Source organism: Bacillus sp. AFS002410 (assembly GCF_002556365.1).
Lineage (GTDB): Bacteria > Bacillota > Bacilli > Bacillales > Bacillaceae_G > Gottfriedia.
In genome coordinates, this window is the sequence record NZ_NUEU01000008.1 from 1 (window position 1) to 101,435 (window position 101,435).

Here is a 101,435-nt window from a genome sequence, read left to right on the forward strand (position 1 = left end):
TTCCAGAATCGCAATTAAATATAAAAAATACCATACTCGTAATAGTATTTTTACTAAATTATCCTCCAAAATAGATACATTCAAATGGAAAGTTAACAAATTTGCTTTAATTTAATCTTAATTTCAAAAAAATGGCTCGAAATCTACTACTTTTCCAGAAATATAATATTAACTACTAATAAAAAACAGAACCCCGTCCCCCCTTCTCAATTACAATTTTAAATCGTATCTCAAAGTGTCAGCTAACCTGTTTATGGAGAGTCTAATCTAATTTTAAACCATAAATTTCCAATTAAAATAGCCATAATCTTAGTAATAATCAAGAAACATTTAATTATTACAAATTTGTCCAATTTGTTATATTTTGATTATTTACCCCTTATTAAGTGAACTCACATATAAAGTTATGTTAGAATTTAGACTTAATGTGTTCTCACATTCTTAATTAATTAATTACCAAATTCATGTATATCTAAGATTTGCCCTTACTAGTCTTTGAGGTAAGGGATTTTTCTTTGTTGTATTTAGGTATTGGGAAGAGGGAAGATTTAGAAATGAAGTCGAAGTCAGGATACACCTTAATTACGTTAAATTTAAAAAAAGAGAGAAAAAAGAAGAGAACAATGAACTCTATGGCATTAGTAGGACTTGCCTCAACATTTGTGGCCATTCAAGTTCCAAACACTACAGAAGCTGCCACGTCAATTGATCCTAAGAAAACACTGCAATCTAGTGCGCAAACTTTTTCTGAAAACACAAATACATATAAATCAAGTGGTAATGGTGTCCGCATTAGATCGGGTGCTGGTACTTCTTATCAAATTTTAGGTAGTGTTAATAAAGGGCAAAGTATTGAAGTAATCTCGTATTCCAATGGCTGGTATAAGGTAAAAGTTAATGGGATAACAGGATATATGAGTGCAACTTATGTTGAAAAAGTAACCGAATCGAATAGTAGTACTAATCAAGTAGTCACTTCGGGGAACTATATTTCTACTGGTAATGGCGTTCGCATTAGATCTGGGGCAGGTACAAATTATCAGATTATAGGTAGTGTTAATAAAAATCAAAAATTAGATGTGATTTCAAGCTCTAATGGCTGGTATAAAGTTAAAGTTAATGGCTTAACAGGGTATATGAGCGCATCTTATGTTGCAAAAGTAACTGAATCAAATAGTAATACCGATAGTAATCCGGTCGTTAGCACTGGGAACTACATTACTACAGGTAGTGTCAACATAAGATCTGGGGCTGGTACTTCTTATCAGATTTTAGGTAGCGTAAATAAAAATCAAAAACTAGATGTGATTTCTAGCGTAAATGGTTGGTACAAAGTTAAAGTTAATGGCTTAACAGGGTATATTAGTGCTTCTTATGTTGCAAAAGCAACAAATACAAGTTCAAATTCAAATAACTCTCAATCAAATAGTTCTCAACAAAACAACACTCAACCAGATAACTCTCAAACATTTAATGTACAAAGTTTAATAACATATTCAAAAAAGTATTTAGATGTACCTTATGTTTGGGGTGGAGCAACTCCTTCTGGATTTGATTGTAGTGGATTTATTTCATATGTATTCAAAGAATTTGGCGTGTCACTTCCAAGAACAAATGTTGCAGGTTATTGGTATAATAACTCAAACTTAAAAACTGTAAATAATGCTCAACCTGGAGATTTAATCGTTTTCAAAGATACATATACTTATGGGCCGTCTCATATGGGTATTATGATTAATAACACAGAGTTTATCCATGCAAGTAGTAGTTCAGGTGTAACAATTTCTAATGTAAACAATACATATTGGGACCAACATTTTTTAGGCTTTAAAAGATTTCAATAAGGTTTGACAACTATATACATTTATAAGACATAATAGTTCAACTATACTTGTTACTTAAAAAGTACCCTATTAAATAGACCGCTTTAAACAGTCTACTTTATAGGGTACTTTTGTTTGCTTTATTAAGAGTACATTTAAATAAATTTAAACTCGATACTCATCCGCGCGCCAATTTTTAATACTCTGTTTGATTTCTTTTGAAGATAATCCTTCATTTACTGCTTTTTCACTTAACTCGACAAACTCCTCATCGCTTGCAAATCGTAATGCTATGATCTGCCCCATTGTTGTTTTTGGATTTAACGGTTTACCTGTTAACGTAAAATGACGGAAATTTTCTTCCATTCGAATGACACGGTCTTGTACTTTATTCGAGTACATTCTTGTGAGTAAAAATGAAATAACTAATAAAAATGAAGTAAATAGAATAAATACCGCTAGCCAAATATGATCACAATTTTTTATCGCAATACATAAGTTGACGATTGAACCAATAATTGTGATTAGTGCTAGTGGTGCTCCAAAAAAGTGAAATAGTGGGTGAAATCGAACATGATGATCTAAGCTTTGCTGTTTCATATGTATATCTCTCCTTTAAAAATGTATTATGTTCCCTATTCTATCATTATTATTCGAATTGCATATTTATCATTAAAGAATTTTTATGTACAAAAAAATCTAGTAAAACCTAAATTTTAGGCTTTCTAGATTTTTTTCAAATTATTTTCGCTTATTAGTCACTGCTTCACTAATTACGTTATACAGACTTTCAACACCTTCATTAGTAGCTTCGAAGCTATACGCGTTTTCTTTCATGATGCCTAAACTATCGGCTTCTTTTGCTACATCAATATTTGCTCCCATAAATATAAATTCCCAATCATCCTTTGATTGTTGCTGCTGAATAAGATTTTTCACTTTGCGATAAGTAAATTCCGTACTCGCATTTTCTAAGCCATCAGTTGTAATGACGAAGATTACTTTACCCGGTTGCTCCTCTTCATTACTTATTGATAATCTGTTACGAACATTGACTATGGTTTTTCCTACTGCATCTAAAAGTGCTGTAGTTCCTCTCACGAAATATTCTTTATCTGTCAATTTTACTTCGTTTGCATTGAGCTCATCCCATAAAATCTCATATTGATCATCAAAAAGCACAGTAGTTACTATTGTTTCTTCATCAAAACTACATTGTTTTTTTATAAATGCATTAAACCCACCGATTGTATCACTTTCAAGTCCTGCCATTGAGCCACTTCTGTCTAGCAAAAAGATAATTTCTGTTTTATCGTTAATCATTTTGATCAGCTCCTCATTTCTTGATGTTATAATTGTAACTGGATTGATTAGTGGATTGGTCGCCTGAAAAGCGACATTTTTGAAGGGAGATAAACGAATGATTAACCAAGAATTATTTCATGAATTACAGATATATGTAGACCGTCATTTTGAAGAAATGCTTTTTTGCTCAAATGAAATAGATCATATTGAAATTGAAGAGTTCATCACACAGAAACATAAACCAACTTTTAAAGAACTCTTGTTTAACTTTATTGATGAAAAAAACGTCAGCGATCCGTTCATCTATAAACGAGCAGGAATTGATCGAAAACATTTTTCAAAAATCCGTTCCAATCCGAATTATCTTCCTAAAAAAAATACAATTATTGCTTTATCGCTCGCACTTGAGCTAAATAAAATGGACATGGAAGAACTCTTAAATGCTGCTGGTTTCGCATTATCTAACAGTGATAAAAATGATTTAGTCGTAAGATTTTGTGTAGAAAAGAAACTGTATGATATCGATTTTGTCAACGAAGCTTTAAATCAATTTAATTTAAGTCCATTAATAAAATGAACCTAAAAAAAACATCTATCATTACCATTTTCGAAAATGGCACTAAAGATGTTTTTCTAATCATCATAACAACTCACTTGATCTCTTCCAGTATGCTTTGATTTGTATAATGCTTGATCAGCATGTTTAATTAGCTTTTTAATATCTTCTTCACTTTCAGCAATTAGTGATGCCACACCTATGCTTAACGTTACTACCTTTTTTTCAGAATCTTCATGTTCAATCTTTAGTTTTTTTACATTTTTACATAAACGAGTCCCTATTTTCATCGCATCGTCAAGATTTGCTTTCGGTAGCAAGATTGAAAATTCCTCTCCGCCATACCTTGCAACAATGCCTGACGAACTAGTCGTATCTGATTGCAGACATAATGCAATCTTCTTTAAGCATTCATCACCTTTTGGATGACCATATAAATCGTTATAATTTTTAAAATAATCTACATCAATCATTAATAAAGACATTGGTATTGAATTTTTATAAGACTTAGAACAATTATTAAAAAGTTGTTTATCAAAAAATCTACGATTATATAACCCAGTTAAACCGTCAACATTTGCAATGTTTTCCATCTTCTTTAATTTCATTTCAGTATTTCGTGTTTGATATGCGATAAAGTAGCTTAATAATAAAGCTGGCACAAACATTAAGATCCAATATCCCATTGTTTGAAGTAATCTTCCTAAAACAATCTCACCAATCGGCGCTAATACCCATTTATCGAATAAATAAAAACCATAACATCTTACAAGGATGATTAGAGGAGTTAGTATAAAAAAACGTTTCTTTTCCGACCATTTTTGATAATTCATTAAAAAACCTATTAATAAAATAATCAATAATAATGACGTATCTAATTTATAAGAATAACTATATCCATTAAAAAAATAAAACACGACTAAATCGAATAAGAACATCGTTATTAATGTAACATTCCCAAAAAAGATTGCTGCAATTTCTATACCCAGAGCTCTGATTTGTATATTCGTACCATGATCTGTGACAATTGGGAAATTGATTAGCACAATTGTCAACAAACTCAATAAAACTCCAATAATAAATTCATGTAACTTTGATTTCCCAGTTAACTTTTCCCTAGCTCCACCCCATAAAATAGAGGAAGTTAAATAAAAAAAACTAATAATAATCGTATAGGTAATAAAGATATTTTTAAAAAGCATATTCCCTCCAGGAATTACTTAAATAAAATTAGATTTATATTATTAAAGGAATACTCAACTTGCATTCTTACTTTATTTTTACGCATTATTATATTAACATACCTTCTGCCTTCTTTGTATACAATTCAAGAACAATTAACATACCATTTTTTTCAAAATATAAAATAGAAGCGTCTTTAGTCAACTCCGACCATAAGACGCCTCTGTATTGCCCTTAGAACTATTCAACTACGCCAGTATGAAGAATATCTAATTTAACCTTTACTTTTATTTTTGCACTAGCATACTGTTTTCTCCATTTTTTTGAATTAAAGTTTCTTTGATGTGCTTCTAATTTTGAACCTAATCCAATTGGATCAACATTATTTTTTTGAAGAAGCGAAATGAGCCCCCTCGCGTTTTCTTCAACATCCTTTTGAATTGCTTTATTTAATTGTTTAATATGTTTAGGAAATATTATTGGTTTGTCACCAGTATATTCTTGAATTCTTGCATTCATATTCAGATGAATTGTAAATTCTGGTTTCCCTTTTTTGATTTTAACACTATATTTACTTTTGGAAGTTAAATTATCAATTGCTACATATTCCCCATCAATTTTAAACTGATGTAAGCCTTGTTTATAATCTTGCACCATCCCTTTAAAAATGAAAGCATATTTCCACGGTATGATTGTAATGAGTTTATCTTTTTTAAAAACAGCAATTCCAGTTAACTTAATTTTATCATTGACTATTTTCAAAACAGGTAAATAGGCATCCTGCCCTACTTCAAAATATTGATAGATAAACGTTGCGAAGTCTGTATAAGGAAATGGTCCGGTCTGAGAATTATGTAGAAGTAGATCATAGGTATATAAAGCTACGTTTTCCTTTGAATACTGTTCTAATGAAAGTAAGTCCACTGTTTCCCCGTCGACTATTGCTAGTTGTATAATATTCCCAACGGCTGGGTCACGATTAAACGTATCGATAATCGGAAATATCCCTTTTTTTGCTAACTCCAAACTAAAAGTCACGACACGAAGTTGACCAGAAATTAACCGATACCTCATTTGACTATCAAGTCTTTCTCTTACTTTTTTTATCGTTTCTCCATTTGCAGAAGAAACATTAAACTCAGTCTGTCCAGTTGGTCGAAAGACTGGAAAAACAACGGTTCCTTTAATTTGTTTTGGATTTACTAAGTCAAATCCTGCAGCTTCAATAATATTGAGTTGATTGACATTTGTAGTTGGCACAAGTGAACAACCATTCAAGCATAACGTCGCACAAATAATAACGATAAGAAGGGACTTTTTCATAGTGTCGCTTTCCTAGACTTTGTAAGCATAAAAATGATAGAAAATAGTGGAATATAAACATAAAAAAGATATAGTGATATTTTACTTGTATAATCCGCAAATGCATTGATTTGATAGCGAGTTTCAAGTAATTGACAAACAATGAGACTAATTACACTAATCAAGATTAATGCATACTTTTGCTTCCATTTAAAAATTAATTTTAATCCTCTACTTGTACCCCATAATGATAGAGCTAAAATTGAAATAACTTTAATTAAAAAACTCGAAATTAATATATATTCAAATCTTTCTAAAAAAGGAAAATGAATTAACATGGCAATATATATTCTCGACCAGATTACATGTTGAATTTGTTTTTCACTTAAAAGTAAAAATGTAGTAAGAGCTGATAATGTGAAAATTAATGTTGAAAAAGCAACTCCAAACTGCGCAAATTTTTGTGATGAGTTTCCGTTCCGAATAAAAGGAAAGACCATTAGTAAAATTTCAAACCCTGCCATTGTATAAACTGTCTGTTTCGCAGACAATAACAAATCTTTAAATGAGTGATCAAGAAAAGGTAATATATTATCCATATGGACATATTTATGTGGCAAATGAAACAACAAAGCATAAAGCAGTGCTGTAAAGATTCCTGATAAAAAGGCAATTCCAACTACTACTCGAAATCCACCTGATATAATGTAATACAATAAAAATAAAATAATAGTAGCCAATACCCATGTTGCAAGAGTGGGAAACATCCAAACTTGAACGATTTCAATATATAATCTTAAAACAGAAATAGATAAAAGAAGATAATAAACCATAATGACTAAGCTAAAGGTTGAACCGATAATATTTCCAAACAATTGCTTATGGGCATCAATAATATCTCCTTTTGCCGCAATTAATAATTTATACATAAACCACACAACTGCATGAACAATAAGTCCAGCAATTATTACACTAATCCATGCATCATAACCAGCATATTTTGCAATAATACGTTGAAATCCTAAAACACCTACTCCTATTTGTGAGCTTGTAATAATAAAAAACAGGAGATATGGTGATACCTGTTGTCTTCTATAAGTTGCCATGATTAACTCTCCTCATTTTTATTCATCAAAATCACTTGGTGGACCTGGCCTTTTAATATCATTTGTTGACCGAAATAAACTAGCTGGTCTTAAAGTTGTTGGTCTCTTTTTTTGAACAGCAAATGGCAACCTAACCCATAAATCAAACGCAGTCGTTTTTCTAAAAGGGTAAGCTCCAATATACGGTCTTCCTAAAGATGTTAATCGGAGTAAATGAGTTATTAAATAAATAAATCCCATAAATATCCCTAAAAGGCCAATTAATTGAGCCATTATGATCACAGGAAATTTAATAAATCGAATTGTATTGTTAAACTTATAAATTGCAGATGTGTATGAAGCAAGAGTCCCTAGCCCGACAAGAATTAAAAGAATATTACTCGTTAACTTTGCTTCAACAACCGCTTGCCCAATAACAATACCGCCAACAATACCAAGTGTTTGCCCGATTTTTGATGGTAAACGAAGCCCCGCTTCCTTCACTAGCTCGATTGTAATTTCTAAAAATAACACCTCAATAATTGGCGGAAATGGCACTGATGCCCTTGAAAGTATTAATGATTCAAGTAAGCGAGGTGGAATCAATTCATAATGATAAGTCAAAATAGCAACATAAAAAGGCGTTATAAAGATCGAAAGTGCAAAACCGAACATTCTAAGCAATCGGAAAAATGTAGCAAGTACCCAATTGACATAATAATCTTCCATTGCAATGAAGGTTTCATCAATTAATGCAGGAGTCAGTAGCACATTTGGTGAGCCATCCACAATAATGACAATTTTCCCTTCAGTTAACCCTGCGACTGCACGATCAATTCTTTCAGTAGGAATCGATTGTGGAAAAATAGAATGTGTATTATCCCCGATCATAGATGAAATAAAAGAACTATCTGGAATATGATCATATTGGATATCATTAATCCGCTGGGTTACTGTATTAACATTTTCCTCATCAGCAATTTCGCTTAAATAGATCACCGCAACACCGGTTTTTGATAATTTCCCTACCTTAAATTCCTTTATATGAAGATCCGAAATAGGTAATTTTTTTCGAATTAAATTAATGTTGATAACTAAATCTTCTACAAATCCAATCTGAGGACCTAATGTAGTAGATTCCATTAAAGGTGGACCAATTGTTCTTGAAATGTTATTTGCAACATCAGCAAGTAAACACTCGGTTTTATTATCTCCGTACTGAATTGACACATAACCTTCAAGAAGCTTTTCGATTACGACAGAATTATCTGTGGTTACAATCAGTTGTTGAACCGGAATTTGAGATTTTAATTGTTGTAATGTTAGATTCTTTGTTAAATATGGAAGTACTTCCTCATGCATAATCTCAGACCTAATTAACGTCCGAAAAAAGTAGACGCGATAAACACTCTGATCTTCAACATCACTTGAAGTTGTAAAGGAAGTGAAATCATCTGATTTCGATAATTCTTCAATCCAATTTTTTTGAGAGGAATTCTCTTTCACACGATCATTATTATTTCTCATACTGTTCCCCTAATAGGTTTTATTTTATAATTTGAATCGAGAATGGAAATTATTCAATTTTATGGAAAAAAATAACATGACGGTTTTCTTACGCTGAGTTAATTTGGAAAAAGGCTGCCCTAACAGTTGTGGAACTGACTGGGAGGCACTTCTTTTCAGTTTTAAACTGGATGGTGGAAAATGGAGGGTATCTTAGCGGTGTTTCTTATTTATAGTTGATTTTATTATCCATTTTTTTGAGTTATAGCAGATTACTCAATTTTTTTAGTCGGTCTAGTTAGAAATAGAGCAAACTTAGCATTTTCCTTTTATTAATAGCCACTTTTGACCAATTATTACGGTGAAATACACTATATACCCCTAACCGGTATAGGCAATATACTATCAAATTTAGAATTCTAAGAAATTTAATTGCAGTTTCACTAATTTTAATTGCAGATTCCCTATTTTTATTTGCACTTCCACTTTTATTTGCAGATTCTGATCTCTTATTTGCACCTTCAACTGGTTTATTTGCAGTTCTCACATTCTTATTTGCACTTTCTTTAATACTACGTAAAAAAAGAGGCTGCCCGAAAATGGACAGCCTCTACGTTTCACATCTGTTCATCAATTACCTCGTGATCTATTTAAAACTAAATTCACATATTTGCCACAAATTATTGTATACTTTTTGTATTGTTATTGTTTCTTAAAATTACAACACTACATTTGAAATTCAAAAAAATAAATACAACGTATCTAGAGTTTAATTAAATAAATAAATGAATATCGGAAGGTGAACAAATTGTCCAATAATATTACGCTTGAACAAAAAGCATTTCATGAAATAAAAAAAGCAATCATCGCAGGAAAATATCAACCTGGAACATATATTACTGAAGCAACTTTAGTAAATGATTTGGGCATGAGTAGAACTCCTATTCGAAGAGCACTTATGTCTTTAGAATCTTCCGGATTCATTAAACACTACGCTCATCAAGGTTCAATGGTCCAAAACATCCAAGTCACAATGATCGAGATGATTAATTTTATAGAATTTCGTTTATTTTTAGGATCTGGAAGTATTGAAAAAGCAAAAAGAAAACAGTTAGATTTTCCAATAGAAGAAATGCGAGAAAGCCTTACGAAAATGAAACTAGCAATTTTAGATGGAGAATCTGAATTATATTTTAATGAAGTAAATCATTTTAATAACTTAATCTTACAGCCCTCTCAAAATGATTTAATAATGGAAACGATGACTAAATTACTAAATAGATTTACTGCTGGTTCAATAAAATACTTTCAAATTAGGAAAAATTCCTTTTTGCAAACGTTAGCTGCTTATGAAGAATTAGTTTGCTATCTTGAAAAAAAGGAATTTGATGAAGCCAAAAACCTTTATAGTGATATTAAAAGAGCGATTATAAATGATTTATTATAATATCAGAATTTTGACCTAAAAGACTCGTAGCCAAAATGGCAGAGTCTTTCTATTATTCTAAAATAATATTCATGAATTCTAATTGTATACAAGTTGTATAAATCGTGTTAAATTAATTTCATATACAAGCACAATTTATTATCAATTTCTGATAATAAGTTAGTCATAAATTGTAACCAGCAAACAGGTGGTGCTTTTTTTGAATACTAATCATGATTTACCTTATAAAATCGAATTAAACAATTCACTGAATGAATTAGCAGATATTAAATTTTCGCTTGACGTTTCTTCGATTGTTGTCGTAACAGATGATCGGGGTGTTATTACTTATGTAAACGATAAGTTTTGTGAGATTTCCAAATATAGTAGAGATGAATTGATTGGCAAAACTCATCGCATTATTAACTCTAAACATCACCCAAAAGAATTCTTTGTTAATATGTGGGAAACCATCTCATTAGGAAATGTGTGGGCTGGTGAAGTTAAAAATAGAGCAAAAGACGGCTCATTTTATTGGGTAAAAACGTTTATTGTACCTTTTTTAAAAGACGATAAGCCTTATCAATATATTGCAATTCGTACCGATATTACAGAGCAAAAAAATCTCGAAATTGAATTAAACAATTCATTGAACGAGCTTGCAGATATTAAATTAGCTTTAGACGTCTCTTCTATTGTCGCTGTGACTGATGAACGAGGTGTTATTTCTTATGTGAATGACAAGTTTTGTGAGATTTCTAAGTATAGTAAAGAAGAATTGATTGGTAAAACTCATAAAATAATTAATTCAGATTATCATCCTCCTTCCTATTTTAAGAAAATGTGGCGAAGCATTTCTTCAGGTAAGGTTTGGTCGGGTGAAGTAAAAAATAAGGCTAAGGATGGCACTTATTATTGGGTAAAAACGTTTATTGTACCGTTTTTAAAAAATGAAAAGCCTTATCAATATATTGCAATCCGAACTGATATCACAGATCAAAAGAATATGGAAGAAACGATTCAAAAATTGGCCTACTATGATACACTGACCGGTTTACCGAATCGACTGAATATGCAGGAAACTCTTCAGCAAGCATTGATGGAGTCTTCTCAAAAAAGGCATAACTTTTCGATATTTTTTATTGATTTAGATCGTTTTAAATTTATTAATGATTCATTGGGCCATAATATGGGCGACCTTCTCCTACAACAAGTCGCTGAAAGATTAAAAATTTGCATTAGATCAACTGATGTAGTTTCACGTCAAAGCGGAGATGAGTTTATCTTGTATTTCCCTGAGCTATGCAAATGTCAATCAGAGCCAATCGCTCAAAGAATTATTCAAGAATTATCAATGCCATATAAATTGGGTAATAATGTTTCTACAATTACACCCAGTATTGGTATTAGTTCATATCCAGCCGATGGAGATTCAATAGAAGCTTTACTAAAAAATGCAGACATGGCAATGTATCATGCGAAAGCAGATCATAATACTCATTACAAATTGTTCTCACCCACGATTGAAAATGATTTTATCCGAAAATTAACTATAGAAACCGGCATTTTAAAAGCAATTGAAAAAGATGAATTTTTCCTACTTTATCAACCGCAGATTAGTACACTTACTGGCAAAATAATTGGAACAGAAGCTCTTATTCGATGGAACCATCCAACAATGGGAATGATCTCACCTGTAGAATTCATCCCTATAGCTGAAGAAATTGGAGCAATTATCCCACTAGGAAAATGGGTTCTACGTACTGCTTGCAAACAAAATAAAGCTTGGCAAGATGCTGATCTAGATCCAGTCAAAATATCGGTCAATATCTCATCAAAACAGTTTCAAAGCCCTAATTTTGTAAGTGATGTCTTAGAAATTTTAGAAGAAACTTGCTATAATGCTAAATATTTAGAACTTGAAATAACCGAAAGCATTGCGATGCAAGACAATAAAAATGTTCATGAAAAAATAGCTCAATTGAAATATTTGGGCATTAAAATTGCAATGGATGACTTTGGAACGGGTTATTCTTCACTGAGCTATTTAACAAAATTTAATTTAAATACAATTAAAATCGATCGTTCTTTTATTAACAAACTCGAATTTTCAAAAGAAACGATCGCAATCATTCGAGCAATTGTCTCTTTAGCTGAATCTTTAGAGATAAATGTGATTGCTGAAGGGGTCGAAACAGTAGAGCAAATTAATCTTCTCCATAAGCTTCAATGTTACGATGTTCAAGGATTCTATTTTAGTCGTCCACTTCTAAATATTGATTTAGAGGAATTACTCCGACAAAAAATATTAATTAAATCGATTTCTCCAGCCTATTGATGTAAAAAAGCTGTCTTTTATTATAATTAATATTAAAAAAAGAGCATTGATCGGACAAATCAGTGCTCTTTTTATCATTTAAATATCAAATTCAAACCATTTTCTAAATCGTTTTGCAGCTTCCCCATCTGGCTCTATCCCACTTTCGGGGCTTGTTGTGAAAGGTATCCATTGCCAATCCTCACACCCTACAAAAGCTAATCTTGACCAATGATCGATGAATTCCACAAAGTTATTTGCAATTTTATACCCGTGACCTTCTCCATCATCGTGACTAAGATAGACAATTGGAGCATCAACACTATTTTTCAGATCAAAGGCTAAGTAATCACCATTGCCTACTTCACAAAAAGCTAATTTGTTATGCCAAACGACATCATATTCATCTTCAGGATTAGGAAAAACATTTTCGACCCAACCCATACGGTCTTCTTCAGATTGCAGAAGAAGTTCTAAACTCCAGTGTGGTGTTCCACAGAAAATTTCTCTGAATTCATTTGGCTGCTCCATATGATCAGGTAAAAACCAACGTAAGCTGAAATTCCCTGAAAACTCAATGAGAACTTTCTTGAAACTTTCGGGTAGCTTTATCCCAAGTTGCTCCTCTGTTTTGATAATTTGTTCAATTGAAGCTGGTTCATCAATAATGACTTCTTGAACCTCTCCACCAATCTCTTTAATCCTAGAAGCAATAGCCTTAACTCTATTTATTATTAATTCGTAATCCAACTCATCACCCCGCCAAAAACTTCAACTATAAATATAACATTTATATTGAAGTTTTTGGCGGTACTTTCTTATTCATAGTAATTACGGACTCTGCCTTAGGGCAAAAAAGAACATTAAGTGAAATATTTTCATCAGCCAGCTTTATAATTGCATTTTTAATGTATACTAATGAATAGTATACTATAGGAAAATAGACAATATTTTATTGAAATACATACACTATGTTATAGGAGAAACTACATGGCAAAGGAAAAAACATTAGAACAAATTGCATATGAAAAAATAAAAGATCTAATACTTTCAGGTGAGTATCCGACTGGCATGCACTTGAAAGAAACAGCACTTGTATCTGATTTACAAATGAGCAGAACACCGATTAGAAGAGCACTAGGTAGACTTGTATCCGAAGATTTTCTATCTCATAATAATTTTCATGGCACAACGGTAATGTATACTCATTTCACATTAAACGAAATCATTAATATGATTGAAATTCAGTGGTGCTTTGCTGTATTCTGTGTTGAAAAATCTGATAGAAAGCATATAGCTTTTAATGTAAAACTACTAAGAGAAATAACAGCTTCGATGGAAAAAGCATTCAATGCGGATGATGCTTATCAATATCATCGATCATTAACCGAATTTTATAAAACATTTTTACTAAATTCTCAAAACAACCTAATTGTTGAGATGCTTGATCAATTATGGAAGAGATTTACCGAAGAAGCAACATCTTCAAATGTTTTTAATGTTAGAAAAAATAGAATTCCTCACACCATTGGTTTATATAATTCGATTATTGAGTGCGTCGAAAAATCAGAATTTGATAAAGCAAAAGAGATTTTTACACAACTTAAAGAAGAAGCATTTATTGATTTAATGTTCTAAAGCAAAAAACATCTAAAACTGTTAAAAGTTTTAGATGTTTTTATTAGCAACTCACTTGATCTCTTCCATTATGCTTTGATTTATATAATGCCAAATCGGCTTTTTTTATAAGCTTTTGATAATCTTGACTGTTTGTAGCTTTCAATGATGCTAGGCCAATACTTAATGTAACAATTTTTTTATCTGATTGCTCATGTTCGATATCAAGATTTTTTATTAAATGACATAATCGATTTGCTATTATACTTGCATCTTCAAGCGTAGATTTTGGTAATAATATTGAAAACTCTTCCCCACCATATCGTGCACATAATCCTGATTTACATGCGACCTCTAACTGTAAAATAAACGCTATTTTTCTTAAGCATTCATCACCTTGCGGATGACCATAAAAATCATTGTATTTTTTAAAATAATCAACATCAATCATTAACAGGGTCATTTCTCTAGAACTTCGATAAGAATCATGCGCCGCTTTTAGTAATTTTTCATCAAAATATCTTCGATTATACAGACCAGTTAATCCATCAATACTCGCTATGTTTTCCAATTTTTTTAATTTTGATTGTGTATTTCTAGTCTGATTAGCAATGTGAATACTAAGTAATAAAGCCGGTACAAACATGATCATCCAATAACAAATGGTATGAATTAATCTTTGTAAATCAATTTCACCGATAGGAGGATAAATCCATTTATCGATTAAATAGAAAGCATAAATTTTAAATATAACAATAAACGGAAAAATTATTGCAATCCGAGTTTTTTCTTTCCATTTTATTTTGTTCATACAAATGCCAATAATTAAAATAGTAAAAAGCGAGAAAAAATCGATTAGGAATGTGAAATTAAATCCGATAATAAGATAAAACCATATGACATTACATAAAAATAAACTAATTAAGGTTGTACTTCCAAAAAAAATCACTGCAATTACCGTTGCTAAAGTTTTAATTTGTACATTAGTCCCATTATCAGTCACGATTGGAAAATAGAGAAGAATAACAGTTAACAAACTTAATAAAACACCGATTAAAATGTCTTGAAACCTCAAGCTACCTTTAATTCTCTTTCTATTCTCACCCCATAAAATGGAAGATGTTAGATAGAAAAAACTAATTATGATCGTGTAAGTAATAAGTATATTTTTTACAATCATCTTCTATTAACCTTCCTTTTTTAAGGAATTTAATTTTTAATAAGCAATCATTTTCACGTTAAAATGTTTAGGACATAATTGAACCTTTGACCTTCTTTTAGTTCTAGAATCCAATTCAATTAATATATTAACATAATAAACTCTAACTTTGTATACAAATTTAACACAATATAAAAGCAAAGTTACACTCAATCTAGATGTAATTACATATTATGAACAAATAAAATTGATCATTATTTGAATCATTTCTTTCCATTATCCATTTAACAGAATTGGAAATATAAAACATAGCAATTCAAGAATTTTATTGTATACTTTATGTATAATATTTGTTTATCTATAAAATAAATTGTTAGCATGTAGATTCATTATCAAAACAGAGGGTAAAATCAACACTCTTGTTTGATTGTGTAAAAATTAAAATAAGGATGGTGAGTAATTTGCCTAATACTATAACACTTGAACAAAAAGCTTATGAAGAAATAAAAAAATTAATCATTCAAGGTAAATATGCTCCAGGAACTTATATGACTGAAGCATCACTTGTGAAAGATTTGGGCATGAGTCGTACACCAATCCGAAGAGCACTAGTTAAATTAGAATCAACTGGCTTTGTTAAACATCATACAAACCAAGGATCTATGGTACAGAGTATCCAAATTACGATGATTGAAATTGTAAACTTTTTAGAATTCCGTTTATTTTTAGGAATAGGAAGTATTGAAAAAGCAAAGAGAAAAATGCTTGATTTCCCAATCATTGAAATGAATGAATGTATTCAAGAAATGAAAACGGCGGTTACAGAAGGGGAACATGATTTATATTATTTAGAAGCAAATCATTTTCATAACCTGATTTTACGTACAAGCCAAAATGATTTAATGATGGAAACAATCGATAATTTACAAAAAAGATTTGAAATCATTTCTAGCAAATATTATTCACATCGAAAAATCACAGTTGAAACACATATTAAAAAGTATGAAGAATTAACTAGATTATTTGAAGAGAAACAGTATGATCTAGCATTAGATTTGTACAATGAAATTATAAAAGAAATTATTCAATCTTTATTTTAGTTAAACAAAAAAGCCTGATTCTCTTTTTTGAGAATCAGGCTTTTCATGTTTTTTTAAAGTAATGCCCTTAGGCTGTTACGTCACGTTTAGAAAATACAACTAATGCTAATCCTAAGAAAACCACGAAGTAAACTACTAGCATAATTAATGAAAATGACATTGTCATTCCTTTTACTAGCGGAGTTCCGTTGATGTATTGCATTAAATCTGTGTTTGCAAATAGGATAAATTTTGTCCAATCAAAGAAACCAGCTAAAATATTTGTTACCGTACTTCCAACTGTTAATAAAAGGATTGAAATTCCGATTGCAATTGTATTATTTCTAAACACAGTTGATACCATGAATGCCATTGTAGCTAGCATAAATGTTTCGATAAAACTCATTAAATATTGCTTTGCAGAATAAACTAGTCTACTTTGTTCTTCCACATGGCCATTGACATATGCTAAATAAGAATTATCCCCACTACCAGGTCCGAATAGAATTAAGCCTAGAACGCTAGAAACAATAAATAAAATAAATAACATTGCAAAACCAAATAGAATACTAGTTAAATATTTTGACATAATGATTTTAGTTCTAGAAAACGGGCGAATAAGTAATAGTTTAATTGTTCCCCAATTAAATTCACTTGCGACAATATTAGCAGAAACGATAATCGTAAATAATCCTACTAAAATAATTAATCCTGATGAAGTCTCCATAAAAGTCCACACACTTGATTTTTCATCAGGTGAAATATTATGCTCAATGCGATATTCATTTAATGCAATTGATCGTTCTAAGAACGGTCTTGTAATATCATTTTTATCACTTATACTTTTTAATTCTTTTTTATCTTTTGCAGTCTCTTCTTGTAATGTTTTCTTCCAATTCTGATCTGCGCTTTGCTCTACTTTATTGTCGTTATATTTTATAATTGCACCAGTTACACCTACAAGTAAAATAACAAGAGCAACCATCACAATTGTTCCTGGTCTTTTAATAATCTTTATCCATTCATTTTGAATCAATTTTAACATGTTTTAAGTTCCTTTCTTTTTGAATTTCTCAACTAGTTAACGAGACTTCTAAAGCTTGTTAAACATTCGTGATTTCTAAGAAACGATCTTCCAATGTTTTTGCATTTGCCTTAAATCCATATACACGAATACGGTTCTCTACTAATAATTCAATGACATTCGGTACATCTTCTCTTGTTAATTCAATATGTATTTCTCCATCAACAACATTTGCGTTATGTTTAGTAAGAACCTTAAGTGCTGCTTCACTATTATTCACTTCAATTGAGTAAGTTTGTACATCTTCAGTTGTAAGCTCTGTTACTGTTTGTACATCTATTAGCTTACCTTGCTGAATAATCCCAATTCGGTCACACATCATTTCCATTTCTGCTAATAAGTGACTTGATACGATAATAGCCATGCCTCTTTTTTTCGTAAGTAGCTGCAAGTGATCTCTCATTTCTCGGATACCTGCTGGATCTAGTCCATTCGTTGGTTCATCAAGAATTAAAACTTTTGGATCATGCAATAAACATTGAGCTAAACCAAGTCGCTGCCTCATACCTAGTGAATAGGTTTTAACTTTCTGACGGATCGCCCCAGTTAAGCCTACTAACTCAACAACCTCATCAATCTTCTCTTTTGAAACATTCTTATTCATTCGAGCATATTGCAATAAATTATCATAGCCGCTTAGAAACTTATACAACTCTGGATTTTCTACAATCGCACCTACATGCTTAATTGCATCCTCAAAGTTAGACTTAATACTATGACCATCAATCACAACGTCACCTTCAGAAATAGCCATTAAACCGACCATCATCCTAATTGTCGTTGTCTTACCAGCACCATTTGGCCCTAAAAATCCAAAAACTTCGCCTTCAAAAATATCAAAGCTTAAATCAGAAACAATTTTCTTCCCTCTGATTTCTTTTGATAAGTTCTTAATTTGCACAATTGAATTCTTCATTTCGTCCTCCTTATTTCCAATATTTTCTAAATTCCTAATTATATTTTAACAAAATAATCACTTAAACAAAACAGTCTAAAGTCTGAGTTTGTTAAAAGGTGGAAGATATTGTTACAAAAACATGAAAATTATTACATATTTCATTGTTTTATGACATTTTTCAGAATTATTTTAATGTGAAAATAATTGTAAAATGTAGGTCCGTTTGAAAGTTTCATAGAACAAAAATATGAAAAGAAATAAAGAATACATATTAAGTTACTTAGGTAGCATTTCATATTTAATTTTTACTATTATAAGAATCCATATAAGTACATAGGTACTACATAAAAAAATAGCCTTATCCCTCAATGAATTTGGGGTAAGGCTATTTTCTAGGAAATAAAATTTGTTTACCTACTAGTCATATTTGCTAAAATTTTATACTTATTATGATTAATTACTGTGTGATCATGATCGTAATAATTTCGGTGGTTTCGATCTTTTCTCATATCTACGATTACAGAATTTGAAAGAACTTTTGTTACGATTCCTTTTACTGAATTCGGATTTTTCTTGTCAAAATCGTTTTTTTTTGGCGTAAATTCAATTTCGTCGCCTGGTTTTACATAGTATTTATTCATCGTTATGATTGTTTTATTATTTTCGCACATATGTTTATCACCTTTTTTATTCTATTTTATTCAATATTACAAAAATATCTGAATATTCAAAAGTGAATTGGATACTAGATTATATTGTGACTCTGTACCTATAAATTGATCTGATAGTATTAGTTGATTAATGCTTTATTCGTTAATGTGGATTTATTTATAGGATTACGATTGAGAAACGTAGAGAATAAGGAAACTGTGTTTAAATATTTCTAAACTAATTCTATAATAAAAAGACAGTAGGCATACTCATTATATCGAGTATGCCTACTGTCTTTGCCCTTAGCTACTACTGAAGCAAAGTTTGATTCATTACCCTTTAGGCAAAAACCCTAAAGTAGATTCCCTTTTAACTAGCGCTACTTCTAACTGATATTCTTCCACGTCATCTGTCACTTCTATTAAATTGATTAATTTATTTGTTGCAGCGACGCCGATTCGATAAATTGGTTGTACAATTGTACTCAATTCGGGTTCGACCATTTCAGTTATTTTAATTCCATCGAATCCAATAATGGCTATGTCAGTTGGAACGTTGATATTTAACATTTTTAATGCTTTTAAAGAGCCTATTGCCATTAAATCATTTGCTAGAAATATACCATCTACGTCTGGATGATCCTCAAGCAAACGTTGAGTTAATTGCTTGCCACTTTCCATCGCAAAATCTCCTTGGTAAACAATTGGTTCTTGTATTGGAAAATACTTTTGCAAAGTATCTTGATATCCCCGAAGCCGGTCAATCGCAGGAATAAAAACACCAGGGCCACTGATATGAGCAATTTTTTTGCATCCAAGTTCATACAAATGTTCGACAGCCATTATGGCTCCTTTATAATTATCGACACCTACTGAGTTTGCAGTATGTGTATCAACAGCACGGTCTACTCTAACAAATGGAATTTGTAAATTCTGTAAGCTTTTTAAGATTTCTTCATTGAATTCAAATGAAGCCAACACAAAACCATCGATATACCTACTTTGAAACTCCTTCCAAAACTTAGGGTTCTTTAGATCATCATTATTTGAATTAACTAGTATTAGGCTATACCCTTTTAATTTAGCAACTTCTTCTATTGCAACAACCAATTCTGGAAAGAACGGGTTTGAAATGTCAGGAATAATTAAGGCAATTGTTTTCGATTTTTGCTTCGCAAGTCCTCTAGCAATCTCGTTTGGTTTATAATCAAGCTTATTCATAACTACTTTAATTTTTTGTTCGGTTTCCGGACTAATATAGCTTATGTTATTTATATATCTAGATACCGTAGCTACAGAAACACCCGCTTCTTTTGCGACATCCCGTATCGTCGCTTTCTTATTTTTCACTAGATTATACTCCCCTAAAATAGAACAGATTTTCTCATATGTATTATATTCTTATTCTGATTCGATTAATCGTTTTACTGTTTCAGTAATTGTTAATCCCTTTAAATGCGGAACACAGAAGCCCTTTATTGGATCAACACTATCTACCCAACTTTTCGAAATTGATTCCATTCCATTCATTGCGCCTGCCAATGCACCAACCATTGCAGGCATGCTGTCGGCTTGTTTTGGTAACATAAGTGAGAGCATGATACTCTTTTCAAAATTTCCTTCTGTAGCAAGAATTATAGCATAGGCAACCGCTAAAGTCTCAGGGGCAATATTTCCATAATTATAAATTGAGTTAACTAGTTGGGTATTCCAAAGAGGCATAGCAGCAAATGCATCGTTATTAGTTGATTCCAAAATCGAAATTGCTTGGTTTACTTTTCTACTTAACCATGTATTTTCAGGGATTTGTTTTAATCCTTCATCAACAATTTCTTTCGCTGAGGCACCATCAATTGCAAGTGCAATACTTGCTGCCATTGCCTTTGCAGCGTATACTCCATCTTCCGCATTTGTGATTGATGCCATTTTTTCCGATACAATTGCAGCTTTATTTGGGTCGCCATGGAATTTAATTCCGATTGGTACTGCTCTCGCTACAGCCCCATCATCAAAATGATGCGGATTGTCATTCCCTGTTGCAGGAGATATTAAACCCTTTTTAATATTTTCAATGGAAGCTCTCTCACTAATTCCACTCCATATTTCATGTTCATGATGAACGACAAGCTTTTTCCATTGTTCAAGGAATTCTACTTCATTGAAATGAGATGATTCAAGTAACATAAGCGCAGAAATCATAGCAAATTCAGTATCATCTGTCCCAGAAAAGTCTAAAATACTTTCATCCATTGCATGAGTGAATGGCAACGAAAATTTGTTAATTTTATATTCATCAGTCTGTTTACTAAAGTCCCAAAGACGATTTCTTCTTCTTGTTGGTAAAACGGTGGTTCGATGGTACATTGCTGGAAACCCTAATGAATCTCCAATTGCAAGCCCTAAAAAAGCTCCACATGATTTACTATATAATGTTTGGTAATTCATTATAATCCCCTCCCAGCAATGACATCTGTGAACCTCTCACTTAAATCACGTATATCAATTCCTCTTGTTTTCTTAACACATACTCCCTTAATAACATTAATTCTACTTTTCCAACCTTCCGGAATAACGCTTGAACCGTTTAATGCCCCTGATAATGCACCATTCATTGAGGCAATCGTATCTGAATCTCTGCCAATATTTGTTCCACCTAAAACTGCTTGTATGTAATCTCCCTTTGATGCAGCAAACACACCATATGCTAAAGCTGTAGCCTCAGGAGCAACGTCTGCCCAAGGATAATAGAAAATTGAAACTTTATTATAGAGCTCTTCCATTGCCTCTTGTACATTAGAATATTTCATCCCAATATTTACTGCTTCATCTATTTTTCGATAAGACCATGAATCTTTTGGTAATACGTCTAGGCCAGTCTGAATTACCTTTTCAAAGGAATCACCTGTCATAGCATAAGCAACACTAGCAGCAATTGCCATTCCACAATAGACGCCGTCTCTGTCATGACTAATTCTTGCCTCAATTTCTGCTATTTTTGCAGCTTTTTCTGGGTCACCAGCAAAATAAACACCTACTGGAGCTATTCTCATGGCTACACCATCACTCCACATTTCATGATTATCCATACCAGAATAAGGAGCAACAAGTCCTTTTCTTAAATTAAAAATAGCATCAACTTCGCTAAAACCTCCACCTTTAAATCCACCATTTTGGTCTAATAAGTATTGGCTCCATTCATTTGTCATATCTTGATAAGTTAAATTCTCACCATATTTTAGTAAAATTAGAGAAGTTAACATCGAGTATTCTGTATCATCTGTCCCAACAGGATCGTTTGAAATAAAACCATCCACCCATTTGTATTTCTCCCTTATTCCTTCTAGTGTCATTCCCTCAGTTGGCGCACCAAGTGCATCACCAACTGAAAGACCAATTAGACATCCGTATACTTTATCGTAAATTTCTTTCCGATTCATACTATTCACCTCATTTAATTAATCAAACAATGTGATTGACTGTATTATAAAAGGCAGCTTTCGCTACCTTTCATAAACATCATCTTTATAATTCCTTCACAGAAAAATTAGATATGATCGATTCCCCTTGTTCTAACATTGCGAATCCGATCATTCCTCGATTAAATCGATTATGCTCAAATAAGAGAATTGATTCATTATTAATAGAAAAGCAGATTTCATTTCCTTTGCATTTCAATTCAAACTGATACTCTTCATCATGCTTCCACTCATATGGAATAGAGTGTATACGCTCAATTCCAAAATCGTTCGAAATTAATGAAACTTGATTTTCCCCATCAAAACCGACTTGGTAATGGCGCTCTACTCCAGATGCTCTAAATAGTAGATTGTGAGAGTTACCTTTCTTCGGTAAAATGAATGCATTCATGATTACATCTTTTGTATAATAGTTTCCTGTGAATGAAGCACAGTCTGTTAAACTACTAACTCTCATTTTTCCGTTCTCTAATGTCCACTCACCTCGATGATGAGAAAAAGGAGTTACGCTAAGAAATTCAATTGCTTGTTTTGAAAAATCAATTTCATAGCAAGACTTTCCAAAAATCCTAAATTCATCAATATATAATTTACCAAATGCTCTTTTTGTTAGTTCTGACGGACTTTCGATAATAAATCCTACTTCATCAATTAAATCCCCATCAGTATCTGGAACGACAAATTCAACTCGATTCCATTCATCATTTGTAAGTTTAATAGAATTCAGTTTTACAGTCTCTTTGGAATAAGTATTTCGAATATAAGGTGTTAAGATAAAGTCCTCACCTTGAATTTTATCGGAATAGATTTTTAAAGAAACGCTTTGTCCACTATAAATCTGAGGTGCAAAAGTTGGCTTATATTTTTCATCATTAAATTCTTCTCTTCGGTAGAAAGGTTTATAGAAAACTTTACTACTTTCACCTTTAATCATTCGATCGATAAAGATTTCTAGTGAACCTTTGCTTTGGTACCCATTGTCAGAATTATGTCTTAAGAATGTTTTAAAAGGGAAATCAGTTCTGAATCCATGTGTAGATCCTGGTAATGTGAAATCAAAATAAATTTCTTCTTCTCGATAGCTATTTAATAATTCAACAGGTGGCTCCTGATTTGCCATCTTGTAGCCTAATAGTGCAAGAGATTTAGAGAATGTAGGGATATCTAAAATATTTAAATAACCAGAAACACTTGATGTGGCGATAAAATCATTAATCGGTTTTCGATAACGATCTGCTATTCCGCTGGTTCCAGTGAAAACACCTAAAATTGTTCCAACATTTCCAGCATTACAGTCTGTATCCCATCCACACATCGTTGCAATCTCAATTGTTCTTGCAAAGTCGCCATTTCCATAAAGTAACGATAAGATACACACACCCGCATTTGGTATAATATGGCAGATACCTGGGTATTTGTCATATCCCCATTCGTTCTCAAGATACTGACGGCAAAGGCGGAAATCATTTGGCACTTGCTCATGAAAATCTAGAACTGCTCTAACAACTAGAGCATAAGTAGATTCTTCCGGAATCTCTTTTAAGCCAGCTTCAATAACCTCTTCGATCGATTTTGCAGAAAATGCTTGAGCGATACATGCGGCAATAAATCTCGCTCCAAATAATCCATTTTTATCATGTGAAACGCTTGCTGCAATTTCAGCATAATCAGCTGCTTTTTTAGGATTATTAGGAAACAGTAAGCCCCAACTATCAACAAATATTTGCCCGCCAATTTGCTCTGCAAGGACAATTCCATTTACTTCAGAAGATCCAGATTTCGGCGCAGATATACCTTTTTTCAAATTATTATAGGCAGTATGCTCCGTGCTAATCCCTTCACCGCCCCACCAAAACATCCCGATTCCTTCACGTGTATAGTTTAACCAAGCACGACCTACATCTTCTGGTGTTAATTCACGATTTTTCGCATCATCTAATAATGCACGAAGGAAAAATACCGGACCGTTGGCATCATCATCAGCAGAAAAAGTTTTGTAGTCCTTTATATAGCCATTAATATCACCGTAAACATCTTGAATGATTTCTGGTGTCCACTCTGTTGGTTCAACCGGTGCACCAAGTCGGATTCCAGCGTTCATTCCTAAAAATCCAGCATAAACCTTTTCTAAATAATCATTTGAAATCATCTCTTTCACTCCACTTCCGGGTTACCCTTTTCCTCAAAAGAATCTTTTTCTTTGTTCATTAATATGTAAATCTTGCAATATAATCTCTTTTGCAACTTCAGCAAACGTATCGGATAAATGAAGTAGATTCATCTTGTTTGTTGACTCTAAGATTTGAATATCTTCTTGTTCGATAACACCGTAACCATACTTAGCTCCAAGAATTACCCCGATCATCACACCAATGGAATCAGTATCACGCCCTGAATTAATACCGTCATAAATAGATTTATAGAATTCTCCATTATTTAAAACAATAAATGCCAATGCCAATGGAAGTTCTTCAATTGAAAATAACCTACTTGGTGTATAGTGATTTGATGGGATTCCGACTTTTTCTATTTTGCGATGAACATCATCCATCATTGGAGAAAACTTCACGAGAATACTTTGGAATGTTTCGATAACTTGATCCATATCTGCCTGTTCTACTCGTAGTTTTCTTGCAGCTTCTGTTAATTCAATAATCGCTTGTTTTGTGCCGTCTTTCGCATAATGAATCGCCGTCTCAACAATTTCATCAATGCTTACATTTTCTTCAAAAGCCTTTGCCACACATGTAGCCAAAACCCCTGCTGCCTCAAGTCCATAACTACTTTGATGTCCCATAGCAAAAAGGATTGCTTCATCATAAGCTGCTTTTGGGTTCCCTGCATTAACTACACCTATTGGAGCAATGTACATGGCTGCTCCACAATTAATCATATTTCCAATGCCACCTTCTCTTGGCTCACAATTAGCCAAAACATGTCGCATGAATATATATTTTTCAGGATAAAACAAACGATCAATAATTAATGCTTCACGACCAAATTCAGGAATATATGTTTTTTTAAAGGCAATTTCTTTCACGAATTCATTCCCAACATCATAGGCATCAAGATGTCTTTTTTCCTTTAAATAAACATTAATTAAAGCTGCGGTCATCAAGGTATCGTCTGTTACGATACCTTGTCCACGCATTTTACCAAGTGTTACATCAAGTGGAGCGTCTTCTTTATACCATCTAGTATTCAATGACTCTACTCGTTTATATTTCTCTTTTATTTCTTTATAGGTAAGCTTTTCAATCGGTGCCCCAAGTGCGTCACCTAAGGCTGTCGAAAGAATAATACCTCTTACACGATCCTTAAACGAAACCATATTAAGCACTCCTTACTTTATTTTGTCATTTGCATATTTAGTAAGCTCATCTCCACCAGCTTTTTTCCATTCTTTCACAAACTTGTCGAAGTCACTTACTGGACGCTTTCCTGTGATAATATCCGATGCGTATTCTTTATAAAGGTTTTCCATCGCATCCCAGTTAGCAACAAATTTCTCTGGTAAAATAAAGGTATTATCTTCAGAATAGGCTTGTTGAACCATTTCTTGAGATTTTAAAGCAGGCTCACTTAATAATGGTGTTTTTAATGGTTGTTCTGTTTTAAAATCTGTTGGTTCCCAATATCTAGCAAACCACTCACTATAATATTTATCAGTTAATGCAATTTGTCCGTTTTCAATCTTGTATTCTTCATTTTCAAATCCTAGACGATCAAGCATTTGACCTTTTGGACTTGCTAAGTAATCCAATACTTTGAAAACTAAATCTTTATGTTTTGATTGAGAAGAAATAGCATATCCACGAGACTCTTTTGTTATATCTGTTCCACCAAAGCCTTGGTAAATTCCTTTTGCAGCAGGTAAAACTTCTAATTCAGCTTGCTTGCCATTCACTTGAGTCATTTTACTGTTGTATAAATCGATTACTTTACCGTTTGTTCCAGTAATGATTGCAGCATCACCATCATAGAATGCTTTCTCTTTTGTATCCCATTGTTTTGTTAAATATTGCGGATCAAGAATGCCATCTTTATAAAGTTTGCTATAGTAAGCTAGCAATTCTTTTTCATTATTTGATACTTTCGAATAAACATATGTTCCATCACTATTCTTTAACCAAGTTTGATTGATTCCAAATGCCATTTTAAAAATAGAATCTAGTTCAGAAATATCACCTGCAGCTGTAAGACCGTAAGCTGGTTTTTTGTCACCACCTGGGTGCTTTGTAACTAATTCTTTTAAAAATGCGTAATAATTATCCGTTGTTGGATTTGCCATTAACGCTTGTGCGCTAGTCATTTTATCAAACCAGTCTTTTCTGATAACTGGTGTCTTTTGGTCAAGAGGTTTAATCCATAGTAAGTAAGGATAGTTGTTTAATCTTTTTTCGTCATACGGTTGAAGCATGTTTTTAATATTCTTCGACTGATCAATATATGGTGTTAATTTTTCTAATAAATTTTGTTGTGAAATCTGTTGATCTCCACCTTGGAAGTAGATTAAATCAGGAATATCTCCGCCAGTTAATAATAGATTTAATTTTTCTGCATAATCTCCTTGAGGAACTTCTACTAGTTTAAATTTCACGTTTAAGTTTTCATCTCTTTTTAAAGCTTTTTCTAATTCATTGTAATATTTTACTGATGCAGGATTAGATGGCGAATCATCTTTTGCAACAACTCGAATAATTGTCTTCCCATCCGCTGTTTTATCATTTGCATTCGTTTCCTTGTCGTTTGAACAAGCAGCAGTTGTAAATACAAGTAGTGCACTAAAAATTAACATAAGTAATTTCTTCATTTTTTTACCCCCTCATAAATTTTAAGCTTGTTTGACCAATTTACTTTTTTAACCATTAGTCTTTTACTCCACCTTCAAGCGCACCCTTTGCATAATATTTTAAGATTAGTGGGTACAGTATTAATAAAGGAATCATTGAAATGATGATTGTTCCGGCTTGTAGAGAAGAAAAATCTAGATTAGCAATTTGTTTATATGACCCACCAGTCAAACTCCCTAGCATTGAAGTATTATCCCTCATCACTACAAATTGTCGAAGCACAACTTGTAATGGCCATTTATGTGGATCTGTAATATAAATAGTAGCTCTGAAATATTCATTCCAGTGATAAACTCCATAGAATAATCCAAGAGTAGCAAGTGCTGGCTTTGATAGAGGCAGCATGATTTTCGTAAAAATTCTGAAATGCCCTGCTCCATCAATTCTAGCAGCCTCTAAAATACTATCTGGTACATCTTCAAAGAATCTCATTAAAATAAACAAATAGAATACATTAATTGCCTTGTATAGAATTAAAGAAGAGTAAGTATTAAGTAATCCTAAATTTTTAATCAATAAAAATTCTGGAATTAATCCTGGTTCAAAAACCATTAGAATAATAAGGAAAACCATAATAACTTTTTTTCCTACAAAGTTCGTTCTAGCTAGCACATAGGCTGCCATTGCAGTTAAAAATAGATTTAGCGCAGTTCCAATAACCGTTATTAAAAATGTGTTAAAAATACTTCGTAAAATAAGTGGATTTGAAAGCAATATTTTATAATTAATTAAAGAAAATCCTTCTGGCAAAATACTTAACCCTTTTAATTTATGAACTTTTAAAGGGTCAGATAGAGACATTGCCAGTAAGTTCAAGATCGGTATTAATATCGATAAAGATATTAAAATTAACACTAGATAGATAGCTACTTTTATCCAATTAACTTTCTTCAAAACCTACACCTCCCTATTACCAAACACCCTTACCTGAAATCCTTTTTGAGATAAAATGTGTTCCGAGAATTAAAACTACTCCAATAACACCCTTAAATAAACTAGCCGCTGTTGCATAAGAGTATTGAGCATTTAAAATACCAATTCTATAAACATATGTATCTAGAATATCAACAACACTAATAACGGAATCATTTATCATGTTAAACACTTGATCGAAACCAGCGTTCAAAAAGAATCCTAAATTTAAGATAAACACCGTTACGATCGTACTTGTAAGTTCCGGTAGAGTGATATATCTCATTTGTTGTAAACTAGATGCCCCGTCCATACGAGCAGCTTCATATAGTGATGGGCTTATTTTCATGATTGCTGCTAAGTAAAGAATGGAGTCCCATCCAGAAGAACGCCACATTTCTGAAAAAACTAAAACCCAGCGAATATGACTTTTACTAGTCATAAAATCAACGGATGGTAGATGGAAAAAGTGACGTATAACATTTACGCCTCCATCAGTTGGATTTAAAAGACTAATCCATATACCAGCAATTACAACCCATGAAAGAAAGTGCGGTAAATAAATGATAGATTGTACGTACTTTCTAAAAGGCCCAGTTCGAACCTCGTTAATTAACAATGATAATATAATTGGAATCGGAAAAATGAAGATGATCTTCATTGAGCTAATAATGACCGTATTTTTTAATACATCCAAGAAAGCTGGTGAGTTGAATAAAAGTTTAAAATGCTTTAAACCAACCCAAACATTGTCACCAATGATCCGATAATCCTGAAAGGCAAGCTTCATCCCTAGCAATGGAATTACATTAAATATAAAGAAATAAACAATTGCAGGAAGAAGCATTAAATAGATGACCCAATCTTTTTTAATTTTCGATAGCGTGGTCTTCACCTTCATGTTTCAACTCCTCTTTCCATAAAAGGTCTACTTCACTTCGATATGGCATACCGGTTTGAGCACCTTTTTTTGTAACAGATAATCCGGCTACAATCGTTCCGAATCGAATACTGTCATAAAGATTTTTCTCCTCTGAAACTGCTACTGCAAACGCTCCGGAAAATGAATCGCCTGCACCAGTTGTATCAACAGGTTCTACTTTTATAGCTGGCACACGAACAATTTCTTGTCCATCATAATAAACAACACCATCCGTACCACATGTAATAATTAATTGATTTGGATAGTTGATCAGTAACTCTTCCATTGGAAGCTTACTATCAAAAACGATTTCATACTCGTGTTCATTTGGTGTTAAATAAGTAATCTTTTCAAATAAATGTGCCTTAATTTTATGCGCAGGGGCCGGGTTAACGATTATTATTTTGCCTTTTTCATGTAGAATAGGGATTAAATACTCCATTAACTCGATTGGCGTTTCCATTTGGAATAAAACAACATCATACGTAAGCAATCCGTCTAAAACTCTATTAATATAGCTAACATCTGTAAAATCATTAGCCCCAGGTACAACTAGAATTCGATTCTCGCTATTACAAATTTCTATAAATGCTACACCAGTATGGCTTCCTTCAACTAGATTTAAATTTTTTATATCTAAAGTTTCGTTTTTCATATTTTCGATAAAGATTTCACTAATCTCGTCTTTACCAACTGAGCCAAATAAAGCTACTTCAGCACCTAATCGGGAAGCGGCTACAGCCTGATTAGCACCTTTACCTCCTACCGATAAAAAGAATTGATTCCCTAAAAGCGTTTCACCTATTTCAGGTAACTTTTCTGCTTCAACAAAATAGTCCATATTAATACTACCTACAACTGCAATCTTCCTCACTAGTCATCTCCGCCTCATCAAAAGTAATCTTCATTAGCGGTGCATGTTGTTGCGCACCGTATACATCTCTGTCTCCTACACTTCCTGAAGAGACTTCTCTTTCAATCGTAATTTTGATTCCCAATGCTTGGTCAAAGAAAACAAGATGGTGAACCTGTTCTTCACGTAAATTATATAAATGACAAATTGTCTGTTTCGTAATCTTGCCTGAGTTTTTAACTAGTTGATAAACTCGTTCTGAATCAAATAAAATGTCCAATGTGACTTCAAAAGGACCTGAATTTTTACTTCTAAGTACTTTTGCTAAATCAAATAATGTAACCATTACTCTGCCCTCCTACAAGTACTCAACTTGAAACGGATTATCATTAATTTCCATTAAATGATAGATAGAAAACTCGTATACCGCCCCAAATTCAACATCACTTGGTGCAAATGGAAATGCTAGATTTCCCGCAGTCGACTTGCGCTTTTCATAGCCAAAGTGTAGAAAAGTTGATCTGACTGTTGCACATATACTATTTGCTAGTTCTTGAGTCTTGGCGATTACTTCAAATAACACACCAATTTCATGGCCTTTAAATGTTTCGATTTCTTTTGAGCCAAGAACCGCGTCAATTCCATAATTTAAAAAGTTAATTTTGTAATCGTTTCGGTCAATTTCAGGATAATATTCAAATACTTGTTCCTTTACTCGATTCTCAATTTCATGAATATTTTCAATTAAAATTGGATCCCTGATCCCTGCCATAACAAATGTCCGATATGCAGTCTTTTTTGCACCTTCGAGTTTAATAAATGTAGTATCTTCAGGAATGAATCGGCTATTCGAAACTTCTACAACGCCATTTCCTGCATCATGAAACTCACAATCACTTAAATCAAGTCTAAATCCAGGTCCATGTAGTAAGTATGGATGTTCTTTCTCATAAAAAGTATGAGCTGCCACACTGATTGGAGTACATTTCCTTAATGGATTTAATGATTCGACTGTGAAGGAATCATCCTTTAAAACTCCTAGAATACTATCCTTTGTCGTTCCAGGCTCCGCACATAATGCACCACATTCTAAAATTTTGCCTAAATGATAAGCTAGTCCCGGATCTTTTTGATGATAAATCCCAATTGCCGCAAATGGCGATGGATCATAAGCCCGGCCGCATATGATAATATCACTATCATTTTCTAATGCTTCTAAAATTGGTTCATGTCCCATTTGAGCAACAATTTGAATTGTTTCTTTAATCGTCTCTTCATCTAGTTCAGGGATATTCTTAGTTAAAGGTTTAATTTTATGAGCACGATTTGCCTCAATAATTTCCTCTTGTGTAAAATCAGCCCAAATTACCGCAACCTTAGCACTTAATTCTTTCTCTTTTAATATCTTTTTTATGATTGAAATCGTTGATTCTACATGTGGGCGCGCTCCCGCTCCACCAGCAGATCCAATAATAATAGGAATTTTTCTTGGAACACCATTTGTTATGATTAATTCTAAATCCTTCATTAATGCCCGTTCACTTACGATCGAAACACCTGCCCCTAATTTATGAGGACCGGCATCCGTAGAACCAGCATCAACAACGATTCCATGTATTTTATCTTTTAGTCCATTTAAAAATGAAGTTGCTGGAAATCCATACCCAAGCATCCCACATGGGGACAAGATTTTAATTTCTTCTGACATTTTTATACCTTCTATCATTGTCGATTTTTATGTATGTGTAACCGGTTACATACTCTGTAAAAAAAATGCGAACATTTAGGAGCTTTTTACAAAGTTTATATGTAACCGGTTACATAAGATAATCATAATAACGATTCTTAAAAACGTCAATAACTAATTTTAAAATTTTTAGAATTAATTGATTATATTTTTTCACGGAAGTATTTCTATTCATCAAACTAATAATAAAAAATTCTAAAAAAGGTTCCAAAAGTAAAAAACTCATCCATCTTTGAATGAGTTTTACTGTTACTTCTATAGATCAACTTCATTTAATTCACTATCGAATTCTTTCGAACAAAATATACTTAAGGAAGAACCGTCTCAGAAACTTCATCCAATTCTGCTCCATTTGAAGCAATTACCTTTTGAAACCAATAAAAGCTTTTCTTTTTATATCTTTTTAAATCTCTTAATTCCGTTTCATCACGATTTACAAATATAAAGCCATATCGCTTTTTCATTTCACCTTGAGAGCTAAGTAAATCTGTTGCTCCCCAAGTCAAATAGCCGAAAACTTCCACGCCTTCTTCCATCGCAAGTTTCATTTGTTCAATATGTTCTTTTACATAATCAATTCGATACTGATCATCTACCGTCATATATTCATTTAATTCTTCCCTAACGCCAATCCCATTTTCCGTTATAAAAATTGGCAAGCGGTATCTTGCATATAAATCCTTTAATGCGACTCTAAGTCCGATTGGTCGATGGACCATCCCCACTCATTTGCGTCCAGATTTGGATTTGGAGTTACCCCACTTATCACATCATTTTTATTATTTAAATCTGACTTCACGGTCTGGCTTTGATAATAGCTAATACTTATATAATCAACTGTATTTTCTTTTAATAATTCTACATCACCATCTTCAAATGTCGGCATAATTCCCTTCTTTTTAAGCTGACTTGTTACGTAAGATGGATATTCTCCATTAGCAAAAACGTCACAGTAGAAGTCAATTAACAACTCTTTTGTCTTTACATTAGCAATTACGTCGGTTGGTCTGCAGGAAATTGGATATGTCGTTAAATAAGTGACCATGCCAGCCATTTTTCCATCTGGGATTATTTCATGTAGAGCTTTAACAGCTTTAGCATGCGCAATAAATGAATTATGTACCGACTGATAACTTAATGCTTCCTTATTTTCATCTGTTACTTTTACACCTAATAGTTTTGGCTGAATTAAGAATAGATTTTGCTCATTAAATGTTAACCAATACTTCACTTTATCTCGATAGCGTTCAAATACCGTTCTTACATAGTTTTCAAATAAATCAACAACTTTTCTTGAAGCAAAACCATTATATTTTTTAGCTAATGCTAATGGTATATCAAAATGGTATAGCGTAATTACAGGCTGGATCCCGTTAGCCAATAGCTCATCAAATAAGTGATCATAAAACTGTAATCCCTCTTCATTTGGTGCACCTTCCCCTGTTGGGAAAATTCTTGCCCATGAAATACTTGTACGATAAGCAGTGAAACCTAATTCTTTGAATAAAGCTATGTCTTCTTTATAGCGATGATAGAAATCAACTGCTACTTTCCAATCGGAAAATCCTTCTGGAATTGGTCTCGCATCGACGATCGAAGGGCCTTTTCCACCTTCATTCCAAGCTCCTTCAGTTTGAAAGGAAGTTACCGCTCCTCCCCATAAAAATCCTTCAGGAATGATCTCATTATTTGTCGGCATAGTTATTCCTCCATTTTAATAGTAGTCATATTACTTTATGAGATTTCTTGGCCAAACTATTACTTAAATAACGATTTAAACTGACTAATTACTGAACATGCATTCACTAGAAAAAAGCACCGTTCCATATAGGACGGTGCTAAATTGATTGAATTAAATTTCATACTTTGTTGACTTCGTCTTAGAAGAAATTGAATGTGTAGAGACAATTCCATCTTTATTCACTTTAATACCATGCAATGAGCCACCATAAGCCGCTGCGCCATCGATACAAATCTTCGTTTTACAAGGTGAATACCAAATATCAAATTTGCCTTCTGTTTTATGTAATATTGATGTCGGAGTGTGGCCAAATATAAACGTTTTATCTGTTTCATTTTTTCCGTAATGGAATGCATCTCGAATCCAGTAAAATTCTTTATCAGTAGTTTCCTTCCAATCTGCAAGATTTAAGTCTACCCCAGCATGAACGAAAACATAATTTTCCCATTCAAAATACAATGGTCTGTTTTTTATAAATTGTAATTCCGACTCAAATTGCTCCCTCATTAATTGTGCTACTTCATTAGGACCTCTTTTATTTGTAATTTCAAATTTAAAAAATGAATGAATTGTTTCAATGCCACCCTGTCCATAATAATACGCTTCTTTAAACTCTGGTTGCTCAAGCCAGTCCAAAAGCATTTGCTCATGATTTCCTAAAATCACAACCGCTCCATAATCTTTCTCTAATTGCTGCGCTTTTAACAATACTTCATATGGATTCTCACCACGATCCACTAAATCACCAAGTAATACTAGCTGTTCATTATCCGGATTCCATTTTTTTAATAACTTTTCTAATTCATTAATACTGCCATGAATATCTCCAATTGCAAATACCGTATCTTTGTTCATAAAATTAAATCCTCCATAAACCTATTATTCCCATTAAATTATTTAAATAATATAAATAGTTTAACAAATATAAAAGTAAATAATCTAACATATTGCCTTTTTAACTATTGAAATATAATTTCATTGCCTAAGAATAAGCTAGGATAGTTTTTTTACCATAGGGAATAATGAAAAGGTAAATTTTTGATAAAGGGGATTTTTGAAATGAGTAATGAGAACAAAGATTTAAATAACAACGACTTTTTTATTGCAGATTTAACTAGTGATGCTAAGAGTAAGATTGAGCATTTGGAAGATGAATTGGATATTACTTTGGTTGCTTATGATTGTAAGAAGTGAGTTATTTGCAGAGTACTCTTTAATGAGTACTCTTGTTTATTTTGTTCTATGGAAGTAATAATGATTATATGTATTTAATTAAACTTATACTAATAAAACAACTGCTCTTTTTATAGGTCAGTCATTATAATAAATTTTACGAGTAACTTAATTAAACAAAAATGTGAAGAATATGCTTTTTGGTATTCTTTCAATAACGATAAAACAGCCAAGCACTTCAAAAAGGCTTGGCTGCTTTATTATAATCCATGCAATTCATTAACCGCATGCCGAGTTTTCGTAATTTTGTCTTTTGACGATTCAATATTAATCGATGCATACACGTAATACAATACATCAATAATGAAAAACTGGCTAAGTTTCGAAGTAGTCGCAGCACTTCTTATTTTTGCTTCAGGGGCTTGTGAGGTGAACAAGTTAAAATCGCAAAGATCAGATAGCTTACTTCGCCCAAATCCGGTGAGGCTGATGGTGATTAGTCGATTTTTTTTGGAAACCTTTGTGAGTTCCATCACTTCTTTCGTTTGGGCGCTATATGAAATGCCGATAAAAACACTTCCTTCTGGTGCATTTGCCATGGTCATGGCGAGGACGTGTAAATCACTCATTGCATAAACATTTTTCCCCATTCGTAACCACTTTTGAGCAATATCTTCTGCGACTAATGCAGATGCACCAACTCCAAAAGCAAAAATGACTGGTGCGTCGTAAAGTATTTTCGCGATCTTTTCAATCGTAATTGAATCAATTTGATTTGCGCTATCTCTTAATGATTGAATCGCATTTGAGAGCATCTTTTCAACGAGGTCGGAAGCATTCTCATTTTTGTCCAAATCATAATAACCTGTTTTTTGTTCTTGTGCGAGGTCAGCTGATAATGCCACTTTTAATTCTGGGAAACCTTTTAACCCCATTGAGCGACAAAACCGAACAACAGAAGCGCTACTTGAAGAAGATTGCGCCGCCAATTCATGCACATTCATGAACATCACTTCATTCGGTGAACTAAGAACAAACTTGGCAACTTTTTGCTCAGCCTGCGTTAATTTAGGCATTGCGTTCTCAATTCTGGATACAATTTCACCAATACTCATCCTAACGCCTCCACTACTTCCTGTACAATATCTATGTGCTCTGTTCAAACCGATTGTTCACTTAGAATAAAGCTAAACGGATTACCTGATTTTTGTAAAAAAGGTAACAGAGAAAGATCTTCTTTAATCACGTACCCGATGACATTGACTCGTTCATCTGGAGGCAACTGCTTCAGTGTGATCTGAAACTCTCCTTTGTACCGTTTATACTTGTCGTTATCAATAGTAAGTGTTCCGATCGGGCGTTCAACACAATTAGCCGGCTGTATGCTGCCAGTAAAATGCCTGCGTGCATTTTCGGAACGGATAACGTCTCTTGCGATATCGGGGCGGTTATGATGCACTTGATCCCAAACATGCGAATCTTTCTTGTCTTCTACACGAATTAAGACAATTCCTTCATTCCATGACATAAACTGTTGCAACGTCTGATTACTAAGTGACAAGTCTCCGATAACCGCTTGATCGACTAATGCCTCAGAAAGTAATTCGATGTAACTAGAAAAAGGCGAACGATTTCGATGTTTCTCTAATGTAGGCAAGCCCTCATGTAAAGGACCTCTTAAATCGCCATCACCAGGAAAAAACGCAACGACCTTCAACCCTTGAGATTTTAACCATTTGTTCTTTTCTTTAAAATGAGAAAGTGATAAACCAGTTTCAGGTCTAGGATAATAATTATGCCATGCTTCAAGTGACGTAAAATCAGCATGACATTCTCTTAACTCGTCTAAAAATGCACCATCAATTGTACTAGCATTCAGTGCGATCAACCATTCGTGGGTTAATGATGCAATGTCCGAAACGCTCATCCCAAAATCAATTCGTAATCCAGTTACACCACTTTCTTTCAACTGAGAGAGTGAAAATGATTTAAATGCTCTTGGTGAAACATCTACCATAAGTGTCATTTGATGTGTCTTTGCAAACTCTCCAATTTTACGTAACGGAGTCAATAAATCTGAGTTACTTTCCTCAGGAATCTGAAGAGATGTAAAAATCGTATGAAATCCGATTTCTCTCATGTGCTTGAGATAGTCGATTGTTTGTTCGATTGGTTGTTCAGTTAATGAAACGAGTACGCCGCTCATAGTATGCTCCTTTTTTCAATTTTTTTGTTAAAAATAAAATCCTCGCATAATCACTCACGACTAAAAATCACGAGCATCCTATGCGAGGTTGATGAATTAGAACGAAAACGTATCTTGCACTTCTACTGTCTCTTCTGCCTCAACAGATTCTCTTGCTTTTTTCGGTACACCAAAAAGGTAAGTACAGACGAATCCAAAAATATAAGCCGTCGCGATGCCAAGTAAATAAATCCACCATTTTCCATTAGCGATTAATAAACTAAGTTCTAGTCCACTTGCGCCAATCCCAATAGCCCCTACATTGCCAAAATGGCCGATAACTGCTCCGCCAAATGCTCCGCCTAAACAAGCTGTCACAAACGGTCTTCCAAGTGGAAGTGTAACGCCATAAATAAGTGGTTCACCGATTCCTAGGACACCAATCGGTAATGCTCCTTTAATAATATTGATAAGTGGTTTGTTCTTATAACAACGTACCCAAAGCGCTAAAGCTGCACCAACTTGCCCTGCCCCAGCCATTGCTAGGATTGGTAATAGAACCGTTACACCTGTTTTATTAATAAGTTCAATATGAATAGGCGTCATAATATGATGTAATCCAAGCATAACCATGACCAACCAAATACCACCTAGTATAAATCCTGCAAATGCTCCACCAACTGATAAAGTCCAATTAACTGCAGTAAGTAAGTGAGTTTCAACGAATCCTGCAAAAGGCATAATTAAGAAAATCGTGATCAATCCTGTAATAACAACACTCAAAAATGATGTCAATATGAGATCAATTGAATTCGGTATGATTTTATGCAATCGTTTTTCAATTCGCGATAAAATCCAAACAGCTAACACAACACCAATAACGCCACCTTGGCCAGGGATAAGTGCATCACCCGTAAATAGGTTTTTAATCGGTAGTTCCGGATTCATCCCAGTTAAAAGGGTCGCTCCACCAATTAATCCACCAAGTGGAGGGCTCGCTCCAAACTCTCTAGCTGAATTGATACCGACATAGATTGCCATATAAGCTAATAAACCACTTTGAATGACACCAAGAACTTGTTTAAATTGAATCCAACCTTCTCCAGTCAAGTGTCCTGATGTGATAAGGTTACCGATAATTGCAGTGATCCCAGCAGTTAAACCAGCCGCCAAGAATGCAGGTACTAATGGAATAAAAATATGTGCAATTGCTTTAAAGAAATTTTTTATCGGCGTATTGTTCTTTTTTTGATAGTTTTCTTTATTATTAGCTGCAATTCTGGCAGCTTCTTCAGCACGAGAATTACTATGTTGAAGTGGGATTCTCTCACCCATTTTCACACCACTTACAAAAGCAATTTCATTCGCTACTTTCGTTACTACACCTGGACCAACAACGATTTGAAACGTAGAATCCACGATTACACCTAAAACACCTGGAACTTTCTTTAGTTCTTCAATGTTAGCTAGTGACTCATCTCGTAAAGTGAGGCGCACACGTGTCATACAGTGTGTTACAAGTGCGACATTTCCAATTCCCCCAACTTTACTGAGAATAGCTGATGCCAATTTTTTTTCTTTTTCCATCTTCCTAACCTCCCTTTAATCCTATGGTTCATCATTGAATGCGTCCGTTTATTAAGTACGACCGGTTGTATGAGGCGAATTCACAATGCACCCTTCCCTTAATGCAAAATAATTGTTCAATTTTCCTTGCTAACAAAATAAGAGCTAAAACAATTAAAGAATTCTGAATATACTTACAATATAAATCATCCGTAATTATATTTCAATTGAAATCGTTTACATTGTAAAAATATTTCACTCAATCTAAATTTCCGATTGAGTCGGTCTACTATCTTTTGTTCAAAAAAAAGAGAACCAACGGATGGTTCTCTCTTTTTTTACGCACTTAATTTAGTAAACTCCTAAAGCTTAACACTCTTAATTGAAGTCCAACCACTATACACTTTAGTCGAACCAACTATTCGATATGTTCTTACTTTATAATAGTAAGTCTTTTTCTTTGTTAAACCACTATTTGTATAAGATGTCGAAGTTGTACTTTTTACTAAACTATATGAACCAGTACTTGATGTAGATCTGTAAATTTCATAGCCACTTGCTCCACTTACTGAACTCCACGATACTTTGCTACTTGTTGAACTTACTTTAGTCGCGTTGAAGTTAGTTGGTACTGATGGAATTGGTTTTGCTGAATTCCCCCTTAAAAAATATATCGCTACTAATGAATACTTCCTCCATTTGATAATTTGACTATATACATCGGGGTGTTCAAAAAATTGAACAACAAAAAAGAGAATCTCATCATGATTCTCAATAGGTTACATATGATAATAGTTTGATATTTTACCAATATAATGCCAATTACTTAAATAAGCTTAATAACCCCTACATTAAAACTTTACAAAAAAACGCCAAAATCACTCTTATTTAGACTAGTTATTTTCGTATTCGATAATTAAAATTTCATTAAACAAGTCTATAGTCTTTATAATTGCCGAAAAATAAATGTGCATTGAAGCCCATGGTTGTATCTAATTACTTGTAGTAGCATTAAGACCTCAGCGTTCTTAATAACAAATAATAGGAGTGATTGTGTGCTTAATAAAAAAATCTTATCATTAGTTACTTTAGGTTTATTAGCGTCACCATTGTCTTTAGGAAATGTTAAGGCAGAAGGAAACGGATACAACTTATCAAAGAAGATCGTTGAACATCAGAATAAAATGCCTCTTCAAAAAGGAATCCTCGATTTTCATACGTTTAATCAACTTAGAAATGAAGTAAAAGATTCAAAAGCCATTTCAGTAAAAAACTTTAATAAAATAGGGATTATGAGTAATGGTAACAACACTAGTGAAGATGATGATTTTATATCTGAGGTAGAGCCCAATGATGATTTTGATTCTGCAGATAATACATCATATGAAAAACCGTTAATTGGACAGTTATACCCATTGTATGATGTAGATGTTCATAAAGTAGTCGTACCGAGTGATGGACTTTTATATGTAGTTGGGGTTACTAACTCTGATAATATTGACCTAGCATTCTCTGTTACAGAAAAAGATTTTGCCGTGAGTAATAAATTACAATATTTAGGCTCAGATTATGATGATGAAGGAAATGAATATCAAGCATACCAAGCAAAAGCTGGTACATATTATATTGGCGTTATAGACTATGATAATGACGATGTTGATAATAATACAGAAGATGACTTATATGCTATTGGAACTTACTTCGAAGATAATGTTGCCCCTAATAAGCCAACCTTAAATAAAGTTGATAATAATGATACAGTTGTTACAGGTAAAGCAGAAGCTAACTCTACTGTTACTGTTAAAGTAGGTAGTACACAATTAGGTACTGCTAAAACAGCTTCAAATGGAACTTTTTCTGTAAAAATCAAAACACAAAAAGCTGGCGTGACATTAAGTGTTACAGCTAAAGATTCTGCTGGTAATATAAGTGCAGCATCAACTACAAAAGTCGTTGATGTGATTGCACCTTCTAAGCCTGTAGTAAATAAGGTTGATAATAATGACAAAGTTGTGACTGGAAAAGCTGAAGCAGGTTCTACTGTTACTGTTAAAAAAGGTTCTACAACACTTGAAACTGCAAAAGCTAATTCATCTGGAAATTATTCAATTACGATAGCTGTTCAATATGCAGGTACAAAACTATCTGTAACTGCTAAAGATGCTGCTGGTAATACGAGCACAGCAACAACTGTAACTGTCGTAGATGTGATTGCTCCAAGTAAGCCAAAGGTTAATAAAGTAGACGATAACGACGCGAAAGTAACTGGAAAAGCTGAAGCTAACTCTACTGTTACAGTTAAAGTTGGAAGTAAAACTTTAGGTTCAGCAAAAGCTGATTCAAAAGGAAACTTTACAGTTAAAATCAAAGCACAGAAAAGTGGTACTACAATTTCTGTAACTGCTAAGGATGCTGCTGGTAATACTAGTTCTGCTACTTCAGTTAAGGTTGTAAGGCATTAAGATAAATGATTGAGCCAAGGATTAGTTCCTTGGTTTTTTGTTTTTTAGCAATCAAGACTCCCGCTTAATTCGTCTTTTTTTAATAGTAAAATAGATATTAATTAATACAAGCAATAACGGGATGCCATACACAAACATTTGAAATAAATAATCTCCAAAATACATGCTAACCCTCCTCGATCATAGAGTCATATTTTTGATAAATACTCATCAATACTTTTCCTATATGGTTCATGGAATATATACAGATAGTTAAGTCCATCTACGTTGAAAATATAAATAATTCTTTTGTCTTTCGTTTGATATTCTTCTATATTAATATTGTTCAAAACTTTAGCTCTTACGTATTTCCCGCCTTCATAACTTAAGTCAATTGATTTAAAAACACTTATTTTAATTTCATGTGAAAGATTGACTTCAACATGAGGAGAAGTAAAACTGTCATCTAAAAGATACACTTCTGAAACTTCAAAGTCAGTTGGAATAAGAATCATTTGGTTAATTGAAGTTAGTTTTGTGCTAATTTCTTGTTCATCTATTTTGATCTTCTTTTCAGGGTTCGACAACATAAAGAATACATATATGTACATGATTAAACTGATTCCTATTATTGAAATAATCGAAAAGAAAATTAGCTTAAGCATTATTCACCCACTACCCTTTATTTTGTGAAAATAGTAACATAAAGGAACGGTAAATAATTTAGGTAATAATGAAATATGTATGAACGTTTAAAGGACTTCAAATAACAAAAATCTACTTGAAGTCTTTAATTTTAACTATAAGATTCTTCCTCAAGCTGGTTTAACCTAATTAATATATTCAAAAATATCTTTTCCCTTATTGCATCGGCCCACATACCTTCACAGAAGCGTTCTACGTTCTCCTCTAACGTAATATGTAAAAATAGATTTGATTAAATGCTTATCAGCTATTTTTATTAATTGTAAATGCGGTTCTTGATAGTTACTCATGGTTTCTAAATAATTGGGATCACTTAGATCTGATTTATAAAAAGCATCAATAAACTCATTTACTCCTTCATGATATTTATAAAAGCGACCGTTCATAGTAAAAAATTCAAAATCGTTTTAACTAAAATAATCAATATACTGATGTATTTTTTCACTTTTCATTATTTCACCCCCTCCTATTTTACTCTAGAATTTCACTTTAATGTATTAGTCAACTAACTAGTAAATGAAAAAAGAGCATCCCCGAAAGATACTCTTTTAGTAAAATATTATTGCTGCATATTCATACTATACAGCTTACTCATCTCCAAAATTTGCTCCTGAACTCTCTCAATCACAGACGGCGGGCTTATTACTTGTGCATCCTTACCCCAAGTTAAAATCCATGTGATTAATCCATCACTGATCGCAGCTTTTGTTGTTAAGATGAAGTGCTCCTCATCTACTTGCTGAATATCAGCTTTTAGGCCAAAACGGTCAAAAACTACATTTAGTAATCCTTTTTTGAACTTGATCTTTACGTAGTTTGGCTCACCAGCAAACATATTAAAAACGGTGCGCAAATATTCGTCGACGTCAAAACGTTCATCTTGGAACTTTTCTTCCGTTTTCTTAACTTCGCGCATTCGATCTACACGGAAATGTCTTAGTTGATCCTCAGGTAAACTTCTCGTAATTAAGTAATAGTAGTCATTTGACCAGATTACTGCGAGTGGTTTAACTGAATATTCTTTTCCATTGTGACTTAGTTCAAATTTTTTCTTAATATTGTATCGGCCGTATTGAAATGAAATTAGTTTTTTCTCAGAAATGGCTTGGTGAATTTGATCGATTGAGAAGTGAATTCGATTGCTTTCACTTTTAATTGCCGTATCTGCGATAATGCCGTTGTGGAGCTTTTTAGCTTCGTTATCACTCGTTAGCTTTTTTAATTTATCGATAATTTTTTGTGTTTCTTGTTTATTTAAAAATCTTGAAGCAGTCACTGCATCTACTAATAAACGTAGTTCGTGCAATTCAAAAAGACGCTCTTGGTGGCTATATGTAGTTGCCTTACCATCGCTAGGATTTTCAATTACATCAAATCCTACATTTTCTAGCACGGAAATATCTTTTAAAAATGTATTTTTACTATACGAAAAATCCTCTTCTCCTGCTGCTAATCTCTTTTTTATTTCATCAAAGGTAAACTCGTGGTCAATATCCGTTTTACTTTCTAGTAGTTTCATTAGTTTATAAAATCGTTCACGGTTTTCCATGGAATCCTCCGTTTGTTTAGTAAAATTCAAAAGATGTATTCGCTATCATTATTAATCTAATTTTAATATTAACATAATTAATTAGGAATGATTATAGTCATAAAATCCCAGTATATGTTTACTAATAGGTCAATGGTATCGATTTAGTTTTTCATCATAAATTTTAGTAAACAATGGCCGGAAACACTTCTATAGTGCTTCCTTTTTTTGTTTTGATTTAGTTTTGCTTCATTTTTACCTAGTACACAAGTACTCGTCCTAAAAGACTAAAAAGTAATTTAGCGTGATATGACAATGCGAACAAGCATACACATTAAATATTGATTCCCAAAATTCTCCATTGGTAAATCAAATTAAATAGGAGGTTAGGAATGATTGTATTTGATCATGTAAATAAGTTTTATGGCGATTTTCAAGTCTTAAAAGATATTAATCTCACAATTAATAAAGGTGAAGTTGTTGTTGTGATTGGGCCGTCTGGTTCTGGGAAAAGTACTTTGCTCCGCTGTATTAATCATCTAGAAGCAATCAATGACGGCACTCTTACTGTAAGTGGTGTTTCTGTCGGGGATAAAAAAACAGATATTAACAAATTAAGACGCAATATTGGCATGGTTTTTCAGCATTTTTATTTATATCCGCACAAAACAGTGCTTGAAAATATCACTCTAGCCCCTATGAAAGCTCTTGGTCAATCTAGAGAAGAAGCCGACCAAACTGCTAATCACTTTCTAGAAAAAGTAGGTATTTTAGAAAAGGCAAAAGCCTATCCTTCCCAGCTTTCCGGTGGCCAGCAACAACGTGTCGCAATTGCGCGCGGGCTTGCGATGAAACCGGATATTATGCTTTTCGATGAACCAACCTCCGCACTCGACCCTGAAATGATTGGCGAAGTGCTAGATGTAATGAAAAACCTTGCTAAAGAAGGTATGACGATGGTTGTTGTAACTCATGAAATGGGCTTTGCCCGAGAAGTAGCCGATCGCATCGTCTTTATGGATGAAGGAAGAATTTTAGAAGAAGCAACTCCGGCCGAGTTTTATGAGAACCCGCGTGAAGAACGGGCTCGCTTATTTCTCAGCCGTATATTAAATCATTAATAGGAGGTAATTTTAATGTTTCTAAAAAAATTCATGAAAATGGCTCTAGTTTCAACTACGGCCGCCTTAGTTCTTGCAGGTTGTGGTAGTAAGGATGATTCGAAAAGCAAAGATGCTCTAGCTCGAATTAAGGATGATAAGAAAATTGTTTTTGGTGTAAAGTATGACACTCGTTTATTTGGATTGAAAAACCCTTCAACAGGTAAAGTAGAAGGATTTGATATTGATCTTTCCAAAGCACTTGCGCAAGAAATGTTTGGCAAAGATGTGAAGCCTGAGTACATAGAGGTTACGTCAAAGACGAGGGTTGGTCTCTTAAATAATGGAAAAGTTGATGCGGTCGTCGCTACAATGACAATCAATGAAGAACGTAAAAAAGAAGTAGATTTTACTGATGTTTACTTTAATGCCGGACAATCTTTGTTAGTAAAAAAAGGAAGTAAAATTCATGGACTTACTGACTTGAAGAAAGGTACAAAAGTACTTGCAGTAAAAGGCTCAACTTCTGCTGTAAATATACGCGAAAAAGCTCCTGCTACGACAGTACTTGAATTTGAAAACTATGCTGAAGCTTTTACAGCTTTAAAAGCAGGTAAAGGTGATGCCCTAACTACGGATGATGCAATCCTTTACGGTATGAAAGAAGAAGATCCTTCATTTGAATTAGTAGGAGGAACTTTTACACAAGAACCTTATGGTATCGCAGTTAAGAAAGGAAATAAAGCGCTTGTTGAAAAGTTGAATAAAGCATTAGCAAGCTTAAAAGCTTCAGGTAAATACGATGAGATTAAGAATAAATGGATTAAAAATTAAATGATATTATCATTGGGAACTGCAGAGTCCGTGCTTATACGGGCCTGCTTTTCCTAATAATTAGGAGGAAATCCTTTGTTAGATTTCTCGATATTAACAGATCATATGGAGTATTTTTTAGATGGATTAAGAGTAACCATTTTAACTAGTTTAATTGCTTTATTATGTAGCTTTATTTTAGGTACACTTGTTGCTGTTATGCGAATTGCTCCAATCAAACCGCTTAACTGGTTAGGTTCGATCTATGTTGAATTTATCCGAAATATCCCTGTTCTAGTAGTCATTTTTTTTACTTACTTAGCTGGAAGCTATAGTGGAATGGTTGCAGGAACAATCGGTTTGACCATCTATACAGCAGCGTTCATTGCCGAAGCAATCCGTGCTGGTATTCTCTCCGTGCCAAAAGGCCAAATGGAAGCTGCTCGCTCAACCGGATTAACTTACGGACAGGCAATGAGATTAATCATTCTTCCTCAAGCAATCAAAATCGTCATCCCTCCCCTTGGCAACCAATTTCTAAATTTAGTAAAAAACTCATCATTATTAGCCGTCGTAGCTGGTCAAGATTTAATGTATCAAGGAGATCTAATCTCTGCAATGACTTACGTAACGTTTGATACTTATATTTTCGTAGGATTATTTTATTTAGTTTTAACGATTCCTTTAAGCATCGGTGTTAACTATTTAGAAAAACGCTTGGCTAGAAGTAATTAAGGAGGTGGATTGATGGATTTTCTACAACCGTACGCTGATGTATTAACACTAGATCATATTAAATTTTTACTTGAAGGATTCTGGGTCACTCTTAAAGTCGCTGCTATTTCAATTGTACTCAGCTTTATCATTGGCGGATTGATTGGTACCCTCAGATATACGAAAATTCCGGTCATTACTCAATTACTAACCGCGATTGTCGAGACGATTCGGAACTTACCATTATTACTAATTATTTTCTTTACGTATTTTGCCTTACCGGAAATCGGAATCGAAATGAAAATTACAACTGCAGCCATCGCAGCATTGACAGTATTTGAATCAGCTATGATTTCAGAAATTATTCGAAGTGGATTAAACTCTATTGAAAAAGGACAAATTGAAGCAGCACGTGCATCTGGATTGAATTACACACAGACATTACGCTATATTGTCTTGCCACAAGCATTAAGAAGAATGGTTCCTCCGATTGTGAGTCAATTTATTTCTTTACTAAAAGACACATCATTAGCTGTCGTTATTGCATTGCCGGATTTATTGCATAATGGACAAATTATCTATGCACAAAAGGAATCTTATGTAATTCCCGTTATGGTGATTGTTGCGTTGATGTATTTTATTGTTAATTATGTTTTGTCGTTGATTGCGCGTAGATTAGAAATTAAGCAGACTTGAGAAATCCGGTTCAATGGTTGAACCGGATTTTTTGTTAATCATACTAAACGTTCCTTATATTGTAACATCTTCCTATAATTTCTAATAAATGACTGTGATATATTTTATCTAGTTGTATGCTAAATAAAAAAAGGATCTTCTAAGTAGACCCCCATCAACAAAATACCAATATTATTTTTCGAATAGTTCATCCATTAAGTCGTCAATTTCTTTCTTTAACACCTTCGTTTTGTCCTTGTCGATTTCGAATTTTCCATTTGTCATATAAACTGCATCGCCAGGAGAAACTGATTTTGGAAACATCTTTTTCGGATAATCAGTAGTTGAACCATCTTCTAATTCAACTACTACAAGTTCTCCCTCAAATCGGTCAACTATTCCAGTAATTTTCATCTTATTTTTTCTCCGTTTTAACCGTAATTTTTTTACCATCGCTCGTTACAACTACGCTGCCATTTTTATCTGTACGGTAAACTTTTGTTTTATATTTCTTTAAGCGATTAAGTGTATCATTTGTTGGATGGCCATATCGATTATTTGCACCGACACCAATGACTGCAATTTTAGGTTTCACTTTATCTAAAAATGCTTGACTACTTGATGTTTTCGCACCGTGATGACCTACTTTTAACACATCTGCCTTCAAGTCCTTTTTAGACTTAATCATATCTTGTTCAGATTTAGACTCAGCATCTCCAGTAAATAAGAAACTATTTTTATTATATACAAGTTTTAACACTGCACTCCAATCATTAAGATCAGATTTCGAATACGATTTTACAGGTCCAACAAATTCTGCAGAAACGCCTTTTAAATTTAATTTAACTCCAGCAGTAACTGGTTTAATTTTTAATTTTTCATTTTTAACTGCAGTCAAAAATTGTTTAAATGCTTGCGTATTATTCGATACATTTGGCGCATAAACACTTTTTACTTTAAAAGCTTCCAGTACTTCATCTAACCCACCTACATGATCTGCATCAGGATGTGTAGAAATCATAACTTCAATATCTTTAACCTTTTGTTTCTTTAAGTAATCTACGACAATATCACCTTTAGCCTTATTTCCGCCATCAATAACAATATCATCCCCATTTGGCGTTTTTATATAAATTGCATCACCTTGACCAACATCAATAAAATGTACATTTAAATTTTTAGAAGCAGCTTTCGTATCAGTAGGCTTAAATTGGTAAGCAATCCCTGCTAATAAAGCACTAGTTAATACGATACTTAATATTTTCTTTTTCAATTAAAAAATCTCCTAACTTTAATAAAGTGATTTTTCTTAACCATAAAAAAAGATAGTTTCCGTTCTCGGAGCTATCTTTTTTATTTCGTAACTTATCTTTCACATGCAATTAAATCTTTATCTCGATCGCTTTTTTTATTAGCGTCATATAAAGCTTTTGATACAACAGGTTTAAATTTCGTTTTACCGCCTTTATTTTTAACAGATGAACTTCGGGCAACTCCACCCTTATAATCTTTGTGCATTTCTGTACAGTTTTTATATGTTTTAGCAGCTGCATTAGCATCATCCGTTGAAATAAATGAATAACTTTGAATAAGACCAAAAGCAAGAATACCAATAGCAAGTTTTTTCATTTTTAAACACCCCAATCTATTATTTCGTAACAATTGAAACTTAATTTTAATAATAATTTAATTATAATAGACTATCAATAGTTAAATAAAAATTTAGTAAAAAATCTAGTAGTTTAATAGAAAATTTTAGACATTACAGAGTTCCACTTGCTGAGATATTTAGTAAATTTGAAAGATGTATATTAAATATATTTTAATCTAATTAACATTTTATCATAGAAGTTTGTTGAGATTATAGTGAATATTCATTAGATTTATTTAGGTAAAATTTACTAACTTGAAGAAGCCTACTCGGTGGGGGGGGGATGAGCAGGCTATGTTTCTATTCTAAGTATGATTGCTTTAATATAAAATCACATACAGCCCAATCACACTCACTTAAATAATCAAGAAAATAGCGAAGGCTTCCTCGGGTAATCTCGAGAAAGCCTTCGCTATTTATATTTTATGGACTTTTTCAGTGTCCACTATTCATTTAAACGTCATTCGTTTTTTTACTTGTCTTGTGATAGATGATTTAATGAATCCATATTTAAGTTTGCTAAACTTATTGGATTTTCACTATTAGCATCGATCAACCATTGATAAACAGGAATCTTATTCATATCTTTTTCCCATCAATCCTCATATAGCTTTAAAACCTTTTTTGAAACAAAAAATTCTACTTTAGGATTTATACTTGGTTTAAACTCAATAAACGTTTCTGCAAGTTCTAATAATCCATCTTGTTTGTCCTCGGTTATACCCTCAAAAGTATAAATTCTTATAAAAATCAAATTCCGAAAATCATCCCAGTTTTTTAAGAAAACCGGGTGTAAATCTTTAAAATCATTAGGAGTACCTGGACGATTAGCGTCTTCTAATTCCATATAACCAATTAAACTAGTAGCTCCTTTTGTTTCTTCATTTATAGCAAGGACGATCATATGGTTTTAACAGTTTAGTTCTAGTTGAAGGAAAAAGCAGTTTTTCATCAAGGGTTCCACTCCTTTTTAGATTAATAATAAAATTGTTCCTCCTGAAGCAATTTTATTGGTGGTAAAAATAACTTGCATAGTAAGTAAAATTTACTAATTCGTAAAAGCATTAACATATAAAGTTCTAATTAAATTATTTGTAATGAGATAAAAATTGAAAGTTTCGGAAATAAAAAAATACACTCTTTAAAAATTTAAAGACTGCAGCGATTACAAATAGTACTGTTCTATTTAAAAACCTACTCAAAAACTTGAGTAGGTTCATTCTTATCTTATAAAAAAGTATTTTTAAAAGAGATATATTATTTGATAAATTATCCTAAAACTTCTATAAATTTTAATCATAACATCTATTCTTCACTACTTTCATTTGTTTTCAATGATTATAAAGTAGCATTTTTCATAACAAAATCTTATTCAGAAGAAACAGTTTATCTGCTTATTATTTTTTGTCTTATTCAACTTTTTATCATGGATGCGTGGAGATTTAACAATCCTAAACATAACATTATCTTGTGTTAATTGGAATTCTGGTTGTTCTCCAACTATAAGCCCCTTAAATTGATTTAAGAGATATTTATTTAACTTTTCACCTAATGTTGAAGTATTAATATCTTCCTCTTCCCTTAAGTATGATTTCTTTTTCTCATCGTAAAACCAAATAGGTAAGCTTTTTGACTCAAGTATATTTTTCAAAGTTAGAAAATCTATAATTGGAATATGGCTATTTTCTTCGTTTAACTTTAAAGAAAGTTCCTGGTAACCATTAAAATAATGATGACTCAGTAATATAAATGGAACAATTTTTTTCCCAGTTAGATCTATCCCTGATTTTTTCTTAATAATTTCTCTTATAACTTCACTTTCTAATGATCTTATTCTTTCAATAAGTTGATTGTACGCTTTAAATAAGTGACCTTGTAAATTATTGTAAGCTTCTACAAAATTTTCTGGCTTAATTGTGGCTTTTGCCTCAAATAGAAATACATAGTCTCCTATCATAAACATTCCGTCAGTTTCATGAATTCCTTTCCTTGCATTTTGTTTTAAATTAACAAATGGAATATTTAACACATTAAATAAAGACTCTATGGAATCCTCAAATAATTCTCCTTTACTTCTCTGGTTGATTAAATTAATCTTAACCAAACTATCATCCGATAAAATTTTATCAAATGCCTTCTCGATAGAAATATTTGAAATCCAATTTGGTAATATATAGTAAATATTCCCTTTTTTTATTAATGGCTTAAAACTAACTAAATATGGATGCCCCTTCATTAAATCAAGATCAAATGAAAAAAGACGAATTAAATCAACTTTTGATTTATCTAAATCCAATATCCTCATTAATTTTTTTTCACCCAATACTTTTATAAATCCATTCTGGTAGTTTTGGTCTCTCATTTCCAAAGATAATTTATAAATGCAGCTATATACCTCTATCATTTGTTCGATTTGAAATTTTTTATTATCCTTTACCAGTGTAAATTCTGTGTTTTTCATTCCATATATTGGTATAAGTAACTTATATGCAGTGTAAACTTCCTTGTAAGCATAATTTTCAGCAGCTTTTGCAAAATCAAACCTTAACACTCCATTGGTTAATGGTTCTTTCATTGCTTTAGTTTTTAACATAATGTCTTCCGACTCACTTATACTTATTATATTGTCTGACTGACTTTGGAAATTAAGATCTCTATATTTTTCAAAGACAGACCAATATGGCAAGTTATCTTCAGAATAATACACTTTTCCATAATTAATTCCATTTGTTTCATAATTATCCTCTATAATTGGTTTGGTATGTTCAACTGATAGTGATAAAAACATTTGTTTAAGTGAGTGTTTAAAAGCAACTGACTCATAAATATACCTACAATTATTATTTATTAAACTCGGTTCTTTATCTCTAGAAGGGACATTTAGTTTCGTGATTACCTCTATAAGAGTCGAAAAACTACTTAAAATATGACTGAACTGTGAATCTAATATATCCATAGGGAATTTATTATTATCTAAACTCAAATTGTTTTCATTCATATTCATTTTTATATACTCTAAGTAATTAAAAATATCTTCTATATGTATTTTTTGACTTGATATCTGAAAAATTTGTTTTATTTCATTTTCGTATACCTGTATTCGTTCTTTTAAATGTATAATGTATTCAATATCTTTTTCAATTAATCTAAACTCTGCTTTTTTAATTGATTTAATAAACTGCAACAGCTCCGTTAAAACAGCAATATCAATCCCCATTGAACAAGCACTATGTAAAAAAAACTTGTGAAAATATTGGCCTTTAATCTCATATCCTTCTTTCAGAAACATTAATATTTGTTTCTTATTTTTCCAATGATTTATTTCTTCTTTAAACAGTTCAATTTCTTTAATATCAATTGGTTTCATTTTTCTACTCCTATAATATACACTCTTCATTTATAAAGTAATGTTCATTTTAATTATCGATAGTACATTATTAAACTATTATTTATGAATTACTCCGCTTTAATTTGAGACCACAAATAAAACCAATCAAAGCAATTCTAATTTCCTACTTTAAAATAATTCTATGTGTTGAAATAATAAAATCATTAATTTTAATAATATTTAGAATATATGCAATGTAAAAAATGATTTACACTTTTTGAAATTTCAGAATAATAAACTTGCTAATATACTAAAATCATATATGACTACAATATTAGTGATAAGTAAATCTAAACTTTGAGAGTACTAGTTCTACTTTATCTTCAATATTCTCAGCGCTCTTAACTTTCTCGACATCAAAATATTGATTCAATTCTTCTATACATTTATGTTCAATATATTTAATAAAATCATTAACTGAATTTTCATTGGGATATACATTTATTTTAATCATTAAACCAATTAGATAAATAGTGGTTTGTTCAGGATTTGATAAACTATATTCTAGTGCAATTTCCAATAATTTTTCTGCTATCCCTTTATTTTTCATGGAATATAATTTTGCAAGGGTGAAAAGAATTAATTGCCAAGGATGTTGCAGTTTATATACCGGAATTATTAGCACCCTTTCAACAAGTCTATTTAATATCGAATAGTCAATTTGATCCTGGGACCTATGTAAGTATATTTTAAGTAGAGCAAATAACTCATACGTTCTAGACATATACTTGTCTTCTTGTATCAAAAATTCTAATCTCTCATTAAAACTTTTACCTTTAAAATAGTCATCTAAATAATCAGTTATTTTCCGGTCAATCTGAATATTCGAATGATCACATAAAAAGTGTACTAAATATGATGTTGTTTGGTTTCTATTCCTAGGGTGATCTTTTAATAAATTTAATGCCATCATATAGTATTTTATTGCTGAAGGATCATTTAAGAATGATAATGATTGAGCCTTTGCACTATAATATTTTCCTAATTGCATCCCTTTAGCAGTATCAATATCAGTAACTTTATCAAATAAACCAGCTTCAATATTTAATAATTCTTCCTGAAGTATTAACTGTGATCGAATTAAAGATTCGTTTATACTAAGTGCTTTTTTAAAATCGAAAATATTAGCTAGTGTTGATGTATAAAGATTTAAAAAGTTCCTTTTTCGATCAATCATTTCAAAAGAAGATGACTCAATTGCTAAATTTAATAAATCATTATATGTTTTAGAAGCTTCCTTTACTAAGCCCATATCATTATATACTCTAAGTAACAATTCATAGTAAATTATTTTATTTAAATTATTTAGTTTTTTCAAATGGTCTTTTAAAAACAAAAGCAAATAAAGAACTTTCTTTCTATCATACTTACCTTTAGAAGTAAATTCTTTAATTAGATATAAAGTATCTCTAATTGAATCTTTAGATATTATTTCACTAATATTTTCTTTTAAAAACCTAATATAATTATCATAATTATGTTTAAAATTATTTTTTCGAAATAAAATATCGAAATCATATGTATTTTCCAAAAATTTAAAAAGTTTTTTCTCTACATAATATTTATATATTTTCTTATATTTTGAATTGATATCATCATAATAAAAACTAATTGCATTACACAAATTAGTAGATTCATCAAGTTTTCTTTTATTATAAACTTCGTTACAAACTATATCTGCTAAATAAAACATATTCATAAGTTCTTCTTCTCTATTTTCATAATTAACAATCACTTTTTTTAACTTCACATCAATTGGTTGCTGAATAAGGTTATTATTACTTAATTCATTATGTAAATTAATCAGAATACTTGTCTGATTATTTAGAAAATATATCGTATCACCATTTTGCTTAGTTGTCTTATCCATACCGATCGATTCTAAATCATGTATTTTATCGCCAGAAATTGTATTCAATTTAGTGATTCTACTTGCAATAAAAATATTAATTTCTTTTTCTTTATTTGTGATATTTGGATAATATAACAAAATAGTAGATACTAAGGAATTTATCATATTAAAATACAACATACCTGCAGTGTTATCATCAGTAATATTTGAATTTATTAAAGCATTTACCTTACCTTTTGCCATAAAGGTGGGAGTTATCGAATTAAACTTTCCTCCTCCATTTAAAATTTTAGATATTATTTCTTTTTGCTTTTTAATATCGCGAGTTTTACCGTGTATAAACTTATGGTACTCTGAATTGTATATTTTTTTAAATTCCAATTCAACAATTTTTGATAGATTATTTAATTCTTCAATTCTTTCATGTTTAATTAATATTCCGCCTACTACTACATTTTCAATATCTTTTTCATTTTCAAAATGTCCTGACTCATCTATAAACAACGTGATCATTTCTAGCACTCTTTTCTATATTTCAATTAAAATTATTTATTTAATAATTACTTAATTTTTTACTTTACATAGAACTTTTTATATCAAATTGTTATATTCACTCCTATTAAATTCATTCTAAGGTAGTTTTATTCAGAAATTTAATAACACTGGTCTCAAATTAAACAAAGAATAAAGATTCATATACTTTAATATACGATGAACATGTATATTTTACCAGTTGCATTTTTATTTCTAAATAAAAAGAGTACTCTACCTCAACTACCTTCCATAGCTTAATTTTATAATCTTAATAGAGTTGTTTACTTTAGTTAAATATTTATTCCAATTTGTTTTTATGGCCAGTCTTAAAATGGGCTACTCTTGAGCTCAATCGCTTACAAATACCTGTTATCTAAATCAGTCAATTAATAGTGCCTTGTTCTTTACATTTCCATGCATTTATTACCATCTTTTCTCCTTCCAATGTCCTGCTACTAAAGAATGCTACAACAAATATCCTAGCTAATTTGGAGTAATTTTTAAAACCTCACTTTACATTTGAACCTAGGCTTTTTCAACAGTTTTCCAATAAATATCTGCATTTAATTAAATATTTTACATCTAATATACTAAACTACTTATCTTAATTAATAGCTATGGTATACATTTTAGTATATAATCATAATTAAATATTACGTACGTAAAATGAGGTGTAGTTAATGGACATTGGTTTCAGTTACGTATTTCCAGCTGTTCGTGGAAAACAAGCTTTAAAGGAGTATTATGTTGTAATGTGCCCTTTAAAACTCATACCAAAAATTTTCCTTTTTGATGAAGAAGAAATCCCAGCAGAGCATAGATCACAAAGGATTTTAAACAAGAATCGTATACCTGAAATAACAAACTATATTATCGAAAATAGCAAAGATTATGTGTTCTCCTCTTTGACTGCTTCTGTAGACGGAGAAATGCAATTTAATTCACTCAATGCTGATGGTGGTTTTAAAGATATTGGCCAACTTCATGTTTCACTAGATGCTAGATTTTTAATTAATGACGGTCAACATCGTAGAGCTGCAATAGAAGAGGCTTTAAAAATTGACCCAGATCTAGGAAATGAAACCATTTCTATTGTAATTTTTCAAGACACAGGATTAAAAAAGTCACAACAGATTTTCTCAGATTTAAATCGTCATGCGGTTAATACCACTACCTCGATTGGGATCCTATATGATCATCGTGATAAATTATCAATTCTTACTAAAGAAATTGTTGCAAAAAACATATTATTATCACGATTTACAGATAAAGAACGCGTAACATTGTCAAAGAATTCTCCAAAAATCTTAGCTCTAAACCATATCTTTAATACAAACCTTAGATTAGTTAATAGAACTAAAGGTGAAAACATTTTAAATGAAGAAGAGCGATTTTTAATTGATTTTTGGAACGAATTGACTCAAACACTCCAAGAATGGAACTTAGTTTTTGAAAAGAAAATGAGTGCTAGAGATTTAAGAATGAATTATATAAATGGTCATGGTGTATGCCTTGAAGCAATAGGTTTAGTTGGTCATTTCTTAATAAATAACTACTCAAATGATTGGAAAGTTTATATTCATCAACTTAATTCAATCGATTGGAGTAGAACTAACGAAAAAGATTGGTTGCATCGTGCAATTAGTCCAAATGGTAGAATTCAAAAAACTCGCGATACGATTTTATTAACAGCTAATAAAATTAAACAATTGCTTAATTTACCATTAACTGAAGTAGAACAAAAAATAGAAGAAAAATACGGGTTAGGTGATTATAATGACGTTAAACTTATTTGAAAATTTAAAAAACAATACATTTATTACTGATACAAAAGAACATATTAAAAAAGTATATCTTGCTGATTCTAGACCATGGGTTGTTGGTTATAGCGGTGGAAAAGATTCAACGGTGGTAGCTCAATTGGTATTTGAATCTCTTTCAGAACTACCTAAAGAGAAACTCCATAAAAAAGTGTATATGATCTCTTCTGATACTCTGGTAGAAACACCTTTAATTATTCAATCTATTAATACTACATTAAACAGAATTCAAAAAGAGGCTCTTACACGAGATCTCCCTATTGAAACACATAAGGTTAAACCTATTTTTGAAAACACATTTTGGTCTCTTTTAATAGGAAAAGGTTATCCATCCCCAAATCAAAAATTCCGTTGGTGTACTGATCGATTAAAAATTGAGCCTGCTGATCGCTTTATTATGGATAAAGTTGATTCATTTGGTGAAGTTATTATGGTTCTTGGTGTTAGAGAAAACGAAAGTGCTACAAGAGATAATGTCCTAAAGTCTCATACTATTGAAGGTAAAGACTTAATGAGACACTCGACACTTTCTAATGCATATGTTTTCGCACCAATTAAAAGCTTTAGTCTTGATGATGTCTGGGATTATTTATTAAATCACACATCACCATGGGGCGACGACAATTTTGAACTTCACAAACTTTATCAAGATTCAAGTAGCGGAGAATGCCCACTGGTAATCGATAAAAATATTAAAGAAAGTGCTGGCTCTTGTGGTAATAGTCGATTCGGTTGCTGGGTATGTACAGTAGTAACCGAAGATAAAGCACTAAATGGATTTATTAATAGCGGTAGTGATTGGATGAAACCATTATTAGTATTTAGAAATTTCATTGCAGATATTCGTGATGATCGCACAAGACGTATGAAATATAGAATGAATGGTCAGATGTATTTAAAAGAAGTTAAAATCGAAATCATCGATGGTTTTGATTATGTAATAATACCTAAAAAATCTAGAAAAGGTAAAGAAATCATCCCATTAGATGAATATACACAGTTGGAGAAAAAGGAATTAAAACGTTATATAAAAGAAAATAATATTGATTTAAGTGCACCTTTTGATCCAATGATATTAATTAAACTAGAAAATGGTAAATTTGGAAGACTTGGAGTAGGACCATATACAATGGAAGCTCGTAAAGAAATCTTAACACTTCTATTAGAAACACAACGCGATCTAAAACATCCTTATGAAGAAAATTTCGAACTGATTAGAGAAGAAGAACTTAGAATGATCAGAAGATATTGGCTTGAGAATGGTGATTGGGAAGATTCACTCCCAACAATTTATAGAGAAGTTATGGGTAAAGATCTTGATTGGGAACAAGATGACCGCCCTCTTTTTGACCAAGAACAAGTTTTTGATTTAGAAACACTTTGTAGAGAATTTAATGTTGATTTAAAAATGTTAAAAAAACTAATTTCTCTGGAAAAAGATTTTGCTGGTTTTAAAGTTCGTCGTGGTCTAATGCAAGATCTTGAAAAAGTACTTAAACAAGATTATTTACACATTTAACTAGAAAGGTTCTAAAATCATGAAATTCAAAAAACTTATATTAGAAAATATCGGAGCTTATCGTGGAACCAATTCTTTTGATTTAGAAACTTCTCCGGGTCAAAATGTAGTATTAATTGGTGGAGAAAATGGTGCAGGGAAAACCACATTTTTAAATTCAATTAAATTAGGACTATTTGGAGCGTTCGGTTTTGGTTTCAAAAATAGTTCAGAATATGATAAACGAGTTTATGCAAGTATCAATTCAACAATAAGAACAATTAATAGTAGCTCTGCTAGTATTCAGATTATTTTTACTGAAATAGAAAATTATCAAAAAAACGAATACAAGGTCATCAGAGGTTGGAAACTTTTTAATGAAAAACCAAAAGAATATTTTATGGTTTCTAAAAACGAACAATTTTTAAATGAAGCAGAAACCGATAATTACTTTTCAAAACTTAAAGAGCTATTTCCTCCTAAATTATTCGATTTATGTTTATTTGATGGAGAAGAAATATCGAAAATTATTAATAATAATGAGTTATCCCAATATTTAAAGGAACTTTCAACAATTGTTTTTAATTTAGATTTATTTAATAATCTTCAATCGGATCTTTCAAATTATTTACAAAAAGAGATCGATGAAAAAAAATTCAATCAAACTGAACAAGAATTATTTGAAAAGCAAAAAAATAAAGCAACAATCGTTGAAAAAATACAAAATATTGAGCATGAAATAAACCAATATAATGAAAAGAAAACACAATTAAATGAATTGTTTTCTTCAAACAAAAAAAGCTTTGAAATCCATGGCGGTCTTAAAGATGAGCAAAGAAACGAACTACTTAGACAAGAGTCTGAAATCGAATCTGAACGTAAAAAGTTAAATGAAAAAGTAAAAGGATTTATTTCTGTTTTTTTACCTTTTTATATGAACAAAAAACTACTAAACGAGTCACTAAGTCAAATTGACGCAGAAGACCAACTAATTTTGTTTAAACAAGCAAGTAAATTTTTATCAGTTTCTGACATCCAAGATATTGTTGAACAATTAGATAATAAATCAATCCTACCAAGTAAATTACAATCTTTAATACTTGATAAGTTTAGACCTAATCATCAGGTTAATACCATTCATAACTTATCCCCTTCTCAAAGAGGTCAAGTTGAGCAGATTTCAAATTTAATAAACAATGAAAACCATTTAAATTATTTAGAGGTTATTAATAAAAATCGTAAACTTTTGACTGATGCACAAGAGATCCGTAAAAAAATTGCAACAAATGATAAAGCAAATGATTTTAGCAAAATGCTCGAAGAAATGGAACGAATTACAAAAGAAATCAGCAAAATTGAATTTGCTCTTCAAACTTTAGAAGAAATGCGATTAAATCTTAATAACGAGCTAGCTGAATCTGAGAAATTAATACTTGCTAAAGAAACATATTTAAAACAGGAAACACGTACCGAAAACACGTTTGAAATGGCTAATAATATTATTAAGCTAAGTCAACGATTCCAAGAAGTGCAACATCAGAAAAAGTTGCAACAAGTACAAATAGCTGCAACAGAAATGTTAAATAAATTAATGCGAAAAAATCAATATATTTCTTCTATAAGAATTAATTCAACTACATTTGACGTTAAATTATATAATGCTACAAATGAAGAAATAGAAAAGATCACTCTTTCTGCTGGTGAAAAAGAAATATTATTACTTTCTATTATCTGGGCGATGTTTAAATGTTCTGGTAGACGAGTACCATTTATATTTGATACTCTACTTGGCCGATTAGATAATACACATAAACAAAGAGTATTAACTGACTTTATTCCTAAATGTGGAGAGCAGGTATTAATCTTATCTACAAATTCGGAAGTAAACTCAACCCAGTTCAAACTTTTGGACGAGCACATATCAAAACAGTATTTATTACAATTTAATACTGAAGAACAAAACATAAAAGTAACTTCAGGATACTTTAAATTTAATTAAGGAGGATTGAAAATGATCCATCGATTAAAACTATCTAATAATACATCAGAAATTCTGAAAGAACTTCAATCCTCTTCTCAGCTAACACCAAATATATTAGCACGTTTAGCAGTTGGAGCTTCATTAACAAATAATTCATTACCTGAGATTCCTAATTACAGATCGAATAATGGGTTAGAAATTAACAGGCAGACTTTTACTGGAGAATATGATCAAATTTATAAGACATTAATTTCTCAGCATGCTGGGAGATTACTAACAGATGAAGAGTACTTCCCTACCCTTTTTAATGCACATCTTGAGCGTGGTATTTCGATGATTCAAAATGAATATAAATACGCTGGAAATGCTGAAAAATTTTATGAAAACATGTTAAAATTTAATGCGGAGTGATTAGAATGCTATATTTAGATAACAGTGCAACTACCCCAATTTATCCAGAGGTAAAAGATGCAATGTTACCTTACTTACTCGAGGAATTCGGTAATCCCTCGAGTAAGTATTATACATTAGCTGAAAATGCCAAAAATGCTGTAGAGAATTCTCGCAAACATGTTGCTAATCTACTTGGTTGTGACACGGATGAAATTATATTTACAAGTGGTTCTACTGAGAGTAATAATATGATTTTAAAAGGTATTGCAGAATACCATGGTAATATTGAGAATAAACATATTATCACATCTAGAACTGAGCATCCTTCTGTATTAGAAGTATGTGAATACTTAAATACAAAAGGATATAATATTAGTTATCTAAATGTTGATCAATATGGAAGAATTAATATTCATGAACTTGAAGAGCTTCTTCAAACTGTTCCTACCCTTCTAGTATCTTTAATATGGGGTAACAATGAAATAGGTTCTTTAAACCCAATGGATGAAATTCAAAAGCTTTGTCAAAAATACAATGTATTTTTACATACAGATGCTACTCAGGTTGTTGGTAAAATCAAAGTATCATTAAATGAATTAGAAGGAATAAATTTTTTATCCTGTTCTGCTCATAAGTTTCATGGTCCGAAAGGTATTGGTGTAGCAGTTCTTCGAAAAGATTCATTAGGGCTCCCTATTCCAATTACTCCTTTACTGCATGGTGGTGGACAAGAGAAAAATTACCGAAGTGGTACATTGGCTGTCCATAATATTGTTGGAATGGGTAAAGCAGCAGAGATTACATTAAAAAATTTACAAAGTAATATCGAAAAACTAAATTTACTTGAAAATGCACTTAAGGATATATTAATTAACAAATTTGGTAGTTCAATTATTTTTAACAATGATTCTGAACAAAAAATACCAGGAATACTTAATGTACAATTTGTTGGTATTAATAATGAAATTTTAGTAAAAAGATTAGCACCATTCATTGCAGTCTCAACTGGATCTGCTTGTAGCTCTAGTAAACCGAGTCACGTACTCCAAGCAATTGGTTTAAGTCTAAATGAGGTTAGGACTACGATTCGTTTTTCTATTTCATCTTTAATAGAGCAAGATGAGTTCAAAATATTTATTGATTTGTAAATTAAATTTTAAAGGAAGAAAAAAATGGCCAAATACTATCCAGAGTTCCCAGCATTTAGGACAAACGGTGAAAAAAAAGTTTTTCAAAAACTAGTTGAGATACTTGATGATGATTGGCATGTTTTTTATGAGCCTGTCATTAATTATTTTGAACCTGATATAATAATTTTTTCAAAAAAATACGGTGTTTTGATATTTGAGGTTAAAGACTATAAGTTTGATACAATATTTTCAATGTCACCATATCAGTGGGTTCTAAAGTTGGATGATGGCTATACTAATACACTTTCACCATTTAAACAAATCAAAAACTATTCACGAAATTTAATTGATTTATTAAGCACTAATAACATATTAATGTCAAATGAAAATAAAAAATTAATTTTCCCTGTATCTTTTATTATTTCCTTTACAAATATGACTGATGAAGAAATATATGAAAAAAAAATCAACGAATTTATACCAAGTCAATTTTTATTGTCACTTAATGATCTGGAAAATGGAAATTTATTAAGTAAAATCGAAAACAACTTCTATACTTTTTTCCGGATTAAACCATTAAGTACTGAATTAGAAAATGCTATTATAAAGTTCATTTTTCCGTCCTACAATCACACTATTAAAAGTAATACGGCCAAAAGAACAAGTGGATCCTTTAAAACAACAGAAAAGAATATAGTTATTAATTCAATTCTTCATCATCCATCTGTAATAGATGAAATAATGTATATAGTAAATGAAATAAATCACGTGAAAAATGAAAAAAATATGTATTTTTCGGATTTTGCTATCGTAGTACCTACAAATTTTAAAATTAAAGATACTGAAATTATTTCAATTTATAATATAGCTCATAAGAATATTTTAAAATATAGTCCTTTAAATAACTCAGACATAATCAATATTATTACTTTAAGTGAGTTAAAGGACTTTCCAATTACAAAAAATATTTTTTACTCTCACCTAAATTATCTAAAAATGGATCCTACACAAAATAATGCTTTGGTACAGCTGATGTGTACAAAAGCATTATCTCAAGTTTATTTTGGTTATAGTAATTCTACCAATTCTTTTATCGATATATTAGTTAAAAGGTTTAACACAATCTAACCAATTCTGAAAACAATTTTCTTGACTAGGGCAGGAGTTCCTTCCAAAAAAGACTAATTTTTCCTCTGCCCTAGTCAATGCTACATATAATACCCTTAATTCCTCGGAATACAGATCTGTTTCATATTGATCGATTATACTATCATAGTTACTACTTTTTATTTCAACATAATTACCACTATATACACGATAGTAATATCCCAAACCTAACTTATTATCTACTATAATGCTAGGATTTTTAATAAATTTGCCATATGGTTGATCTAATTCTGGTAATATAACGATAGGAAACTCAAGTCCTTTGGCTTTGTGAATAGTAATTAATTCTACTTCATTTTTTTTGTACATATTCTCCAAGATGGTTGCCTGAGTTTCCTCAATATTTGAATTTATTTGGATCGATAACCAATCTGCACATGCATATACTCCAATATTTTCCTGTTTATTTAATTTTCGTACTAATTCCTTTAATTTTAATAAATTAGCATACTCTTGCTTTTTCATAATAGTATTAATTTTTGAAATTGAAAATAACATATCTAAAAATTGAGCTGGAGTTAGTTCCTGTATTGCTGATTGATAATCTAACTCACTTACAAAACTTAACAACAGGTCCTTATTATTATTAAAAAATTTTGATTCTAAAACTTCTAACTCTAATATTTCATTTTTAAAACTTGTATAATATTTTAAGACTTTATAACAATCTATTACTTCTTTTTGGACATAAAAATCTCCAGCACCAACTAAACTATATGGAATATTTAATTCTTTTAATTTTTTTGCATAAGAAAGCATACTTCTATTTTTTCTAAATAAAATTGCAATATTCCCAGGATTTTCTCCTTCTAATACCAACTTTTGAACATATTTTGTAACCTCATCTGAATAATCTGCTTCTTTATCAATTAGTTTCCATTCGTATGCACTTTTCATATCTATTTCTGGTTTAAATTTAATTTCAGGTACCCTTAAATTTTCAGGTTTAAATGAAATTATTGGAAATTTCTCTCTAATACTTTGAAATATAACATTTACAAGTTGTATTAACTCAGGAGTCGATCTAAAGTTTGTATTTAAAGGCAAAACTGAACCTATTGTTCCAACCCAGTTAGCTGTCTGATTGTAGGAAGACTGGTCGGCTCCTCTAAATTTGTAAATGGATTGTTTTGCATCTCCAACCAAAAATAGATTTGGACTTTTTTCATTACTATTGCATATTAACCTTACAATTTCGGTTTGATACATTGAAGTATCCTGAAATTCATCAATAAATAAGTACTTAATATTGTCTTGTAATTCTTCAACTATCCACTTATTATTTTTCAGTAATTGAAAAGTGTATTCTAACAGTTCTTCCGTATCAATCGATCTATTTTTTAAAGTATAATATTTTTTATTGACCTTTCTTAATACCAAATTGAACTCTTCTCGTATTTCTTTTTTATTCCTATGGTCCTCAAGAAAAGGAGGGAAAATTTCTAATACTGTTTCCAAATTATAGCCTTTACTTTTAATTTGATTAAAAGCCTGTTTTATATATTTTTCAAATTCATATACCTGAATAAAATTAAATGTGACAATACTTTGATTTAGAACTTTTTTTTCTTGTATAAACTCTTCAATTGATAATTTAATTGTTAAATCTAGTACATTATTTTTTACGGTATAATTTGATGAATACGAATAATTTGGCTCTGAAATAGGTCCTGCCTGATTTAAGATATATTTACAGAATTTATGAATTGTTGAAATGTTTGCAGAGTTAATATTCTCTAATTCATATCTAAAACGAGTCTTTTCTTCCCCTAATGAACCTTGCCACTTAGAATATAAATAGTCTTTTATTCTTGATTTCAAGTTATCAGTAGCTTTATTTGTAAAAGTAATTATTGTAAAATCTGTAATTGACAAATTAATATTATTTTCTAACAAATGGATTATTTTTCTTGCTAAAACTTCTGTTTTACCAGTACCTGCACCCGCTTTTACAAGTATGATTTTTTCATCTTTTTCGACAACAATTTGTTGCTCTTTCGTAAGTTTCAAATTACGAACTTCCTCTCTCTTTACATATATATTCATATGGACAATAAATACAATAAGCTCCAGCTTTTTTATTAAACTGCTTACTGATAATATTATTTATTGTTTGTTCTATTTCTGCTGTTACAGTATTACTTTTTATTTTCGTTTGTTGCTTAAAATACCAACTTCTAATTTCGTCCATTTCTTCTATTAATTCATCACTATCTACTTTAGCCGTAAATAGTAGAAAATGTTTTAAATTGCTTAAATTATAGCTCTGAGTATATCCGTTATTGAACTTTAATTGTAATTCTTTAAGAATCTTTACCGATATTCCATTTATACTTACTTTATTTTCAATATTTTTTAAACTAAATGCAATTAAGATACTTTCCGGATGGTTTATCCCGTTAAGATATTCATTTTTAAACAATATTTTATTAAACAGTTCCTCAACATTTCGTCTTACACGCAGTTTTATATTTTCCCATGATCTTCCGTTAATAGGAAATACATCATGAATCGAGTTAACCGATTCATTAATATAAGCAGAAATATTGCTTCTTATTTTATCATTATATTTACTTCTTAAATAACCAATTGACTGATTTTCTTCTAACTTATTCTTTTCTACTAATAACTTAATTGTCTCCTCGTATAAACAAGAACTTATATAAAGCATTAGTTGATACTCATCTTTATATGCACCATTACTAAATTCTAAATTTTTATAATAAAATCGTCTTGGACAATATTGATAAATTGCCAAATCTTCCAATATATACTCATTTTTAGAAAGATTTTTATATTCTATATTTGATTCTTCTCTCTCACTATTATCTTTAGAGTTATCTACTGGATTTTTGAGAACGTTATATTCTAAAAGTTTTTCCTCAAGAGTCTTTCCGAATTTCATCTCTAATTTATTCTCTTCCTCAATACCGAATACTTTAGAAATATCATGTAAATAATGAGAATGCTTAAGTTCTTTACCATCTTCTTGAAGTGCATACGAAATAATTAATTTCTCTGAACAAGCATTTATCGCAGAATAAAAATAATATAAATAAACATCTAAATAATATCTTTCTAACTCTTTATTGTTTTTAAATTTTAAATTTGTATATTTATTAAAAACATATCTCTCATAGTCTAAAGTCTTTAACCAATTTCTACTCTGACCAGAAGGATACATATCTTGGGTAAATTGACATAAAAATACGTATTTATAATTAGCATAATTTACGGTATTTGGAGTAGTAACTAGAACACTTCTCTTAATAAATTCTCCATTTTTATATTCAGGTAATATTTCCTCGTCTGGTTCCTCTTGATCAATTAACACACTTCTTAAAATACTTCCAAATTCTTCAGAAGAAATTAATATATTCTCCTGATTAGTGATGTTTTCTAGAATATTTTTTAGCCTTTGTAAAATAATATCAGAAATATGGATATCTGCTTTTAGTTCTATATATTTAACTAATACATTTAGATGGCTATTGATGCTTTGGTCCTTTATTGAATAAAGATCTCTATAAATTTCTTCTATTAAATTTATGAAATTCTCAAATATCTCTAATTCATTTTCATCAAGTTCTTTTAAAGGATGATATTTATCGTGTTTGATATTAGATACATTTTTCTTTGATGTAATTAATTCATTAGTTTTAAGTTTCCAATCATTTAAACTGTAACAGTCTAAATAAAATGCCCTTATTGTTTCAAAAGCTTTCTTACTTTCTAGGCTATTTTTTAATATTTCACCGTTCAGTATCTCTTCAAAACGACTAATATCTAAATATGTTTCTGACTCATGAAGTTTATCAACAAAAATGCTATATAAATTTACTATTGCTCTACCTTCTTTTAATTTACTTACTGATTTTTTAGGTAAATTTGATATTAGCCCATGGATTTCAAATCTTTCTCTAAAAGAAGCTCTAAGTTCCAGTGCTTTCGGAGAAATTATAACAATCTCTTCTTTTTTTGCATGTTGAACCTTTAGCAAAAAGGAAATTTGTTTAACAATCCAATCCATTTCCTCTTCAGTTGTATTGAAACGATTAATAGTTAATGAACCGTCTAATTTTGACAGTTCTGCTTTATCACTCAATAAATTTGATTTTAAACTTTGAATAAAAAATTGATTACTTCTTACTTCATCTACTGAAATCCACTCTTTAAAGTCTACATAGTTCTTAAACGTTTTCTTCATAGCATTGAATACTATTTGATTTGAATCTTTTTCCATTGGAAGAAATATTGTTATTTTTTTATTTAGATGATTAAATCGATTTAATAATTGATGGTGTTTTGGCAAAAATGGTAAGAATGCACCATCAATTATTACTTCATCTACATTTTGAAATTCTTCTTTAGAGAAGATCTTATAAACTAATGTTCCGAAATCATTTTTTTGCTTTTTTTCAACTTCATTTAAATATTTTTCATATAATTCCAATGCCATTGTAAACTTTTGATTTGTATTAAATTTTTTAAGTTCATTAATTTCTATACCAAGTATTGACCATTCTATAAAAATATCAACTAAATCGGGTATTACAGATAACCAAGCATCATTATTTAGCTTTATACTTTCTTTCATTAATCTAACAATTAATATTTGCATTTCGCTTTTTGTTAGGACATTTTGATAATCTTTATAGACATTTTTCTTTATAAATTCATTAAATTCATGAAGTTGAATATTACTATTACAATCTTTAATATTTTTCCCTAATTTCTTATAGAATAATTCGCGTTGTCTATATAAAATCATAGTTGGCACAATATGAATAATATTATTCTCAAGGTTTATATGTTTTTTTAAATACGTTTCTGCTTCATTAGTTTCTCTAGTACAGATTACGTTCATATTACAATTATTACCTCCTGGTTATTATTTTTAGCTTATAATATAATAGTTATAAGATAATTTTACTAAATTGAAATAAAAATTCAATGTATTGAAGGAGCTAATATATGGAATTTACAGTGGAAGAGAAAGAATTATTAAACAAAATTGTTATTAAACATAATATTCCACCCAAATATATAGAAAGTCTTATCAAATTAGAAAAAGAATATTCTGACAAAAACATGAGTAGACGTGTAGGAATCTTTAAAGATATGGATGAATTTATTAAATATTGGGCTATAGAAATGAGTGATAGAAATGATATTTGAATATATTAAGTTCAAAAATTATCGCCCTTATTATGGTACACAAACAATTTACTTCACTGAGAAGAATCCTAAATTCTCACCTTTTAATCAAAATATTGTTTTAATTGGTGGCTTAAATGGTGCTGGAAAAACTTCTCTAATAAATGCAATATTTGTATGTCTTTATGGTAGAAGATTCTTCAACAAGAATGAATATTCTAAGATTCTCGATTCTGCTATAAATAAAAAACACCGTAACGAAGGTGGTACCGAATCTTCAATTGAACTTTGTTTTAAAGATAGCACTGGTGTTTACTCAATTGAAGTAAATTTTTATCAGACACGTACTGGTATTGAAGACAAAATAACTTTATATACTATAGATGGTGAAGGACAAAAAATGGAATCATCATCAAGTTCTGAGGAGTTCATAAGCTTTATAGACAAAAAAATTCCTAAAGAAGTTTCTCAGTTCTTTATTTTTGATGCTGAAAAAATTAGAGATTTAGTTGGTCAGCACGATGCTAAAGAGACAATTGATGCTATTCAAAAAGTTGTTTCATTGGATTTATATAGAACCTTATCTAAAGATCTTATTCAACTTTTTAATACGGAAACAAAAAAATTAGGTAATTTAGTTAAAGACGATGAACTTGCGAATATCAGAAAAAGGCTTGAACAGATTCAAAACGAATTAGAAGATAATGATAAGAAGATTGACGAAATAAAGATGGTTACAGATTCACTACATGAACAAAAAAATACTTTGGATAAACAAAAAAGACAAAAATTTATTTCAACTAGTCTTTCAAAGCAAAAAATCTCAGAATTATTAGGTAAAAAGAAAGCTAATTTAGTCTCGATTCAAAAAGGCATTGAGACATTTGCTAAAACAGAGTTACTTAAATTAATTTTAAAAAAGCCAATTGATAATTTAAAAAGTAGACTACAAGATGAAAAAGAATATAATAACGTTTTAAGCCACAATAGTAATATATTTAAAAACTATGATTTATTTGCGAAAGAACTTATAAAGTCCGATGTAAACCCACCTTTAACTGACGAGCAAAAGCAACAAATTTATTCTTCAGGAAAAGGCATTTGGAAAAAACTTAATAATATTCGAGAAAAAATGGTCAATACAGATTTAAATATTATTCATGACCTTTCCGATGGAGATTATAGAAAAATTATTAGTCATCCAAATACAACAACAAGTAATTTAAGTAAGTTATTAGACGATCGCTATAAAGCAGAGAATGATATTTCAAATTATGAGATTCAATTGGAAAGTGCTCCTGAAGAAGTAGATACTTCAAATGAAGATAGTAAAATTAGAGAAATAGATAAAGATATTGCTATTCAACTAGCGAACAAAAAGTTATTATTAATTCAATCTAATAAACTTAGAGACGAGCAAGGGAAATTAACTAGAGAATATACAGGAAAATTAAAAACAAAAAATGATAACTCTGGTGTTATACACAAAGTTGAATTATTGAAAAATTTATTATCCGCTACAAATGAGTTTATTTCAGAAGTTACTATTTTAAAAGCAAATTTATTAAAAGTGGAAATAGAAAACATTTTAAATATTTTATTTAGAAAAAAAGATTTAAATAGAATAGAGTTCGATTCAAAAGATTTTACACTGCGCATTTTTGATGAAGACGATAGAGAAATAGACTTAACATCAAGGTCAGAGGGTGAGAAACAACTTATTGCATTAGCAATGATTTGGGCACTTACAAAAGTAGCAGGAACTAAAATGCCATTTGTAATTGATACGCCACTAGCTAGATTAGATAGCATTCATAGAACAAATTTAGTTAATAGTTACTTTACTAAATTAAATGAGCAAGTGATTATACTTTCTACTGATACAGAAATAGATGAAAGATTTATGAAAGACCTAGAACCTCACCTTGTAAAATCATATGTATTGGAACACGATGATGAAGAAGAATTCACAAAAATTCGTGAAGGTTACTTTGAATTTGCTGGAGGTGTATTATAATTGGCAATAGGTAAAGCAAAACTATCTAAACAAGGATTTGAAATATTAAATAAAATAATGGCAGAATTCGATTTACCAGTAGCAAATCAAAGACCAGATACATTAAGAATTGCATTTGCTAAAGGATTAGTTTCTGAAAAAAAGGTAGATGAGCCTATCGCTTTAAGTGAAAAGTCTGATTTTGAATTTCCTTTAAGTGTAATTACAAAAGATGATTATTTGCTATATAAGCATTTAATTATTAATAAAGTTGGTCGAACACTCGAAGAAAAAGATATAGAGAAATTTATTTTATTTTTTGTAGAAGATGGTTTACAGATTATGAAATCTGAGGTAGATCAGTTATCTGGTATGGATAATTATTTACTTTTTCTTGTAAACGCTCATTCTTCAAAATAACTAAAGTATAATTATTGTTTCATTTTTACTTTGAAAACAAATCAAGATATATCATTTTTTTCAAAAATATTATCTCACTTTTTTAGAAATTACTTTTTTGATAAAATTATATAAGTAGTATAAAAATATAAAATGATATCTTGNNNCAAGATATCATTTTATATTTAATTTCAATAAAATTATTTAATTTTTTTCAATTCATACATGCTAATATATTTATTAATAGTCTTTCAAATTTATCTTTTTTTTTCAAAATAACTGATGCCAAAATAAACATGTTGCATTTTATTTTTTTATTTTCAATAATTGCAAAAACTCTTTTCTAGTTTCTCCTATGTAATGCTACATCAAGGTCCAGATTCACCTGAGAAGTACGAAAAATCCACTTAATATAGGTAATTGGCTCACCGATACCAGAAAAATCATAATAATTAATAATTTTTTAATAAGGCATTAAATGCGAATCTGATAGTCTTAATCTTTTCAAATGGCACAGTTAAGTCTGTTATCAAAAATAGTAATCATAATTGTAAAGTCATACTAGTACTCTCTTAGCTGAAAATGTTATACTTTTTCAAGTTTATTATCAACTATATTTAAATCATCAAATTAATTACTTTTATTTTTTACAATTTCTATATTTTCCAAAATATCTAATATCCACTTTCCCTATTTTCTTCGAGCTTTAAAAATTTAGTTTAGATAAAACACACTTGCTTTAAATACTCTCTAATTATGAAAGAAAATTCCTTTTTAGGATGAGTTTTTTCTATAATAAATTTCTTTATACTCTCTTTTTCCTTCCTTTCATCAGGAATCATACTTAGAGCACTTACTAAATTAGATGTATCATCTAATAATTCTTTTCTTTTTTCATATAAAGGTAATCTATTAATCTTTAAGATATTATGAGTTTTTATTGCTCTTAAATCCTGGGGCATAGGAAGCACTAGTGCCCTTAGTCCATAAAAATGATTCAATGGATCATCTACATATGGATTTATAAGTGGTAACGCGGGATCATAATATCCACCTTTCCCACTTGTATTGCACTTACTACAAGCTAATGTTAAATTGGTCCATTCAAAGGCAAGATCCGGACGAGTTCTTTTAGGATATATGTGCTCAATATCTCCTGGGCTATTATGGAGTATTTTACTCTCGCAATAAGCACACTTTTCTTCTGTCTCTTCGAGCAATACTTTTTTTATGGTTTGATGTCCATATCTACCCTCGATGGATTTAGGAATTTTCAAGCCTTGGATACGGTTGTATATGTTATCTTTTTTTAAGAAATGAGCAAGATAGTCTTTGGTCCATTGCTCTGCATTTTCTCTTAGCTTATCAGGTTTTTCTTTCTTTTCAAGTTTGATCACTTTTTGTATTTCTCCTTAATAATTTTTTCTAAAGTTTTATTTGTATAGTCTCCTAATCCAATACTATTCATATCCTTTTCTAATTCATTCAGCGTACTGTTATTAAGTTCCCTATTCACAAACTTATCACTTATGGTTTCCAATTTTTCTTCTGCCCATAAAGGCATTGTATAAGAAAGTCCAAGGGCTTCTATGAGAATATCATTTGAAGTACCTGCTTTATTTACACCGTCTAGAAAAGCACTTTCTATCTTTTGGTTTTCATTATACCGAAGAGCATAGATGTTAGAATTTTCAACAGAACTAATTATAAATGGATTATGTGTTGTCACAATAAATTGTATATGCGGAAAAGCATTAAGTATATTTGGTAATAATAATCGTTGAATTTCTGGATGTAAATGGTTCTCGGGCTCGTCAATAGTTACTATAAAGTTACCACCTAGCCTATCAAAAAGAAATATTTGCCAAGTTATATCTATAAGAGCCGCTATTCCACCTGAAACAGAATCAAGTGAAAAGAGCCCTGACTTTGTATCTAAAATAACCTCTGGTAGTTGAATAGTGATACTTTTAAAGCCTAGATCGTGGGGTAAAACAAATCCAAGAATTCTCTGAAAATCTATAAACAATTGGTGTGCTATTTCATTCGGTTGTATAATATCCCCCTGTCCAGAACCAAATAAAGCTAATGTAATCAAACTTTCTTTTAATATATGTATAGGACTCTTATCATTATTAATACTAAAATAACCTTGCTTAATAGACTTAGTATACTCGTCAAAAAAATCTTGAAGAGATTTAATTTGTGTTGGTATGCTTTCTATTTGACTAAAGTTATAAACTGGCCTGTGAGAAGGAATATGAAGCCCGCTCATCTTTGGTATTGATTCAATAAAAACTTGATAAGTATTTTCTACTATAGACGGAACAAAAAGTGGAGACTCCTTATTATCACTATATAAAATCCTACCTATTTCTAAATTTTCTGATTCTCCAACGTTATAATCAATCTCTTTCCTAGTACCTGAAGTATAGGTAATACTTCCTTTACTATAATTTTGTTGTGGGCTACTAATCATGTTGTTATTCCACCCAAAATGCTTATTAAGGAGATTTAAGATGGTAGTTTTTCCTGATCCATTTATTCCTATAAAAATAGTTAAATTTTCATGGAAATCTATCTCTACTTTTTCAAATTGTCTCCAATTTCTTATTTCCATTTTTTTGAATACAAGGTTTTTTTTTCTATTATCTTTTTCTTCTATTCTTTCTTTACCATTTTTTAAATTACTTTTGATTTTTTCATTTTGTTTTACTACTCTATTTTGTCCTTCTTCATTTAATAGCATATCAATATTTTCTTTATAATACTTTAAAGCATTTTTCCTACTATTAATCTCCTTTAAAATTGCTTCAGCAGAATCATTTGGTAAAGGGAGTCTAAAGCGAATAGGTATACCATAATTGTCCCAATTCCCCTTTAACTTTTCTTTTATTGCCCCTTCTATCTGAATTCTATCTTCTACCTTAAATATTTTTTTGAATTTAATTTTTACTCTGTATGGAAAATGACCATTATCCCATACTATATCATCTGAATTAAACATAGCTTGTGTAATAACTGAAAGGGCCACAATCTTCTTATTTACAATAAAAACAATAAAATCATCAATTCCCCAATTCTTTATTGAGGTGTTGTTACTTCCCCACAACCCATTTTTTACACATGTTAAAAATTGATACTCATCAACTGTAACTAGCCTTAAATTTATATTTTGTTTATTATCAAACTCGAGTCCACTTAATATAGATTGTTTTAATTTAATACTCGGATATAAAATGGGCTTCTCAAACAAAAATTCTTTTATATAATATCTAAATCCTAAATCTCTAAACTGTGTATTAAAAGTTTCTTCTAATTCAATTAACGTTCGTTTATTTGAATTACAACCAATCCACAACCTACCTAATTGCATAGAGGAAATAAGGCTAATACTTTTCTGAGTAAGATATGGATCCAATACCATATCTCCCACCGAAGTATAAAGAGAAATTATATTTCTTATATATGAATCTTTGGTATTATAATTTAAATCATTTAGTATGTCATTATCCCATATATTGTTTAAATTAATATTGCTTGTAAATCTTTTTAACTTTGGAATTCCTGTATTCTCAAAGTGAATAAGCTCGTCTTTTAAAAACTTGTTTAATGTTTCCCTTGAGAAACGCCATGACATACCGGAAGGAAGTTCATGATTTAACCACATGAAAACTCTGGCAGGATTTAGGATTGGTTCAAGCAAATCATCTAAATAGTAATTGCCTCTTTCATCTTTAAATAATTTTTTACTTAAGAAATTCTCAGGATTAGATGGGCCTATTAAGTTTAAAGTAAAATCATTAAACGACTTGCAGTATACTAAAAGACGATTAAAGTTTGATTTTTTTTTACTTTGACTATTAAATGTTATAATGTATTCTTGTACAAAGTTTTTTCTGCTAAAAACATGGTCAAGTATTGTACGTATGTACTCTGAATAGAAATCGTTTGTATTGAAACATATTACACCGTTATCAGTTAATATACGTTTAGCATGCTGAATTACTAACGTTGCTTCCCCTACATATGAACTTTTTGTTGATATGCTATTTTGTTTTGGCACTGGGGGGCTTAAATTTACTAGTTGTACTTTACTGTTCTCTATTCTTTCTAACAATTCTAATGGAGCACATTCATAAAGTCCTAAATCTAGATTCATAGAAGATTCTCCTCTCAATTATAAATTTTGAGTACAGGTTTACAGTTTTTACCTATACTTTCCTAATCTTATCAATAATTAAAAATTTAGGGTAGAGGAATCTTTTGAAATTAACTTTCAAATAGAAGCGTTTATTGCAATGAGGGATGTATTTATACCTTTAGACCTTACTTTAAAGAAACTTGTGATAGTAAATAATGAGATTTAATATCATTTTACACCATGCAGAACGAGCGAATATTCTCCAAAAGCAATGTGCACGCAAAATTACTCATCGAATCCGAACACCACTAACCTCAATTCAGTAATCAGTAGATTACTACATAACCTGATATAATCCATTTATTGATAAGATTACTTTTGAAGAAAAGTTCCAGGAAGATAATCTTACTTTTATTCCTTATGCGAATATACTTCAATTAATGGATTCCCCAAATCCGAAATCGCTGTGAAATATACACTAGAACCTAAAAAAATTGCTATTAAATTTTTCATCAGTTAGCTCAAATATATCCTGAAGGTAAGATTGATAGGACTTTTAAATATTCTTATCGAGCAAATGCTGTTAATAAGATAATGTAGTCACTGGTTTAATATACACATTTAAAAAGGTTTGTTAACTTAAAGCATGGTGAGTTCATGTAACAAGTGAAATAATATTATTTAGTTTGTTATTACTTTACCGAACTAGCTTAACTAGGTAATATAGCCCTACTTTATTTGTTTAGCCTTAACTGAATGTTTTCGACTCAAAATGTAATAATATGCGAAAAGGGAATTATTTACCCAAACTAGGAATATTAATTAATTTTTCTACAGGTGAAAGACCACAGGATCCCACTCTTCTTGTAATTCAGAAATATCTTTTCATTCTATATTTGTATGTTCATTAGCTATCGAAATTCCACTGATATCTGTGCCTAGTAAGTTATTAAATTTACAATTATTTTTGGATACTCATATATGCAAATAACTTTAGAAAATGGTAAAAAGAATGGTAGAGATTACTTTAAGTGTGAAACTTCAAATGTAGATTTTGGTAACTTTATCTCTAATCAGTTTCTTTATTTTTCGCTTAAGAATTGAGCATGGAGTTGTAACTTTGACGCTATGGGGCAAATTACTGGAATTTATGTTAGTGGAGCAACATTGATTCCTTGGGCTTTTTTTCTTGCGGCTACTACTTGTATAGTTAGTCTGTTTGAGATGGCTAGACGGAATTTGTTACCTATGTTGATTGGATTGATAATTACTCTATTACTTTTGATTCGATTTTCTTGATTTAATTGTAATAGGATTGAAAATGATTCAAATAACTAAAAGGTGGCTTAATTCTAGAACCCATTGATTTGCGTTACTAACAAAAATATTGATAATATTAACAAATTTTATGGGTAACTATCACTTTTACTTTGGAATATCTAATTGTTAATATTAATTTAACTTTTAAAAGATGTAATGATTATAGATACACTTTAATTAAGTCTACTTTTGTTGATTCTGAAGCAATATATGCAATTATCATTTACTCTCTCATAGACTTATTTTCTTAATCAATTAAAATAAAAAAACACGAGCTTATTAAATGCTCGTGATTTTATTTATACAGATGTTATACTACCTTTCCTTAATTCAACGACTTTTTTAATTAGCTGATCATTTAAAGACTGTCTCTTTGTAATTTCTGTACTTTCAACATCATCAACAACATTTTCAATTACTCTAGTTAGTTCTCTAAGAATTGTTAATAAATTTACACTATATAACTCCTTATTTATTCTTTCACTTTCTTTATTTATTTTTTTAGAATTAAGTGGTGCTTGTTCGGTGCTTGTATAATATCGCAACATCATAAGCAAGTGGTATTTAAATTTTCTAAACTTTGAATCTAAACTCTTATTTCTAAAATAGAATTCTAGCTTATATAACGCAAATGAACTAGTATAATAAGGCATTAATTCATGATCACTAACAAAAGCAAGTTCGGATAATTGCTCTAACAGTTTCCCATAAAATCTACTGGCCAAATGGGGCCTATCTAAAAACATTGAAGCAAAACATTTTATTTGAGAAGAAATTGTTACAATTCTAACTTTTTCAATGTTAGGAACTGCATCATACTGTCTCGATCTTCTTTCATAATATAACCTTTTCTTAAGTTCATTAATAGCATTATAAAATAACTCTAATCGTTTTTGAAAATCACTTAGCGCCATTAATTCTTCTTTTTTAACTTCCGTTTGGCTATTATTTGCTATTATAATTTCACTTATTACATCCTCTTTCTCAGTTCCAATTACTTTTACCGGCAAACTAATTAATTTATTAATATCTTCTTTATAATTATATATTACATGAGATGTTTGACATCCATTTACAATTTGATAGTCACTTAAAGTAAGATCATTTCTTGCAACATTCAGGGATTTTGCAACAATTGTTACACCATTATTTAAAACTGCAAGCCTATTCGACTTCTCAGATTGAACAGTTTTTGAAATACTTTCATTTACGTCATTTTCACCTTGATAATCCCTAACGTTATCATAGAATACGGATCGATTTATATTTCCTAAGTCATCTTCAATCAAATTCAAGAACTCTTTAATCTCAAGTGTTCCAATATAAGCTTCATTGACTCCTTCTATATCCGGAAGTAAAACTCTATTTGGAAAATTAATAGTCGCACTAACTTTTTCTTGTGTTTGCTTATAATATTTTTGAATTTCGCGTGCACCGATTGGTGAAATCTTAACTTGTTTAAAGAGATGTAGATTTTCTAAATCCTCTTTTATTCTTTCTATTCTAGATATAAGATTTTGATCATCTACCCATTTTCCGGTCGTAACATAATACATTTCGCATGTCATCTTCTTTATTCTGGCAGCCTTACTGATAATATATTCGACAATTTTTGCTCTTTTTTTAATAAAGTCATTTCTAACCATAGTAGGATTTTCAGAAAAAAAATCAACCACTCCGTCTCCAAACGTTCTTATTTCTCCTCCATTAAACGTTGAGCTTGTCTTAGATTGAATTAGAAGAAAATTAACTTCAGATATGCTACCCGATCTTTCTATTAAATCTTCAATCTCATCTATGGAATTTATCATAATGCCACTAACAATTATTGCCAATCCATCAATCCCACAATCTCCGCCATTCCCACCAACAACATCATCTAATTCAAACTTTTCATTGTGTACTTTTGATATAATACTATATGCTGAAAACATTTCAAAAAGTTTACTATGATCTTTAATTTCCAGTTCCATTACGTTTGAGAAGTCTTCTAAAAGACTCTTTGTTATTCTATCCATTAGTTCCCCCAAAATCTTAAAACCATTTAATAATATAATTATTATAGCAATACTCAAAACAATTTGTCTCTAATAATATTTGATATGAACGTATCTACCAAATCCAACTTTATGCAGAAATTAAGAGAAGAAGATATTGTATTATGTAATTGAAAAAGTAAATAAGACCAAATGCAGATACACTTAAAGCAGGATATAAAACTCCATACATCGCTAAATACTTAATTGATTAAGTAATCAGACGAATTTATCCCTTAATAAAGACCTAAAACCTAAAGTAGTTTCATAAAAAAAATTAACATTGTCTATGTTAAACATTTTGATTCGTATATTTGTCTCGAAGGGCAGGCTTCACATTCTATAAGACAATGCTAGGTGAAAAACAATGTGCTTCTAATCTGGAAATTTGTTCTCATTGTCCTTTTCTAAATCAATGCACGTAAAATAAAAATCAGACAAAATGATTCACCTTCGTCTTTTGAAGGTTATCTCAAAGGGGTTAAACCTTTACATTCACCAGAAAATAATTATATATATGCGACGCGAATGAAAAGAATAGTATGCGATGTACATCCAAGAGGGGGACTTAAAAATTGAATATGTAGGCGATGCTTACTATTGCAAACTGGACATGGAAGTAACCATGTCCAGCATAAATAAATACAGATTCAGTATAAAAAATAATGTCCTCATTTTAAATGAATTTAAAATAGAGGGCCACAGAATGACTAACTAAGAAAGAGGGACTTATTTTAAAAATAAATAAAAAAAGTTCCCTTATTCGACCAGGCAGTTCGACCATCTATGTACAAGTTCAAACAAACGTTCTTTTTAATTAATATAGAGTGAAAAGCTTATTTTAAAGTAAAATAATTTTTAATAAGAAAACAGAGTAAGTTTTCCCTTTAAGCTTTTTGTCAAAATTAAATAATATTTAAACAATTAAATTTCAAAAGCTTCCTGAACTTCCGGTACCAACTCTGCCTGTTTTTGGCTTGATTTTGTTTTTCCTTTGCCGGTTCTCTTCTTTTTTTGCTTACCTGTTTCTATCATTTGCCTAATTTCTTCCTCATCCCATCTTGCTGGTTCAGATGGATATTCATTACCCGCAAAGGTATTTAATATTGCTTCAACTATAATTTTAGCACCATAAACAGGAACTGCCATGCCAACTTGAGCACGAACACTTTCACTTCCACCAATAAATTTAAAATCATCTGGAAAAGTTTGGAGTCTTGCTCTCTCACGGCTAGTTAAAGCTCGTGGTTCAGCATAATGATACATATGAGTCCCACCACCGCCAGAACCAGTTACGGTGTATGCAGGAGCATCCGGATCTAATCTTTTATAAATATTAGACATTTTCGCGCTTTTTACATTTAAACGATACTTTTCAGGAATATATGGTGCCCATGCATTGTCACCAGGTTTAATAATAGAGAGTCTTTCTATAACCTGTTTGGTATGTTTCGTTTGCTCATTGTTAGGTGCATCATTAGGTATTGCCATTTCCAATACACTTCTTGCAGAAGTCCATTCGTTCTTATTTTTATATGGAGCCTTGGGTACTTTAAACTTCAAGTTAATATCATTACGAATCCCAACAATAATTATTCTATGACGTGCTTGAGGTACACCATACTCTTCAAATTTGTATTTATGAGGTGTAATATTGTAACCGGCGTTTTTCATTTCTTTTAATATTTGAATTAATGCCATGCCATCATTAGCACTTTCAAGCCCGCCAACATTTTCAGCTATAAACCATTTAGGTCTTTTATATCTCAATACTTTAATTCCATAAGAATAAAGGGGACCAAATTCTCCCTCTAACCCCTTTGACTCTCCTACGATAGAAAAATCATTACATGGGAAGCCAAATGCAAAACAATCTATTTCTGGCATTAAGTTCAGTTTTAGCCTTCTAACATCAGCACAAATAACCGATTTTCGATTTTCGGGACAAATATTGTGTCGAAATGTTTCACAAGTATCTTCGTCATAGTCAACTGCCCATTTATGATTAACTTTAAAAATATTTCCTTCTGAATCTTTTACTTCTGCTAGTTTTGCGCCAAGTGTCAAACCACCCGGTCCACAAAAAAGTTCACCCTTTTCAAAAATCATGATTGTTCTCTCCAATTTTTTTCTTTTCAGTTAGAGAATATTATACACTAGTTACATTCCATTTTACATAAGCAAGTCCTACCTTTTACAAAAACATTCTTTTAGTAATCAATATTTTCTACATCTAAAAAAACCGCCTATTGGCGGAAGGGTGATAATTTCCATTCAATTTAACACGTTTTTCTATCGTATTTTTAAATGATTAAGGAATTAAAGTTTCTCTATTTTTATTTCAGTTGGACTGGTCCAAGTGACCTTGACTCTATCTCCTATTTTTGCACTTATATGGCTGAACCAAGCTCCAATTATTTGTAAGTTGCCACTACCCTGAAATTGTTTTGCATAAACATCTCCAGCCTCCATTGAACCGGAGGCCTTTAAAGTAACACCGGATAAAAAACCATCTGCGGAATTACAATTGAAGGTGTTTACACTACTTGAATGGTTACTATTGTAAATTCCAATCCTTTTTGCGTCGGTTCTAGGTATTTGCAGGTAACCTTCTCCATAAATAACGTCCCTTGTGCCCGTGAATCGATAGTTACCCCATTCTAAATGCGCTTTTTTTAAAGTTGTGATAAAAGTATCTCCCGTTTTTGGCATAGATAATCCCCCTTGTAGTTTCATTTTTGAAATATAGGATTACTTGAATAATCCATTAACTGGTTGAATAAAACGTAATAATTCACCAACCGTTGAAAAAGCTTTATTTTCAATTGATTGAAGGAATAGTTCTACTCGTTCATGTTTAAGTATCCCATTATCAATACAGTAGTCCAAGTAACCGAGCATAACATTCGCACTTAACATTATTCCTTTAATGTCTCGTTCAGGAATTGCTCTTTTCGCTAACTTACTAATCTTCTCAAGATTTTTTTCTCCGCTCCATGCAGACACGGTAACATATCCAAAAAAAGCAACCGCCCTGTTGTCGTATCCTTCGTAGTTCGGAATATACTCTGAGGCCATATGGGAAACTAGATTTGCTGATAGTGGAAACTTCGGTCGATACATTTTTGCATCGATTATAAAGGAATATTTATCTCCCAGCTTGGCGAGTAATTCAATTTCTGTTTTTTCATTTGATAATGGTTTCGGGTTCATTTCAATATTAAAACCTATTGCTCTAAGTATTTCTGCAGTTTTTTGCTCAAATTGATGTTCATTAGTTTCATTTAAATAGCCTTCTACGAAATCGATATTTAAACCCCTAATACTATATTTCTTAATTTCATCTGCATGTTTCTCAGATTCTTTTTCAGAGAACTCTTTCAGCAGAATGTTTTTAATATCTTCATGTGACAATTCTTCAAGAAACGGATAAACTGAAAGCAAATCTTTTATTTTTTTTTCAGTTTTTGCTTTATTAGTTGCCGGCCTAATCTCACCGTAATTACTTGCTTTATAGCTATCAATATCAAGACCGTTGTTCTCCGCCATACGCTGTAGCGAAATATGATACCGAGTGTTAAACGGATATCTGTTATCGTAAGCAACTAACTCATTTGATACTCTCTTTGAGTTTACTGGATTAATTCTAAGTGCTTCCCCGCGAATATATTCAACCAATCCAGTATAATCACAAATAAGCATAAACGTATGAGCTACGTCACCATGGGCTATCTCAAAAGCCCTTGCTCCTTTATCGGATCTTTCACGGTGATCAAATTCTGCTACAATTTTTTGTTTTATTTCTGATTTTTCCGCTGTATTTCCATTTCGAAATCTCAAAATTTTTTCCGTTATAGACATAAGTTCATTATCTGTCTTGGCAGTTAATGCAAAATAGGTGATTTCCTCTTTTGTTAGATAGTAGCCGAGTTGTGCTTGGTTCACCAATTTAATTACAAATCTTGCAGGTCTAATTCGAAATCCTGATTCGAATTGAGGGCGGAAACCAGATTCAAGAAAATATGCATTTGGAATTTGTAGTGTAAGAATCTGCTTAGTAACATTTTCTCTTACCTTTTCACCTTCCATGATCTTTCTCCCTACTTTTGTAAGCCTTAGTTTTCCTTCCTCGTCTGTATAAACATAAGAGAATGTTTTTAACATGGCCGCCCATGTTCTGCCTCCAGAACCGTCATTACTAACATTTTCACGCTTTATCCCCCTAATATTTAAAGCCCGTTCATAATTTAAGTGCGCTTCTCTATTGCCAGCCCACTTGATCTTAAATCCTTCAGTTGCATCATTTAAGGCAAGTATTGCATCTTTATGGAACTTAGGGTCACGTTCCGGACGTGTAATGAACCATATTTTTCTTTCAACCATTTCCTATAACTCCTCTTTTTTAATAAGATTAAAAATACGGTCGTAAACATCAGATTCTTTTGGCGATATATCGTCATTAGATTCCAATGAATCAACATAAAACTTTAAATTAATAATGAATTCTGTTATTCCAGAATCGGGGCTGAGCAAATCCTCAATCTCAACATCATTTAGGTCCAATAAAACAGAAGCAATTTCCATTATTTCATTGTCGATTATTGAAGTAATTAACAATGGATTATCCCTGTTCTGGTCGGAGTGAATCTTTGATACTGCTGAAATCAATTTTATAAGTGTCGAAACTCTCATATCTTCTAAATTGTTGAATGTCCGATTAAACCAGTTTCCTATTCTACCGGTGGCTTCGCTCAATTGGTAGTGTTTAATCTTTCGCGACACAAGTTCATTGTTTATGTTTCTAGTAACTCGATAAAGAATAATCTTGTGCAGTACTCCTTGCAACAGTTCTTTATCTTCAGGCATAAAGTTTGACAAATCATACACCTCCCAATTTAAACAATTTTCTCTTCGATGATTTAAGAATATACGATTCACTGTATTGGAAAATCAGCTTATAAGGTGATTTTTTTATATATATTGAATTTTTTTATTATTTACTTTAATCGAGGTTTTTAACAAATATATATTCAAACAAGCAATGTGCGTAAAATATATGTTCTGTCATTCGTGCAAACTACAATGAAATCTTTTTTAATACTCTAGAACCCCAATCAAAAAAGGCTATTTCCCGTTTTAAAAAAACGAAAAATAGCCTTTTTGTTTCATATGAGTAATTTTATTTTAATAACAAAATTGATTTAACTTGATTTGTTTTAACATTTATTGCAACCTGCTGGTCATTAACTAAAACCTCTTCTTGTACTTTCTCATTTAAATTAACAGCATATACCTGCCCAATCTCACCATCAAATTCAAAAACAACATTCGCTCCTATCTCCAAAGGATTATAAAACCGCAAAACAAACCCATCCGCTCTCTCAGCCTTCTTCAAAGTACTCAAAACCATACTAGAAGATATCTCCCTAAAAAAACTAAACTCCAACGGCGTCTTCACATCAGACCCATTCAACTTCATAGCATCAAAAGGAATCTTATTATAACTAACAATCGGAGTTAAATACTCCTTAGCAATCCGAGCAACATTCTCTCCCTTATTATATGTAGCAATCGCAAACTCCAAAGACAACTTCCCAATCATCTGAGAATCCGGAGTAGCCAACTTAATACCAGAAGGTCGCCCAGGTCTACGAACCATCTCTTCTTTCCCAAGAAAACCAACACTCCTAAACAAAGTAATCGCTATCGTATCAAATTTTCTACCAATAATTTCATACTCTCTAGTGCTATTCGTTAATACACCAACTCCATATTCATCATTCGATAAAGCCACATAGCTCAACATAGGATAAATCGGATCTGGTCGCTCATCCCAGTTTTCTTCCTCCCACACATGAATTGCATGATCGACAACACCACGTTTAATCGAACCAAATTGATTGTCTGATAATGAGAAAACTGACGCAATATTAGTTGGAATTAATACTCTAAGTCGATGATCCATTGCTTGATTATCAATTTCAAATTTTACATCGAGTCTAGGTTTATCCTTTGGAACATTTACTACAATATGAATGTCTACTTCGCCATCATAAATTTGTTCTTTGCGTTTTTCTAAGTTTGACGGGACAGGTAGTGTATAGTTAATATCAATCGTTGCACCAAATCGATTTTGCTGAACTTTAATATTAGCGTAAACTGAATAGCTATAAATTAGCCCTTCATATTGAAGTGGAGAGAAGTCATATTCATCGCCATCATCTCCACCGTTTTCTAAAAGAAGAACATTTTTAAAGTTTTGTTTAAGTTGCTTATCAAAGATATCCAAAGTTCCATTTGAATTTACAACAATCTCATAATAGTCTGTTTCAATTTTATTAGTAGAACTAATTACTCTATTTTTGACTCCATCACTTTCCTCTACGAAATATGTCTTATAACCCATTGATGGAATCGTAGACTTTAATTGAATTGTATATTCAATAAATGGATCATAGTTTCCATAATGAACGATTTGACGATCAATTAGCCCTGGGTCAATAATCTTTCTTTCGGTAATTTCGTAATCGATTTCATTAGATTCATGGTCAACTAGCTTAAATGACTTTAATTTTGTCATTACGCTTGTTGTCACAACTTCATATCGCTCGTAAGGAAGTAAGTTAAAAAGTGTAATTCGATCATGTTCATTAGAAGTATCCATCGAATCCACAATCTTCCGTTTATAAAAATTAATTAGTTGATCGACTTTTTCTTCTGCTACATAAAAACGATTTAGAATTTCTCTGTGTACTTTATCAGAACAGCAACAGCCAATGCTATCATGTGCGTGGTTTTTCAAGATTTCTTTCCAAATTAATTCAATTAAACCGTGGTGATACTCAAAACCAAAACGATATGCAATTGATGCAAGTGGTTCTAATATATTAGTAATTTTATTTTCAATTCTAGTATTTGCCGCTTTAATGTCCATTCTAGTCGAGTAAATACTACGATGGACACGCATATACTTTCCATCTAGAAATTCGCCTTTCAACGTATCTAGTTCTTCTTGCTCCTCAAGGTTCTCAAAAATATTTTCATATTTACTTAAGAAAAATTCACGTTCAGGATATAGCTTTTCTAGCTTTTCGATGATCGTAAAAATATTCTTTTGAATGGGCATTTGATCATGCCCATTCGGTAAAATAATATGATCAGTCGTTGCTCCACGGTCAAGTACAGTGAAATACTTATCAATTCTACTTTGCAGTACTTCTTCATCCTCTGGTAAGTACTTGCCAATCGCATAACCAAGTGGAAACAATTGAACTAACAACTTAGATCCATCATCTGTCTCCCAATAAAATTCAGTCTTATCTGTACCATGACGTTCAGAAGTACCACGCCAAAAGATTGAATACTTAATATCAAATCCATTTAAAATCATCGGCATTTGAGCAGATTGTCCAAAAGAGTCTGGAAGATATCCAATTTTCATCGGTTCTCCAAATTCTTCGCAGTCCTTCATTCCATACAATAAATTGCGAACGATAGACTCACCACCAACAATCATTTCATCCGTTTGTGTATAACATGGTCCAATAATTAGTCGGCCTTCTTGAACTAGTTTTTTTACTCGTTCCTTATTTTCTGGTTTTACAGCAAAATAATCTTCTAAAATAGCTGTTTGTCCATCTAATACATAGTAAGGATAATCTGGATTTGTTTCTAACATTTCCATAATTTCTTCCATATTATTGACTAATAGAATTCTAGATTCTTCAGTTGTAAAATACCATTCTCTGTCCCAATGCATATGTGGAACGATATGAACTTTTTTCATTTTGCTCCTCCGCTCTTATGCTGCACTTTGTTGTGATGCTTTTACTTTTATGTCTTTTACGATTTTTTGTTTTCTTGTCATTATTAATAGTATTGTTGAAATGACTGCCCCAATTAATGCCGCACCAAGCCAAATACTTGCTGATAATAGGGCTGGTTTCCCTTGAAGTAGGGCTAATGAGAAAATTCCAGCTCCAGGAACATTCAGTCCAATATTAAAGTAAGCAACAATAGCTCCAGTTACAGCTGAACCAGCAATTAATGATGGAATGACTCGAAACGGATCGTTAATCATAAAAGGAATTGCTCCTTCCGTTATTCCCGCTAATCCAAGTAACCATGTTTGTTTCCCGATTTCTTTTTCTTGTTCAGAGAAATAATGTTTGCCTATTATAGTTGCTCCTGTAACTGAGAATGCAGAAACCATTTTTACTGATGCAAAGGCTGCATAAGGTACAATATTTCCACTAGCCATTGCACCAATACAGAAAGTGTAGGCTGCTTTGTTCACTGGACCTCCAAGGTCAAATGAGACCATCGCACCTAAAATTGCACCAAGAATTATTGCATTTGTTCCACTCATTCCATCTAGCCATTCAATTAGTCCCTGGTTTAAGAGAGCTAATGGCTTGCCAATTACAAATAGCATGATTGAACCAACAACAAGCGTTCCTACTACAGGATAAAACCAAAAACTAACAAAGCCTGCGAAAGTGCCCTTTGGTTTTACTCTAGTTTTTAAATATTTTAAGAAATAACCTGCTAGTAAACCGCCTAGCATACCACCTAAAAATCCACTGCCAATTAAATTTGCTGCTACCCCTGCTGCAAAACCTGGTCCTAATGCTGGTTTATCAGCAATCGAGTATGCCATATACGCTGCTAAAACTGGAATCATGATTTGTCCTAATAATGAGCCACCTAATTGGCGTAATAACCATAACCATGAACCTTCCGCAGCATATGTATCTTGAAGTCCGAATGCTTGAGCAATAAAAACAGCCGCCGCTAACGTCATACCACCTGCTACAATTATTGGGATGATATGAGAGATTCCTGTTAATAGAGAATCCTTTACTTCTGTTTTGATTGATTTATCTTCGGGCTCATGAACTGATTTTTCTCCATCGATCATGCCTGTTTTAGGCTTAATTTCTGCTTTTTGCAATGCTTGTTCTAAAATACCTTTTGCGTTTCGGAGTGGAGATGCTACAGATGTTTTAACTTTCGGAAGATGATTGAATCGCTCTTCATCTTTCACTGCTACATCCACTGCAAATACAATCGCGTCAGCTTTTCTTATCAAATCGAAACTATGACGATCTTCTATTCCATTTGCGCCTTGTTTTTCTACGAATACATTAATTCCTAATTCATTCCCTGCTCTGACTAGCGCTTCCGTTGCCATGTAAGTATGTGCAATTCCAGCCGGGCAAGCTGTTATTGCTAGTACAGTTTTATTACTTGTTTGAGAGATTACCTGATAAGTGGATTGTAACGGTGAATCAAGTTTTTCATATAGTTCTTTGTTCGTCCTTGAAAAAAGTAGATTATTTTTATACTCTTCATTCGATAGTCTAGTAACCAATTCAGACAATAAAGTTAGATGAGTTGTACCACTCTCCTCATCTGGAATCGCTAACAAAATGACTAATTCAACTTGATTCTTTGGATCGGTACTTTCCCAAGAACTGATTGGTTTCTCAAGCGTTACAATTGCAAATGAAGCTTCATTTACAGCAGAAGATTTTCCATGTGGAATTGCAAGACCACCTTCAAAACCAGTTGGAGATAAAGCTTCTCTTTCCATTACTGCTTTATAGAACTCTACTTCAGAATTGATTTTTCCTTCTGATGCTAATTTTTTAACTAAAAATTTTATGATCTCTTCCTTAGATGCAAATCGCTCTTTCGTACTTACTAAACTTTGAGAAGTTAACTTTTTTAACTGCATTTTTGTAACCCCTTTCATTTATTAATGGACTACTTTGACTACATCATAGCAAAAAAAAAATAAGAAGATTGATTCTTCTTATTTTTACACAAGTTTTATCAACTTTTTATTTTTCATGTGTATTTATACACATCACTTCGATGCCTTCCAATAAAACTCAGATAACGCTCTTAGGACTAATAACAAAGGAGTTTTATCAGTAATATTGTAATCATTTAATCTTTTATTAGGAGAATAACAATACAAATTTACTTCGGCTATTTGTTGTAATGAATTTTTACTAAAATGTGTAAGTGAGATTAATTTAATTCCCTTTTGTTTTGCTAAATCCGCAACATTCAGTACATGTGCGGTTTCTCCAGAAAGTGAAATTAAAAACAGTACATTATTTTCGCTAGATTCAAGTTTAGAAAGTTCATATACTACATCATGACGGTGAAAATAATACTCAGCTTGTTTACTAACTACTTTAAGATTTTTTACCATCATTTCACAAAATGGTGCAGTATCTCCTACGCCAAAGAAAAGTGCCCTACGTGCTTCGTGAATTAATTTTGTTGTAAGAGCTATCTTATTTTGATCAATTAACCCAATTGTTTTATGAATGTTAAATGTTAGACTATCCTCTTCTGTATAAACATTAACAATTTCCTCTTTTAAACTATTCTTCATTTGAGAAAATCCATCAAAACCTAATTTTTTTGATAATCTCGTAATCGTATTCGGAACAGTAAATAGCTGAGCAGCTAAATATTGTATAGAATTGCCAATTACTTTTTCTTTGTTATTAAGAATAAATTCAACAATTTGATCATCAGTATCACTTAGCTTATATTCGTATTTTTGAATCCTTTCTTTGAATTGTAACATTCATCAAGCACCTACTTATTTATGTACTAGAATCCACTAAAATGGTATGTCCTCCTCATCAATCCAACATTCAGAATCCATCAGTTTTTCTTGATTTTTGGGTTCTCTTTTTAATTCTTTAGAGTGAGCAGGATAAATTGTTAGGACCTTATCGAACTTCTTCACATATAGATCACGAATCCATACTTTTACAGGTGCTTTCCATTGCTGATTAGGCGTAGGAATATTTTTGATTAAGCTCTTTGGTGTCATCCCCAACTCCTTGGCCATTTGTATATCAGTTGCATTCAAACGACATAGTTTTTTAGCCTCTTCCCAAGCTTGTATATTCATTTTTGTCGCCATACTATATCCACCTTTTTATCGTCCTATAAATTAAGTATTTATAGTTGTTATCCTTAATTCTATCATATAGCAGTATATTTTCTTGCTGTCTCTTTTTGACATATTTCCAATAAAACTTAAATATTGTTATAGCTATAGCGATATTGAACGATGTTATAATAATAAAAGGATGTGAATAATGACATGAAATGGACAGATGTAAAAAAATTGTATCCAAATCAATTTGTTAAACTTAAAGTCTTATCGACCTATATTAAAGATCAGCAAGAAATTATAGAGGATGTAGCTGTAATAGCACCTGTATCGGACGAGTTGGCAACGATAGAACTGTTAAAATCTAAAGGTGATGAATTGGTTTATCATACAAATCATGAGAGTATTATCCTCGAAATCCGTCAAGATGTAAGGGTAAGGAGATTTGACTATCATGAAAATCAAATTTAAATCCGGATTAGAACCGACAACAACAAAAAATCCCCCCCTCTCCGCCACAGCAATCCACGTGACTACGCCTAATGATTCTAATGATTTAGTCCACCCAATTCACCGTGATTCTAAAGCAATTATGGTTGGTGGGAATGGAAATATAAAAGTAACAATGGCTAGTGGAACACAAGCAACATTTACTGGCTTAGTGGCTGACACAATTTATCAATTCTCGGTAAAGCGTGTTTGGAGTACGGGTACAACCGCAATGGGCGTTATTGCATTATATTAATGACTAAATGACCTCCGGAAACGTTTTTTTTGTGAGAAAAGGAAAAGTAGGACATAGTAGAGGTAATCAATGAAAAATGAATCTAAAGGAGTTCAATGAGGTCAATGAAAATATGGGTAGGTAGTTTAATAATTTTTTTGGGGATAGTTCTTTCTAGTTGTGGTAAAACAACTGAGGAATTAATCAAAAGTTCTTCAAAAAGTTCGGGACAAAAAATAGAAAAAGCAGAAACGCCAACACAATCTGAAAGTGCAAAAACTCCAGAAGTATTGACGGCGAGTGATAATATTAGAGGTGTTTGGAAAGCGACGGGAAAAGAGGATAGAGTAAGTAGTACATGGTATTTTAACAACGGACAATTAGTAGTAAATAACATTTACAAATTTTCTTATGTGATTGCTGAAAAGAAAGATTCCAAAGGATATACTGTTGTAACGATAACAAATAAAGAAGGCAAGAAACACGCCTTATTATTGAAAAAAAATGGTAGTAATTTTGACGGTATAACTGTCGAAAGTAACGCTTATGATAAATATTTAACTGATGAAACAGTGCAAAAGGGGCAATTTATTGAATTTATTTATCAGCAGAAACAACAAAATGTTGATTCTCAGAAAGTTTCTCAAGAAGAGATGGAGCATTTAAAGAAGACGCTTAGGACATATATATTTGATGAGTATATGCCTGGTCCTGATTATGTTTATGCAAGGGGTATTAACTGGTCTGAGAATTTTTATGACAATCTAACTGCTGAAGAGATTTGGAATGTCATAGTGGAATTTAAGAAGAAAAACAATGGTAAAGAGGGAAGTCAGATGGAACAAGCCTCTTATCTTTCTGTGCATGCACCCATAAAAGATAATTGGAAAAAGCTATTTTTAGAGGACTGGAATAAAGATGAAGGGGCCGAAAAAATAACAAAATTAGTTGATCATGGTGATTCGGTAGGTGTTTATACTGAATCTGTACCATATACGGGAGCAAAAGATAATTATCCTTATGTGACTTTATTTAAGAGAACTGGTGCTTGGCACGGATAGAATTTATAAGGAGGCTTTACGGCCTCTAATTTTACTATTATAGACCTCTTTTAGTGAGTTTTTCTTGAAATAAGTGTTAAATACATTCTTTTCTTTATTTTTGATAGAATGAGAGTAAGGATAATTGTGTGTATGTAATATAGACAAGGTTAAAGAGTACAACAAGGCTTACTGGGAGAAAGAAGTGAGGGAATTAAATATATGAGAGAACTACTAGAATTGCATAAACGAATTTTACTTGCTCTTCCATCTGGAAGTGAAAACGCAAGTCATTTCACAAAATGATAGACGAAATGTTAGTGCAGTTCTTGAATCATTAGTTTTAGATCATGGATTTTCTGTTGGAACATCAAGCAAAGGTGAAACAAAGGGCATTTACCTGTGCAAAAGTGAAGATGACTTGAAATTGGCGTGTCTATGTCTAATTTCAGAGCTACGCAAATATTGAAAAGGCATAAGCGATTAATAGATAACTATAACCGAGATGGTTTTGAGTCAGCTTTGGAAGGTGACGATGCAGCTAAACCATTAAGTGCATCTGAAAAAGTAATCGAAGTATAAAAATGAGCCTATCCAATATGGTAGGCTTTTTCTTTTGTCTTATTAAATTAATGCACCCGTTCACTCTATTTTAGAGCTATGAGTTAATAGGTCGAAATGTAGATTCAATTAATATTTCTCTTCTGCTGCTACTAGATTGATTTGTAAAATTAACAGTTTCTACCCATTCAATAAGTTTCTGAGCCTTTTGGCTGTCTAATTGCACATTATTTTGGTAGGCGAAGAAACCTGTTAAATATAGCATATAATCCATTCAAGAAATAATTTTTTGTAATTCATTGTTATTAATAAATTCTAAAGCTAATTCCAATGAATCTAATGTAAGTTTAATAATTAATTTTAAAGAATCAACATCTAATCTCGTTAGAATTGCTTCCTTAGTATCTGACGGAATAGGCTCATAGTTTGTATTGTGATTACTATTTTTCTCAATTACTTCATATGCAGGATTTAATGCTGCAATCGGATAAAAACGTTTGTAGTAAATGGTGAAAATAATTCTTCAAAACCATTTTCAAAGACTTTCTCTCTAAAAGGATTTGTGTAATCCGTATAAATATCTAAATTATGAAGTTAAGTACTAAGAGATTATCCTAGTCCTTTTATAATTTAATGTATTTGCTTAAGCTAGTTCTAGCAATGGGACTTTTTTATAGTGTTATATAATTAAGAATGATATAAATAAATGAATTGATAATTATGAAGGAGGAAAAGCAGTGCTCGCTGTAGTTGTAGTTTCTTTTCTTATTGTGGCGGTAAGTTTTTTTTCGCTTATTTATAAGGACATAAAAATAAAATCAGAGTTAAAAGCTTTAGAAAAAAGATTAAGTCAGGCGGGAATTTATGAAATTGACCGAATGAACGGTTACGAATTCGAACATTATTTAGAATTGCTATTTAATAATAACGGTATTCCTGCGCTTAGAACGCCTTCTTCTGGTGACTTTGGTGCAGATTTAGTGTTAGAAGGATATGAACGGGTTGTAGTTCAAGCCAAACGATACAAAAATAAAGTAGGAATTAAAGCTGTCCAAGAAATTAATTCAGCTAAATCTTACTATAAAGCTCACGAAGCTTGGGTAATAACTAACAACTTTTTTACACCTCAAGCCGTAAAATTGGCAGAAGTGACTGGTGTAAAGCTAATTGATCGTAATGAATTGGCAAATTTAATTTTAAAATTTAAAAAAACTGATGAAGTGAGTAATAGTGGTTAATATATTAAGAGACAAATAATGGAGGCATCCGTAACAGCCCCCCCATTAAAGTTTAATATATTTACTTGAACTTTCGTTAGGTCTTGCGTGTAAATAACGCCCAGTGGTGCTTACGTTTGAATGACCTAAAGTATTTTACTAAATGAATTGGTGCTCCTGCTTCAAGGCTATGTGACGCATGAGCGTGCCTAAACCAGAGAGGACTAATTTTCTCGGTGATGCCAGATACTTTTGCATACTTCGTAATCATACTCCAGACAGTTGATTGATCCGTGCGATTGTCTTTTTGGCTCATAAACACGGCATTATTATCCGTTTTCAAGCTAACTAGCATTTTATAAGTCTCTAAATCAATGGAAGGATGAGCTTGAAGCACAGCGTAATCAGCTAGAAAGTGAAATTACTGAATTAGAGAAAAAGTAAGAACTAGATATAAATTAGAGACAAAAGGTGTTGGTGGGTTTATCAACATTCCTTATGAATTTTATACTTGGTTTGATGACTATAAAGTGACAAATAAAAATTTGTCTATTTCTTAAAAAAAGAAATTTATATTCAAACTGATTAACTTATTATCAAACTTACCTTTTTTTACACTGGATACTATTTTTCCAAGTAAAATTTGGCTATTTTTAAAAAAAGACACCCCTTATTCTGGGGTGTCCCATATGGCTTTATTTATTATTTAACAATGACTTTACGATATACAATCTTTGTATTACCTGTACGGTCTTTAACTGTGTATGTAATGATATATGTCCCTTTTTTCTCCGTGTTTACGCTACCCGATATTTTAATTGATTTTGTCAAGTCTCCATCAATATTGTCTTTTGCAGTCACACCACTTCTTACATTAAAACTTGAATTCAGCTTAATCGTTTTATTAATTGCTCCATAAATAACCGGTTTTGTTAGATCTTTCACTGTAATTTTACGTACTACGACTGTTTTGTTTCCTGCTTTATCACTCACAGTGTACGTTAAAGTGTATAAACCTTTTTTCTTCGTATTAACTGATCCATTCACTTTAATTTGTTTGGACAAATCACCATCAATGTTATCTTTTGCGGTAACACCTGTCAATGGATTGAATGTTGAATTCATATTTGCATTTTTATTTGTTGCACCAGAAATAACCGGTCTGATGTTATCAATAACAGTAATCTTTCTTGTTACAGTTACTACATTCCCCGAAGTATCTGAAACTGTATAGGTTAATGTGTATGTTCCTGTTACATTTGTATTTACGAAACCAGTTACTTCAATATTTTTTGTTAAATCACTATCTACATTATCTGTCGCAGCTACTCCAGCTCTTGTATTGAATTTATTTCCAATAGTAATAGTCTCATTAGTTGTACCAGTAAAAACTGGTTTTACATTATCTATGACACTTATTTTTCTTGTTACAGTGGCCACATTTCCAGCTATATCAGAAACAGTGTATGTTAAAATATATTCTCCTTTTTTCTTCGTATCAACTGAACCACTTACTTTAATGTTTTCAGAAAGTTCTTCATCTACATTGTCATATGCATATACCCCGTCATATTCATCAAAGATAGAATCAATCGCAATAGTTTTAGTTAAAGCACCTAAAATTTTTGGCTTAATATTATCAATGACTGTTATTTTTCTAGATAGTGATGTTTTATTTCCTGATTTGTCTGACACAATATATGTTAAAGTTGAAGTATTTGGTCTTGAATTATCGATTGTCCCAAAGACACGTATATAATCAGTTAAATTTCCATCAAAACTGTCTTCAGCGGTTACACCTTTTAATCCATCAAAAACCTCACCAATATTAATTTGTGTATCGTTAACTCCAATTATGATTGGTTTAGTAGTATCCTTTACAACGATCTCATTCGCCTCACTCGCGTTTCCAGATTGGTCCGTGGAGGTAATCATTAATTTTGTTCCAGCTTTTTGCTTTTCTATTGATACTATAAAACTACCATTATCGTTTACAGTAGTTTTACCTAGTAAGGTTAGTCCAGACTTCACATTAATCGTGGAATATGGTTCTGCTTTACCACTGATATTCGTTGTTTGGTCTGTTACTTCATTCACTGTCGGCAATGCAGGTGAAGTAACATCTATTACAATAGTTGTAGCTTCTTCACTACTATTTCCTGCTGCATCTGTAGCAACAATTGATAATTGCGTACCAGCTTTTATTCGACTGATTGGAATACTATATGATTCATCCTGACTTACAACACCAGTAGCAACAATTGTTTCCCCTGATTTCACTGTTATAGTACAACCAGCTTCAGCTTTTCCAGTCACTGCAAGGGATTGATCTGTTACGTCATTGACAATCGGCAGATCTGGAGGGATAACATCACTTGTACCAAACGAATAAAGATAGCCATCTGATGCAAATGCATAAATTGTTTCGTTCTTAATCGCCAAAGGAATATTAAAATCCACAGAATCGCCAATTGAAGTTAACCATAAAGATTTTCCATTACTGCTGTAAGCTTCAATGGCAGTATGCTCACTATTAGGTAAACTAGATGGGATATTCGATGTAAGATAAATCGTTCCGTCAATTCCTAAAATTGGAAGGGAGTTTACTTTTACTGGAATTGACCATTTCATTGAACCATCCGATAGAAAAGCATATAACTTTTCCTGATCATACACATAAATGATCCCATCTGTTGCAATGACTGGAGCCCCTGGGTTTGGTGTATTATTCTCTAACGATCTCGACCATTTTCTACTTCCGTCTGGGCTTATAGCGAATAAACCACCAGAACCAAGTAAATAAATTGTACCGTCTTCACCAATGGTTGGGGTTGATAAGACTGCATCACCATAGTAAATAGCAATTCTCCCAATCATCTCTCCATTTGGATTAATCGTAAATATTGACCCTGCAACTACAATATAGATTGTCCCATCCTTTCCAATTACAGGAGCCGTGGAGTAACTTGGTGAAAAACGAGTTTCAAATGTCCATTTTTTCATCCCATTCGGATAAATTGCATATAAGGTACCAAACTTATCTAATACATAAATTGTACCATCGCTACCAATTGATGGAGAAGTTATAATTCCATACCCTGTTTCATAAAAAAATTTGAGTGTACCGTCAGGATTTACTCCATAAACCCCATTGTTTTGAAAATTGTATGCTCTATTTGTTCCTATGTAAAGCGTACCGTCAGCTGCTATTACTGGCGATGAGCCACCTTCTGCCCCTACCGGGAGAGCCCATTTTTCTTTACCATTCTCATCAATAGCTTTAAGAAAACCGTCGCTTCTCACATAAATGGTCCCATCTGCACCTATAACTGGCGAAGAGTTTCCAATACTAATTTCCATCGAGTTACCTACATTTGAACGCCATTTAACTTCTGGATCGTCCCCCAACAAAAAGCGTGTTTGCCTAGTCCAATTTGTCGTCGTCGGCTGTATAGCAGTTAACTCATACTTTCCTATTTGATACCCTCCGCCTTGATTGAAGCTACTAGTTATCGTTGCTTGAGGCGTAACAGTTTTAGAGACTACTTGTTTAATTGGTTTTAAGCTTTCAGCAAATGAAGTTGGTATTACTAAAGTATTTATTAACAAGATTGAGGAGATTAATATACTTTGTAATGTCCATCTTGTTGGAAAAAGCTTATTCTTCAAGAAAATTCCACCTTTTTAATCTATTCAGTTCATTTTAGCATAGATTATCCAACTATTTTTTTAAAAAATATTTTTGATGGGAATTGCTTAGACTTTATTACTTACATGTCCAAGCGTTCAAAAAAGAGAACAACCATAAAATTGTTCTCTCATTTTTATTTCTTACTTAACAATAAAATAACGTACTCGATATTGTTTAAATTGTATAAAGGCTCAATATATGCAGTTTGATTTAGACCTAAATTATCGATTTTAACATCTTTTACTTTACCTATTTCAATATCTGGTAAATAAATCCCACCAAGTCCAGAGGTAACAATGATTTTTCCATTTTTTAATTTATCATTTACATTGAAAAGAGTCATTTTTAAATACCCAGTTTTCTCATCTGCGCCTTTGATTAGACCTTGTAATTTATCATTGCCTTTTGGTTGAACTGATATATAAGATGTATAATTTGCCGCACTTAATAAATCCACTTTCGAACTATTTTTAGACACTTCGATTACTTTGCCTACTAGCCCTTGAGAGGTAATTACATTTGTATTTATTTTTACGCCATCGTCAGAACCCTTATTAATATAAATAAAGCTATTCCAGCTTTCATTATCTCTCTGTGTAACGACTGCAACTGCAGTATTGTATTTTAGATTCTCTTTATTCAGTCTTTCTTTAAGACTTTTTAACTCTTTATTTTCTACGCCCAGTTCAATATTTTTCGCATTTAAAGCTGTTTCATTTCCCATTTTTGCATTTAAGTAATCATTCTCTTTTTCTAATGCAAGCAAATCACTAATATTACTAGTGTGTTTTTTAAATGTACTACTTTTCGTAAATAAATAGCCACTTCCAATTAAAATAACAATTAAAGCCAGAAATATATATTTTTTCATTATAGTTTATCCTTTGATTTTAATTATGAACTCATTTCCCTACATTTTAGAATAACATGAAAAATATTCCAAAAAATAGAGTTAATATGACAATATTGTGATTAATATTACGTATTATACTCTGAATTAACTAAAATAAAAAATCAAAGGAAATATAAGTCACTTATTTTATCATCATTGATCTATAAAAGCGGCACGGAATTTAGTCTATAGTAGAAGTTTTTCAACTGTCGGAAGATCCGCTTGCGCCCACTCAAGTTCTTTTAATTCAGAAATCTCTTTCCATTCTATTTTTGCATGCTCATTAGCTACAGGAATACCCCATTTTATTTTCGCTTCATATGTAATTAAATTTACCATTATATTTGGATACTCATGGATTACATCTTCAATCAATTCAGAAACTAAAATTTCACAACCTAATTCTTCTTGTATTTCTCGTACTAAAGCTTCCTCTGGTTTCTCCCCATCCTCAATTTTTCCACCTGGAAATTCCCAACTATTTGGTTGGCTCATTTCTGGTGAGCGTAAGGCACAAAGTATTTGGTTTTGATTGTTTCTTATTACAGCTCCTACTACTTTAACTTGTTTTTTCAATTTATTTCATATCCTTTATATTCTATATTTATCTCAATTTGATTATATATTGTTTTCAACTTACATTCATCATTAGGTCTAGCAATATATAATAGGAAAGTCTTTCAAAAAAATAGACGCATCCCATGTTAGTGGAATGCGTCTATAAGGAAAAACCACCTATATTTTCCCTATTTTCTTTGAAATCTCTTCCGCAGCTTTTATTACTTCTTCTATCAAAAACGGAATACGTTCCTGAGTAAAACGAAATCCTGGTACATTCACGCTTAAAGCAGCAAGAATTTTGTTGTTATATCCAGTAATTGGAGCCGCAATAGCCGCTGTATCCTCTGTTTTTTCACTCTGACTTATTGCATAGCCATTTTGTCTGATTTCAACCAGTTGCTGTTTTAAAATTGACATTGAATTAGGTGAAAGATTTAGCTGATCTAGTACTTGTTGAATTTCATACTCTTTCATATAAGCAAGAATGGTTTTATTGGGAGCTCCAATATGTAGTGGAATTCGGATACCTAGATTTTCAGCAATTCTAATTTTTAATGGACTGTCAATTTTATCAATAACAATTCCATCTATACCACTCTCGATATTTAAATAGATGCTTTCCTCTACGTAATTCGCTAAACGCTCCATTACTGGTCTTGCAACTAATCTGAAATCTATTTGATCCAGTTGACGGAGGCCAAGCTCCATCCATTTATAACCCAGCTTGTAATGTTTGGTTTCAGGTATTTGTATAACAAGTCCGTGTTTGATTAAAGCGTTTAGTAATCGGTGAAGCGTACCAAGAGATAGAGATGTTTTTTCCGCTAATTCGGTGATTTGCCAATTACTTTTGGATTCATCCGAATTTAGGATATCGATAATAAGCATAGCTCGGTCAATTGATTGGACCATGATCATAACTCCTATGACTCTTCACTTCTTATCTTGGGGAGTCTGTTCAAAAAGTCTGGGAATATTCCTCTTTAAGTGGATGCCCTGATTTACGTACTGAAAGTAAACGTTACGTTTATTAAAAGATGCGTTGACTTGAAGATCTCAGCTCTTCTTGTTTCCATTTCGAACTTGCAAATGAATAATTGTGAGAGTAATTTTTTACTTATATCTTACAAGTTTATAGTAGGTTTTTCCAAGGATTTTTAATTAATTTACAACTTTATTGACCCTAATGATGCATTAGACTTATTTTTTCTTATTTTTCGTTTTTTATCACGACTCACATCAAAAGAATCTTCAAGCTTTTTAACTCCAAACGTAATAATTAGCACAAGCGCAAGATAATATAAACCTACCACAATATATGTATTCATCTGTTCAAAGTTAGAAGCTGCCTCACTTAGCCCAGCTCCCCATAAATCTTGCATCCCTACATATGCTACAAGTGAAGAATCTTTTAATCCAATTATAAACTGATTACCAAGAGTAGGAATCGCAATTTTAAATGCTTGAGGTAGGACAATCCTTCTCATTGCCAAAGGTTGAGACATCCCAAGAGAACGCGCAGCTTCCATTTGTCCTCTGTCAATTGATTGAATTGAACCACGAAAGATTTCAGCAATATATGCTCCACTATGAACACCTAACGCTATTGCACCAGCCCAAAACTGCGATAATGTAATAATACTAGAAAGTCCGAAGTATAATATTGCGATTTGAACAATAAGCGGTGTCCCACGAATGACCGTGATATACAGATTAGCAATATAATTAAGCACTTTAATACGGGAGAGTCTGAAAAATGCAAAAATTAGTCCTATTCCACTTCCCAAAATAGTAGATACTATTGTTAATTTTAATGTTAATAAAGTTGCTACTAAAAATAAATGAAATGTATTTAAAAATATATGCATGTGAACCTCACCTCTCATCTTGTCCTAAAAAATCTTGGGCTCTTATTTTACTCTAGTATTCTATTGTTTTTTTTCTTCAAGAATATTGCGACCAAACCACTTTTCACTAATTTTTTCGTAAGTTCCATCTTTAATTATTTCATCTAAAGCCTTATTAATTTTCTTCTCAAGTTCTTTATCATCTTTCCTCACAGCAATTGCTTGATTATCGTGAGTGAGGGGAGTTCCTACATCTTTAATCTTAGCCTTACCTTCTTTAATTACTCTAAAGCCAACCATTTGATCCGTAATAACAGCATCTAGTCTACCAGTTGGAAGATCCATTATAGCTGTAAGATCACTATCATAATCAACTACATTTTCTTTTCCAGTATACTTAATAGCTAAATCTTTATATGGGCTTGCTTTTACAACACCAATTTTCTTCCCTTTTAAATCCTCAGCAGATTTGATTTTCTGATTCTTATCTGCGACAAAAATCTGAGAACCTGAAATATAATATGGATTACTGAAATCAACCACTTTTAATCGTTCATCAGTGATCGTCATACTCCCCAAAATCGCATCATACTTATTGGACAGTAATCCTTGTACAATTGTTTCCCATGGGTTTGTTACTGGTACAGCCTTCATTCCCATTTTATCTGAAAGTGCTTTACCAATTTCAACATCAAATCCAGCAAGCTTGCCATCTTCTTTAAAGTTAAATGGTTTATATAGCCCGCTCATAGCATAATGAAATTCTTTTGAACTCGCTTGATTCCCAGTTTTTTCTGTCCCACATGCACTTAGAAACATTGTCCCTGCTATCATTGAAGATAATAAAACTCCGTACCATTTCTTTTTCATCACATATCCCTCCATAATGTTTTAAAATTATAAAATACTATTTAGAAATTGTTTTGTTCTTTCATTTTGTGGATTTTCAAAAAACTGTTTAGGTGAACCCTCTTCTAAGATTAGACCTTCCTCCATGAATAAAACTCGATCCGCCACACCGCGAGCAAAACCCATTTCATGAGTTACTACAACCATTGTCATCCCTTCACTTGCTAACTGTTTCATAACTTGAAGAACCTCTCCTACTAGTTCGGGATCTAAAGCTGAAGTAGGCTCATCAAACAGCATCACCCTCGGGTTCATTGCAAGTGCACGTGCAATAGCAACCCTTTGTTTTTGTCCTCCTGATAACATATCTGGATATTGATCAGCTTTATCTGTCAGTCCAACCTTCTCCAACAAAACATAAGCAATCTCTTTTGCTTCACTCTTTTTCATTCCTTTAACATGAATAGGTGCTTCAATTATATTTTCTAAAACAGACTTATGAGGAAAGAGATTGAAGTGCTGAAATACCATTCCAACCTCCGACCGAATTTTATTCAAATCAGTTTTGCCGGGTTGAACCAAATCTCCATCAAAGTAAATTTCTCCCGTATCATTAATCTCTAAGAAGTTTAAACATCTCAAAAGGGTGCTCTTTCCTGATCCACTTGCTCCTAATAAAACAACCACTTCTTTTTCTTTAATCGTTAAATTAATTCCTTTTAAAACTTGTAATGGCCCAAATGATTTACTTACACTTTCGATCTTAAACATGTTCATTCAACCCTCCCATCGAGTTATAAAAATGATTTTTCCACAATGCGGAAACCTTTTCTATTGTATTAATATTATACACAATTCTGATTATTCCTTCATTAAGTAATTTTATTTCGCTAATTTAATAATTTTCATAAGTAATTGTTACAAATCTCTCCAATCACCCTAAACTAGGCGAATGCATATATTGTTAACCAATATCTGTAACGAAAGGGGGCTATTATCATGCATGTTGATTTAACAGCCATACATTGGCTTTATGTAGCATTTATAGGTTTAATTATTCTATTTTTAATTCTTAGACGTGACACCAGCCTCGTCTGCCTAGTTGGAATTTTCCTACTTGGGCTAGTAGCAACTGAGTCACTTACTAGTTCAGTGAGTATCTTATTTTCAAGTTTCATATACGCCATCACTCAATTACTTTCCACGATTTTAGTAATCTCGATTATCGTTTCGATGAGTAAAGCATTAACTGATAGTGGGGTGCATCAGGCACTCATTAGTCCTTTCACAAAGGTGATGAGAAACGCCACTCTATCTTATTGGACTATCGGGATTGTTATGATGGTCGTATCTTGGTTTTTCTGGCCATCTCCTGCAGTAGCATTAATTGGTGCGGTTTTACTTCCAGTTGCTTTAAGAGTTGGGTTGCCAGCCTTAGGTGTTGCGATGGCTATGAATTTATTCGGTCATGGGATCGCTCTTTCAAGTGATTACGTCATTCAAGGTGCTCCGAAACTCACAGCTGACGCAGCTGGCATACCGGTTTCGGATGTTATACATGCAAGTATTCCACTTGTGATCGTAATGGGGGTCGTGACTACTGTAGTTGCTTTTTACTTCCTAAAACGAGATATGAAAAGAGGACTTTTAACAGTTGAACTACCTGAGGAAGAAACTAAAGCAGAGGATTATCTCCTATCATCCACTCAGCAAAAATGGATGGCCGCTCTTGTTTTCATTTTATTTGCAGTCGATATTTGGGCAATGGTTCACTTCAATTTACAAGGTGGAGATGCAACTGCCCTAATCGGCGGTACATCACTAATAATTCTTTCAATACTATCCATGTTCGGACATAAGAATAAAGGATTTGAAGAAGTAACCAATTATTTAATTCATGGCTTCAAGTTTGGATTTAAAGTATTTGGTCCAGTTATTCCAATTGCTGCTTTCTTCTATCTAGGGGATAGTGGATTTACGGCAATTATTGGGGACTACCTACCAAAAGGATCAAATGGAATTGTGAATGATTTAGGCTTTGCTTTAGCTCACGCAGTGCCGGTAAATCCTGGGGTTGCAGGTGTGACTTTAACTACGGTTGGAGCAATTACTGGATTAGATGGATCTGGATTCTCTGGAATTTCGCTTGCTGGTTCAGTTGCTTCATTATTTGCAACAGCGATTGGTCATGGTATTGCAACATTGACTGCTATGGGGCAAATTGCAGCGATTTGGGTTGGTGGAGGAACACTTACATAGACGTAAGA

The 101,435-nt window shown here is 31.7% G+C and carries 84 protein-coding genes and 1 pseudogene; 27 read left to right on the forward strand and 58 right to left on the reverse strand.

The annotated features are described in order from the left end of the window. Positions 1-554: 554 nt before the first annotated feature. Complete coding sequence (locus tag CN692_RS07300; RefSeq protein ID WP_142317506.1) at positions 555-1,844, forward strand: C40 family peptidase; 1,290 nt, start codon at positions 555-557, stop codon at positions 1,842-1,844. A gap of 144 nt (positions 1,845-1,988) precedes the next feature. On the opposite strand, the gene CN692_RS07305 is transcribed toward CN692_RS07300, so the two are convergent. Further along, the gene (locus CN692_RS07305) at positions 1,989-2,423 is read right to left on the reverse strand and encodes a DUF6526 family protein (RefSeq protein WP_098118510.1); all 435 of its coding nucleotides are present in this window, start codon (positions 2,421-2,423) and stop codon (positions 1,989-1,991) included. Between the two features lie 141 nt (positions 2,424-2,564). Continuing rightward, complete coding sequence (locus CN692_RS07310; protein WP_098118511.1) at positions 2,565-3,146, reverse strand: vWA domain-containing protein; 582 nt, start codon at positions 3,144-3,146, stop codon at positions 2,565-2,567. A gap of 97 nt (positions 3,147-3,243) precedes the next feature. Here CN692_RS07310 and CN692_RS07315 point away from each other — a divergent pair, with 97 nt between their 5' ends. Next, positions 3,244-3,705 (forward strand): hypothetical protein, encoded by a 462-nt coding sequence (locus CN692_RS07315; RefSeq protein ID WP_098118512.1) that lies wholly within the window; start codon positions 3,244-3,246, stop codon positions 3,703-3,705. A gap of 56 nt (positions 3,706-3,761) precedes the next feature. On the opposite strand, the gene CN692_RS07320 is transcribed toward CN692_RS07315, so the two are convergent. The 4 genes from CN692_RS07320 to CN692_RS07335 all read right to left on the reverse strand — a co-directional run bounded on the left by CN692_RS07320 (position 3,762) and on the right by CN692_RS07335 (position 8,780). Further along, positions 3,762-4,886, reverse strand: a complete 1,125-nt coding sequence (locus tag CN692_RS07320; RefSeq protein WP_098118513.1) for a GGDEF domain-containing protein — start codon at positions 4,884-4,886, stop codon at positions 3,762-3,764. A 220-nt stretch (positions 4,887-5,106) separates the two neighbouring features. Then, entirely contained in the window at positions 5,107-6,189 is a 1,083-nt protein-coding gene (locus tag CN692_RS07325) for a Ger(x)C family spore germination protein (protein ID WP_098118514.1), read from the reverse strand. Then, complete coding sequence (locus tag CN692_RS07330; RefSeq protein ID WP_098118515.1) at positions 6,186-7,274, reverse strand: GerAB/ArcD/ProY family transporter; 1,089 nt, start codon at positions 7,272-7,274, stop codon at positions 6,186-6,188. The genes CN692_RS07325 and CN692_RS07330 overlap by 4 nt, the downstream gene beginning before the upstream one ends. Before the next feature lie 18 nt (positions 7,275-7,292). Further along, on the reverse strand, positions 7,293-8,780 hold the full coding sequence (locus CN692_RS07335) for a spore germination protein (protein ID WP_098118516.1): 1,488 nt from the start codon (positions 8,778-8,780) through the stop codon (positions 7,293-7,295). A 787-nt stretch (positions 8,781-9,567) separates the two neighbouring features. Between CN692_RS07335 and CN692_RS07345 the strand changes: the two genes are divergently transcribed. Then, positions 9,568-10,206 (forward strand): GntR family transcriptional regulator, encoded by a 639-nt coding sequence (locus tag CN692_RS07345; protein ID WP_179874388.1) that lies wholly within the window; start codon positions 9,568-9,570, stop codon positions 10,204-10,206. Positions 10,207-10,405: 199 nt separating this feature from the next. Further along, on the forward strand, positions 10,406-12,523 hold the full coding sequence (locus tag CN692_RS07350) for a sensor domain-containing protein (RefSeq protein WP_257143984.1): 2,118 nt from the start codon (positions 10,406-10,408) through the stop codon (positions 12,521-12,523). A gap of 78 nt (positions 12,524-12,601) precedes the next feature. Here CN692_RS07350 and CN692_RS07355 read toward each other — a convergent pair whose 3' ends face one another. After that, positions 12,602-13,252: an SMI1/KNR4 family protein gene (locus tag CN692_RS07355; protein WP_098118519.1), complete on the reverse strand. Its 651-nt coding sequence runs from the start codon at positions 13,250-13,252 to the stop codon at positions 12,602-12,604. 240 nt (positions 13,253-13,492) lie between these two features. On the opposite strand from CN692_RS07355, the gene CN692_RS07360 reads away from it, so the two are divergent. After that, positions 13,493-14,140, forward strand: coding sequence for a GntR family transcriptional regulator (locus CN692_RS07360; RefSeq protein WP_098118520.1), 648 nt, complete (start codon positions 13,493-13,495; stop codon positions 14,138-14,140). A gap of 43 nt (positions 14,141-14,183) precedes the next feature. Here the strand turns inward: CN692_RS07360 and CN692_RS07365 are convergent, their stop codons facing one another. Continuing rightward, positions 14,184-15,299 (reverse strand): GGDEF domain-containing protein, encoded by a 1,116-nt coding sequence (locus tag CN692_RS07365; RefSeq protein WP_098118521.1) that lies wholly within the window; start codon positions 15,297-15,299, stop codon positions 14,184-14,186. A 440-nt stretch (positions 15,300-15,739) separates the two neighbouring features. On the opposite strand from CN692_RS07365, the gene CN692_RS07370 reads away from it, so the two are divergent. After that, a complete protein-coding gene (locus CN692_RS07370) occupies positions 15,740-16,378 on the forward strand; it encodes a GntR family transcriptional regulator (RefSeq protein WP_179874389.1) in 639 nt (212 codons plus the stop codon). A 67-nt stretch (positions 16,379-16,445) separates the two neighbouring features. Here the strand turns inward: CN692_RS07370 and CN692_RS07375 are convergent, their stop codons facing one another. The 16 genes and pseudogenes from CN692_RS07375 to CN692_RS07450 form a co-directional block, all read right to left on the reverse strand. Next, complete coding sequence (locus CN692_RS07375; protein ID WP_098118523.1) at positions 16,446-17,402, reverse strand: ABC transporter permease; 957 nt, start codon at positions 17,400-17,402, stop codon at positions 16,446-16,448. A gap of 58 nt (positions 17,403-17,460) precedes the next feature. Continuing rightward, positions 17,461-18,357, reverse strand: coding sequence for an ABC transporter ATP-binding protein (locus CN692_RS07380; protein WP_098118524.1), 897 nt, complete (start codon positions 18,355-18,357; stop codon positions 17,461-17,463). 392 nt (positions 18,358-18,749) lie between these two features. Further along, entirely contained in the window at positions 18,750-19,010 is a 261-nt protein-coding gene (locus CN692_RS07385) for a DUF2187 family protein (RefSeq protein ID WP_098118525.1), read from the reverse strand. Positions 19,011-19,322: 312 nt separating this feature from the next. Beyond that, positions 19,323-20,339 carry a LacI family DNA-binding transcriptional regulator gene (locus CN692_RS07390; RefSeq protein ID WP_098118526.1) on the reverse strand — a complete coding sequence of 339 codons (1,017 nt, stop codon included), beginning with the start codon at positions 20,337-20,339 and terminating at the stop codon, positions 19,323-19,325. A 51-nt stretch (positions 20,340-20,390) separates the two neighbouring features. After that, positions 20,391-21,434 carry an ADP-ribosylglycohydrolase family protein gene (locus CN692_RS07395; RefSeq protein ID WP_098118527.1) on the reverse strand — a complete coding sequence of 348 codons (1,044 nt, stop codon included), beginning with the start codon at positions 21,432-21,434 and terminating at the stop codon, positions 20,391-20,393. Further along, on the reverse strand, positions 21,434-22,426 hold the full coding sequence (locus CN692_RS07400) for an ADP-ribosylglycohydrolase family protein (protein WP_098118528.1): 993 nt from the start codon (positions 22,424-22,426) through the stop codon (positions 21,434-21,436). Before CN692_RS07400 ends, CN692_RS07395 begins: the two co-directional genes overlap by 1 nt. Positions 22,427-22,511: 85 nt before the next feature. Beyond that, positions 22,512-24,614 (reverse strand): ADP-ribosylglycohydrolase family protein, encoded by a 2,103-nt coding sequence (locus CN692_RS07405; protein WP_098118529.1) that lies wholly within the window; start codon positions 24,612-24,614, stop codon positions 22,512-22,514. A gap of 33 nt (positions 24,615-24,647) precedes the next feature. Beyond that, positions 24,648-25,796, reverse strand: a complete 1,149-nt coding sequence (locus CN692_RS07410; RefSeq protein WP_098118530.1) for an ADP-ribosylglycohydrolase family protein — start codon at positions 25,794-25,796, stop codon at positions 24,648-24,650. Positions 25,797-25,808: 12 nt separating this feature from the next. After that, positions 25,809-27,278, reverse strand: coding sequence for an extracellular solute-binding protein (locus tag CN692_RS07415; RefSeq protein WP_098118531.1), 1,470 nt, complete (start codon positions 27,276-27,278; stop codon positions 25,809-25,811). A 55-nt stretch (positions 27,279-27,333) separates the two neighbouring features. Next, positions 27,334-28,212, reverse strand: a complete 879-nt coding sequence (locus tag CN692_RS07420) for a carbohydrate ABC transporter permease (protein ID WP_098118532.1) — start codon at positions 28,210-28,212, stop codon at positions 27,334-27,336. A 16-nt stretch (positions 28,213-28,228) separates the two neighbouring features. After that, a complete protein-coding gene (locus CN692_RS07425; protein WP_098118533.1) occupies positions 28,229-29,131 on the reverse strand; it encodes an ABC transporter permease in 903 nt (300 codons plus the stop codon). Next, the gene (locus tag CN692_RS07430; protein ID WP_098118534.1) at positions 29,100-30,026 is read right to left on the reverse strand and encodes a ribokinase; all 927 of its coding nucleotides are present in this window, start codon (positions 30,024-30,026) and stop codon (positions 29,100-29,102) included. The genes CN692_RS07425 and CN692_RS07430 overlap by 32 nt, the downstream gene beginning before the upstream one ends. Then, on the reverse strand, positions 30,001-30,351 hold the full coding sequence (locus CN692_RS07435) for a DUF4387 domain-containing protein (protein WP_098118535.1): 351 nt from the start codon (positions 30,349-30,351) through the stop codon (positions 30,001-30,003). The genes CN692_RS07430 and CN692_RS07435 overlap by 26 nt, the downstream gene beginning before the upstream one ends. 12 nt (positions 30,352-30,363) lie before the next feature. Beyond that, positions 30,364-31,713: an acyclic terpene utilization AtuA family protein gene (locus tag CN692_RS07440; protein WP_098118536.1), complete on the reverse strand. Its 1,350-nt coding sequence runs from the start codon at positions 31,711-31,713 to the stop codon at positions 30,364-30,366. 347 nt (positions 31,714-32,060) lie between these two features. Beyond that, positions 32,061-33,451, reverse strand: a pseudogene (locus CN692_RS07445) (glycoside hydrolase family 1 protein). A 153-nt stretch (positions 33,452-33,604) separates the two neighbouring features. Further along, a complete protein-coding gene (locus CN692_RS07450; RefSeq protein ID WP_098118537.1) occupies positions 33,605-34,348 on the reverse strand; it encodes a metallophosphoesterase family protein in 744 nt (247 codons plus the stop codon). Positions 34,349-34,552: 204 nt separating this feature from the next. On the opposite strand from CN692_RS07450, the gene CN692_RS26630 reads away from it, so the two are divergent. Beyond that, on the forward strand, positions 34,553-34,687 hold the full coding sequence (locus CN692_RS26630; RefSeq protein WP_257131733.1) for a hypothetical protein: 135 nt from the start codon (positions 34,553-34,555) through the stop codon (positions 34,685-34,687). A gap of 239 nt (positions 34,688-34,926) precedes the next feature. Here CN692_RS26630 and CN692_RS07455 read toward each other — a convergent pair whose 3' ends face one another. From CN692_RS07455 to CN692_RS27130, 4 genes are all read right to left on the reverse strand, one after another. Continuing rightward, entirely contained in the window at positions 34,927-35,781 is an 855-nt protein-coding gene (locus tag CN692_RS07455; RefSeq protein ID WP_098118538.1) for a MurR/RpiR family transcriptional regulator, read from the reverse strand. A 44-nt stretch (positions 35,782-35,825) separates the two neighbouring features. Further along, positions 35,826-36,872, reverse strand: a complete 1,047-nt coding sequence (locus tag CN692_RS07460; protein ID WP_098118539.1) for a DUF871 domain-containing protein — start codon at positions 36,870-36,872, stop codon at positions 35,826-35,828. A 96-nt stretch (positions 36,873-36,968) separates the two neighbouring features. After that, positions 36,969-38,438 (reverse strand): PTS transporter subunit EIIC, encoded by a 1,470-nt coding sequence (locus CN692_RS07465; RefSeq protein ID WP_098118540.1) that lies wholly within the window; start codon positions 38,436-38,438, stop codon positions 36,969-36,971. A 341-nt stretch (positions 38,439-38,779) separates the two neighbouring features. Then, a complete protein-coding gene (locus CN692_RS27130) occupies positions 38,780-39,193 on the reverse strand; it encodes a fibronectin type III domain-containing protein (RefSeq protein ID WP_142317508.1) in 414 nt (137 codons plus the stop codon). Between the two features lie 279 nt (positions 39,194-39,472). Here CN692_RS27130 and CN692_RS07470 point away from each other — a divergent pair, with 279 nt between their 5' ends. Next, positions 39,473-40,879, forward strand: a complete 1,407-nt coding sequence (locus CN692_RS07470; RefSeq protein ID WP_179874390.1) for an Ig-like domain-containing protein — start codon at positions 39,473-39,475, stop codon at positions 40,877-40,879. A gap of 188 nt (positions 40,880-41,067) precedes the next feature. Here the strand turns inward: CN692_RS07470 and CN692_RS07475 are convergent, their stop codons facing one another. The 3 genes from CN692_RS07475 to CN692_RS07480 all read right to left on the reverse strand — a co-directional run bounded on the left by CN692_RS07475 (position 41,068) and on the right by CN692_RS07480 (position 43,112). After that, entirely contained in the window at positions 41,068-41,523 is a 456-nt protein-coding gene (locus CN692_RS07475) for a hypothetical protein (RefSeq protein WP_098118541.1), read from the reverse strand. A gap of 131 nt (positions 41,524-41,654) precedes the next feature. Then, entirely contained in the window at positions 41,655-41,777 is a 123-nt protein-coding gene (locus CN692_RS27135; RefSeq protein WP_373605024.1) for a DUF6508 domain-containing protein, read from the reverse strand. 345 nt (positions 41,778-42,122) lie between these two features. After that, entirely contained in the window at positions 42,123-43,112 is a 990-nt protein-coding gene (locus CN692_RS07480) for a helix-turn-helix transcriptional regulator (protein WP_098118542.1), read from the reverse strand. Between the two features lie 371 nt (positions 43,113-43,483). Here CN692_RS07480 and CN692_RS07485 point away from each other — a divergent pair, with 371 nt between their 5' ends. The 4 genes from CN692_RS07485 to CN692_RS07500 all read left to right on the forward strand — a co-directional run bounded on the left by CN692_RS07485 (position 43,484) and on the right by CN692_RS07500 (position 46,414). Continuing rightward, complete coding sequence (locus CN692_RS07485; protein ID WP_098118543.1) at positions 43,484-44,212, forward strand: amino acid ABC transporter ATP-binding protein; 729 nt, start codon at positions 43,484-43,486, stop codon at positions 44,210-44,212. Positions 44,213-44,227: 15 nt separating this feature from the next. Further along, positions 44,228-45,025: a transporter substrate-binding domain-containing protein gene (locus CN692_RS07490; RefSeq protein ID WP_098118544.1), complete on the forward strand. Its 798-nt coding sequence runs from the start codon at positions 44,228-44,230 to the stop codon at positions 45,023-45,025. A gap of 75 nt (positions 45,026-45,100) precedes the next feature. Further along, positions 45,101-45,739: an amino acid ABC transporter permease gene (locus tag CN692_RS07495; RefSeq protein WP_257143985.1), complete on the forward strand. Its 639-nt coding sequence runs from the start codon at positions 45,101-45,103 to the stop codon at positions 45,737-45,739. A gap of 12 nt (positions 45,740-45,751) precedes the next feature. After that, positions 45,752-46,414, forward strand: a complete 663-nt coding sequence (locus CN692_RS07500) for an amino acid ABC transporter permease (protein ID WP_098118545.1) — start codon at positions 45,752-45,754, stop codon at positions 46,412-46,414. Between the two features lie 171 nt (positions 46,415-46,585). Here the strand turns inward: CN692_RS07500 and CN692_RS07505 are convergent, their stop codons facing one another. From CN692_RS07505 to CN692_RS07530, 6 genes are all read right to left on the reverse strand, one after another. Next, positions 46,586-46,807 carry a DUF3006 domain-containing protein gene (locus CN692_RS07505; RefSeq protein ID WP_098118546.1) on the reverse strand — a complete coding sequence of 74 codons (222 nt, stop codon included), beginning with the start codon at positions 46,805-46,807 and terminating at the stop codon, positions 46,586-46,588. 1 nt (position 46,808) lies between these two features. Further along, on the reverse strand, positions 46,809-47,666 hold the full coding sequence (locus CN692_RS07510) for a ComEC/Rec2 family competence protein (RefSeq protein WP_098118547.1): 858 nt from the start codon (positions 47,664-47,666) through the stop codon (positions 46,809-46,811). 92 nt (positions 47,667-47,758) lie between these two features. Further along, the gene (locus CN692_RS07515) at positions 47,759-48,022 is read right to left on the reverse strand and encodes an excalibur calcium-binding domain-containing protein (protein ID WP_098118548.1); all 264 of its coding nucleotides are present in this window, start codon (positions 48,020-48,022) and stop codon (positions 47,759-47,761) included. Positions 48,023-48,639: 617 nt separating this feature from the next. Then, the gene (locus tag CN692_RS07520; protein ID WP_098118549.1) at positions 48,640-48,948 is read right to left on the reverse strand and encodes a hypothetical protein; all 309 of its coding nucleotides are present in this window, start codon (positions 48,946-48,948) and stop codon (positions 48,640-48,642) included. A gap of 468 nt (positions 48,949-49,416) precedes the next feature. Further along, positions 49,417-51,411 carry a hypothetical protein gene (locus CN692_RS07525; protein WP_098118550.1) on the reverse strand — a complete coding sequence of 665 codons (1,995 nt, stop codon included), beginning with the start codon at positions 51,409-51,411 and terminating at the stop codon, positions 49,417-49,419. A gap of 295 nt (positions 51,412-51,706) precedes the next feature. Beyond that, the gene (locus tag CN692_RS07530; RefSeq protein WP_098118551.1) at positions 51,707-53,797 is read right to left on the reverse strand and encodes a hypothetical protein; all 2,091 of its coding nucleotides are present in this window, start codon (positions 53,795-53,797) and stop codon (positions 51,707-51,709) included. A 701-nt stretch (positions 53,798-54,498) separates the two neighbouring features. On the opposite strand from CN692_RS07530, the gene dndB reads away from it, so the two are divergent. From dndB to CN692_RS07560, 6 genes are read left to right on the forward strand one after another with little or no spacing between them, the layout of a single operon-like run. Continuing rightward, the gene (gene dndB, locus CN692_RS07535; RefSeq protein ID WP_098118552.1) at positions 54,499-55,614 is read left to right on the forward strand and encodes a DNA sulfur modification protein DndB; all 1,116 of its coding nucleotides are present in this window, start codon (positions 54,499-54,501) and stop codon (positions 55,612-55,614) included. Beyond that, positions 55,595-57,157 carry a DNA phosphorothioation system sulfurtransferase DndC gene (gene dndC, locus CN692_RS07540; protein ID WP_098118553.1) on the forward strand — a complete coding sequence of 521 codons (1,563 nt, stop codon included), beginning with the start codon at positions 55,595-55,597 and terminating at the stop codon, positions 57,155-57,157. Before dndB ends, dndC begins: the two co-directional genes overlap by 20 nt. A 19-nt stretch (positions 57,158-57,176) precedes the next feature. Beyond that, positions 57,177-59,135 (forward strand): DNA sulfur modification protein DndD, encoded by a 1,959-nt coding sequence (gene dndD / locus CN692_RS07545; RefSeq protein WP_098118554.1) that lies wholly within the window; start codon positions 57,177-57,179, stop codon positions 59,133-59,135. A gap of 12 nt (positions 59,136-59,147) precedes the next feature. Continuing rightward, positions 59,148-59,528, forward strand: coding sequence for a DNA sulfur modification protein DndE (gene dndE, locus CN692_RS07550; RefSeq protein ID WP_098118555.1), 381 nt, complete (start codon positions 59,148-59,150; stop codon positions 59,526-59,528). A 5-nt stretch (positions 59,529-59,533) separates the two neighbouring features. Further along, a complete protein-coding gene (locus tag CN692_RS07555) occupies positions 59,534-60,658 on the forward strand; it encodes a cysteine desulfurase family protein (protein WP_098118556.1) in 1,125 nt (374 codons plus the stop codon). Positions 60,659-60,682: 24 nt separating this feature from the next. After that, the gene (locus CN692_RS07560; protein ID WP_098118557.1) at positions 60,683-61,768 is read left to right on the forward strand and encodes a nuclease-related domain-containing protein; all 1,086 of its coding nucleotides are present in this window, start codon (positions 60,683-60,685) and stop codon (positions 61,766-61,768) included. Here the strand turns inward: CN692_RS07560 and CN692_RS07565 are convergent. Together CN692_RS07565 and CN692_RS07570 are read right to left on the reverse strand one after the other, a co-directional pair. Beyond that, positions 61,742-63,817, reverse strand: a complete 2,076-nt coding sequence (locus tag CN692_RS07565; protein WP_179874391.1) for a UvrD-helicase domain-containing protein — start codon at positions 63,815-63,817, stop codon at positions 61,742-61,744. The genes CN692_RS07560 and CN692_RS07565 overlap by 27 nt on opposite strands. Before the next feature lies 1 nt (position 63,818). Then, positions 63,819-66,674 carry a hypothetical protein gene (locus CN692_RS07570; protein ID WP_098118559.1) on the reverse strand — a complete coding sequence of 952 codons (2,856 nt, stop codon included), beginning with the start codon at positions 66,672-66,674 and terminating at the stop codon, positions 63,819-63,821. 107 nt (positions 66,675-66,781) lie between these two features. On the opposite strand from CN692_RS07570, the gene CN692_RS07575 reads away from it, so the two are divergent. The 3 genes from CN692_RS07575 to CN692_RS07585 are packed head-to-tail and all read left to right on the forward strand — an operon-like array spanning position 66,782 to position 69,380. Further along, entirely contained in the window at positions 66,782-66,985 is a 204-nt protein-coding gene (locus tag CN692_RS07575) for a DNA modification system-associated small protein (protein ID WP_098118560.1), read from the forward strand. Next, positions 66,975-68,981, forward strand: a complete 2,007-nt coding sequence (gene dndD / locus CN692_RS07580) for a DNA sulfur modification protein DndD (RefSeq protein WP_098118561.1) — start codon at positions 66,975-66,977, stop codon at positions 68,979-68,981. Before CN692_RS07575 ends, dndD (CN692_RS07580) begins: the two co-directional genes overlap by 11 nt. Continuing rightward, positions 68,982-69,380 (forward strand): DndE family protein, encoded by a 399-nt coding sequence (locus CN692_RS07585; RefSeq protein WP_098118562.1) that lies wholly within the window; start codon positions 68,982-68,984, stop codon positions 69,378-69,380. It abuts the gene before it with no gap. Positions 69,381-70,078: 698 nt separating this feature from the next. Here CN692_RS07585 and CN692_RS07590 read toward each other — a convergent pair. The 11 genes from CN692_RS07590 to CN692_RS07640 all read right to left on the reverse strand — a co-directional run bounded on the left by CN692_RS07590 (position 70,079) and on the right by CN692_RS07640 (position 87,813). After that, positions 70,079-70,756 (reverse strand): HNH endonuclease, encoded by a 678-nt coding sequence (locus tag CN692_RS07590; RefSeq protein WP_179874392.1) that lies wholly within the window; start codon positions 70,754-70,756, stop codon positions 70,079-70,081. Further along, a complete protein-coding gene (locus CN692_RS07595) occupies positions 70,753-73,521 on the reverse strand; it encodes an AAA family ATPase (RefSeq protein ID WP_098118564.1) in 2,769 nt (922 codons plus the stop codon). The genes CN692_RS07590 and CN692_RS07595 overlap by 4 nt, the downstream gene beginning before the upstream one ends. 1,601 nt (positions 73,522-75,122) lie before the next feature. Further along, on the reverse strand, positions 75,123-76,841 hold the full coding sequence (locus CN692_RS07600; protein ID WP_098118565.1) for an AIPR family protein: 1,719 nt from the start codon (positions 76,839-76,841) through the stop codon (positions 75,123-75,125). Positions 76,842-77,783: 942 nt separating this feature from the next. Then, complete coding sequence (locus CN692_RS07605; RefSeq protein WP_098118566.1) at positions 77,784-78,968, reverse strand: DNA cytosine methyltransferase; 1,185 nt, start codon at positions 78,966-78,968, stop codon at positions 77,784-77,786. A 210-nt stretch (positions 78,969-79,178) separates the two neighbouring features. Further along, the gene (locus tag CN692_RS07610) at positions 79,179-79,571 is read right to left on the reverse strand and encodes a hypothetical protein (RefSeq protein WP_098118567.1); all 393 of its coding nucleotides are present in this window, start codon (positions 79,569-79,571) and stop codon (positions 79,179-79,181) included. A gap of 39 nt (positions 79,572-79,610) precedes the next feature. Then, positions 79,611-81,242, reverse strand: coding sequence for an AlwI family type II restriction endonuclease (locus CN692_RS07615; RefSeq protein WP_098118568.1), 1,632 nt, complete (start codon positions 81,240-81,242; stop codon positions 79,611-79,613). 3 nt (positions 81,243-81,245) lie between these two features. Further along, positions 81,246-81,737: a hypothetical protein gene (locus CN692_RS07620; protein ID WP_098118569.1), complete on the reverse strand. Its 492-nt coding sequence runs from the start codon at positions 81,735-81,737 to the stop codon at positions 81,246-81,248. A 301-nt stretch (positions 81,738-82,038) separates the two neighbouring features. Then, complete coding sequence (mngB, locus tag CN692_RS07625) at positions 82,039-84,645, reverse strand: mannosylglycerate hydrolase (RefSeq protein WP_098118570.1); 2,607 nt, start codon at positions 84,643-84,645, stop codon at positions 82,039-82,041. Between the two features lie 15 nt (positions 84,646-84,660). After that, the gene (mngA, locus tag CN692_RS07630; RefSeq protein WP_098118571.1) at positions 84,661-86,598 is read right to left on the reverse strand and encodes a PTS 2-O-a-mannosyl-D-glycerate transporter subunit IIABC; all 1,938 of its coding nucleotides are present in this window, start codon (positions 86,596-86,598) and stop codon (positions 84,661-84,663) included. 132 nt (positions 86,599-86,730) lie between these two features. Continuing rightward, positions 86,731-87,468 (reverse strand): MurR/RpiR family transcriptional regulator, encoded by a 738-nt coding sequence (locus tag CN692_RS07635; protein ID WP_098118572.1) that lies wholly within the window; start codon positions 87,466-87,468, stop codon positions 86,731-86,733. Positions 87,469-87,504: 36 nt separating this feature from the next. Then, positions 87,505-87,813: a hypothetical protein gene (locus CN692_RS07640; RefSeq protein ID WP_098118573.1), complete on the reverse strand. Its 309-nt coding sequence runs from the start codon at positions 87,811-87,813 to the stop codon at positions 87,505-87,507. Between the two features lie 183 nt (positions 87,814-87,996). Here CN692_RS07640 and CN692_RS07645 point away from each other — a divergent pair, with 183 nt between their 5' ends. The 5 genes from CN692_RS07645 (at position 87,997) to CN692_RS07660 (ending at position 91,349) form a co-directional block, all read left to right on the forward strand. Beyond that, a complete protein-coding gene (locus CN692_RS07645) occupies positions 87,997-88,257 on the forward strand; it encodes a hypothetical protein (RefSeq protein ID WP_098118574.1) in 261 nt (86 codons plus the stop codon). Beyond that, positions 88,241-88,531, forward strand: a complete 291-nt coding sequence (locus CN692_RS07650; protein WP_098118575.1) for a spike base protein, RCAP_Rcc01079 family — start codon at positions 88,241-88,243, stop codon at positions 88,529-88,531. Before CN692_RS07645 ends, CN692_RS07650 begins: the two co-directional genes overlap by 17 nt. Before the next feature lie 104 nt (positions 88,532-88,635). Then, complete coding sequence (locus CN692_RS07655) at positions 88,636-89,571, forward strand: hypothetical protein (protein ID WP_098118576.1); 936 nt, start codon at positions 88,636-88,638, stop codon at positions 89,569-89,571. Positions 89,572-89,988: 417 nt separating this feature from the next. Continuing rightward, the gene (locus tag CN692_RS26080) at positions 89,989-90,132 is read left to right on the forward strand and encodes a hypothetical protein (protein WP_179874393.1); all 144 of its coding nucleotides are present in this window, start codon (positions 89,989-89,991) and stop codon (positions 90,130-90,132) included. A gap of 716 nt (positions 90,133-90,848) precedes the next feature. Then, positions 90,849-91,349, forward strand: coding sequence for a restriction endonuclease (locus CN692_RS07660; RefSeq protein ID WP_257143986.1), 501 nt, complete (start codon positions 90,849-90,851; stop codon positions 91,347-91,349). Between the two features lie 76 nt (positions 91,350-91,425). On the opposite strand, the gene CN692_RS27140 is transcribed toward CN692_RS07660, so the two are convergent. The 8 genes from CN692_RS27140 to CN692_RS07700 form a co-directional block, all read right to left on the reverse strand. Beyond that, on the reverse strand, positions 91,426-91,683 hold the full coding sequence (locus CN692_RS27140) for a tyrosine-type recombinase/integrase (protein WP_373605025.1): 258 nt from the start codon (positions 91,681-91,683) through the stop codon (positions 91,426-91,428). 347 nt (positions 91,684-92,030) lie between these two features. Beyond that, the gene (locus CN692_RS07670) at positions 92,031-94,997 is read right to left on the reverse strand and encodes an immunoglobulin-like domain-containing protein (RefSeq protein WP_098118577.1); all 2,967 of its coding nucleotides are present in this window, start codon (positions 94,995-94,997) and stop codon (positions 92,031-92,033) included. A gap of 155 nt (positions 94,998-95,152) precedes the next feature. Next, positions 95,153-95,890, reverse strand: coding sequence for a rod shape-determining protein MreC (gene mreC, locus CN692_RS07675; protein WP_098118578.1), 738 nt, complete (start codon positions 95,888-95,890; stop codon positions 95,153-95,155). A gap of 207 nt (positions 95,891-96,097) precedes the next feature. Continuing rightward, positions 96,098-96,487: an 8-oxo-dGTP diphosphatase MutT gene (gene mutT / locus CN692_RS07680; RefSeq protein ID WP_098118579.1), complete on the reverse strand. Its 390-nt coding sequence runs from the start codon at positions 96,485-96,487 to the stop codon at positions 96,098-96,100. A 159-nt stretch (positions 96,488-96,646) separates the two neighbouring features. Further along, positions 96,647-97,384: an IclR family transcriptional regulator gene (locus CN692_RS07685; RefSeq protein ID WP_098118580.1), complete on the reverse strand. Its 738-nt coding sequence runs from the start codon at positions 97,382-97,384 to the stop codon at positions 96,647-96,649. 254 nt (positions 97,385-97,638) lie between these two features. Next, positions 97,639-98,340, reverse strand: coding sequence for an amino acid ABC transporter permease (locus tag CN692_RS07690; protein WP_257143988.1), 702 nt, complete (start codon positions 98,338-98,340; stop codon positions 97,639-97,641). A 60-nt stretch (positions 98,341-98,400) separates the two neighbouring features. Beyond that, positions 98,401-99,189: an ABC transporter substrate-binding protein gene (locus tag CN692_RS07695; protein WP_098118582.1), complete on the reverse strand. Its 789-nt coding sequence runs from the start codon at positions 99,187-99,189 to the stop codon at positions 98,401-98,403. Between the two features lie 27 nt (positions 99,190-99,216). After that, a complete protein-coding gene (locus CN692_RS07700; RefSeq protein WP_098118587.1) occupies positions 99,217-99,939 on the reverse strand; it encodes an amino acid ABC transporter ATP-binding protein in 723 nt (240 codons plus the stop codon). Positions 99,940-100,167: 228 nt separating this feature from the next. Here CN692_RS07700 and CN692_RS07705 point away from each other — a divergent pair, with 228 nt between their 5' ends. Then, a complete protein-coding gene (locus CN692_RS07705) occupies positions 100,168-101,427 on the forward strand; it encodes a hypothetical protein (RefSeq protein ID WP_098118583.1) in 1,260 nt (419 codons plus the stop codon). Positions 101,428-101,435 lie beyond the last annotated feature (8 nt).

What these genes read in the sequence shown, in the direction of transcription:
- CN692_RS07315 (WP_098118512.1), top strand. Translation starts at nt 3,244, where the DNA reads ATGATTAACCAAGAATTATTTCATGAATTACAGATATATGTAGACCGT.
- CN692_RS07690 (WP_257143988.1), bottom strand. Translation starts at nt 98,340, where the DNA reads ATGCATATATTTTTAAATACATTTCATTTATTTTTAGTAGCAACTTTA.
- CN692_RS07400 (WP_098118528.1), bottom strand. Translation starts at nt 22,426, where the DNA reads ATGAATCGGAAAGAAATTTACGATAAAGTATACGGATGTCTAATTGGT.
- CN692_RS07440 (WP_098118536.1), bottom strand. Translation starts at nt 31,713, where the DNA reads ATGTCAGAAGAAATTAAAATCTTGTCCCCATGTGGGATGCTTGGGTAT.
- mngA (WP_098118571.1), bottom strand. Translation starts at nt 86,598, where the DNA reads ATGCAGTTAAAAAAGTTAACTTCTCAAAGTTTAGTAAGTACGAAAGAG.
- CN692_RS07480 (WP_098118542.1), bottom strand. Translation starts at nt 43,112, where the DNA reads ATGGAAAACCGTGAACGATTTTATAAACTAATGAAACTACTAGAAAGT.
- CN692_RS07380 (WP_098118524.1), bottom strand. Translation starts at nt 18,357, where the DNA reads ATGAAGAATTCAATTGTGCAAATTAAGAACTTATCAAAAGAAATCAGA.
- CN692_RS07685 (WP_098118580.1), bottom strand. Translation starts at nt 97,384, where the DNA reads ATGGTCCAATCAATTGACCGAGCTATGCTTATTATCGATATCCTAAAT.
- dndB (WP_098118552.1), top strand. Translation starts at nt 54,499, where the DNA reads ATGGACATTGGTTTCAGTTACGTATTTCCAGCTGTTCGTGGAAAACAA.
- CN692_RS07385 (WP_098118525.1), bottom strand. Translation starts at nt 19,010, where the DNA reads ATGTGCGAAAATAATAAAACAATCATAACGATGAATAAATACTATGTA.
- CN692_RS07395 (WP_098118527.1), bottom strand. Translation starts at nt 21,434, where the DNA reads ATGAATTACCAAACATTATATAGTAAATCATGTGGAGCTTTTTTAGGG.
- dndC (WP_098118553.1), top strand. Translation starts at nt 55,595, where the DNA reads ATGACGTTAAACTTATTTGAAAATTTAAAAAACAATACATTTATTACT.
- CN692_RS07610 (WP_098118567.1), bottom strand. Translation starts at nt 79,571, where the DNA reads ATGCCAAAAACGGGAGATACTTTTATCACAACTTTAAAAAAAGCGCAT.
- CN692_RS07705 (WP_098118583.1), top strand. Translation starts at nt 100,168, where the DNA reads ATGCATGTTGATTTAACAGCCATACATTGGCTTTATGTAGCATTTATA.
- CN692_RS07645 (WP_098118574.1), top strand. Translation starts at nt 87,997, where the DNA reads ATGAAATGGACAGATGTAAAAAAATTGTATCCAAATCAATTTGTTAAA.
- CN692_RS07555 (WP_098118556.1), top strand. Translation starts at nt 59,534, where the DNA reads ATGCTATATTTAGATAACAGTGCAACTACCCCAATTTATCCAGAGGTA.
- mreC (WP_098118578.1), bottom strand. Translation starts at nt 95,890, where the DNA reads ATGAAAAAATATATATTTCTGGCTTTAATTGTTATTTTAATTGGAAGT.
- CN692_RS07415 (WP_098118531.1), bottom strand. Translation starts at nt 27,278, where the DNA reads ATGAAGAAATTACTTATGTTAATTTTTAGTGCACTACTTGTATTTACA.
- dndD (WP_098118554.1), top strand. Translation starts at nt 57,177, where the DNA reads ATGAAATTCAAAAAACTTATATTAGAAAATATCGGAGCTTATCGTGGA.
- CN692_RS07700 (WP_098118587.1), bottom strand. Translation starts at nt 99,939, where the DNA reads ATGTTTAAGATCGAAAGTGTAAGTAAATCATTTGGGCCATTACAAGTT.
- CN692_RS26080 (WP_179874393.1), top strand. Translation starts at nt 89,989, where the DNA reads ATGTCTAATTTCAGAGCTACGCAAATATTGAAAAGGCATAAGCGATTA.
- CN692_RS07650 (WP_098118575.1), top strand. Translation starts at nt 88,241, where the DNA reads ATGAAAATCAAATTTAAATCCGGATTAGAACCGACAACAACAAAAAAT.
- CN692_RS07435 (WP_098118535.1), bottom strand. Translation starts at nt 30,351, where the DNA reads ATGGTTACATTATTTGATTTAGCAAAAGTACTTAGAAGTAAAAATTCA.
- CN692_RS07695 (WP_098118582.1), bottom strand. Translation starts at nt 99,189, where the DNA reads ATGAAAAAGAAATGGTACGGAGTTTTATTATCTTCAATGATAGCAGGG.
- CN692_RS07310 (WP_098118511.1), bottom strand. Translation starts at nt 3,146, where the DNA reads ATGATTAACGATAAAACAGAAATTATCTTTTTGCTAGACAGAAGTGGC.
- CN692_RS07475 (WP_098118541.1), bottom strand. Translation starts at nt 41,523, where the DNA reads ATGCTTAAGCTAATTTTCTTTTCGATTATTTCAATAATAGGAATCAGT.
- CN692_RS07500 (WP_098118545.1), top strand. Translation starts at nt 45,752, where the DNA reads ATGGATTTTCTACAACCGTACGCTGATGTATTAACACTAGATCATATT.
- CN692_RS07490 (WP_098118544.1), top strand. Translation starts at nt 44,228, where the DNA reads ATGTTTCTAAAAAAATTCATGAAAATGGCTCTAGTTTCAACTACGGCC.
- CN692_RS07465 (WP_098118540.1), bottom strand. Translation starts at nt 38,438, where the DNA reads ATGGAAAAAGAAAAAAAATTGGCATCAGCTATTCTCAGTAAAGTTGGG.
- CN692_RS07305 (WP_098118510.1), bottom strand. Translation starts at nt 2,423, where the DNA reads ATGAAACAGCAAAGCTTAGATCATCATGTTCGATTTCACCCACTATTT.
- CN692_RS07560 (WP_098118557.1), top strand. Translation starts at nt 60,683, where the DNA reads ATGGCCAAATACTATCCAGAGTTCCCAGCATTTAGGACAAACGGTGAA.
- dndE (WP_098118555.1), top strand. Translation starts at nt 59,148, where the DNA reads ATGATCCATCGATTAAAACTATCTAATAATACATCAGAAATTCTGAAA.
- CN692_RS07520 (WP_098118549.1), bottom strand. Translation starts at nt 48,948, where the DNA reads ATGATCGTCCTTGCTATAAATGAAGAAACAAAAGGAGCTACTAGTTTA.
- CN692_RS07375 (WP_098118523.1), bottom strand. Translation starts at nt 17,402, where the DNA reads ATGTTAAAATTGATTCAAAATGAATGGATAAAGATTATTAAAAGACCA.
- CN692_RS07485 (WP_098118543.1), top strand. Translation starts at nt 43,484, where the DNA reads ATGATTGTATTTGATCATGTAAATAAGTTTTATGGCGATTTTCAAGTC.
- CN692_RS07595 (WP_098118564.1), bottom strand. Translation starts at nt 73,521, where the DNA reads ATGAATCTAGATTTAGGACTTTATGAATGTGCTCCATTAGAATTGTTA.
- CN692_RS07300 (WP_142317506.1), top strand. Translation starts at nt 555, where the DNA reads ATGAAGTCGAAGTCAGGATACACCTTAATTACGTTAAATTTAAAAAAA.
- CN692_RS07600 (WP_098118565.1), bottom strand. Translation starts at nt 76,841, where the DNA reads ATGGATAGAATAACAAAGAGTCTTTTAGAAGACTTCTCAAACGTAATG.
- CN692_RS27140 (WP_373605025.1), bottom strand. Translation starts at nt 91,683, where the DNA reads ATGCTAGTTAGCTTGAAAACGGATAATAATGCCGTGTTTATGAGCCAA.
- CN692_RS26630 (WP_257131733.1), top strand. Translation starts at nt 34,553, where the DNA reads ATGAGTAATGAGAACAAAGATTTAAATAACAACGACTTTTTTATTGCA.
- CN692_RS07450 (WP_098118537.1), bottom strand. Translation starts at nt 34,348, where the DNA reads ATGAACAAAGATACGGTATTTGCAATTGGAGATATTCATGGCAGTATT.
- CN692_RS07530 (WP_098118551.1), bottom strand. Translation starts at nt 53,797, where the DNA reads ATGATCACGTTGTTTATAGATGAGTCAGGACATTTTGAAAATGAAAAA.
- CN692_RS07605 (WP_098118566.1), bottom strand. Translation starts at nt 78,968, where the DNA reads ATGATTTTTGAAAAGGGTGAACTTTTTTGTGGACCGGGTGGTTTGACA.
- CN692_RS07335 (WP_098118516.1), bottom strand. Translation starts at nt 8,780, where the DNA reads ATGAGAAATAATAATGATCGTGTGAAAGAGAATTCCTCTCAAAAAAAT.
- CN692_RS07505 (WP_098118546.1), bottom strand. Translation starts at nt 46,807, where the DNA reads ATGAAAATTACTGGAATAGTTGACCGATTTGAGGGAGAACTTGTAGTA.
- CN692_RS07410 (WP_098118530.1), bottom strand. Translation starts at nt 25,796, where the DNA reads ATGGTTTCGTTTAAGGATCGTGTAAGAGGTATTATTCTTTCGACAGCC.
- CN692_RS07615 (WP_098118568.1), bottom strand. Translation starts at nt 81,242, where the DNA reads ATGGTTGAAAGAAAAATATGGTTCATTACACGTCCGGAACGTGACCCT.
- CN692_RS07640 (WP_098118573.1), bottom strand. Translation starts at nt 87,813, where the DNA reads ATGGCGACAAAAATGAATATACAAGCTTGGGAAGAGGCTAAAAAACTA.
- mngB (WP_098118570.1), bottom strand. Translation starts at nt 84,645, where the DNA reads ATGAAAAAAGTTCATATCGTTCCACATATGCATTGGGACAGAGAATGG.
- CN692_RS07455 (WP_098118538.1), bottom strand. Translation starts at nt 35,781, where the DNA reads ATGAGTATTGGTGAAATTGTATCCAGAATTGAGAACGCAATGCCTAAA.
- CN692_RS07330 (WP_098118515.1), bottom strand. Translation starts at nt 7,274, where the DNA reads ATGGCAACTTATAGAAGACAACAGGTATCACCATATCTCCTGTTTTTT.
- CN692_RS07325 (WP_098118514.1), bottom strand. Translation starts at nt 6,189, where the DNA reads ATGAAAAAGTCCCTTCTTATCGTTATTATTTGTGCGACGTTATGCTTG.
- CN692_RS07575 (WP_098118560.1), top strand. Translation starts at nt 66,782, where the DNA reads ATGGAATTTACAGTGGAAGAGAAAGAATTATTAAACAAAATTGTTATT.
- CN692_RS07655 (WP_098118576.1), top strand. Translation starts at nt 88,636, where the DNA reads ATGAAAATATGGGTAGGTAGTTTAATAATTTTTTTGGGGATAGTTCTT.
- CN692_RS07405 (WP_098118529.1), bottom strand. Translation starts at nt 24,614, where the DNA reads ATGATTTCAAATGATTATTTAGAAAAGGTTTATGCTGGATTTTTAGGA.
- CN692_RS07525 (WP_098118550.1), bottom strand. Translation starts at nt 51,411, where the DNA reads ATGAAACCAATTGATATTAAAGAAATTGAACTGTTTAAAGAAGAAATA.
- CN692_RS07425 (WP_098118533.1), bottom strand. Translation starts at nt 29,131, where the DNA reads ATGAAGGTGAAGACCACGCTATCGAAAATTAAAAAAGATTGGGTCATC.
- CN692_RS07570 (WP_098118559.1), bottom strand. Translation starts at nt 66,674, where the DNA reads ATGAACGTAATCTGTACTAGAGAAACTAATGAAGCAGAAACGTATTTA.
- CN692_RS07360 (WP_098118520.1), top strand. Translation starts at nt 13,493, where the DNA reads ATGGCAAAGGAAAAAACATTAGAACAAATTGCATATGAAAAAATAAAA.
- CN692_RS07515 (WP_098118548.1), bottom strand. Translation starts at nt 48,022, where the DNA reads ATGAAAAAACTTGCTATTGGTATTCTTGCTTTTGGTCTTATTCAAAGT.
- CN692_RS07320 (WP_098118513.1), bottom strand. Translation starts at nt 4,886, where the DNA reads ATGCTTTTTAAAAATATCTTTATTACCTATACGATTATTATTAGTTTT.
- CN692_RS07460 (WP_098118539.1), bottom strand. Translation starts at nt 36,872, where the DNA reads ATGAGCGGCGTACTCGTTTCATTAACTGAACAACCAATCGAACAAACA.
- CN692_RS07635 (WP_098118572.1), bottom strand. Translation starts at nt 87,468, where the DNA reads ATGTTACAATTCAAAGAAAGGATTCAAAAATACGAATATAAGCTAAGT.
- CN692_RS07365 (WP_098118521.1), bottom strand. Translation starts at nt 15,299, where the DNA reads ATGATTGTAAAAAATATACTTATTACTTACACGATCATAATTAGTTTT.
- dndD (WP_098118561.1), top strand. Translation starts at nt 66,975, where the DNA reads ATGATATTTGAATATATTAAGTTCAAAAATTATCGCCCTTATTATGGT.